Origin of the sequence: Sphingomonas antarctica, assembly GCF_965137005.1 — a bacterium.
Classification (GTDB): Bacteria; Pseudomonadota; Alphaproteobacteria; order Sphingomonadales; family Sphingomonadaceae; genus Sphingomonas_O; species Sphingomonas_O antarctica.
Genome location: NZ_CBCRXM010000015.1, coordinates 1 through 87,801, shown reverse-complemented (window position 1 = coordinate 87,801; position 87,801 = coordinate 1). Strand labels below are relative to the sequence as shown.

85 protein-coding genes and 6 pseudogenes are annotated in these 87,801 nt (G+C 62.1%); 49 read left to right on the top strand and 42 right to left on the bottom strand.

Annotation, left to right across the window (positions count from 1 at the left end):
• Window positions 1-123: 123 nt before the first annotated feature.
• Complete coding sequence (locus ACM9ME_RS13495) at window positions 124-357, top strand: response regulator (RefSeq protein ID WP_415643978.1); 234 nt, start codon at window positions 124-126, stop codon at window positions 355-357.
• Between the two features lie 245 nt (window positions 358-602).
• On the opposite strand, the gene ACM9ME_RS13490 is transcribed toward ACM9ME_RS13495, so the two are convergent.
• Window positions 603-926 carry a helix-turn-helix domain-containing protein gene (locus ACM9ME_RS13490; RefSeq protein WP_415643977.1) on the bottom strand — a complete coding sequence of 108 codons (324 nt, stop codon included), beginning with the start codon at window positions 924-926 and terminating at the stop codon, window positions 603-605.
• Window positions 904-1,287: a type II toxin-antitoxin system RelE/ParE family toxin gene (locus tag ACM9ME_RS13485; protein WP_415643976.1), complete on the bottom strand. Its 384-nt coding sequence runs from the start codon at window positions 1,285-1,287 to the stop codon at window positions 904-906. Before ACM9ME_RS13485 ends, ACM9ME_RS13490 begins: the two co-directional genes overlap by 23 nt.
• Window positions 1,288-1,676: 389 nt before the next feature.
• On the opposite strand from ACM9ME_RS13485, the pseudogene ACM9ME_RS13480 reads away from it, so the two are divergent.
• Window positions 1,677-2,160 (top strand): annotated as a pseudogene (locus ACM9ME_RS13480) (transcription elongation protein SprT); the annotation flags it as partial.
• A gap of 52 nt (window positions 2,161-2,212) precedes the next feature.
• Here the strand turns inward: ACM9ME_RS13480 and ACM9ME_RS13475 are convergent.
• Together ACM9ME_RS13475 and ACM9ME_RS13470 are read right to left on the bottom strand one after the other, a co-directional pair.
• Window positions 2,213-3,145: an IS5 family transposase gene (locus tag ACM9ME_RS13475; RefSeq protein WP_415643975.1), complete on the bottom strand. Its 933-nt coding sequence runs from the start codon at window positions 3,143-3,145 to the stop codon at window positions 2,213-2,215.
• A gap of 192 nt (window positions 3,146-3,337) precedes the next feature.
• On the bottom strand, window positions 3,338-3,799 hold the full coding sequence (locus ACM9ME_RS13470) for a nuclear transport factor 2 family protein (RefSeq protein WP_415643974.1): 462 nt from the start codon (window positions 3,797-3,799) through the stop codon (window positions 3,338-3,340).
• 145 nt (window positions 3,800-3,944) lie between these two features.
• Between ACM9ME_RS13470 and ACM9ME_RS13465 the strand changes: the two genes are divergently transcribed.
• The 3 genes from ACM9ME_RS13465 (at window position 3,945) to ACM9ME_RS13455 (ending at window position 7,882) form a co-directional block, all read left to right on the top strand.
• Entirely contained in the window at window positions 3,945-5,069 is a 1,125-nt protein-coding gene (locus ACM9ME_RS13465) for a sensor histidine kinase (protein WP_415643973.1), read from the top strand.
• Window positions 5,070-5,072: 3 nt separating this feature from the next.
• Window positions 5,073-5,795, top strand: a complete 723-nt coding sequence (locus ACM9ME_RS13460; protein ID WP_415643972.1) for a LytR/AlgR family response regulator transcription factor — start codon at window positions 5,073-5,075, stop codon at window positions 5,793-5,795.
• A 131-nt stretch (window positions 5,796-5,926) separates the two neighbouring features.
• Window positions 5,927-7,882 (top strand): TonB-dependent receptor, encoded by a 1,956-nt coding sequence (locus ACM9ME_RS13455; protein ID WP_415643971.1) that lies wholly within the window; start codon window positions 5,927-5,929, stop codon window positions 7,880-7,882.
• 63 nt (window positions 7,883-7,945) lie between these two features.
• Here the strand turns inward: ACM9ME_RS13455 and ACM9ME_RS13450 are convergent, their stop codons facing one another.
• On the bottom strand, window positions 7,946-8,719 hold the full coding sequence (locus ACM9ME_RS13450) for a DUF3108 domain-containing protein (RefSeq protein WP_415643970.1): 774 nt from the start codon (window positions 8,717-8,719) through the stop codon (window positions 7,946-7,948).
• 88 nt (window positions 8,720-8,807) lie between these two features.
• Window positions 8,808-10,511, bottom strand: a complete 1,704-nt coding sequence (locus tag ACM9ME_RS13445) for an aspartyl protease family protein (RefSeq protein WP_415643969.1) — start codon at window positions 10,509-10,511, stop codon at window positions 8,808-8,810.
• A 258-nt stretch (window positions 10,512-10,769) separates the two neighbouring features.
• Between ACM9ME_RS13445 and ACM9ME_RS13440 the strand changes: the two genes are divergently transcribed.
• Together ACM9ME_RS13440 and ACM9ME_RS13435 are read left to right on the top strand one after the other, a co-directional pair.
• Window positions 10,770-11,195 carry a hypothetical protein gene (locus ACM9ME_RS13440; protein WP_415643968.1) on the top strand — a complete coding sequence of 142 codons (426 nt, stop codon included), beginning with the start codon at window positions 10,770-10,772 and terminating at the stop codon, window positions 11,193-11,195.
• Between the two features lie 8 nt (window positions 11,196-11,203).
• A complete protein-coding gene (locus tag ACM9ME_RS13435) occupies window positions 11,204-11,419 on the top strand; it encodes a helix-turn-helix domain-containing protein (protein ID WP_415643967.1) in 216 nt (71 codons plus the stop codon).
• A 240-nt stretch (window positions 11,420-11,659) separates the two neighbouring features.
• Here the strand turns inward: ACM9ME_RS13435 and ACM9ME_RS13430 are convergent, their stop codons facing one another.
• Window positions 11,660-12,142, bottom strand: coding sequence for an SDR family oxidoreductase (locus tag ACM9ME_RS13430; protein ID WP_462933487.1), 483 nt, complete (start codon window positions 12,140-12,142; stop codon window positions 11,660-11,662).
• 42 nt (window positions 12,143-12,184) lie between these two features.
• On the opposite strand from ACM9ME_RS13430, the gene tnpA (ACM9ME_RS13425) reads away from it, so the two are divergent.
• The 3 genes from tnpA (ACM9ME_RS13425) to tnpC all read left to right on the top strand — a co-directional run bounded on the left by tnpA (ACM9ME_RS13425) (window position 12,185) and on the right by tnpC (window position 14,620).
• A complete protein-coding gene (tnpA, locus tag ACM9ME_RS13425) occupies window positions 12,185-12,565 on the top strand; it encodes an IS66-like element accessory protein TnpA (protein ID WP_415643965.1) in 381 nt (126 codons plus the stop codon).
• Window positions 12,562-12,909 (top strand): IS66 family insertion sequence element accessory protein TnpB, encoded by a 348-nt coding sequence (gene tnpB, locus ACM9ME_RS13420; RefSeq protein WP_415643964.1) that lies wholly within the window; start codon window positions 12,562-12,564, stop codon window positions 12,907-12,909. The genes tnpA (ACM9ME_RS13425) and tnpB (ACM9ME_RS13420) overlap by 4 nt, the downstream gene beginning before the upstream one ends.
• Before the next feature lie 70 nt (window positions 12,910-12,979).
• Entirely contained in the window at window positions 12,980-14,620 is a 1,641-nt protein-coding gene (gene tnpC, locus ACM9ME_RS13415) for an IS66 family transposase (protein WP_415643963.1), read from the top strand.
• Window positions 14,621-14,882: 262 nt separating this feature from the next.
• Here tnpC and ACM9ME_RS13410 read toward each other — a convergent pair whose 3' ends face one another.
• Entirely contained in the window at window positions 14,883-15,752 is an 870-nt protein-coding gene (locus ACM9ME_RS13410; RefSeq protein ID WP_415643962.1) for an NAD-dependent epimerase/dehydratase family protein, read from the bottom strand.
• A gap of 72 nt (window positions 15,753-15,824) precedes the next feature.
• Here ACM9ME_RS13410 and ACM9ME_RS13405 point away from each other — a divergent pair.
• Window positions 15,825-16,987 (top strand): IS3 family transposase gene (locus ACM9ME_RS13405; RefSeq protein WP_415643961.1). Its coding sequence is split into 2 segments (ribosomal slippage): window positions 15,825-16,101 and window positions 16,101-16,987, totalling 1,164 coding nucleotides; the frame shifts between segments, so codons are not numbered across the junction.
• 91 nt (window positions 16,988-17,078) lie between these two features.
• Here the strand turns inward: ACM9ME_RS13405 and ACM9ME_RS13400 are convergent.
• The 3 genes and pseudogenes from ACM9ME_RS13400 to tnpA (ACM9ME_RS13390) all read right to left on the bottom strand — a co-directional run.
• Window positions 17,079-17,204, bottom strand: a pseudogene (locus ACM9ME_RS13400) (IS66 family transposase); the annotation flags it as partial.
• A 216-nt stretch (window positions 17,205-17,420) separates the two neighbouring features.
• Window positions 17,421-17,768 carry an IS66 family insertion sequence element accessory protein TnpB gene (gene tnpB / locus ACM9ME_RS13395; protein WP_415643960.1) on the bottom strand — a complete coding sequence of 116 codons (348 nt, stop codon included), beginning with the start codon at window positions 17,766-17,768 and terminating at the stop codon, window positions 17,421-17,423.
• Entirely contained in the window at window positions 17,765-18,202 is a 438-nt protein-coding gene (gene tnpA / locus ACM9ME_RS13390; RefSeq protein WP_415643959.1) for an IS66-like element accessory protein TnpA, read from the bottom strand. Before tnpA (ACM9ME_RS13390) ends, tnpB (ACM9ME_RS13395) begins: the two co-directional genes overlap by 4 nt.
• A 23-nt stretch (window positions 18,203-18,225) precedes the next feature.
• Between tnpA (ACM9ME_RS13390) and ACM9ME_RS13385 the strand changes: the two genes are divergently transcribed.
• Entirely contained in the window at window positions 18,226-18,690 is a 465-nt protein-coding gene (locus tag ACM9ME_RS13385) for a GNAT family N-acetyltransferase (RefSeq protein WP_415643958.1), read from the top strand.
• Between the two features lie 593 nt (window positions 18,691-19,283).
• Window positions 19,284-19,616 carry a hypothetical protein gene (locus ACM9ME_RS13380; protein WP_415643957.1) on the top strand — a complete coding sequence of 111 codons (333 nt, stop codon included), beginning with the start codon at window positions 19,284-19,286 and terminating at the stop codon, window positions 19,614-19,616.
• Between the two features lie 30 nt (window positions 19,617-19,646).
• On the opposite strand, the gene ACM9ME_RS13375 is transcribed toward ACM9ME_RS13380, so the two are convergent.
• Both ACM9ME_RS13375 and ACM9ME_RS13370 read right to left on the bottom strand, forming a co-directional pair.
• The gene (locus tag ACM9ME_RS13375) at window positions 19,647-20,030 is read right to left on the bottom strand and encodes a hypothetical protein (RefSeq protein WP_415643956.1); all 384 of its coding nucleotides are present in this window, start codon (window positions 20,028-20,030) and stop codon (window positions 19,647-19,649) included.
• Between the two features lie 483 nt (window positions 20,031-20,513).
• Complete coding sequence (locus tag ACM9ME_RS13370; RefSeq protein WP_415643955.1) at window positions 20,514-21,023, bottom strand: lipocalin-like domain-containing protein; 510 nt, start codon at window positions 21,021-21,023, stop codon at window positions 20,514-20,516.
• Between the two features lie 72 nt (window positions 21,024-21,095).
• On the opposite strand from ACM9ME_RS13370, the gene ACM9ME_RS13365 reads away from it, so the two are divergent.
• The 8 genes from ACM9ME_RS13365 to ACM9ME_RS13330 all read left to right on the top strand — a co-directional run bounded on the left by ACM9ME_RS13365 (window position 21,096) and on the right by ACM9ME_RS13330 (window position 27,497).
• Window positions 21,096-21,692, top strand: a complete 597-nt coding sequence (locus ACM9ME_RS13365) for a CGNR zinc finger domain-containing protein (RefSeq protein ID WP_415643981.1) — start codon at window positions 21,096-21,098, stop codon at window positions 21,690-21,692.
• Window positions 21,693-22,005: 313 nt separating this feature from the next.
• A complete protein-coding gene (locus tag ACM9ME_RS13360) occupies window positions 22,006-22,377 on the top strand; it encodes a hypothetical protein (protein ID WP_415643954.1) in 372 nt (123 codons plus the stop codon).
• Window positions 22,378-22,528: 151 nt separating this feature from the next.
• On the top strand, window positions 22,529-23,344 hold the full coding sequence (locus tag ACM9ME_RS13355) for a DoxX family protein (RefSeq protein WP_415643953.1): 816 nt from the start codon (window positions 22,529-22,531) through the stop codon (window positions 23,342-23,344).
• A 71-nt stretch (window positions 23,345-23,415) separates the two neighbouring features.
• The gene (locus ACM9ME_RS13350) at window positions 23,416-23,775 is read left to right on the top strand and encodes a YciI family protein (RefSeq protein ID WP_415643952.1); all 360 of its coding nucleotides are present in this window, start codon (window positions 23,416-23,418) and stop codon (window positions 23,773-23,775) included.
• Window positions 23,775-24,746, top strand: coding sequence for an alpha/beta fold hydrolase (locus ACM9ME_RS13345; RefSeq protein WP_415643951.1), 972 nt, complete (start codon window positions 23,775-23,777; stop codon window positions 24,744-24,746). The genes ACM9ME_RS13350 and ACM9ME_RS13345 overlap by 1 nt, the downstream gene beginning before the upstream one ends.
• A 120-nt stretch (window positions 24,747-24,866) precedes the next feature.
• On the top strand, window positions 24,867-25,799 hold the full coding sequence (locus ACM9ME_RS13340) for an SMP-30/gluconolactonase/LRE family protein (protein ID WP_415643950.1): 933 nt from the start codon (window positions 24,867-24,869) through the stop codon (window positions 25,797-25,799).
• A gap of 73 nt (window positions 25,800-25,872) precedes the next feature.
• On the top strand, window positions 25,873-26,952 hold the full coding sequence (locus ACM9ME_RS13335; protein WP_415643949.1) for an IS630 family transposase: 1,080 nt from the start codon (window positions 25,873-25,875) through the stop codon (window positions 26,950-26,952).
• Window positions 26,953-26,963: 11 nt separating this feature from the next.
• Window positions 26,964-27,497, top strand: coding sequence for a hypothetical protein (locus tag ACM9ME_RS13330; RefSeq protein WP_415643948.1), 534 nt, complete (start codon window positions 26,964-26,966; stop codon window positions 27,495-27,497).
• On the opposite strand, the gene ACM9ME_RS13325 is transcribed toward ACM9ME_RS13330, so the two are convergent.
• Window positions 27,494-28,264 carry an autoinducer binding domain-containing protein gene (locus ACM9ME_RS13325; protein WP_415643947.1) on the bottom strand — a complete coding sequence of 257 codons (771 nt, stop codon included), beginning with the start codon at window positions 28,262-28,264 and terminating at the stop codon, window positions 27,494-27,496. The genes ACM9ME_RS13330 and ACM9ME_RS13325 overlap by 4 nt on opposite strands.
• A 231-nt stretch (window positions 28,265-28,495) precedes the next feature.
• On the opposite strand from ACM9ME_RS13325, the gene ACM9ME_RS13320 reads away from it, so the two are divergent.
• Window positions 28,496-28,933 carry an MAPEG family protein gene (locus tag ACM9ME_RS13320; RefSeq protein ID WP_415643946.1) on the top strand — a complete coding sequence of 146 codons (438 nt, stop codon included), beginning with the start codon at window positions 28,496-28,498 and terminating at the stop codon, window positions 28,931-28,933.
• A 349-nt stretch (window positions 28,934-29,282) separates the two neighbouring features.
• Window positions 29,283-30,401 (top strand): tyrosine-type recombinase/integrase, encoded by a 1,119-nt coding sequence (locus ACM9ME_RS13315; RefSeq protein WP_415643945.1) that lies wholly within the window; start codon window positions 29,283-29,285, stop codon window positions 30,399-30,401.
• A 173-nt stretch (window positions 30,402-30,574) separates the two neighbouring features.
• Here the strand turns inward: ACM9ME_RS13315 and ACM9ME_RS13310 are convergent, their stop codons facing one another.
• The 3 genes from ACM9ME_RS13310 to ACM9ME_RS13300 all read right to left on the bottom strand — a co-directional run bounded on the left by ACM9ME_RS13310 (window position 30,575) and on the right by ACM9ME_RS13300 (window position 36,242).
• Window positions 30,575-31,639 carry a hypothetical protein gene (locus tag ACM9ME_RS13310; RefSeq protein WP_415643944.1) on the bottom strand — a complete coding sequence of 355 codons (1,065 nt, stop codon included), beginning with the start codon at window positions 31,637-31,639 and terminating at the stop codon, window positions 30,575-30,577.
• A 103-nt stretch (window positions 31,640-31,742) separates the two neighbouring features.
• Entirely contained in the window at window positions 31,743-33,158 is a 1,416-nt protein-coding gene (locus ACM9ME_RS13305; RefSeq protein WP_415643943.1) for a hypothetical protein, read from the bottom strand.
• A gap of 138 nt (window positions 33,159-33,296) precedes the next feature.
• Window positions 33,297-36,242: a TonB-dependent receptor domain-containing protein gene (locus tag ACM9ME_RS13300; protein ID WP_415643980.1), complete on the bottom strand. Its 2,946-nt coding sequence runs from the start codon at window positions 36,240-36,242 to the stop codon at window positions 33,297-33,299.
• Window positions 36,243-36,380: 138 nt separating this feature from the next.
• Here ACM9ME_RS13300 and ACM9ME_RS13295 point away from each other — a divergent pair, with 138 nt between their 5' ends.
• The 3 genes from ACM9ME_RS13295 to ACM9ME_RS13285 all read left to right on the top strand — a co-directional run bounded on the left by ACM9ME_RS13295 (window position 36,381) and on the right by ACM9ME_RS13285 (window position 38,531).
• Complete coding sequence (locus tag ACM9ME_RS13295) at window positions 36,381-37,334, top strand: LysR family transcriptional regulator (protein WP_415643942.1); 954 nt, start codon at window positions 36,381-36,383, stop codon at window positions 37,332-37,334.
• A gap of 23 nt (window positions 37,335-37,357) precedes the next feature.
• On the top strand, window positions 37,358-37,918 hold the full coding sequence (locus ACM9ME_RS13290) for a cysteine hydrolase family protein (protein WP_415643940.1): 561 nt from the start codon (window positions 37,358-37,360) through the stop codon (window positions 37,916-37,918).
• Window positions 37,919-38,009: 91 nt separating this feature from the next.
• Window positions 38,010-38,531, top strand: coding sequence for a hypothetical protein (locus tag ACM9ME_RS13285; RefSeq protein WP_415643939.1), 522 nt, complete (start codon window positions 38,010-38,012; stop codon window positions 38,529-38,531).
• Window positions 38,532-39,372: 841 nt separating this feature from the next.
• On the opposite strand, the gene ACM9ME_RS13280 is transcribed toward ACM9ME_RS13285, so the two are convergent.
• Together ACM9ME_RS13280 and ACM9ME_RS13275 are read right to left on the bottom strand one after the other, a co-directional pair.
• Window positions 39,373-42,720 carry a TonB-dependent receptor domain-containing protein gene (locus tag ACM9ME_RS13280; RefSeq protein ID WP_415643938.1) on the bottom strand — a complete coding sequence of 1,116 codons (3,348 nt, stop codon included), beginning with the start codon at window positions 42,718-42,720 and terminating at the stop codon, window positions 39,373-39,375.
• A gap of 172 nt (window positions 42,721-42,892) precedes the next feature.
• Window positions 42,893-43,516, bottom strand: a complete 624-nt coding sequence (locus ACM9ME_RS13275; RefSeq protein ID WP_415643937.1) for a TetR/AcrR family transcriptional regulator — start codon at window positions 43,514-43,516, stop codon at window positions 42,893-42,895.
• A gap of 167 nt (window positions 43,517-43,683) precedes the next feature.
• On the opposite strand from ACM9ME_RS13275, the gene ACM9ME_RS13270 reads away from it, so the two are divergent.
• The 7 genes from ACM9ME_RS13270 (at window position 43,684) to ACM9ME_RS13240 (ending at window position 49,636) form a co-directional block, all read left to right on the top strand.
• The gene (locus ACM9ME_RS13270) at window positions 43,684-44,709 is read left to right on the top strand and encodes a helix-turn-helix transcriptional regulator (RefSeq protein WP_415643936.1); all 1,026 of its coding nucleotides are present in this window, start codon (window positions 43,684-43,686) and stop codon (window positions 44,707-44,709) included.
• The gene (locus ACM9ME_RS13265; protein ID WP_415643935.1) at window positions 44,706-45,485 is read left to right on the top strand and encodes a DoxX family membrane protein; all 780 of its coding nucleotides are present in this window, start codon (window positions 44,706-44,708) and stop codon (window positions 45,483-45,485) included. Before ACM9ME_RS13270 ends, ACM9ME_RS13265 begins: the two co-directional genes overlap by 4 nt.
• A 192-nt stretch (window positions 45,486-45,677) precedes the next feature.
• The gene (locus ACM9ME_RS13260) at window positions 45,678-45,923 is read left to right on the top strand and encodes a hypothetical protein (protein WP_415643934.1); all 246 of its coding nucleotides are present in this window, start codon (window positions 45,678-45,680) and stop codon (window positions 45,921-45,923) included.
• A gap of 78 nt (window positions 45,924-46,001) precedes the next feature.
• Window positions 46,002-46,370: a YciI family protein gene (locus ACM9ME_RS13255; RefSeq protein WP_415643933.1), complete on the top strand. Its 369-nt coding sequence runs from the start codon at window positions 46,002-46,004 to the stop codon at window positions 46,368-46,370.
• Between the two features lie 200 nt (window positions 46,371-46,570).
• Window positions 46,571-46,987 carry a nuclear transport factor 2 family protein gene (locus ACM9ME_RS13250; RefSeq protein ID WP_415643932.1) on the top strand — a complete coding sequence of 139 codons (417 nt, stop codon included), beginning with the start codon at window positions 46,571-46,573 and terminating at the stop codon, window positions 46,985-46,987.
• Complete coding sequence (locus ACM9ME_RS13245) at window positions 46,977-47,579, top strand: nuclear transport factor 2 family protein (protein ID WP_415643931.1); 603 nt, start codon at window positions 46,977-46,979, stop codon at window positions 47,577-47,579. Before ACM9ME_RS13250 ends, ACM9ME_RS13245 begins: the two co-directional genes overlap by 11 nt.
• On the top strand, window positions 47,576-49,636 hold the full coding sequence (locus tag ACM9ME_RS13240) for an alkaline phosphatase D family protein (RefSeq protein WP_415643930.1): 2,061 nt from the start codon (window positions 47,576-47,578) through the stop codon (window positions 49,634-49,636). The genes ACM9ME_RS13245 and ACM9ME_RS13240 overlap by 4 nt, the downstream gene beginning before the upstream one ends.
• A 174-nt stretch (window positions 49,637-49,810) precedes the next feature.
• On the opposite strand, the gene ACM9ME_RS13235 is transcribed toward ACM9ME_RS13240, so the two are convergent.
• The 7 genes and pseudogenes from ACM9ME_RS13235 to ACM9ME_RS13205 all read right to left on the bottom strand — a co-directional run.
• Window positions 49,811-51,478 (bottom strand): glycoside hydrolase family 36 protein, encoded by a 1,668-nt coding sequence (locus tag ACM9ME_RS13235; protein WP_415643929.1) that lies wholly within the window; start codon window positions 51,476-51,478, stop codon window positions 49,811-49,813.
• Window positions 51,468-52,427, bottom strand: a complete 960-nt coding sequence (locus ACM9ME_RS13230) for a Gfo/Idh/MocA family protein (RefSeq protein ID WP_415643928.1) — start codon at window positions 52,425-52,427, stop codon at window positions 51,468-51,470. The genes ACM9ME_RS13235 and ACM9ME_RS13230 overlap by 11 nt, the downstream gene beginning before the upstream one ends.
• Complete coding sequence (locus ACM9ME_RS13225; protein ID WP_415643927.1) at window positions 52,428-53,453, bottom strand: zinc-dependent alcohol dehydrogenase; 1,026 nt, start codon at window positions 53,451-53,453, stop codon at window positions 52,428-52,430.
• A complete protein-coding gene (locus tag ACM9ME_RS13220) occupies window positions 53,450-54,685 on the bottom strand; it encodes an MFS transporter (protein WP_415643926.1) in 1,236 nt (411 codons plus the stop codon). The genes ACM9ME_RS13225 and ACM9ME_RS13220 overlap by 4 nt, the downstream gene beginning before the upstream one ends.
• Window positions 54,682-55,755 carry an ADP-ribosylglycohydrolase family protein gene (locus ACM9ME_RS13215; RefSeq protein ID WP_415643925.1) on the bottom strand — a complete coding sequence of 358 codons (1,074 nt, stop codon included), beginning with the start codon at window positions 55,753-55,755 and terminating at the stop codon, window positions 54,682-54,684. The genes ACM9ME_RS13220 and ACM9ME_RS13215 overlap by 4 nt, the downstream gene beginning before the upstream one ends.
• A complete protein-coding gene (locus tag ACM9ME_RS13210) occupies window positions 55,752-57,146 on the bottom strand; it encodes a glycerate kinase type-2 family protein (protein ID WP_415643924.1) in 1,395 nt (464 codons plus the stop codon). Before ACM9ME_RS13210 ends, ACM9ME_RS13215 begins: the two co-directional genes overlap by 4 nt.
• A gap of 109 nt (window positions 57,147-57,255) precedes the next feature.
• Window positions 57,256-57,507: pseudogene (locus tag ACM9ME_RS13205) on the bottom strand (LysR substrate-binding domain-containing protein); the annotation flags it as partial.
• A 224-nt stretch (window positions 57,508-57,731) separates the two neighbouring features.
• Between ACM9ME_RS13205 and ACM9ME_RS13200 the strand changes: the two are divergent.
• Genes ACM9ME_RS13200 through ACM9ME_RS13190 form a run of 3 tightly spaced genes read left to right on the top strand, consistent with a single transcriptional unit; the run spans window position 57,732 to window position 59,808 of the window.
• Window positions 57,732-58,625 carry a P-loop NTPase family protein gene (locus ACM9ME_RS13200; RefSeq protein WP_415643923.1) on the top strand — a complete coding sequence of 298 codons (894 nt, stop codon included), beginning with the start codon at window positions 57,732-57,734 and terminating at the stop codon, window positions 58,623-58,625.
• A gap of 11 nt (window positions 58,626-58,636) precedes the next feature.
• Entirely contained in the window at window positions 58,637-59,041 is a 405-nt protein-coding gene (locus ACM9ME_RS13195) for a hypothetical protein (RefSeq protein WP_415643922.1), read from the top strand.
• An 11-nt stretch (window positions 59,042-59,052) separates the two neighbouring features.
• On the top strand, window positions 59,053-59,808 hold the full coding sequence (locus ACM9ME_RS13190) for a ThiF family adenylyltransferase (RefSeq protein WP_415643921.1): 756 nt from the start codon (window positions 59,053-59,055) through the stop codon (window positions 59,806-59,808).
• 12 nt (window positions 59,809-59,820) lie between these two features.
• Here ACM9ME_RS13190 and ACM9ME_RS13185 read toward each other — a convergent pair whose 3' ends face one another.
• Window positions 59,821-60,162: a hypothetical protein gene (locus tag ACM9ME_RS13185; protein ID WP_415643920.1), complete on the bottom strand. Its 342-nt coding sequence runs from the start codon at window positions 60,160-60,162 to the stop codon at window positions 59,821-59,823.
• A 467-nt stretch (window positions 60,163-60,629) separates the two neighbouring features.
• Between ACM9ME_RS13185 and ACM9ME_RS13180 the strand changes: the two genes are divergently transcribed.
• The 4 genes from ACM9ME_RS13180 (at window position 60,630) to ACM9ME_RS13165 (ending at window position 63,223) form a co-directional block, all read left to right on the top strand.
• Window positions 60,630-60,974, top strand: coding sequence for a hypothetical protein (locus ACM9ME_RS13180; protein ID WP_415643919.1), 345 nt, complete (start codon window positions 60,630-60,632; stop codon window positions 60,972-60,974).
• Between the two features lie 175 nt (window positions 60,975-61,149).
• A complete protein-coding gene (locus ACM9ME_RS13175; protein ID WP_415643918.1) occupies window positions 61,150-61,365 on the top strand; it encodes a hypothetical protein in 216 nt (71 codons plus the stop codon).
• Window positions 61,366-61,367: 2 nt separating this feature from the next.
• Window positions 61,368-61,823 (top strand): recombinase family protein, encoded by a 456-nt coding sequence (locus ACM9ME_RS13170; RefSeq protein ID WP_415643917.1) that lies wholly within the window; start codon window positions 61,368-61,370, stop codon window positions 61,821-61,823.
• Window positions 61,824-61,825: 2 nt separating this feature from the next.
• Complete coding sequence (locus tag ACM9ME_RS13165) at window positions 61,826-63,223, top strand: recombinase family protein (RefSeq protein ID WP_415643916.1); 1,398 nt, start codon at window positions 61,826-61,828, stop codon at window positions 63,221-63,223.
• A gap of 88 nt (window positions 63,224-63,311) precedes the next feature.
• Here ACM9ME_RS13165 and ACM9ME_RS13160 read toward each other — a convergent pair whose 3' ends face one another.
• Entirely contained in the window at window positions 63,312-63,839 is a 528-nt protein-coding gene (locus tag ACM9ME_RS13160) for a PEPxxWA-CTERM sorting domain-containing protein (protein ID WP_415643915.1), read from the bottom strand.
• A 443-nt stretch (window positions 63,840-64,282) separates the two neighbouring features.
• Between ACM9ME_RS13160 and terL the strand changes: the two genes are divergently transcribed.
• On the top strand, window positions 64,283-65,047 hold the full coding sequence (gene terL / locus ACM9ME_RS13155; RefSeq protein WP_415643914.1) for a phage terminase large subunit: 765 nt from the start codon (window positions 64,283-64,285) through the stop codon (window positions 65,045-65,047).
• Here terL and ACM9ME_RS13150 read toward each other — a convergent pair.
• Window positions 65,028-65,432 (bottom strand): hypothetical protein, encoded by a 405-nt coding sequence (locus tag ACM9ME_RS13150; protein WP_415643913.1) that lies wholly within the window; start codon window positions 65,430-65,432, stop codon window positions 65,028-65,030. The two genes, terL and ACM9ME_RS13150, sit on opposite strands and share 20 nt — an antisense overlap.
• Before the next feature lie 372 nt (window positions 65,433-65,804).
• Here ACM9ME_RS13150 and ACM9ME_RS13145 point away from each other — a divergent pair.
• From ACM9ME_RS13145 to edd, 3 genes and pseudogenes are all read left to right on the top strand, one after another.
• Window positions 65,805-66,182, top strand: a pseudogene (locus tag ACM9ME_RS13145) (dienelactone hydrolase family protein); the annotation flags it as partial.
• Window positions 66,183-66,474: 292 nt separating this feature from the next.
• Entirely contained in the window at window positions 66,475-67,083 is a 609-nt protein-coding gene (gene eda / locus ACM9ME_RS13140) for a bifunctional 4-hydroxy-2-oxoglutarate aldolase/2-dehydro-3-deoxy-phosphogluconate aldolase (RefSeq protein ID WP_415643912.1), read from the top strand.
• The gene (gene edd, locus ACM9ME_RS13135; protein WP_415643911.1) at window positions 67,080-68,900 is read left to right on the top strand and encodes a phosphogluconate dehydratase; all 1,821 of its coding nucleotides are present in this window, start codon (window positions 67,080-67,082) and stop codon (window positions 68,898-68,900) included. Before eda ends, edd begins: the two co-directional genes overlap by 4 nt.
• A gap of 277 nt (window positions 68,901-69,177) precedes the next feature.
• Here edd and ACM9ME_RS13130 read toward each other — a convergent pair whose 3' ends face one another.
• Complete coding sequence (locus tag ACM9ME_RS13130; protein ID WP_415643979.1) at window positions 69,178-70,218, bottom strand: IS110 family RNA-guided transposase; 1,041 nt, start codon at window positions 70,216-70,218, stop codon at window positions 69,178-69,180.
• Window positions 70,219-70,347: 129 nt separating this feature from the next.
• On the opposite strand from ACM9ME_RS13130, the pseudogene ACM9ME_RS15480 reads away from it, so the two are divergent.
• From ACM9ME_RS15480 to ACM9ME_RS13110, 3 genes and pseudogenes are all read left to right on the top strand, one after another.
• A pseudogene (locus tag ACM9ME_RS15480) lies at window positions 70,348-70,742 on the top strand (IS6 family transposase); the annotation flags it as partial.
• A gap of 118 nt (window positions 70,743-70,860) precedes the next feature.
• Window positions 70,861-71,007, top strand: a complete 147-nt coding sequence (locus ACM9ME_RS13115) for a hypothetical protein (protein WP_415643983.1) — start codon at window positions 70,861-70,863, stop codon at window positions 71,005-71,007.
• Window positions 71,008-71,019: 12 nt separating this feature from the next.
• A complete protein-coding gene (locus ACM9ME_RS13110; RefSeq protein ID WP_415643982.1) occupies window positions 71,020-72,702 on the top strand; it encodes a hypothetical protein in 1,683 nt (560 codons plus the stop codon).
• A 4-nt stretch (window positions 72,703-72,706) separates the two neighbouring features.
• On the opposite strand, the gene ACM9ME_RS13105 is transcribed toward ACM9ME_RS13110, so the two are convergent.
• From ACM9ME_RS13105 to rfbF, 12 genes are read right to left on the bottom strand one after another with little or no spacing between them, the layout of a single operon-like run.
• Window positions 72,707-74,068, bottom strand: coding sequence for a hypothetical protein (locus ACM9ME_RS13105; RefSeq protein ID WP_415643909.1), 1,362 nt, complete (start codon window positions 74,066-74,068; stop codon window positions 72,707-72,709).
• Window positions 74,065-74,457, bottom strand: a complete 393-nt coding sequence (locus tag ACM9ME_RS13100; RefSeq protein ID WP_415643908.1) for a GtrA family protein — start codon at window positions 74,455-74,457, stop codon at window positions 74,065-74,067. The genes ACM9ME_RS13105 and ACM9ME_RS13100 overlap by 4 nt, the downstream gene beginning before the upstream one ends.
• Window positions 74,458-74,464: 7 nt before the next feature.
• Window positions 74,465-75,400 (bottom strand): glycosyltransferase family 2 protein, encoded by a 936-nt coding sequence (locus tag ACM9ME_RS13095; protein WP_415643907.1) that lies wholly within the window; start codon window positions 75,398-75,400, stop codon window positions 74,465-74,467.
• Entirely contained in the window at window positions 75,397-76,503 is a 1,107-nt protein-coding gene (locus tag ACM9ME_RS13090; RefSeq protein WP_415643906.1) for a GumC domain-containing protein, read from the bottom strand. Before ACM9ME_RS13090 ends, ACM9ME_RS13095 begins: the two co-directional genes overlap by 4 nt.
• Window positions 76,500-78,482 carry an SLBB domain-containing protein gene (locus ACM9ME_RS13085; RefSeq protein ID WP_415643905.1) on the bottom strand — a complete coding sequence of 661 codons (1,983 nt, stop codon included), beginning with the start codon at window positions 78,480-78,482 and terminating at the stop codon, window positions 76,500-76,502. Before ACM9ME_RS13085 ends, ACM9ME_RS13090 begins: the two co-directional genes overlap by 4 nt.
• Before the next feature lie 17 nt (window positions 78,483-78,499).
• On the bottom strand, window positions 78,500-79,537 hold the full coding sequence (locus tag ACM9ME_RS13080) for an NAD-dependent epimerase/dehydratase family protein (RefSeq protein WP_415643904.1): 1,038 nt from the start codon (window positions 79,535-79,537) through the stop codon (window positions 78,500-78,502).
• Window positions 79,534-81,270: a thiamine pyrophosphate-binding protein gene (locus ACM9ME_RS13075; RefSeq protein WP_415643903.1), complete on the bottom strand. Its 1,737-nt coding sequence runs from the start codon at window positions 81,268-81,270 to the stop codon at window positions 79,534-79,536. Before ACM9ME_RS13075 ends, ACM9ME_RS13080 begins: the two co-directional genes overlap by 4 nt.
• Complete coding sequence (locus ACM9ME_RS13070) at window positions 81,267-81,968, bottom strand: hypothetical protein (protein ID WP_415643902.1); 702 nt, start codon at window positions 81,966-81,968, stop codon at window positions 81,267-81,269. Before ACM9ME_RS13070 ends, ACM9ME_RS13075 begins: the two co-directional genes overlap by 4 nt.
• A 2-nt stretch (window positions 81,969-81,970) precedes the next feature.
• Window positions 81,971-82,708: an aldolase/citrate lyase family protein gene (locus ACM9ME_RS13065; RefSeq protein ID WP_415643901.1), complete on the bottom strand. Its 738-nt coding sequence runs from the start codon at window positions 82,706-82,708 to the stop codon at window positions 81,971-81,973.
• Window position 82,709: 1 nt separating this feature from the next.
• Window positions 82,710-84,068 carry a lipopolysaccharide biosynthesis protein RfbH gene (gene rfbH, locus ACM9ME_RS13060; protein ID WP_415643900.1) on the bottom strand — a complete coding sequence of 453 codons (1,359 nt, stop codon included), beginning with the start codon at window positions 84,066-84,068 and terminating at the stop codon, window positions 82,710-82,712.
• Window positions 84,065-85,144, bottom strand: a complete 1,080-nt coding sequence (gene rfbG / locus ACM9ME_RS13055; RefSeq protein ID WP_415643899.1) for a CDP-glucose 4,6-dehydratase — start codon at window positions 85,142-85,144, stop codon at window positions 84,065-84,067. Before rfbG ends, rfbH begins: the two co-directional genes overlap by 4 nt.
• Window positions 85,138-85,905, bottom strand: coding sequence for a glucose-1-phosphate cytidylyltransferase (gene rfbF / locus ACM9ME_RS13050; protein WP_415643898.1), 768 nt, complete (start codon window positions 85,903-85,905; stop codon window positions 85,138-85,140). Before rfbF ends, rfbG begins: the two co-directional genes overlap by 7 nt.
• A 246-nt stretch (window positions 85,906-86,151) precedes the next feature.
• Between rfbF and ACM9ME_RS13045 the strand changes: the two genes are divergently transcribed.
• Both ACM9ME_RS13045 and ACM9ME_RS13040 read left to right on the top strand, forming a co-directional pair.
• Window positions 86,152-86,796 carry an outer membrane protein gene (locus tag ACM9ME_RS13045; protein ID WP_415643897.1) on the top strand — a complete coding sequence of 215 codons (645 nt, stop codon included), beginning with the start codon at window positions 86,152-86,154 and terminating at the stop codon, window positions 86,794-86,796.
• A gap of 755 nt (window positions 86,797-87,551) precedes the next feature.
• Window positions 87,552-87,680: pseudogene (locus ACM9ME_RS13040) on the top strand (IS6 family transposase); the annotation flags it as partial.
• Window positions 87,681-87,801 lie beyond the last annotated feature (121 nt).

Here is an 87,801-nt window from a genome sequence, read left to right as displayed (position 1 = left end):
ACCTTCAAAGAGCGCCGCTCAGCGGCGCTTGCCGAGTGGCGTCAGATCGCAAGCTAATCCGCCATCTTCAAAGATTGATCTCCATCGTGGGGAGACGAGTTCGCATCCGACTGACAGCTCCGGTTGATCAGCGATGGCGCGCAGTTTGATCTCCTGGTGACGGACCATCTTATGCCGGGGATGACGGGCACAGACCTGGCGTATGCAGTGCGCAAACTAAGGCCGGAACGGCCTGTGCTCATCGTGTCAGGCTACGCGGATATTGCGGGTATCGACGCAACCCTTCCCCGGCTGGCAAAGCCATTCCGGCGGGACGAGTTGGCGGCAAGATTGAGCCAACTTGCGATTCAATCCTAAATTCGGATTGCCCCGCAAGACTGGGCCGAACTTCGATTATCGATCCAGGCTGAGGCAGCACCGGTCGGTTTTGACACCGTCACACTACCCCAGCTTTTCCAAGGGTTTGCAGGTGTCACAAACCCGTGCCAGAATGAAGACAGCCGAGGATGGAACGAAAGCGGAAAACGGCTGTGATTCAGATTTATCATCATTGCTAAGCTACTAAGCTACTAAGCGATTGACCCACGCAGCTCGTCGGAGTGTCAGGCGAGCACTTGCAACCCGTGCTTCTGGACGACGGTGAGCAGTTTGAGAGCCAGGCCGCTAGGCTTTTTCGTGCCTGCTTCCCACTTTTCGACCGTGCTTTCGCTAGTGTTGAGATAGCGCGCGAATACGGGCTGACTGACATGATGGCTTTCGCGCAAATGTTTGATGTCGGCCGGCGCGAACGCGGTCGGCACGGTCAGGCATGTCTCGTCGAAATGACGCATCGTCGCCTTGCTGATCGTGCCGGCCCGAAACATGCCGGACACGTTGCTATGAATCGCCTCGAAGGCGTCGCTCTTAAACTTGGGCTTCGCGGGCATGGCAAATCTCCGTCAGTTCTTTGGCATTTAGATCGAGGTCGATTTCCGCGTCGGTCTTCCGGTCATAGAGATCGGCCAGATCGCGAAAACTGGTCAGCTCGGCATCGGTGATATTATCGCGGTCCTTCTTGGCGAACAGGTAGGTGTAGACCCAATAACGCCGCCCCTTGGCGACGATGATGCTGCGGTGCCGGTTCTTGTCGAGCCGCTTCTTGAACACGCCCCCGCCGAGATCGTCAGCTTGTCCTTTCCGCACCTGTTCCATCGCGTCACATAGTTCCGTGTCGGCAATCAGCGCCTTGCGTGCGGCTTTCGAGAACCAGGCCGTCTTGAATGTGCGCGGTGGCTCTCCGTCCGTCATTACAAATATGTAGCACCTAGTCCGGCCTCTTGCAACTAATGCATGACGGTTGGCGCGCCCATGCGGGCCGCGCTCTATCTCCGCTGCGCCCCGATCAAGCCGCCGTGCCGGCGTCTCGCCCCATGCGGGTGACGATCGCTCGCGCGGGCGAGCAGGCCCGCCCAAATGGACGCCGGCGTCGCCGGCGGAGATCTTCGTTAGATGGGGAAAGGGGCGCGCCGCCCCCTCTCCCCAGCAACGGCAATCAGCCGGGCCGTGGCTCGGCTACCGCCTGCGCCCGCACCACCCCGACAGATTCCCGCTGCCCCCCTCTCCCCCGCTGTTCGCCACGAGGCAGGGTCGATGGCGAAGGGCCATCGCCCCGAGGGCGATTCGAGAAGGGAAAGACGATGGAGCAAGACAATCGCGAGAGCTGGTTGAACCGGATGGCGGCGGGCATGGCCCCGCTGTTCGCGGCGCTGGGACCCCCCCCTGCCCGGCCGCGTGCGCGTGGCGATCGGCTTCACCAGCGCGGGCCGCAAAGGCAAGGCGATCGGCGAGTGCTGGGATAACCGGTTGAGCGCAGACGGCCACTTTGAAATCTTCATCCGCCCGGATCTCGCGCACGCCCCCGACGCGATGCCCGCGCAGATCGCGGCGATCCTCGCGCACGAGTTGGTCCACGCCGCTGTCGGTATCGCGGCCGGACATGGGAAGACGTTTAAACGCATCGCGCTGGGCTTGGGGTTGATCGGGCCGATGCGGGCGACGACGCCCGGCGATGCGTTCCTTGTCGTGATCGCGCCGATCCTCGATGCGGCCGGCCCCCTGCCCCACGCCCGGCTCGACACCGGTGGTGAGACGACCGCGCCCAAGAAGCAGGCAGCGCGGATGGGCTTTGTTGCATAATGTCGCGAGAGCATGATCGCGCTTTTACTTGAAGATGTTATGCGATGCGGACGGTCACCGGTGTTCCTATTTCGGAGAACCGATTGAGGATTGCAGCACGGACTTTGAGCTCGGTAATCTGACGATCGAAGGTGCGGGCGACAGCGCGTTGACCCAAGAGTTTGAAGCAGTGCATTTTGGTCTCGGCCAGACTGCGACGATGATAGCCGCTCCACTTTTTCCAGATGGCGCGGCCAAGCCGCTTTGTAGCGCGTAGCGCTTCATTGCGTGCATCGACGCCGGGACCGCCTTTCGCCCATGATTGCCCGTTGCGGCGGACCGGGATGACCGCATCGGCACCGCGCCCGGCAATAGCGGCATGGCAGTCCCTGGTATCATAAGTGCCATCTCCGCCGACGCTGAGTATTCGCTCATCTCCGGGAATTTGCGCCAGGAGAACGGGTAGCGTCGGTGCATCGCCAATGGCATTCGTCGTGACCTCAATGGCCCGAATATCCAGTGTTCCAGCATCAATCCCGAGATGCACCTTGCGCCACTGGCGACGGTAGGATGCGCCATGTTTGCGCGTCTTCCACTCGCCTTCACCCGTCATCTTGATACCGGTGCTGTCGACCAGCAGGTGCAGTCCGCCCAAGCTGGCCCGCCCGCCAAGGTTGACCTTCAACGTCTTCTGGCGTCGGCACAGCGTCGTATAATCCGGCACCGGCCAGTCCAGTCCCGCCATCTTGATCAGGCTCGCAACCAATCCCGTCACTTGCCGCAGCGGCAGATTGAACAGCGCCTTCAGCGTCAGGCACAGCTCGATGGCACTGTCCGAAAACCGCATCGGACGACCAGGGCGACCGCACGGCTTCGATAGCCAGTGCATCTCTGGATCAAACCAAACCTCCAGCGACCCGCGTCGCTTCAGCGCCGCGTTATACTCGGGCCAGTTCGTCGTGCGATACACAGGTGCGGCAGGTTTGGGCATCACGCCCATCTATCCCGCTCGATTCCCTGCGTGAATCCCCACCGTCAGTTTTGCAACAAAGCCCCCATCTTACGAGTTTTGCGAAGATACTGGCGCTTCTTCCAGCTGGCTATTGGTGTGATGCGGACAGGTCTGGTCTGCGCGATTAAGGCACCTCGTGGTTCAAGAAACGCTTGAGCGGATGTGCGCAACTCAAGAGACGCTGGTGTGCTGCGAATAGACAGCGAGCCAGCGACCCTGTCGATACACGAATACATCGCTCGACGAGATCGGCTCGCGCAGGTCTGGCTTGGTCAATACCCACGTCAACACCGCGGTGTCGCCGAACAGACTCACTTCGGCGCGGGACGGATGCTCAGCCTTCCAGGCTGCGACCTCGGCAGCGAACGCCGCAGATCGCCCGCGCTTGCGGGCGCCGGCGACGATGGCCGCCTTTGTTGTGACCTTGCCCGTCGGACCGACTGAAACATAGCCCGGCAAAAGGAGGCCGTCGACAAAGGCCGCGTCGCCGTTCGCTTCGGCAGCTCCCCACGCATCGTCCGCCGCCTGCACGGCGGCCGCCGTCTTCGGCTCGACGGCCGGTTTCGCGGGCGCTGCGGTAGTGACTGCCAGGATGAGACTGGTCAGGGCAAAGCGGCAAGATCGGATCGACATTAGATCTCCTAGGCAAACAGCGGTAGTCCGCACCTCAAACGCGAAGTTCGCATGTGAGCGCGCGCCAAGCGGCCAACGACGTCACGGCGCGACGAACGACGCAATTTCCGTAAATCGTCAATCGCTCGCGTGGTATCGGCGGAGAATGGACGACGCCACAAGCCAAGAGGAGATCGCCCCGCTGACCGGCGTGGCGGTAGCGAAGGCACTGGGCTGCTTCTGGGGCGCATTCGTGGCGCTCAATACGATCCGCGCCGCCGTGCTCGGCTACAGCAACCCGATCGCCGCGTTCGAACGGCGGTTGGTGGTGGCCTCGGTCGGCATCATCCTGTCCTGGCTCATATATCGCTTACTTGTCCGCCTGCGACCAGCGTCGCTCCGGATCGGGATCGCGCTGACATCGGCGATGAGCCTGCCGGCCGCGCTCGTCTTTGCAACGGTCAACTTTCTCATCTTCGATATGCTGACCCCGATGCCGGGCGAGTCTTGCCATGCCGGAACGCCGTGCACGATGCATGATTTGGTCGTCAGCGTATCCGACATGCTGATCAACTGGGCGTTCGTGTTCGTCGCCTGGGGTGCGCTGTATTTGGCGTTGGCGTCGGCCGCGCAGACCCGCGCCGCCGATCTGCGTTCGAGCGCGGATCGCGAAGCGGCGCGGCTCGCGCAAATCCGGGCGCTGCGTTACCAGATAAACCCACACTTCCTGTTCAATGTCCTGAACTCATTGACTGCGCTCGTGAGCCGACGCGAGACGGCGGAGGCGGAGGCGCTGATCGGCGAGATCGGCAGCTTCTTGCGCTATGGCTTGGCGACCGATCCGGTCGCTGACGCGACGCTGGGCGACGAAGTTGAGATGCAGCAGCGCTATCTGGAACTTGAGCGCCGCCGCTTCCCGGCCCGGCTGACGATCGTGACCGACATCGCACGCGCGGCGGCAGTCGTGCCGGTCCCGCAGCTGCTGCTCCAGCCTCTGATCGAGAACGCCATCAAGCACGGTGTTGGGCGGACCAGCGCGCCGGTGACGATCACGATCAGCGCGGCGATCACGGCCGACCGGCTGTTGGAAATCGTAGTCGCCGACGACGCACCGACGCCACTGGAGGGCTCGCCGACCACGGCATCGACCCCGAACAGCTTTGGCATCGGCCTGAACAATGTCCGCGACCGGCTGGCCGCCCGGTTTGGTCATGCTGCTCGTTTTGCGGCTGGCCCATCGGCGGCCGGCGGATTTCGCGCAAAAATTCTGATTCCGCTGGGCGACGACTGAGCGATGAGCTTCGAGACGATCATCATCGACGACGAACCGCTGGCGATCGAGGCATTGCGCCGGTTTTGCGAACGGAGCGGCCGGGTCACGGTGGTTGGCGAGGCGACCGGGGGAGCAGCGGGCTTGGCGCTGGCGCGCGCACTCCTGCCCGCAGTGGTGTTTCTCGACATCGGCATGCCCGGCCTCAGCGGGCTTGACGTCGCGGCACGGCTCGCAGCTTTCGTGCGCCGACCGCAGATCGTGTTCGTGACCGCGTTCGATCATTTCGCGACGCAGGCGTTCGACCTGTCGGTCACCGATTATATTCTGAAGCCGCTCGAACCACTCCGCTTCGACCGGGCGCTCGAACGGATTGAACGGCTGTTGCCGTCGTTGACGGCCGCGTGGATACCGGCCGATGAATTTTGGGTGCCGAGCCGTGGCGGCATGATGCGGGTGGCGGCCAGAGATATCCGAAAGGTCGAGGCTGAGCGCGATTACGTCCGATTTCATGTTGGCGATCGCTCATACCTGCTGCGAGAGCCAATTTCGACGATCGAGGCGCGTCTCGACGCCGGTGCGTTCGTGCGCATCCACCGCTCGACGATCCTGCGCCGCGATATGATCGTGGGGTTGCAACACCTTGGCGCCGGTGCCTGGGGCGCGATCGACGGGGCAGGTAAGATCGACCGGATCGGCAGGAGTTATTTGACAACCGTCCGCGACCGGCTGGGTTGCCCGGCCTGACGCGCGTGAACGCGACGTCGTTAGTAGCAACGAGTTGACGGTTGATCGCGTGGCGGTCGCCGACATCGCGCGGGTCTGCGCAAGCCGCGTTCAACGCGCCATCCGGCGAGCGTTGGGCGAGGATCAACGACGTGCCATCATCAACGTTCGGGCAAGCGATCCGCCGCGGTATCGGGCGATCCGTGCTGATCGTGGGGTTTGCAAGCGTGTGGTTGCCGGAAGGTGCCCATGCCCAGCGTGTCGATGAAAATGCGACAGCGCAGGCCGAGGATGCGTTCGGGATCAACATCAGTGGCCAGAACCTGGGTCTCTACGATCCGAACGGTGTCCGCGGCTTTTCGCCAACTGCTGCCGGCAACGTTCGTCTCGATGGGCTCTACATCGATACGCAGGCCAACTTCACCAGTCGGCTGATCGGCGGTTATCGCATTCTGGTCGGCCCCTCGGTGCTGGGCCATCCATTCCCCGCGCCCAGTGGCATCGCCGACTATAATTTGCGCCGACCGGGCAAGCGCGACCTCGTATCGATATCGACGCAGGCCGACAGCTTCGGCGGCGCATTGGTCGAAGTCGACGGCCAAGTTCATGACGTGCTGCCGCATCTCGGCTTCACCGGCGGGGTTGGGTTCTACCATTACGGTTACGGGCGCGGCGGCAGGAACGATACCGTCTCGTCGGCGATCACGGGGGTATGGCGACCGCGCCCCGCGATCGAAATTATTCCGTTCTTCAGCCGGATCGCCAACACCAACGGCCTCGCCGAACCAACGGTGTTGCTTGCCGGCAGCGACCTGCCGCCAGCGCCGACTTCCAGTCGCTTCGTCGGCCAGCGCTGGGCGGCGTCGCGCGACACCGGCCTGAATTACGGCGCGTTGGGTCGGGTCGATCTCGGCGCGTGGCGGCTCCGGACCGCCGTGTTCCGCTCGCAGGACAGAGCGCCGATCGGCTTCACGCAATTGTTTGTGAACACCCGGCCGTCCGGTGACGCCGACCGGCTAGTCATCGCCGAACGCGACGGCTCCGCAGGCGCCACTAGTGGCGAGGTGCAGATATCGCGGACGCTGAGCGAGGGACCGCGACTGCACCGCATCTATCTGGCTGCCTGGGGGCGAGACCAGCGCCGGCGCTATGGCGCCACCGATACGGTCGCCTATCCGGGCGGGCGGATCGACACGCCCGAGTTCCACATCCTGCGCGCCTTCAGCTTCGGGCCGCAGACCGACGATCGGGTTCGTCAGGCGACGTTCGGCGCGGCCTATGAAGGATCGTGGAAAGGGGTCGGCGTGCTTAATTTGGGCATTCAGAAGACCGACTATCACAAAGACGTAACGACACCCGCCGGTGCATTGCCAACTTCGCGCGCTCGCCCCTGGCTTTTCAACATTGCGGGCGCCATCGAATTGAGCAAGCGCGTGACCGCCTATGCCGGGATCAGCCGCGGTCTGGAGGAAAGTGACATCGCGCCCGACATCGCGGTCAACCGCAACCAGGCACCGCCAGCCATTCGGACGCGACAGATCGATGCAGGGCTCCGCTGGTCGGTCGCGCAACACCTGTCGCTGGTCGCCGACATATTTCAGATCGAAAAGCCTTATTATGGGCTGGATGCCGTCCGGATCTTCCGAAACCTCGGCGAAATCCGCCATGATGGCATCGAACTGTCGTTGGCAGGCGCGCCGCTGCCGGGTCTGAGCGTCGTCGCCGGGGCGGTCGGCCTCGACGCCACCGTGTCAGGCGACGAAGTCGCGGCAGGCGTGGTCGGCAGCCGTCCGGTCGGCTCATCACCGCTGCGGGTCATCGCCAGCTTCGACTACAAGCTGCCGGGGTTGCCCGCATTGTCGTTCGACGCGAATGTCGACGGCGTGGGCCAGCGAGTCGCTACGGTCGAAAACACGCTTCGATTGCCGGCCCGAGCGTTGATCGGGCTGGGCCTTCGCTATCGGCTGAAGTTGAGCGGAAAGCCTGCCGTGTTTCGGCTCCAGGCGACTAACGTGACCGACACGTTTAGTTGGGGAATCGTCGGAAGCGGCGCTCTCCAGCCGGGGACCCCGCGGCAGTTGTCCGCGCGGCTGACGGTCGACATTTGAGATTCGGCCGAGCCATAGCTCAATGCCGCAGGAAATGGTGCCGATCATGATTTCATAGCTGGCTCACGCTTGTGTCTGGTCCGCGGCTTCTGACCCGATGAGCGTCTTCACATACAATGTTCCATCCAGCTCGGTCTCCTCGTGGACGACCACCTGCGTCCTCTTGGCCAGCCAGAACCGCGTCTTCGCACCGCCCAATTCGGCCGAGACGAGCAGGCAGTCGATCTTGTCGCCATTTGGTCCGATGATCGCCGCCTCGCCTGAATACCGATACCTGTAGTGTGCTGGCGGATCCTGCCCGGGATCGTAAAACACGAGGTCGGCCACGTAGCCGGGCTTCCAAGGGAGCACCTGGAGCAGTTCCATGTCGAGCTCGAAATTGAACGGGGGCTCCGGCGTATCTAGCCGGAAGTTCTTCCGCGTGTTGTCGGGCAGTTCCGCCATTCCGGTTATCCGGTCGGGGGCGAACCGGTAGCCGCCGACAAGCGTCTTGCCGTCGTGCTGCTGTGTACGGACATGGATTAGCGGGCGGAACGTGGCCGCGTCGAACCATGAATCCTGGTCGATGGTGTAGCTGGGGGTGCCGTCGCTGGCCCACCGCTGGACGATGTGCAACTGCCGCGTGCCGTCATGGTTCTCGAAGCTGACGGTCCGGGTCCATAGGTCGGTCGGCGAGCGTCGTCCCGCCTTCAGCGTGTATCGGACATATCGCCTGACACCGCTTGTCAGGAGGCCCATCCGGGCCGGGCGCACTCCGACCGGTGTGTGGATCACCGGTTCAGCCGGAGAGGACAGTGCGGCGGCTGCGACAAGCATCAAAGAGGTTAGAGGGGTCATGGTTGCTCCTTGAAACTAAACTGTCGATGGGGACTAATCATAGCCGTCACTTCCGATCCGGATTCCAAGCGGATCGAGTATCGGTTCGTCAGAAATAGTCGGCGAGGACGAGTGTCACCTTGCGACCATCGGCCAAACCGAGCCGATACGCCGTGCCGGGCGGGGCGGACCGCCAATCCCCGATGCCCGGCGAACCCGCGCTGGCGTCGTCGATCGTCACGATACTGTCGCCGACCTTCAGGCCGAGTTTCTGCGCTGGAGAACCTGTTCCAACGTGCAGCACCTGGGCGCCGCCTCCCCCAGGCAGCAACGCCAGGCCGCTGCGATCCTTCCTGAATGGTGTGGTCGTGTCGCCAGCTCCGACCAACCACACGCGTTGGTGCGGAAGGTCGACGATCAAATGGAAACGGCTCAGCAGGGGCAGACCTAAGTTGCCGTCCGATCGCCCGCTGTCGGCGCCATCCTGCGGAGCGTGAAGCTCGACCGGCAGCGGCCCTAGGATCGAGGTCCCGACCTGCACGCGCGCGACCGTCGCGATGCCAGCTTCCTTCAGCCCGCCTACACCGCCGAGCAGCGTCGTCGAGGCCCGCGCGCCGACTTTCGGCGACTGGCGCCAGAAGCGCGGATATAGGAACAGCGGCGAGCCGCTCCCGAGATCCAGATCGAGTGTGGCCGGTCGGCCATCGATCATCGCCGGGATGGTGTAGAGTCCCCCCGACCTGGTGACCGGTATGGACCGGCCGTCCTGGGGTGGCGCGAACCTGGCAGGATCGAGGAAGGCGATGCGGCGATGCGCGAAGTCGATGTCGACCACTGATTCACGGAAGATTTCCACTCCGAGGACGACCGGCAGCGGATGCCCCAGCTGCTTCTCGACATTGGCCAGGTCGATCGCAGCCACGGTCAGGTCCTTGAGCGTCATGTCGCCGATGCGGATGGAAACGCCGGAGACTAGGCCGGCGCGTGAAGCCCCGCCCGTTCCCTGCGCCGTGGTCGTTCCGGAGATGTTGAGGCCGTGTGCGGCGGCGAACCTGCCGTCGAGGACGGTTGCCTCGGCGCCGCTGTCGAGCAGCACCGACGTCTCAAGGCAAGCGACTTTGGCGGGAATGAAAATGCGCGTGCCGCCGAAGAACTCATAGGCAATCCACCCGCTTGACCCGCCCGGTCCGAACGCCAGCCTGTTGACGCTTGGGGGGCGTTCGAAAGCCGCCGCATCCATTGGTCCGTTCAGGACAACGTCGGAGTATCGCACGATCGTACGGTCCCCGGGGCCAAGGCCGGTCTCGATTGTGGAGAACGCTACGCGGACGCGACCGACGCGGCGCCAGTCGGCGTAGCGGGTCGTTCGCGTTTCACCGTTGGACGTCGAGCGGGTTGCTACGAGGCGGCCGTCCTTCGCGAGGAGATAGTCGATCCGACCGCCGCCGCGGATCCGGCGAAGGATGTCGCAACTCACTCCGCCGATTGCTTCTTTCCCTGCGATCGTGACCCGGTTGACCTCGTCCGACGGTCCGCCGAGCGCGGCCGTCCCATCGCTTAGGGCGTTCATGCGATCGGCATCTGAAAGCGCCTCGACCTGACCGCTGAGCGTCGACTGCCACGCCCATTTTCCATGGATGCGGATCGTCCGCTTGACCGGGCCGAGGTCAATGTCCTGGCGAAAGCTGCCCCCCGTTGTTGCCTGCACCGATACCGTCCCGGACAAGCCGTCGGTCTCGATTCGACCCTCGGCGCGATAGCTGGACAGTGCATGGAACCTGCCTCCCCCGCGCCACTCGATGTAGCGCGACACAATGGCGGCCGCGGAACGCGGCCTCCGGTGCTCAACGCGCGCGGCCGCAGCCGTACCTGGCGAACCGACGAGCGCGAGCGAGATTACGCCTGCGATTATTGAACACTGCCGCAGTTCCATGCTACTTTTCGCCAAGCGGTTATTGTTTTCTGTTTAACAGAAAGTTTCATATTGGTGGTTGATAGTCAAGGGGCTCTTCATATGTTGGCGCGGAGGCTGCAGGTCAGCGCGCTGGTAGCGATCTGCATCTGTCTAGTCGTGACGCTCGTCGTCGCCCTTCAGTGCGGGCTGGACGGGCAGGTCGTCGCCGTAACTGCGGACTCTGGCGGCATGGGACCGCGCGCGGTGATGGTCGAGACGCTGGTGATCGGAGGTCTCGCGATCGCATTCCTGATGCAGGTCTACTTGCTGCTGCGGGAGATCCGAGCTGGGGAGACGTTCGGAATCGCAAGCCGACGGCGCCTGACGCGCGCGGCCGTGCTCATGCTGTCTGCGTGTGCGGTTGACGTGCTTCTGCCGCCACTGACACTCCTCCTTACGGACGGTAGGGCGACGCACGCCATGACGTTTGCGGTCAGCGGATCGGATGCGCTGCTGCTGCTGCTATCGACCACCTTCTTCTTCATGGCTCGTCTGTTCGAACATGCCGCCGCGTTCGAGACCGACAGCCATGAGATCGTGTAGGTGCTGACGTGGCGATCGTAGTTCGGCTCGACCGCGTGCTCGTGGAGCGGAGGATCCGGTCGAGGGAGCTTGCGGCTCACGTCCGGATCACGGAGTCCAACTTGTCGCTGCTCAAGTCGGGGCATGTCCGCGGAGTGCGTTTCGAGACCTTGAGCCGCATTTGCGAGCTGTTGGAGTGCCAGCCGGCCGACTTGCTGGAATATGTCCCCGATGCCAATGAATGAGCTACGATTCGAATGATTCCAGTGTGGGTGGCAGCGCGCCACGCTGATTGCGCTCTGCCATGCGATGGTCGGGGATACTTCTCGGCGGCAGTCGGCGATCTGGGCGCACCGCTCCGGCAACGCCGACTGCCGCCGAGAGGTAAGCTAGTGACGAAGTGTGGTGGCAAGCGCTCGGGCACCGTTTAATTTGCAATAATCAAAAAGAGGACGCGGTACAGTCGCCACCAGCTGCCTTCGCCATCACAATAGACCCCCGCCATCGACATCGATCACCGATCCCGTAACAAAGCCGTTGGTCATGGCGAAAAGATAGGCGTGAGCCAGCTCTTCTGGCTCGCCAACGCGTTGGACGGGGAGTGCCGTTCCCACACGGGTCAGAAATGCCGAGCGAGCGTCGGACCCGCTCTCTCCCCACGTGGAAGTGTCGACGACGCCCGGACTGATGACGTTGACGCGGCGTGGAGCGAGTTCCTTCGCCATATGGCGGCCAGCCGCATCGACGGCTGCATTGACCGTACCCTTGGTTAGGCTGCCGTTGCTGTATTTGCGAGACACCTGACCTGACGTGAGGGTGATCGATGCCTGAGCAGAGAGATGAGGTAGTGCTAACCGGACGGCTTGGATCGCACTGAACAGCTTGATGTCGAATGCGGAAGAGAGGACGTCTCGTTCGAGCAACGGTACGCCTGCGGTGGAGGCCGCCTTGCTGTAATCGTGAGGGATTGGTCTTGAGCGTGCTCTTTGGAGCGCGCTGAGGAGCGATTGATGGGCGGGATTACGGTGTTTTCGGGGCCTGAGCGTCGGCGGCGGTGGAGCGATGAGGGTCGGGCGCGGATTCTGGAGGAAGCGTTTGCGCCGGGGGTCTGCGTCGCCGAGGTGGCGCGTCGGCACGACGTTTCGACAGGGCTGCTTTATACGTGGCGACAGAAGCTGAGACGCGATTTGGCGGTGTCCGATTTTGCGCAAGCGCCGGGTTTTGTCGAAGCGGTTGTTAGCGACGCGCCCACCGCAGCGGCGATGTCGGATGTGCCGGCGATGGCCGGCGCGGCGGCGGTGGTGATCGAGATGGCGGGCGGCGGGCGGGTGCATATTTTGGCGACGACGCCGCCGGGCCTGGTATCGGCGGTGCTGAAGGCGCTGCGGTGATCCCTATTGCCAGCAGTGTGCGGGTGTGGATCGCGACGGGGCATACTGATATGCGCAAAGGCATGCACGGCCTGGCGCTCCAGGTGCAGCAGAGCCTAAAGCGCGACCCGAACGCTGGCGATCTGTATGTTTTCCGGGGCCGCACCGGCAGCCTGGTAAAGATCGTCTGGCATGACGGCCTTGGCACGTCGCTTTATGCCAAACGGCTCGACCGTGGCCGCTTCACATGGCCCTTGGCAACCGACGGTGTGGTGGCGATTTCGGCGTCGCAGATGGCTTGCATGCTGGAGGGGATCGATTGGCGCAACCCGCAAGCGACGTGGCGGCCGAACGCTGTGGGATAGGTGCTTTTATTGATCGCAAGGGTATCAAAAGGCTTCGTGATTCCGGGCCATTTTGCTATGATCAGTGCCGATGGAAGCGCTATATTCCGCCGATATTATCGCGCTCCAACAAGAGCTTGCAGTCGCGATGGTGCGTGCCGATGAGGCCGAAGCGGACGCTGCCAACGCACGCGCGATCAACGCCGATCTCGAGGCCCGCATCGCACTTCAGGCGTTGCAGATCGAGTTGCTCAAGCGTGACCGCTTCGGCCAGCGCTCGGAACGGAGCCAGCGGCTGATCGACCAGCTCGAGCTGGCGCTCGAAGCCGCCGAGGTGATCGCCAGCGAGGACGAAGCCGCTGCCGCCATCGCCGCTGCCAAGACCACGACCGTCACCGCGTTCGTCCGCAACAGGCCCTCGCGCCAGCCATTGCCGGCACACCTGCCGCGGACACGCGTCGTGATCCCGAGCCCGGCCTGCTGCGCTGGATGCGGCTCCGACCGCTTGTCGAAGCTGGGCGAGGATATCACCGAGACGCTGGAAGTGATCCCGCGCCAGTGGAAGGTCATCCAGACCGTACGCGAGCGCTTTGCCTGCCGCGCCTGTGAGGCCATCAGCCAACCGCCGGCGCCGTTCCACGTCACACCGCGCGGCATGTTCGGGCCATCGCTGCTGGCGATGATGCTATTCGAGAAGTTCGGGCAGCATCAGCCTCTCAACCGTCAGCGCGACCGCTATGCCCATGAAGGCGTCGATCTCAGCCTGTCGACCCTTGCCGACCAGGTCGGTGCCTGCACCGCCGCGCTGATGCCACTGCATCGGTTGATCGAGGCACATGTTCTCGCAGCCGTTCGGCTGCACGGCGACGATACCACCGTGCCGGTGCTCGCCAAGGTGAAGACCGACATCGGCCGCATCTGGACCTATGTCCGCGACGACCGGCCGTTCGGTGGCCCGGCGCCGCCGGCGGCGCTGTTCCATTACTCCCGCGATCGGCGCGGCGAGCATCCACGAGATCATCTCGCCGGCTTTTGCGGCATCCTGCAGGCCGACGCCTATGCCGGGTATAACGAGTTGTTCAAGCCGGGGCGCACTCCGGGCCCCGTCACCCGCGCGCTCTGCTGGGCGCATGCGCGGCGCAAGTTCTTCATCCTTGCCGACGTCGCCGCCCAGGTGAAGCGCAAGCCCGATCTTGCGCCCGTAATCTCGCCGCTAGCGCTTGAGGCGGTAACGCGGATCGACCGGATCTTCGACATCGAGCGCGCGATCTGCGGCAGGACCACCGCCGCGCGGCTCGCCGCGCGTCAGGAACTCGCCGCACCGCTTGTCGCTGAATTTGAGCAGTGGCTACGCGAGCAGCGTGCGACCCTGTCGCGCCACACCCCCGTCGCCAAGGCGATCAACTACATGCTCAATGACTGGCCAGCGTTCGCGCGCTTCCTCGATGACGGCCGCATCTGCCTGACGAACAATGCCGCCGAGCGGGCCCTGCGCGGGATCGCATTAGGCAGTAAATCATGGCCGTTCGCCGGCTCCGACCGCGGCGGCCAGCGCGCCGCGTTCATGTATTCGCTGATCGTCACGGCAAAGCTCAACAACATCGACCCGCAGGCCTGGCTCGCCGACGTCCTCGCCCGCATCGCAGAAATCCCGCAGCAACGCCTCGCCGAACTGCTGCCCTGGAACTGGAAAGCCGCAACCTCAATCACGCTGACCGCTCAAGCCGCCTGAGCGGTCACGAGGAGACTGCGGCCTTCACCGGATGCGTACAACAAGCCGAGCTGTCTCCGTTAGTTACCGGTGTCGGACGATAACTTCCGCTCAACCTAACGCGTACGCAAAAGCGAACCTGATCCAATTTCTGCTTTTGGGAAGCGGCAAGGGCAGCTCGAATTTCGTCTTGTGGGTCGTCTGGGCGGCTACATCCCCCGACGACCGTCGGCATTTACACGCATGGACGAAGGCGGGCGGCTATTGGGTGCGTGGTGCCGTCTTAGACCGACGAAGTAGTGAGGACTTCAGCGTCGCCGCTGCTAGCCTTAGGAGAAACATAGGCGGGATCGTCTACGAACGGCAGCGAGCGGCCTGAACGGAGGGCGCACAGCACGGCAGCAAAATCAGTTTCAAACTGATAGCCGAGTACTTTTTGCGCCCGCTCGCTGTCGTACACGCGGCCAATACTCGCCGGAAGGTGCCAGCCGCGTGCGGCGTAGATTTGAGGCGCGTCGGGGAAGTAGCGCGTGACCACAGTAGCCGCGTCCTGCTTCAATTCGGCTGCGTCAGACGGGGTGAAAGGTGTCGGCGCAGAGAGAACGAACAGGTCAAAGCCCAGCGCAGGTGCCCGGTCGAGCGCTGCCAAGTGCGCGCGAGCCGCGTCCTCGACGGTGAGGCGGCGATGGAGAAATTCGTTGGCCTTGAAGTTGGGACCGCTGAGATCTCGGTGTGTGTCGTCTTCCTCAGGGAAGAAACGAGCGGTTCGCAAAACGACGCAGTTTAGCCCGCGCTCCAAATGGTGGACACGACACAGCCCCTCGGCCGCGAGCTTGGTCACACCGTAAATGTTACGCGGTGCGAGCGGTCCCGACGCCTCGTCTAGCCAAATGGCGGACAGCCCCGCCTCTTCGCGAATTGCCTGGCTGACCATCAGCGAAGTCGTCGAGGTAAGAATGAAGCGGTTCGCGCCGGCTGCTGTCGCTAACTCGAGCAGGTTAAGCGTGCCAGTCACGTTGACGTCGACAAAAGCCTGCGGAGGGTATCGGGCGATATCAGGCTTGTGGAGGGCTGCCGCATGAACGACGGCATCGAAGCGATTCTCAGAGAAGACCCAACGTACGAACGATCTGTCGGCCACGGTGCCGATCACGTCAGTGTCCGCTGATGGTCCCTCGATTCAGTGGACACCTTTGCTAAGCCTGTGAGGGCATGGAGGTGATCAATGTCGAAGACGAGGAGGGAGTTTTCTCCCGAGTTTAAACAAGAGGCGGTAGCTCTGCTGGAAAGCAGCGGTCGGCCGTTGATGCAGGTAGCGACCGAGGTCGGGATTTCGCCGTCGATGCTGCGGAACTGGCGAACGGCGGTTCGCGGGGGAGCGACGCGATCCGGGGCAGCGACGTCGCCGATACCGTCGCCAGCCGACCAGGCGTCGCAGATCACGCGGTTGAAGCGTGAGCTGGATCGCACGCGCATGGAGCGCGACGTGCTAAAAAAAGCGATCGGCATCTTCGCGGAGGTGCCGAGATGAGCTTTAGATTTATCCGCGATCATGCCGACCGTTGGCCAATCGGGCTGATGTGTCGCGTCCTCGAGGTCTCGGCCAGCGGCTATTATGCATGGCGCAACCGACCCGATAGTGCCCGGGCAGTTGCGAACCGCGCGCTGCTCGTCGATGTGCGTCGCCTCCATGCCGAGCATCATGGCCGTTACGGCAGTCCCAGGATGCATGCCGCGCTTCGCGCGGAAGGCAGGACAGCAAGCCTTGGCCGCGTTGCCCGACTGATGCGGTGCCACGGTATCCGCGCGCTCGCCGGCCGCAGGTTCAGGCCGTGCACGACCGACAGCCGCCATTATCTGCCGATCGCGCCGAACCTGCTGAAGCAGGAGTTCGTCGCCGCGGCACCGAATCGCGTCTGGCTTGCCGACATCACCTACATCGCGACCGGCGAGGGATGGCTTTATCTCGCTGCCGTGCTCGATCTGGCGACCCGCAAGATCGTCGGCTGGTCGATGCGTGAACACATGCGCACCGAGCTACCGCTGGCTGCCTTGATGATGGCCGCGCAGCGGCAACGACCGGCCGAAGGCCTCATCTGCCATTCCGACCGCGGCAGCCAATACGCATCCGAGGCGTACGGCAAGCAGATCGCTGCCATGAAAGCAAAACCGTCGATGAGCCGAACGGCATGCTGTTACGACAATGCCCCCATGGAAAGCTTCTTCCATACCCTCAAGGTCGAACTTGCCCACCAACGGCGATGGTCGACCCGCGAGGATGCCAAACGCGATCTCTTCGCGTATATCGAGGGCTACTATAACCGGCGGCGGATCCACTCCGCTCTCGGATATCGGACCCCGGAACAGGCCGAACGACAAATGGCCTAAACCCGTGTCCACGAAATCGGGGGACCATCAGGACCTCTTCGCGCGGCAGATGCGGCGGCAACGGCCGGCGCACCGGCTGGCGACGCTCGCGCTCGTTCAAAGCCGATACCGGGACCGGTGCGACCCGCTCGGCCTCGCCCTCCTCGAGGTCTTCGAGCAGCAGCTCGAGCTGGGTGATCTGCGAGGTCAGCTTCTCGGACGACCGGCCGAAGCTCATCCGGCGCAGGACGGCCAGCTGGGCCTTGAGCTGTTCGATGATCAGCCTGGCGCCGGTCAGCTCGGCGCGCGCGACCGCCAGCTCGGCCTTCAACCGGGCGACCTCGTCGGGGTCGGATACGGCGTTCGTCACGGGTCGATATTACACCGCGACCGCCACCGCTGCGATGACGATCAACCTCGGCAATGACATCCGAGTCACTATGCCGCGCCGGTATCAGGCGGCGACTTCGGGTCGCCAGCTTCGCTCGACATTGCGCCAGTCGATGCCCTCGAGCAGCATCGACAGCTCCGCTGCCGACAGCCGCACCGAGCCATCCTTCGCCACCGGCCAGACGAAGCGACCGCGCTCGAGACGCTTGGCGAACAGGCACATACCCTGGCCGTCCCACCAGATCGCCTTGACCAGATCGCCGCGCTTGCCCCGGAAGACGAACAGCGCGCCGTCGTGCGGATCACGAGCAAGCACAATCTGCACCTGCGCTGCGAGCCCATCGAAGCCGCGCCGCATATCGGTCCGCCCGCACGCCAGATAAACCCGCGTGCCCGCCGGCAGCGCGATCACCGGCGAAGCACGTCGATGACCCGCGCCAGCGCACCCGCGTCGACGTCGCCACCAAGGCGCAGCCTCGTACCGCCGGGCAACTCGACCTCGATGGTACCGGACATCACAGCTGCAGGGACCGGCAACGCCGGCGGCGGCGACAGGGCGACCGGTGCCGGCAACGCCGCCGCAGGCTCGGTGATGACCTCGCACCGGATGAACCCATCGGTCGCTGCCGTCAGCAGCTGCTTGCGCCACGTATACAGCAGGCCCGTCGAGATGCCGTAGCGGCGTGCGACCTGTGTCGGTGAAGCGCCAGACGTGCAGCTCTCCTGGACGATCGCCATCTTTTGCTGCGGGTGCCAGCTGCGCCGCCGCTCCGAACGCGGCGAACCCGGCACTCCCTCGATCAGAGACGTCATAAGAGTCTCGTACAACGTCTCATCGTCAGCCACGCCCGCCTCCGCTAACCACAGCAGTGACGACTCCCGCGACAGCGCGATCAGGACAAGGCGGGGGTCAGCTGACGCTTACGTTTGAGGTCGCGTCCGATCCGTTGCTCTGGTTGCTCCATCCCGCACACGACCGGTGGCAGCGATCAGTATTCGACCATTTCTTTGACAGTGGGCTTAAGTCAGGCGGATCACTTACGATCGTCGATCGAGAGTCTGCGCGCGTTATAGGTGCAAGCCGCTACGACAATTACAAGATTGAACGCGACGAGATCGAGATCGGTTGGACTTATATCGGTCGAGCGTACTGGGGTGGTATCTACAACGGACAGATCAAGCAGCTGATGCTCGACCATATCTTTCGTCAGGTCGGAACGGTCGCGTTTACAGTGGGGACTACCAATCTTCGCTCGCGCCGGGCGCTTGAAAAACTAGGCGCGACGCTTCGTGACGAAACCACCAGCCGTTTGATGGCCGGAAAGTCTGTCTAGCATGTTATCTATGAAATCAGACGCACGGTAAGTACCGCCGGGTAGCTGCCGTAGCATCCTCAAAGAGGCCGGAATCTTCGCCTGCCCGGACGTGACCCCCGTTTCTCATCCAGTCAAAGCAAGAAGTTTTTGTGACCTGAGCGGGGATTTGCGGAGTTGGCGAGAAGCCGGTCTGCGCAGCCACCATCAAACGGTGCAGCAGCCGGGCCGATCATTCTGATTAGCGTCCGAGCGTAGGCCTTCGGCGTCAAGCATCCGAGCCTCAGCTGCGTCGCGCAGGCGAGGGCCATGCGGCTTCAACGCCGTGACCTCGAATGGGAATCCTGCCTGCTCGAACAGCGTCCCACGCCAGGTAAGGGACATAGTATGCTTCGGCGTAGCTGAGGATGTCACAGGCCAATGGCACGGCCCGGCAAGCGTTAACATCTCGCGCACATGCGCACATGCGCACATGTCCGGCTGGCGCTTTGTCCGGCGGACAATCGCGGCCTTGCCGCCCTGCTCGGGCCGCTTCATGAGCCCACGGTCCCGCGACGTGATCGGCGAAGGAAGCTGCCTCGGAGCGAAGGCCGTCATGCAAAGGAGCCCGGACAATGCTGATGCGAACCTGGACCACGACGATCGATTCAGTCAGGGAAGTGGACTACGAACGCTTTGCACACGACATTTCGGTGCCCATGTTTCGCGAACAGGCTGGTTTCCTCGGTCTGATCATGGCCCGCGCGGGTGCGCTGCGTTCCGTCGTCACATTCTGGGAGAACGAGGCCGCGATCGCCGCACTCGAGGCATCGGAACGCTACATCGCCACGTTGGAGTTTATCGGACGGCAGGGCTTTCTCGGTGCGGGCCAGCCGGTGACCATAATGCCCGTCCATCAGCGAATCATGGACGGCTTGGTTACCGGATCCGATGCGGCTGACGGCTGACCAGACACGCTAAGCTGGAAGGCTGGAGGCCTACCTCAGTGACGAGACCACGAGTAGGGCGACCGCCACGGACATGAGCAGCCAGCCGGGATGGCGCGCCCGCGTCGCCCAACAATTGCCGATCGCGCCATAGAGCAACTGGCTTCCGACGAAGAGGGTTGCGGCGCCTTTTACCGCGTCCGTCGCCAGAAGGGCTGCCAGGACCAGGGCCAAGCCGCCAGTGATCCAGGCGAAAGTGCTAAAATGGAGCAGCGCACTCGTCAGGCGCACCGTGGTCCCAGAGGCCTCCGGCGTCGACCTCAGCCGGCCCACGATGGGGTCAATCATCTTGGGGCCGAGGAGACTGCCGTGGATGATGCCCACGGTCGTCCCAGTAATGCCGGCGCCGACCATCGCCCAATCCTGCCAGACCATCTACGCCCCTTTTCGTGACTCGGAACGACCGTCACGGGCCGCCTCGCTTTACAAGATCAGGGATAGCAGACGAGCAACGGTAAGGCCGTCGCCGAGCTCCGCGCGGCTGCCGTATATACAAGATGATCGATAGGACCGATGATTGTTAAGGCGTTGGCAAGCGCAATGAGGTCACAGACGTCGAGCGAAATAGGCTCCACGCTCTGAGGGGCAACGCCGGATCGGCTGATCGCAACGACGCGAGCACCCTCCACGCTTGCAAGCTCGGCGACGGCTGCGCCGATCCCGCTGCCGCCCCCGATTACGACAACGGTCTGGTTCAGAAGTGACTTGCTCATAACTCGGATGTCCTCGAAAATTGAAGGCGTGGCGCAAATTGGTTGAGGCGGGGCGAAATGCCCGTGAATAGGGGCGTGAGGTCCGTCGAGATCCGGACATGGTGCTCAGCCCATGTCGCGTTCGCGAAGTCTTCGATCACAATGTTCAGGGCGTGATGCGCCGCCAGATTGAGTAAGCGACGATGCCGCTGCTCGATGCAGAAGCCGGAACGGCGTAGCTCAGGAGACCGTCCTTGAACGTGTAATCCCTAACTTGCCGCTTGCCTTCCCAATTGGGAAAGGAGGCGGCTTTCACGTCGAACACCAGTTCATGTTTGGCACGATCGATCGTGACCACTCCGAAGTGGGTGCTCGACCCGACGACCGCTTGCCGGTACTCGTCCGGCGTCCCGCGCGCCTTGTCGCCACTGGCAAAGGCCGACCGGCCAACCTTGAAAATCTGCATGTTGTATCGGTGCGCCGCATCGACGGTCAGGAGGCCAAGCGGATGCTCGCCGTAATTAGTCGTACGGGTGCCATCGGCCTTGATCTCATAAGCGGAGACCATCTCCCACGTGCCTTGAAGCGATGCGAGATTCTCTGGGGACGGCGCTGGTGACGCGCCAGTGAGCAGCAAAGCAGCCGCAATGGACACGAAGGAAGCAGGATAGTTCACAGGTTTCTCCTTGTAACCTCTTTGAGTGGTTACAGCGTTGCGCCTTTCATCGAAACCAGTCAATACGGTTACATGACAAAAGATCGTGCTGTAAGTTCTCGACCCCAAGACAGGGACGGCTTTCGCTTTCGAGGAGGGAGCGCCTCCCTCGACCTGGCATCAACGCTACAGGCCAGACTCAAGCCTACGCCGCGAGAGTTGCTGGTCGCGCCTGGAGACCTCGACCGCTGGCTAGTGTCGGCAGGACTCGTACCAACATCCCCCGGCGTGACCGACGCGGACTTAGCTACAGCTCACGCCTTGCGGGAAGCGATATTCGCGATTGCCGGGGGCGTGGCGGGCTCGGGGTTCGACGCCGATGCCCGCAACGCGCTCAACCAAATCGCTGCTGCTCCCGCTGCGGTGCCGGTGCTGAGCGAGGACGGCAGTGTGGCGCTGGAGGGCTCGGTCACAGAAGTGTTGTCATATTTGGCGAGACAGGCAATTCAGCTCTTCGGTAGCTCAGAGGCCGCGCACGTACATCAGTGCCAGTCAGCGAGTTGCACGATCTTCTTTGTTGATACCTCTCGATCGGGGGATCGCCGCTGGTGCTCGATGTCTGCCTGCGGCAACAACGCCAAGGTGGCGGAGTTTCGGCGGCGCAAACGAGCACCGACATCTGATGTGTAACCTCAATATCTTCAGTCGCCGGCGCGGCAACTACCAGCTCCTGGACCTCTTCGTTGCCGTTGGACAGCCGTGTTTACTCCGGATGGGTCCCAGGGTGACCCGCTCGATCCGACGCTCATATCCGAAACCGCCAAGACCGCGGACACCTTGCTTCGCTAGCACAATGTATAGAATATTAGCCAAGTCCGCACAGATGAGCCGGTTTACAGAAAAGGGTTGTTCCAAATACCGCGATAATGTGAAATTATTTCGATGCGTAAGTGGTTGGCGCGTCCTGCGCCTGAAAGCAGATCAATATGATGGGGCCGAATGAATGACGATCTGGCTCGCCGCAGCGGTCGCTGCTATCGGCTTGTTCACGGCAGTCGGACATTCGTATCTCAGCGAAAAGAACGTCCTGCGCCCATTATTCGCCCAAGAACCTGTCGGCCCGATGAGGTCACGCGCGACGAGGGACGTCACTCGTGTGCTATTTCATTTACCCTCGCTTGTCTGGGCGGTCTTGGGCGTCGCCATCCTGGCAGCGCGGTTTCATGGAGGCAACCTGCAGCTAAGCGTCGCCAGCGCTTTGATTTATGCGGCATCGGGGATCGGCAATCTCATCTCGCTTCGACGTCCGCACCCGGGCGGCTTCCTTTTGCTTGCCGCCGCCGCCTTGACCGGTGCTGACAGCATCTACGGGTGATCCATGTGCCGTCGTGCCACCTTGCGCACCGCGGCGATAGATCGAGGACGCAACTGTGCTCAATCGGCTCGCGCGCGTTCGCTGATGCTGGGTAAGACGAATTACCTCCGAGGTAATCGACCGACTCTGTCCAGCATGCCATTCTTGCGACATGGTTCTTTCCTCTACCCGAGCCAACCGGCTGTTCGTCCCCCTTTCGATCGGTAGCATCGGTCTCGGGCTTGTCGGCCTGGTCTTCCGGGACTTCGCGCTGCAGTGGCAGCCGGTTCCAACAAACCTTCCGTTCTACAAACCCATCGCGATTATCAGTGCGGTTTTCCTGATCGGCGCCGGCGTGTTTCTGTGGCCGACGCGGATCAGGCCAAGGGCTGCGGTCGTGTTGGCGATTTATTTCGCGCTGTGGACACTCATCCTTCAACTTCCCCGCGCGGTCGCTGCGCCTACCAACGTTGCGATGTGGCTAGGCGTTGCTGAGATCGGCGCTCTGGCGGCGGGCGCGTTCGCGGTCGTGGGCGAAGCGTGGCATTCCCGAACGACATTGCTCGCCGCGCGGGTTGCGCTGGGAGTCTGCGCTATCGTCTTCGGTCTGAGCCACTTCGTCTATATCGACTTCACTGCGGGCATGATCCCTAAATGGATCCCGGGGCCGGTGGGATGGGCGTATGCAACGGGGGCTGGTCACCTGCTTGCCGGCTTGTCGCTGGCGAGCGGGATCCAGTCGCGGGTAGCCGCTCTCGCTCTGTCGGCAATGTGTGGGTCGTTCGTGCTCTTGCTGCATATACCAGGAGCGCTGTCCGCTCCGGATAGCCACGCCCAATGGACAGGGGTTTTCATCGCGCTGTCGATCGCAGGGGCAGCGCTCGCGACCGCAGCTGCCCCACAAGCACGGGACAAGGAGCAGCCGGGCGCCGACGCGCAAGCCTCACGAGCCAGATTGAGACGGTCGAACTCGATGAAATTGTCCTAGCTGCGGTTGCATCCGGCGTGACTTGAAGCGTGTCGCGGTTGCCGTGCCTCCGCCTAATCGGGAGTTGAGATATGCAGGTGATGGTTTTCGTAAAGGCCACCAAGGAGAGTGAAGCTGGATTCGTTTCGACGCCTGAGTCGAGGGCCGCGCTGGCCGAAATGGAGAGGTTCAACGACGAACTGCGCAAGGCCGGGGTGCTGCGTATGGCGGGAGGCCTCAAGCCGTCTTCACACGGCAAGCGAGTTGCCTTCGACGGCGCGGATCGCGCCGTGCGTGACGGTCCCTTTTCCAACCCTAGCGAGCTAGTCGCGGGCTTCTGGCTTTGGGACGTCGCCGACATGGCGGAGGCGGTCGATTGGGTCAGGCGCTGCCCCAACCCGATGCAAGGGCCAAGCGAGATCGAAATCCGGCCGATCGAGGACGAACTCTGATGATGGCAGCACTAAAGGGCGGACTAGTCCGCGGCGGGATCGCGGCAAGCTTTGCGGCCGCGGCGCTCACCGGTTGTGGTCAGCCCGCCGCCCAGCGGCACGAAGCTGCCGACGCTAGCGCCGACGAGGTCCGACCGGCCAAAACTGGCTATGTAAACGTAGCCGGTGCGCGCTTCTACTACCAAGTGTTCGGGAGGCTCGACGCTGGTAAGACGCCGCTGCTCGTCCTGCACGGCTCGTTCATGTCGTCAGAGGCGATGGCACCGATCATCAAGGCATTCGCCCCAAGCCGTCCCATCATAGCGTTCGACGCCCGCGGGCATGGGCGCACAGGTAACCTGCCCGGCCCCTTTACTTACGACCAGATGGCGGCCGATGCCGCGGGCGTCCTCGACGCGCTGAAGGTTCCAACCGCCGACGTTCTGGGCTATTCGATGGGCGGTGTCACCGCGATCGTCATGGCCGTGCGCTATCCCGCCAAGGTGGGCAAACAAGTGGTTCTGTCGGGCGTTTCCGAGAGGGCTGGCTGGTATCCAGAGGTGCTGGGCGGCATGGCTCAGATGACGCCCGAGGCGTTCGCGGGCGGGCCGCTGGAGGCGGCTTACCGGCGGCTGTCGCCGACCCCGGACGCGTTTCCCAAGCTCGTGGCCGAGATCCGCGGTCAAGAGGCCGGCGGCTATGACCAGCCCGACGCGGCGGTGCGTTCCATTAGCGCCAAGACGATGATCTTCATCGGCGATGCGGACGGTGTACGGCTCGACCACGCGTTGAAGTTGTTCCTGTTGCGCGGCGGTGGCGACAGGAAGGCAGCCGCGCAGGGGTTCCTGCCTAACGCCCCGCGCGCGCGCCTCGCTGTTCTACCGGCCACGTCGCACCTCGGAATGATGGCGCAAGGCCATCTGATCTCCGAGCTGGCAACGCCGTTTCTGGACGACGCGAAACCGGTCACGGCGCCGGGATTCATGAATTAGTGGTCGCAAGACAAGTTTGCGGCTCGGCCGCGCGCACGGGCATTGTCGAGCACGCGCCTGACAAGTTTAGAATGGCTGCAGGCGGTTTGTCTCGTAGATTACCGTAGGAGCGATCGTATCATGAAGGAATTGTCCGCGCCGGAGCTGTTTCCCGGGCATGACGGCGGCGCTTGGAATCCCATTGCGCACACCGTCGTTGCGCAATGGCCGGTCGGCGCCTTTGCGGAAAATCTCGCGATCGACGCGAGCGGTGCAATCTATATAAGTCTGCACTCACACAGCCGGATCGATCGCTACGACCCAGTCACGGGGGAATGTGCCCCGTTCGTCGAAACGCCGGCCCCGGTGTCGGGCCTCGCGTTCGGCACCGACGGAATTCTGTGGGCGACCGGTGGCACGGTAGGCACGGCACCAGGGTTCGTCTGGCGGATCGATCAGCGAGGCACTCTAAGCGACTGGGTGAGCGTCCCCGACGCCTTCTTCATGAATGGCTGTGCGCTGCTCGAAGACGGCCGCACGTTGCTGGTATGCGAAAGCGTCACCGGCCGCGTGCTCGCAATCGACGTGATGGTGCCGTCGTACCGGTCGTGGTTGGCCGACGATCGGTTCAAGCCTGGTGATCCGCAGACACCAGGTGCTAATGGCATCAAGATCAGCGGTGGCTTCGCATATATATCCGTAACCGATGCCAACCTGCTGTATCGCGCGGCGATCGGCGCCGGTGGCGGGGCCGGCGAACTCGAGATCGTCGCGAACAATTTGCGTGCCGACGATTTTGCGTTTGCCGCCTCGGGTGCGCTCTATGTGGCGACGCATCCCGCGCAGACGCTTGTTCGCCTCGATGCGGACAGAATGCGCTCGACGGTGGCAGGCCCCGACCAAGGGATGGTCGGGAGCACCGCCTGTGCGTTCGGCCGCACGCCCGCCGACGCTATGGCGCTATACGTGACGACCAATGGCGGATTATATCGTCCACATGAAGGCGTACTGCAGGACGCGAAACTAGTGCGGTTGGAAGTAGGTGAGCCGGGCGCCCCGCTTGCCGGTGCCTGACCTAGTGGATTGAACGAGACGGACGAGTCCATGCGGGGATTCCCTTGGGGGCTGCGGCGTGCGACCGTTTGGGATGCGCACAGGGATCAAGATCGAAGTCACGACATCGGACAGGGAGCGGCTTGAGGCGATCGTCGCGGCGCGAGGTTCGCCGCAGAAGCACGTTTGGCGCGCGAAGATCATTCTGCTGACGGGCGATGGTGTTGGTACCGTCGCCATCATGGCGGCGACGGGCAAGTCGAAGACCTGTGTGTGGCGATGGCAGGAGCGGTTCATGGCGGAGGGCGTGGACGGCCTGTTGCGCGACAAGACCCGACCGCCGGGCACGGCACCGCTTGATCCCGTGCTCGTCGACAAAGTTGTCGCGCTGACGCTGGAATCACCCGATCACGAGGCGACGCACTGGACCGTTCGCGCGATGGCGAAGGCGATCGGCATCGCTGCTTCCTCGGTCGTGAAGATCTGGCACGACCACGGGCTTGCCCCGCATCGTTGGCGCAGCTTCAAGCTGTCGAACGATAAAGCGTTTGCCGAGAAGCTCCATGACGTAGTCGGGCTCTATGTCTCGCCGCCCGACCACGCCATCGTCCTGTCAGTGGATGAGAAGAGCCAGATCCAGGCGCTGGATCGTACCCAGCCGGGACTGCCGCTGAAGCGCGGCCGAGGGGCCACGCTGACGCACGACTACAAGCGCAACGGCACGACGACGCTGTTCGCCGCGCTCAACGTGCTCGATGGCTCGGTGATCGGCCGCAATATGCAGCGGCACCGGCATCAGGAGTTCATCCGCTTCCTCAATGCCATCGAGGCAGAAATGCCCGCCGACAAGGCCGTCCACGTCATCCTCGACAACTACGCTACGCATAAGCAGCCCAAGGTCCGTGCCTGGCTGGCCAGGCATCCGCGCTGGACCTTCCACTTCGTGCCAACATCCTGCTCTTGGCTCAATGCGGTCGAGGGCTTCTTCGCCAAGCTGACCCGCCGACGCCTGAAGAATGGCGTCTTCCACTCCGTCGTCGACCTGCAGGCCGCCATCAACCGCTTCATAACCGAGCACAATCAGGAGCCGCGCCCGTTCGTCTGGAAGGCCGATCCCGACGAGATCATCGCCGCCGTCAGACGTGGGCACCAAACGTTGGAATCAATCCACTAGCAAGCTCCGCGGTGACCATCGTCCAGACACGACTGGTGCGTCTAAAAGACATCGCAGAATTTGAAAGTGCCTTGGGTCAATTGGTCGCGGCCGCTGCATCGTTTTCCGGACGAATATCGACCCAGATTTTGCGCGGTCCGGCACTGGCGGAGGGCAGGCAGTATCATATCGTCTATACCTTTGCAGACGAGCAGAGCCTGCGAGACTGGGAGGTCTCGCCCGAACGCCGCGAAGGCGCTTCGATCGTGGAGGCGCTCGCTACATCGGCGGAGCGTCGCGAGCTGACCGGCTTGGAAGCTTGGTTCGATCTGCCGTCTGCAGCTCCGCCACCGTCTCGCCACCGCATGGCTTTGCTCACCTGGGTCGCTATTTGGCCGCTTATCAGCGTGATATCTCGGCTGAGCGCAACAGCCCTGTCCGGTCTACCCAATCTCGCGCGCACCGGGATCACGAGCGCGGTCATGGTTGCGGCGATGACCTACCTGGCCATGCCCAATCTTACGCGACTTGTCGGAAACTGGATCAGTCCGTCCGTTAAACACTAGCCGCTCGGCAGCAGCGCTTCCAGCCGATCGAGACCGGCGAGCATGCGAGACCCCATGATCTCTAGCCCTACTCGAGTGACCTGATCGCGGGCGTCCAATCGCGAGCCCATCATCGACACGATCCGGATCAATCCCTCGCGCCGCTGGGATAGTACGAACCCGGAGAAAATACCGCGAGCCGCGACGCTGTCGAACATGTCGCGGGCCGACCGGGTCAGCGCGCGTCGGTCGATCACATCTTCCCAGAAGAAGCTGTCACGTCGGATCCGCGTAGCGGCCAGCAGCGGATCGGTCATAGCGTAGCGTTCGCGATCGTAGCTCTGCAGCCATGCCGCCGGGAACGCACCGAAATTTGCCCAGTCGAATTGCGGCTTTGCGCTATCTATTAGTGTGCCGAAGAAAAAATGAGCGACACCTAGTTCGGGTAAAACATCGTGTCCTGCATCCACGATCGCCACCGGGGTCGCGGCATTCTCCATCATTAGCGCGCTCTCGAAAATCCGGTCGCCGATCTCGCGTCCACCCCGGGCATCTCGAGCGTAAAAGCCGGCCGCGATACGGAGGTGATCGCTACCGTTCGGTGTAAGCCCCAGCGCTGACGCAAGCCTCGCAACCATCGCTTCACTCGGCCTCGCCCGACCGGTCTCCAGAAAACTGAGATGGCGCGTAGAAACGGTGGCTGCAGCCGCCAATTCGAACTGGCTCAGCCCGCGCTCGCAGCGGTGGTGCCGAAGCAGGCCGCCGAAACTGGATGACGTAGCTGTCATGGTCCTCGTTCATTCGTGACGGGCCTGACCCCGTCCAGATTGTTACGGACGCCCAGAACGCGATGGTTCCAGATCGCCGTTTATTACCTCGTAGGTAATCGACCAATTCGCTGCCTCATGCCAGTAAATTTCGATGCAGATGGGTGATTTGGGAAGCTCACGGCAGTATTGCATCGCCGTCGTCCCGGGCGACCAGAGATGCCCAGAGGTGCGTGCAAAGGACAAACAGCAATGCCGTTGAACTCCGCTGCGCATTCCATGATTGGTGCCATTTTCGGCATGGGCGTTTTGACGCTTGCAATGATGCTGTGGATGTCCGTGGCGCGCCTGCCAGCTATGAAGGCCGAAGGTTTAACGCTTCAGGACGCGGCGCATACAGACGTCCTGCGGTCGCGATTGCCTTCGACCGTCACGCGGATCGCGGATAATTTCCGCCACCTGTTTGAAACCCCGACAATTTTTTATGCGATCTCGCTCGCCATCGTCGTCGTTGGACTGGCAGATCCCCTGCATGCCTTGTGCGCGTGGCTGTTTTTGGCATGCCGCGTCCTGCACTCGATCGTACAAGCTACGATGAACATCGTTAGCGTCAGGGCGACGCTTTACATGCTTTCATGGCTCGCGCTCGCAACCATGATTGTACGAGCCGCGATCGCGGCTGTTGCTTAGTTTGCTGGAGGAAAACTGACGGGCGGCGCGCTCGCGCTCGGCCAATTGAGCGCTATTAGTCCGTTGGTTAGCTTGGCGTCCTCACTGGGAATTGCAACGAGGGTCCGCCCTGACGCCGGATCGGCGGGATGGGCGGTATCAAAGCGGTCATGAACTAAAGACAGAGAGAATCGGCGAGGCGCCAATACGTCACGATCGTCGCTTCACCCCCCTCACTATTTAGCGATAACGCTGATTCCCGCTAATTACATGCTGGTGCAGATTCCGGTGATCGGTTAGCCCCTTTCATGGATTCCGGGCGGTCTCACTCACCGGCCGGTTGGATGAACGTGCGGCGTAGGAGGTCGGCTTGCCCGATGATGACATCGATGATGCGGCTCGTGTCGACCGCGCGAGTCTGGACGCGATCGTGGCTGACGCGCTGGTCGTCGTTGATCAGGTCCAGTCGCTCGAACCCTATCTCCCGCAGCTTGCGCCCCACGATCGCGAGCGCGTCGACGACTATGTCCGCCGGGCGTCCGCCGACGCGACCCTGCGCGCCTACAAGTCGGACTGGCGGTTGTTCTGCGCTTGGTGCCAAGAGAGCGGTTATCGTCCGCTTCCCGCGACGCCGGCCACGGTCGCCGCGTTCCTTACGCTGCTCGCCGAGAGCGGGTTCAGTCCCCAGGAACTCCGCCGTACGAAGCGCGGCACGGTGCTGCCACGCAAAGAACCGGTGCCGCTCGGCCGCGCAACGATTGGGCGGCGACTCGCCGCAATCGTGTTCGCACACCGGGCCGCTGACGTAGAACCACCGACTTCGCAGCCTGACGCGGCTCGTCTCGAGCGCGCGATGCGCGGGATACGTAAAGATAAGCGCGGCGAGTTGCCCGGCAAGAAGCGCCCCGCCGACGGGGACGTGCTGCGCGACATGGTGCGGGCGATCGTCGGCGAGGATCTGCGCAGCTACCGCGACCGCGCACTTCTCGCGATCGGTATGGCTGGCGCGTTCCGGCGTTCCGAGCTTGTGGCGATCACGGTAGGGCGCGTCAGCGAGGACAGCCGCGGGCTGCTAATCCGCATCGTGACCTCGAAAACCGACCAGGAGGGCAAGGGCCACACCGTCGCGATACCCGATGGCCGCAGGCTTGAGCCGGTGAGGCATTACCGCGCCTGGCTGGAGCAGGCAGGCATCACAAGCGGGCCGGTGTTCCGCAAACTGACTCCACAGGGCCGGCTAACCGACAAGCCTTTGAGCGCCCAAGGCGTGGCGTTGGTGGTAAAGGCGGCTGCGGTCGCCGCGGGCTACTCGCCCGAGCTGTTCTCGGGCCACTCGCTCCGCGCGGGCTTCCTGACCGAGGCCGGCCGCCAGAATGCCAATTTGTTCAAGATGAAGGAGCACAGCCGACATTCTTCTCTGGAAATGGTGGCGGAATATGTGCGGGATCATGAGCGGTTTCGCGAGCATGCCGGCGAGGGTTTTTTATAACCTTGGCCAAAGGATAAGGGCCTTAAATGGCTTCCTTCGCGTTTATAATAATGAACAAATAGACTAAGCCGATAATATATCTTATGTTAAATCAATGGCTTAGCGGTACGAATCTTGCATTGGGCAGCACCGGGATTTTAAACCGTTCACCCAGGTCAGTCGGACTGCCGGTTTCAAAAAGCATCGGCATCAAGCTCGGTGACCGTGTAAACTTGCACCTCCCGGTGAATTTCATCGGAGTGAACGGTTCCAACTATTCCGAATTCACCCGTGTGATCGACTAAGTCGCCCCACACATCGGAGATCAACGATCGTAGGAGCGTGGCCACGTTCGAGTCCGCCCAATTTTCCGGCCGATTGCTCGTCTTAGGCCACGAACCCGAGCTGCCTTTGAGCACCGCGCCGTCAAACTTCAGCGTATAGGCAACGCCATCGGACTGGCGGAAGTACTGCCGAAATTCTTTCGGGTGAATATCATCGGCATCCTCGTCATAGCTAAATTCGCCGTCAAAATTTATCAGAAGACGGCGGGACATCTGGAGGCGGCTGACGAATTCGTCTCTCGACAACCAATCGGCGCCCCATTTGATAATTTTCAAGTCGCCCGGGTCACCACCAAATTCCAGCACGATCTCAGCGGTCTTAGCCTGCCTTTCATCATCGAGAACGTGGCTTGCAACTATGTTGGCCTGTTCTGTCGCCCAGGCGGCTAGCGCGGCGGCATCGGCCAATGGGGTGGCAACATCGCGAGATGCAGTATCGGCTTCGCCGAGAAGAACGCCTTGAACGTTTCGAAGCTGGTTCGCTCGAAGGCCAGAAACTGTGACCCAGCCGCCGTCCGCCTGCCAAGTGTAGCGATCGGGCGCGATAAATGCTCGACCAACGACCTGACCCGCTGAATCGGTAAGAGGCCGGATAAAGCTCCGCTCACCTTCCTTGTCTTCAGACAGCTTTCGTTGCGGATTGAGCCGACCGACGATGGCGTCCTCCGACATTAGCATCCAGTCGCCAGGTTTAGCGATCGGTGTCGGGACGTCTGTCGCGCGCACGACGATCTCGACATTCAGGGTCGGCGCCACGGCGGCGACCAACCGCTCCAGGGAGATTTGGCCGCCGTAGATGCCTGGAAAGAGCAGACCACCGCGCTTGCTGGGGTCTTTCTTCAGTTTGACCTCTACGCGTGTGCCGCCATCTTTCGGGAGCTGCTTCGGGTTGGCTGGTGCTAGGATTGGGCGCATACTGGTGCTGACGTGACCCCCGGCTTTCATCCAGCGGCAACCAGAGACCGGTTGGTGTTGTCGCGCATGAGCGCACGCTATCCGCCGGATGCGATTCTTGTCCTCAGCCTATCGACACCCGATTGCCCGGGACATGTCTGAATGCCCTGTCTCGGCACGTTAGCAGGATGACCTGCATTCGCTCTGCGGTCTCGCTCAATATCTCGACCATTAGATCGAGCCTGGCATCGTCAGCGTATACGAGCGGATCATCCAGTATCAGCGAAACCGGCCGTCCCTGCTCGAGAAGCATATCCGCGAATGCGATCCGGGTCAGAACTGCCAGCTGTTCCTGGGTGCCACGCGACAGATCCCCGCATCCTTCGCTGATCCCGCCCCGCACGACCGCATCGAGCATAAGATCCTCGGAGAAGGATAAGTCGCACCCAGGCAAAAGCCGCTCGATGTGCCGTTTCGCGCGCTTCGCCACCGGGCCGACGAACTTAGCCGACGTCTCGTCGCGTGCCTCATCGAGAGTTTCGCGCAACAGCTTCAGCATTTCCGCCTCTTCGGCTACGCGTTGCAATGCCGTGCGCGCGGCCTCAGCTTCCTCGCGGGCGCCTGCGTCGCGGTCGGCGTGACCCTTGCCACCCTCACTCTCGATTGTCCCCTCAAACCGGGCAATCTCCATCTCCAGCTTCGTCCGGGCCTCTCCTGCCGCCCTACCCCGCGCATCGACTGTCTCGATCTTCCGCATGATCGCAGAAGGATCGTGGGCGGTTGCGTCCCGCGTTGCCTCCTCCAGCTTTACAGCCGCTTCCGCCCTCTGTTCGCGAGTACGCGTGAGATCCTCCGCCAGGCTTGGAAATTCCGGCCGGCTTTCGATCGCTGTGATTTGACCCGTAGCATTGGAGTGATCGCTCCCGGCCCCCGCCTCGGCGATGGCAAGCGGCGCCTCGTCCTCCTCGGCACGCCGGAGAGCGGCGAGCGCGCTATCTTGAGCGCCTTCGGTCCGCGCAAGCGCGGTGTCGGCCGCCTCCAATGCCGTGGTAAGAGCTGCGATATCGGGAAGGTTGGTGTGCGCTGCCTGCAACTTGACGCGCTCACCACCCAGAACGGCCCAATCTTCGCTCCAGTCGAACTGGAACGCCTCGCCGGCCCCGAACACCAGCGGCACAAACGTGCCGCGCCCACTCGTCTGCTGGTCACTCTGCCGCTCGGCTTTCCAGGTCCGCACGAAGGCCGCGACCCGGCTATAAGATCCATCGAAGCCGAGAGCGACGAGGTCGGCGTGCATCTGCTTGGCCGTGCGCTTCTGCTTGCGCGACTTGCCAGCCTCGATCCGCAACCAACCTGACAGCTTCTCGGCGAACGCGTCCAGCTTGCTCGGCCGGTCGGGAACCTTGAACTGCGGTTCAACTGTATCGGCGCGCAGATACTTGCGGATCGTGTTGCGCGACAATCCGCTCCGCCGCTCGATCTCCCGGATCGGCATCTTCTGCCGAAAACGCCAGCGACGAATTACACTCAGTAAATCCATGTTGATCACTCCTCATACCCCCGACCGGTCAGCCAGGGGCGGGTTCAAACATGGGTCAAATCTCGATGGAAACTTATGCCCCTCCCGGGTCACTTCTCAGCGGAAATCTACACAACCGAGACCAGTTGTCGATCGGTATCAACCTTGACGCGCGCCATACGGAAACAGGCAGTGGTTCGCCAAGGTGAAACCGCGGGCGATGAAATCGCTTTCGGTCCCCTCGTAGCGGAGCCTGTCGATGTGACGCCATTGGAGCGACACGTCGACATCACCAAACGTTAGCGTCGTGCGCTGGGTCCATTGGAATTTCGGCTGCACATTGCCGCAGTTGGTGGAATAGAGCCCGACGCAGTCACGGTCGTATGAAGACGCGCTATTCGAGATCGCCTTAAACTTGGTCGAAAAGGTATAATTTCCAACAAAGCTTAGGCTCAGCTTGGTGTCCTGACTGAGGAAATCCATGAACGGCAGCGGCGTACGATAATTTAGCGCAACGTCGATGCCGTCGGTCAGCAGCTTGCCCTGATTAGTCAAAGCTCCAAACAATCCCCTGGTGATCGCCGGGTCGCCATCGAGCGTACCGGTGAGCGGATTCCGCCGAATTTGCGTACACGGCGTGGAGGTTGCCGCCGCCGCCGTTGGGTTGACCGGCGCACCGAAGCAGGCAGCGAGCAAATCGGCGTTAGTCGGGGTTGTGATCGCGTCCTTCACCTTGATGTGGAAATAATCCACCGTTGCGCTGAAGCCCGACAGGAAGGTCGGCTGGAACACGACACCGAAGCTGTAGCTGTCCGACTTTTCCGGTTTCAGCAGCGGGTTGCCGCCCGTCGTGATGTTCGCCTGACCCGCCGTCGGATTGGTGATTGAACCGATCGTTCCTGCAGGCGCGCCTTGGGCAATACACACTGCCCGCAGATTCGCGTTGGTCGTCGGTGCCAGCCCGGCACAAGGGTCCGAGCCGAGCGAGGTGAGAACCGTAGTGACCGGCGTGAACAATTCGCCGATGTTCGGCGCACGCACCGCATGCGAAAAATTGCCGCGGAACTTGATGTCGCGCACCGGCTGCCAGCTGCCGCCGAACTTATAGGTCGTTGTGTTGAATTTCGGCTTGGTCGGCGCGCCCACCGTATAATGCGAGTAACGGACCCCGGCTTCGACCGACAAATTGTCAAAGAACGGCTTGTCCTGCACCAACGGGATCGCCAGTTCGCCGATCGCTTCGTAAACGTCATACGAGCCATCAATATCTGGAGTCGCACCGCCAGCACCGCCCAGATCGCCCGATTTCGATAAGGCATCCGAGCGCGCCTGGGCGGTATATTTGCGATATTCGCCGCCGAACGCGAAGTTGATCGCGTCTTCGGCAAACGGGCTGGTCACCCCAAAATCGCCATTGATTACGGCGCGCGCCTGAGCAAGGGTGGTGACCAGCGAGGTCGATGACTCGGAAGTGAGGAACGCCTGCATGGCTGGCGTGATCGACCCCTGCGGGCCGAACACGTTAACAGGCACGCAGAAGTTCGCCGTATTTTGGCAAGTTGTCGTATTGTTCGCGAGCAACGCCTGCTGGAAGCGCGAGTTCAGCGAAAATCCTTGGATGCGCTGGCGGTTTTCGGATTCGCCATAGGCGCCCGAAACATCCCAGTTGATCGTGCTAGTGATCGCGCCCTTAAGACCGAGGCGATAGTCAAACAGGGTCGTCCCGAAATCGCTGATCCGCGGCCCACCCTCAACGAGGCGACGGTTCAGGGTAACCGTAACGGTGCGGTAACTGGGATCGGTTGGGCCCGTCGCTGTCGCGGCAGCGGCGCACTCCGCAGCCGTAAAGCGGGGCGTGTAAGCGGTCTGCCCAGAAACCGCGTTGCCTTCGGCATCGACACCGCTGACGTTCGGCGCGGTGTTGAATGCACAGAACTGGTTGCGCAGTGTTGCCGGCAGATATGGGTTGTTGAGGTTGATGATGTCCGCGGTGCCGAACGCACCCGACGGAGCGATGATCGTCTTCACATTGTTCTTTGAGAATAAGCCGCGAGTATAAATTTCGATCGCGTCAGACACCTGGTAGTTCGCGGCACCGTACATGTTGTAGCGTTTGAACGGCGTCTGGAAGACATTATACGGGTTGAAGTTGAAGAACGCAGTTGCGGTGCTGGTACCGCCCGTCACCGGGTCGATCTGACGCACGCCGCCATTGGCTGCACCGCCGGGGGTTAGCGTCAGGACCGGTGTGTCGTTTGCGGTCACACCGGTCTGGGTATATTGCGGCGTCGTATTCGGTGCCGCCGTCGCGCCTATGCGCGGCCGGGTGCCTGAGAAACGCGACGGAACTGACGTGCCCGAGCCACCCAACGTACCCGAGAAAGAGTCGATCGAGTCGCGCGAGAAGTTGCGGTCGCCCTGATAGACGGGGTCAGACTCCTGATAGCCGATCGAGAATACCGCGTTGCCGCGACCGTCGTCGAAATTGGCACCGATCGTCACGTCGGCGCGCAGATAGTTGCCGTCGCCGCGCTCGGTGATCTGCTCACCGATCGACGCTTCGAGACCCGAGAAGTTCGTCTTGGTCACGAAGTTGACGACGCCCGCGATGGCGTCCGCACCGTAGGTGGTCGAAGCACCACCGGTCAGCGCGTCGACACGCTCGACCAGCGCCAGCGGAATGTTGTTCAAGTCGAACACGCCGGCCAAGCTGCCTGGAACAACCCGGTTACCATCGATCAGAACGAGATTGCGATTGGAACCGAGGCCACGCAAATCGACGTTCGACGCGCCGCCGTTGCCGTTGTTAACCGCCGAACCGACATTGGGAACGATACCCGGAATGTCGCGCAGGACTTCTTCTGCCACGTTGTTCTGGCGAAGGTTGATCGTCTCAGCCGTCGTCACGTTCACCGGCTGCGTCTGCGCCAGATTGGGGTTCGACAGCAGCGAGCCGGTCACGACGATGGTCTGGCCTTCCTCGGCAGCTGCAGCGTCAGGCGCTGTCGCGACGGGGGCGCCTGCGCTCGCCTGAGCGCTCGCCCCAGTAGACAGGCCGGTGGAGAGCGCCAGAACCGCGGTGGTTGCACAAAGCGAGGTGCGCATTTTTACGCTCGAAAGCTTGATCATCTTATACCCCTTCTGGTGTTCTCTGAACCGTTCGGAACACTTGATCTCGGGCCTTGCCCCGCCGTCCAAGCTGCTCCAAAACGACGATGAACTTATCGGCAAAGGCGATGGGTCATGAGTAAAGATATTGAGGTGAGGCAATGTCGCGTTTTGGCGGCCGTCGAGCGCGCAGGCGGCGTCGCGGCAGCAGCTCGCGACCTCGGCATTGCGCAATCGACCGTTTCAGAAACGCTGGCGTCGCTCGAAAGAGTGGTCGGAGCGGCGCTCACTTTGCGAAGGTCTGGCCGTGAAGCTGCGCTCACGCCGGCAGCGATCGCTCTTATGCCGCACGCCCATGCGTTGATTGCAGCGTCGGAAGCCGCCGGCGCGGCGCTATCCGGTCAAAGTGCCGGCGTAATTCGCTTGGGTACTGTTGAGTCGATCAGCTCGTTCTTGTTACCCGAGCCTTTAGGCGCGTTTCGCCAACGGTGGCCCCGGGTCGATGTGCAGGTATCGATCGGTTTGTGCGAGAATATGCGCCAGCGCATACAAAGGTTCGAACTGGACGCAGCCATAACCCTCGAGACCATCGAACCGGGCCAGGGTCGCAATCGCGAAATGACCCAGTTACTGTCTCCCGCCGAACTTGATCTGGTGGTTGCTCCCGGCCATCCGTTGGCCAACGGCGTGGCGTCTCGTGAGGTACTGCGCGAACACGGCATTTTGCTGGGCGACTCGGCGGGCAATTTCAGCGATCTTCTGCGAAAGTGGCTTGGCGACGGTTCGGGGACGGGACCCGAAATCAGGTCAGCGGGAAGCATTGAAGGCGTGAAGCGAGGCGTATTGGGCGGCGACGCCGTGGGAGTTGTGGCAAGCTATGCGGTGCGCGAAGAGCTTCGTGCCGGCACACTGCGTCAGATCACGCCAAAGGACCCCATGCCGCCGATCGCCTTGTTCCTGACAACCAGTCATCCGCCGCCTTGGCTGCTGCCGTTGCAGAATCTGTTCGATGAAATAACCACTGCCGCCACATCGGCCAATTCGCCCCGTCGCGGACAAAGCATCAGGCACGCAAAGGGGGCGAATTAGTGCATCAGCAACGACATGGCGGTATGCCCGCCCTGCTAGTAATCGATGTTCAGCGCGGTTTCGACGATCCTGCCTGGGGCCCGCGCAACAATCCTCAGGCCGAAGTGCATATTGCTCGTTTGATCGCCATCTGGCGCGAAATGAGCGCGCCCGTCATTCACATCCACCACGATTCGCCGCATCCCGCCGGGCGGCTACGCAGCGGGCAGGCAGGTCACATAGCCAAGCCAGAAGCCAAACCGGTGGACGGGGAGCTGATCTACAAGAAGGACGTCAACAGCGCCTTCATCGGTACGACGCTCGAAGCGGACCTCCGCGCCCGCGGTGTCTCGGCGTTGGTGATTGTGGGCTTGACGACCAATCACTGCGTTTCGACGACTGCGCGCATGGCGGGCAATCTCGGTTTTGAGACCCTTGTGGTCTCTGATGCTACGGCCACGTTCGACCGAGCGGCACTGGACGGCAAGAACCGCCCTGCCGAACAGGTCCATCAGGCTGCGCTTAGCGATCTGCACGAAGAGTTCGCGCAAATCGTAACCACCGATTGGGTGATTACTAACTGCAAAGTCGCCGCAGTCAGCTGATTATGTCATCGGAATATCCGATAACCTTATCGGCCTTTTGGAGTTGCCAGCAAACCTGGCCAATGCCTCGCGGGGTGGTGCGGAGGAATTAATGCGGTTAAAATGGGCGTTCGCTTTTGGTCTTTGTTCGCTGCCGATCGTTACGCATGCCGAAGCGACCAATGGCTATCCGCGCTGCGGCGCCGCTGAATTCCACCAATTCGATTTCTGGATCGGCGACTGGGATAGTTTTGATGCCGAGGCGACAGGCCGCCCGGCCGAAGCACGCGCTCGGATCACCCCCGTTGCGCAAGGCTGCGCCATTCACGAACTATATGAACAGAATGACGGTCTGATTGGCGACAGCATTTTGAGTTTCGATCCTGTGCGGCAACAGTGGCAACAGACTTGGGTGACCAATCGCGGCTCGATCATGGTGATTTATGGCGAGTTCGCGAAGGGCGCCGTCGAGCTCGCTGGAGATGTCCATCTGGTCGATGGTCACACCGTGCAGCAGCGCATCACCTGGCGGCGCCAAGGCGACGGCGTCCGTGAATCGGCCGTCTTGTCGAAAGATAAGGGCAAGACGTGGCAGCCGGCATTCGATGTGCTGTTTCGGAAGCGTGTACCCTGATCGCATCAATCTCAGATGCGCTAACAAAAGGCCGAGGGGACGCTTCCGGACTGATCAAAAAACCCGGTTTGTCAGCGCAAAAGTTGACCTCAGGCGCGTCCATCTACGCGGATTAAATCGCGCAGGGGGATGAGAAATTTGCTCGGTTTTTAGCGCAGTGTGATCGGTATGAACCGGATGGAACTTAGCGTTGCAGTCCATCCGAGAACACAAACGGCGCACTTGACCTAACGGAGCCTCATGGCACATCTAATTCGGCCGCACGGTCTAAACCGCGATCATCGTACTCAATACGAGTATGATTGCCGTCGCCATAAGTACCCAACCAGGATGACGGAAACGGGTTGCCCATGCGTTGCACACTGCGGCGTAGAGAAGCTGCGCGCTTACTAGTGCGCCCACCGCAACACGCTCACGGCTGTCAAGGAGCAGGCCGGTTGCGATAAGCGCCAGCCCGCCGACGAACCAGTCTATCGTGCTTACGTGCATGATAGGGCGTACAAGGGCCCAAGCAGACCCTCGCATGCCCTGCGGTCTTGATCGTTGAATCGGCCGGATGATCAGGGGATCGAGAAGCGATCCGTGGATGCAGGCGGTGATGATTGTTATTGTGCCAGCCGCGACGAACGCAATTTCGCGCCAGCTCAAACCGTCAACCGCCATATCCGCTTTGATCCGTAAAGTTAAAAGCAGTATTTGATACTGGAACTGGGTTCGATGATTTTACTTATGTTGACGTTCACGTTAGCCGGCACGATCGGTCGGCGGAAACCCAAGTATCGATGCGGGGAGCGGGGGCGGGCCCAAAACCCGCCCCGCTTTTTTTAGTTGATTTGCGCAATCAGAACTTGAGGCGCGCACCCACCGAATACTTGCGGCCCAGCGAGTCATAGGTCGACGGGAAGGTGTTGCCGCTGTTGAACGCGGTCGAACCAGCAAAATTCGCTCCGATCAACGGGGGTTGGCGGTCAAACAGATTCTGGGCAACCATGGTCACGTCCAGGTTCTTGGTCAGGCCGAAACGCAGCGACAGATCAAAGTAATCATACGCCTTGATGTAATTGAAGTTGTACTGCTTGCCAGTTGTAAAGCCCTGATATCCAACCGGCGTGTTCAGCAAAGCCGTATTGGTCGGGCAGGTCGTGCTCGTCGGACCGTTGAGGTACGGGAACAGGCAGTGGTTTTTCAAGGTAAAGCCACGAGCGATGAAATCGCTCTCGGTGCCTTCATACTTAACCTTCGAGATGTGGCGCCACTGGAGCGACACGTCGACGTCACCGAACGTCAGCGTGGTACGCTGGGTCCACTGGAACTTCGGCTGAATGCCGCCGCAGTTCGTTGAGTAGAGCCCGGTGCAATCACGATCATACGACGTCGCGCTGTTCTGGTTCGCCTTGAAGTTCGACGAGAAGGTGTAGTTCCCGGTGAAGCTCAGGTTCAGCTTCGTGCCTTCCGACAGGAAGTCCATGAAGGCGAGCGGCGTGCGATAGTTCAACGCCACATCGATACCGTCGGTCTTCAACTGACCCTGGTTGGTGAGCGCACCAAACAGGCCGGGGCTGATCGACGGATCGCCATCGAGCCCGCCGGTCAGCGTGTTACGACGGATTTGGGTACATGCCGTGTTGGTAGCCGCCCCGGCCGGAAGGCCGGCACCACCGTTGGCCGCCGTCGCACCACCGAAGCAGGACTGAATCAGGTCAGCCGTGGTCGGCGTCGTGATCGCGTCCTTCACCTTGATGTGATAGTAATCGACGGTTGCGCTGAAGCCCGACAGGAAGCTCGGCTGAAGCACCACACCAAAGGTGTAGCTGTCCGACTTTTCAGGCTTCAGGAGCGGGTTACCGCCGCTCGTAATGTTGGCCTGTCCAGCGGTTGGCGCCTGAATGGAGCCAATGTTACCAGCCGTCGCACCCTGGGCGATACAGACCGCCTGGAGGGCGCCGGTCGGCGCTGCCGAGGTGCGCACCCCAGCGGCAGTAAGCGAGGCGCAAGGATCGGTGCCGAGCGAGACCAATCCCGTCGATTGCGGCAATGATAACTCACCGATGTTCGGCGCACGAACCGCATGCGAATAGTTGCCGCGGAACTTGATGTCGCGAACCGGCTCCCACGCACCGCCGACCTTCCACGTCGTGGTGTTGAACTTCGGCTGGGTCGGCGTGCCGACGGTGTAGTGCGAGTAGCGTACGCCGCCTTCAACCGACAGGCTGTTGAAGAACGGCTTGTCCTGCACCAGCGGGATCGCCACTTCGCCGATCGCTTCGTACACGTCGTACGAGCCATCGACGTCCGGGGTCGCGCCGCCGGCACCGCCCAAATCACCGCTCTTCGACGTTGCGTCTGAGCGGCGCTGGCCCGTGTATTTGCGATATTCACCACCAACCGCGAAGCTGATCGCGTCCGAAGCAAACGGGCTCGCCACACCAAAGTCGCCGCTGATAACAGCACGAGCCTGAGCCAGCGTGGTCTTCAGGAACGTCGAGGATTCAGCGTTCAAAAATGTATTCTGCGCCGTCGTGATTGAACCTTGCGGTCCGAACACATTGACGGGGACGCACGCGTTGGTCGTGTCCTGACACGTTGTGGTGTTGTTCGCGAGCAGCGCCTGGCGAAAACGCGAATTTAGCGTGTAGCCCGTGATGCGCTGACGGTTCTCGGATTCACCGTAACCGCCCGAGACGTCCCAGTTGATCGTGCTGGTGATCGCGCCCTTGAAGCCGAGACGATAGTCGAACAGCGTGGTGGCAAAGTCACTCTTGCGCGGCCCGAGTTCTACGTCACGACGGCTGAGCGAAAATTGCGGGTTGGGGTTGTAGCCTTCACCAGCCGAAATAGTACCGTCGTTGTTCACGTCGAACGGAACGAAGCCGCCTGCACCGACGACACGGTAGGTTGGGTCGCCTGGACCGGTAGCCGTCGCCGCAGCGGCGCATTCAGCCGGCGTGAAACGCGCAGTGTAGATGTCCGGACGCGGGTTGACGTCGAACGCGCAGAATTGCGAGCGCAAACCAGCCGGCAGATACGGGTTATTGAGATTGATGTTCGCCGCGATGCCGAAAGCACCCGACGGCGCGATGATCGTCGACACCTGGTTCTTCGAGAAGAGCCCGCGAGTGTAAACTTCGATCGCGTCCGAGACCTGATAGTTGGCCGCGCCGTACATGTTGTAACGTTTAAACGGCGTTTGGAACACATTGTACGGATTGAAGTTGAACAGCGAACCCGCGCCAGTCGTGCCTGCAGTCGGGTTGATGAAGACGGTGCCGTTATTGGCTCGTCCGGGACCGCCATTTGTTGGCGTGTTGTCGATATAGATCGGATTCCCCTGCGCGTCGAAACCGCCAAAGGTTGCTTCTGGAATTGTGCTCGGAACACCATTCACGAGCGGACGCGTGCCGGTGATGCGCGACGGAACTGCCGTGCCCGAGCCACCCAGCGTACCCGAGAACGAGTCGATCGAGTCGCGCGAGAAGTTGCGGTCGCCCTGATAAACTGGGTCCGACTCCTGATAGCCGATCGAGAACACCGCGTTGCCGCGACCGTCGTCGAAGTTCGCACCGACGGTGACGTCGGCGCGCAAATAGTTGCCGTCGCCGCGCTCGGTGATCTGCTCACCGATCGACGCTTCGAGACCCGAGAAGTTCTTCTTGGTCACGAAGTTGACGACGCCCGCGATGGCGTCCGCACCGTAGGTGGTCGAAGCACCACCGGTCAGCGCGTCGACGCGCTCGACCAGCGCCAGCGGAATGTTGTTCAAGTCGAACACGCCAACAATGTCGGAGGGAACGATGCGGTTGCCATCGATCAGAACCAGGTTGCGGTTCGAGCCGAGGCCGCGAAGGTTGACGTTCGAGGCGCCGCCGTTGCCGTTGTTCACGGCCGAGCCGACGTCGGGAACGATGCCCGGAATGTCGCGCAGGACTTCTTCTGCCACGTTGTTCTGACGAAGGTTGATCGTCTCAGCCGTCGTCACGTTCACCGGCTGCGTCTGCGCCAGATTGGGGTTCGACAGCAGCGAGCCGGTCACGACGATGGTCTGGCCTTCGTCGGCGGTCGCGGCGGCATCGGCCGTCGGGCTGGCCGCCGTGGCGTTACCTTCGGCATTCGTCTGCGCATAGGCGGCGCTCGGGACCAATCCTGCGAAAATAGTTGAAGCAAGTAGCGCATTGCGCAGGGTGAGTTTCATAAAGCCGGCCCCTTAAATTGCAGAGCGATGTCGCTCGGAAGGGGCTGATTATGAATTCTCAAAAATACGTGCTGTCAGGATACCAAGCTTAGCTCGCCTCCGCCGCTTTTCTAGATCACGGTGTGACGTTTTAGTCACAACACGATGGCGCTTTTGGGAGTTTAGGAAGCCGCTAGGTTGTTTCAAACACAACAAGAGTGGCGTTTAGATCGCTGCATGCTCGCTTTAGAAGCGCCGACGGGTCGCGAAGGTTAGTTGGTGCCCCAGGTGTCATCGAGCGAACAGCAAACTGTAATTCGAGTTCGCGAATGAAGTGACGTATGGCGTCGCGAGGGGCGCCAACATTTGCGCCCAATCGCCGCGAAGCTGCCCCAATCCTCAGTTCAACTTGAGCCACCAATCGCTCGACGCGCAACGTATAGGCCTCGACCAACCAAGGAACTGATTCGCCATCTCGCACCAAGACCAGCATCAGGTCACGATACGTTTCGCGCTCGAAATGCTTGACGAGAGCCGATGCCTGATCGGCAAGATAGCGTATCACGCCATTATCAATACGAACGTCGCAGGCGAGCGCCTCATCAAGGGCAGACAGCCAAATCCGCGAGGCACGTCGGTACAGGTCTTCACGCGAACCCCACCGATGGACCCACGTTCGTTCGATCCCTGCGGCCAAACCGAGCATGTTCAAAGTCACCCGTTCGATAGGGTGCTTTGCGAATAGGGCGCGTGCCGCTTCGATTAAATGCGGCTCTCGCGCATGAGATCTCAAGGCTTGGTGCGCGACAGTGCTCATCCCGGCGACTTACAACCGGACCGCTGCTTCTGACTTTCAGCAAACCAAGGATAATTTTTTCAGAATGGAATATTTACTGCAGAAATCGAAGGAATTTTGTAAAGCCTTGGCTTTTTGACAGCCAGCACATCCTCAAAGATCTATGTCGGAAGCGTGGTAGGTCACCTATGAACAAACAGTCGCATTTACCGGCCGATCGCGGCGCATCGGGGGCAGATAAAGATCTCTTGTCCGGCGCAAATATTTCGCTCGCGCTACCGTCGGTCGACAGCGATTTGATCACACTCAACAAAGGCTCAGTTGCGGAATTGGCGCTGGCACGCTGCGCCCGCGCCGATCGGGAGCTCAGCCCGACCGGCTATATCGAGCCGGCTCATTTTGTCGTCCCGTTGACCGGCTCATACATATGGCATCGGCCAACCGAACAGATATTTGCCGATGCCAATCGCGTGTTGTTTTTCGCGGGCCGCGAAAGCTATGCAACCTCGCACCCTGTGTCAGGGGATGTTTCGATAGCGATCACTCCAAGTGCCGAAACTGTGGAAGCGCTGGTCAAAGCGGACCGAATCCATCGTGGACGGCAGATCCTTGGAAAGAGCGCAGCATGGCCGGCCAGTCCAAGCGTTCAGTTGATGAGCCGCGCCGCTGTCTTCGATGCACTCGCAGGCGCAACTCCATTAGAAATCGATGACGCAGTCCTGCAGATCCTGCAGGCGGCCGTTGCAGCGGTCGGTCCTGTGCGCAGTGACACTTCTGCTAATCGGCGTGTGATTTCGCGGACCAAGGAATTCCTACATTGGAACAGCGGCAGGAAGATTACACTGCAAGAAGTTGCAGACGCCGTTGGCCTGAACGCCATTTACCTTAGTCAAGTATTCACGAAGTGCGAGGGCGAGCCGCTGTATAAGTATATGAGGCGGTTGCGCCTTGCAGCATCGCTAAACCATATTCGTGACTGCGATGATCTGACGGCCCTCGCACTAAATGTTGGTTTCTCGAGTCATAGCCATTACTCTTCAGTGTTTTTAGCAACATTTAAGAAAACGCCTTCGTACATACGTGATGTATTCCGAGGCTCCCTTCATGCGAAGCCGGCATCTTGGAAGGCACGTCCGTTAAGCGCGGCTAGAGGCGGCCCGCGGCTAACGCCGTGCCGTCCCGTTGCTGATCGATCAATGAGGATTTCGATTTGAGCGGAGTAGCTTCAGAAGCTTTGCCGGGTGAGGCCGAGCGACCTAATAATTCGCCCGAGGTTTGGATTTATGCCCTTGGTGCGATTGGCTTGGGACTGACCGGCATTATGTTCAGGGACTTCGCCCTGCAATGGCAGCCTGTGCCAGCAATTTTTCCAATGCGGGCAGCCGTAGCGGTGATAATCGGTGTGGGGATGTGTACCACGGGTCTCGTCCTTCTCGTCCCTCGTCTTACGCTCGTTGCAGCGGCTGTTGCGGCGACATTTGACGTCGGTTGGTGGGTTGTCTTGATGCTCCCGCGGGTTGTGCGCGAGCCCTCCAGCCTTGTTGCTTGGCTCGGGCTCGCGGAAATCGGCGTGATCGCCGCAGGCGCTATAATGATCGTCGCTACGTTCACAAGCCGAGATCGGCTGGCAAGTTACACGAGAATGTTTGTTGGCGGTTGTGCGCTGATCTTCGGTTTGAGCCACTTCGTCTATCCGTCGTTTACTGCCGCGATGGTGCCTGGTTGGCTGCCGGCACCGCTGGCATGGGCCTACGCCACCGGCGCGGGCCATGTGCTGGCCGGGCTAGCTCTAGTTTCTGGGATTAAGGCAAGACTTGCGGCGACCTTGCTTGCCGCCATGTGCGGATCATTTGTTGTTTTGCTTCACCTCCCTCGTGTGGTTGCAGCACCGACGGTTCATGCAGAATGGGTCATGCTATTCATTGCGCTGTCGATCAGTGGCGCGTCTGCGATGATGCGCTATGCGGGCGATAGTATTGCGCGTCACTGATATGCGGCTGCTGTGAGCATGAAGGGTTTTGGGCTCGCCACCCTAGTGCCGGGGACTTTGGCTGCAGTCATAACCCGATTGTTGCGTCATTTTCTGGCGCGATTTTGGAATGTTGGTGGCGCCGATCACGATTTAAGAAATGCACAATCTTCAGATTCTCGCCATTCGGCCGCAATCTATTTGGAGTGACGCATGATTTCATTTGTTTTAGCTTTAACTAGCATCGCACCCGCGGCGGGCGATCCTGGGGCGGCTGTCCGCTGCGTCCAGGAGGACGTTATCGGCAGCTTGGTGCAGAAACGGCGCGTTTGCCATACCGTGCGCGAATGGCGCGTGATCGAGGCGCGCGCATTTGATGAGACGTCTCGGATCGTGATGCCCGGGACGCTCAACGCGCTAAATAACGATCCAGACCCGAACGCTGTGGTTCCAAGGTAACCGTTCAGATGGAAAGAGTCCGTTCGAGCAACTTGGTCGGACTCCACGGACAACAAGGCCAACATCCGGAGAGTAGCAATGCGTGTAATAGTATTCGTAAAGGCAACGCTTGAAAGTGAGAGTGGTATTTTTCCGGAGCCGGAAACGAGCAAGATGATGGCGGCGATGGACAGGTTCAACGATGAGCTGCGTGATGCTGGCATTTTGGTAATGGCCGAAGGGCTGAAGAGCTCAGCATCGGGCAAACGGGTCTTGTTCGATGGCTCTGATCGCACCGTCAGCGATGGCCCTTTCGCCAACCCTAGCGAACTGGTCGCGGGGTTTTGGCTTTGGGATGTCAAGGACATGGACGACGCCATAGCCTGGGTTAAGCGCTGCCCAAATCCGATGCAGGGGCCCAGCATCATTGAAATTCGCGCAATCGCAGACTCCGACGGTAACAGCTGAGCGGTGGCGAGCGGCTACCTTCACGGTGCCGTTCAAAAGGCTCTTCGAGCTGCGATGCAACTGGATACATACAATGTTAGATTAGGAAGCCATCTCAAACTGTTTGGCAGAAGCGAATTCGCCTTTTTGGGTCGACAACGCTCCTGATCGCACCGACGAACGCTCGCGACTGCGTAATGACGTTTGGAAAGGAATGTCCGATGCCGACGCGTGAGAGGCTGAATTCATTTGTAGATACAGTCGTCACGGGCCAATTCGTGGACGCCCTACGCGATTACTACCACGAGGACGCAATTACGCGCGAGAACAACGGTCCCGACAGGCGGGGCTTATCGACGCTGATCGCGATCGAGAAGCGAATGCTAAGCGCATTTGACATCCGATCGCATCCGCCCACTCGTGTTTTGCACGATGGTGACGATGTCGCGATCCATTGGACTTTCGATATTATCGACCCGGCGGGTACCACCCGGAGGATGGAGGAGGTCGCGCTTCAGCGGTGGCGGGGCGACCGGATCGCCGAGGAGCGGTTTTTCTTCGATCCAGCCCTGCCGACCGTAGCGGCAGCATCACCAGCTATCGACGGAGACTTCGTCACGCTCGGAGATGCAAGTTGACGCCGATTTCGGCGTTTATCGCGCCGCTGAAGGACGACTTCGTTTACGAGGGCGGAGCCTGGCGTGCGATCTACTCCCAGCGTTCAAGCTCGTCATCGTGACCGCAGATCACGAACAGGTCGGCCTGCGCGCCTTTATTGTCGGGGTCGCCGCCGTCATCACTCTGGTTGGGCTACAAGCTCCCGCGCATGCGTCCCAGGAAGTCTGTCGGAAGAGTCAGGATGTGGCGGTGGACATAGATGCGGCATCACAAGCCTTCGACGATGCGCAGTTCCATGGCAATGTGTCTCTACTGGAGCGCTTCCTGGCTCGGGACCTCGTTTACATCCGCGGTTCCGGCCGGCCGGCAGACCGTCGCGCGTTCATTGCAAACTTTACCGACAGCTCTCAGCGTCTCAATCCCTTCGTCATAAGCGACCGGCGCGTCATCTCGCTCGGGCGCGACGCCGCGCTTATCTCCGCGGACGGCGTTATTAGCGGGACGGCCGCTGGAAAGCCCTTCCGCGAGCATTTCCGCTTCGCCGACACCTTCGTCCGTCGCTGCGGGCGCTGGGTGGTCGTCTACGTCCAAGTCACGCCGGTGGCTTCGTGAGCGGGCCGGTTGACCGCCGCGCCTTTATCGCAGGAGCGGCTGCAATAGGGGCGACGCTGGCCTGGAGCGGCCCCGCCCGGGCCTCTCGACAGCGGTGGGCCGAGCGACGCGACCTCTACCCGGAGGGCGTCGCTTCGGGCGATCCCGAACCGACCAGCGTCGTGCTCTGGACCAGACGGCCTCTTCCCGGCGGCGGCGACGCCGCCCTAATGGTGGAGGTCGCGCGTGACCCGGAATTCCGGCAGGTTGTCGCGACAGTCCGCGCGCCGGCGCTCGCGGCGTCCGACTGGACCTGTCGCGTGCTCGCCGCCGGACTCAAGCCAAGCACGGCCTACTGGTACCGCTTCACCGACGCGGACGGGAACGGCAGTCGCGTCGGTCGCACGATCACGGCGCCGCGCGAGGGTAACAATGGCACGGTGCGGTTCGCGTTCGTGTCTTGCCAGAGCGTCAACGAGGGTTACCAGAACGCCTTCCGCCGAATGATCTGGGAGGACGAGCGCGCTGCCGACGCGCAACAGCTCGGGTTCGTGCTCCATCTGGGTGATTTCATTTACGAGGTCGTCGAATATCCCGATGAGGTGCCGCAACGCTACGGCCGCACCGTGAACAACCTCGGGCGGGTGCCGAACGCGCGCAAGGTTGGCAACTTCCACGTACCCACCGACGTCGAGGGCTATCGCCACATTTATCGCGCTTACGTCGCTGATCCCGACATCCAGGACGCCCGCGCGCGCTTTCCGTTTGTGTGCATCGGGGACAATCACGAGTTCTCGTGGCAGGGCTGGCAGAGCTTCATAAAGTACGGCGGCACGGTAGAGCCCGCGCAACAGCTGCGCGTTGCAGCAAACCAGGCTTGGTGGGAGTACATTCCCTCGCGCGTCGCAAAGATGTCCGGGCCAGGCCTCGACCGGTTCGACCCACCGGCGGTAACGAACGTGCCGATCGAACGATTCGACTCCGCGGGCCTAGGCGACGAACCAAACAACCTCGCGGCGCTGGCCAGCATGACGGCCTACCGCGGGTTCCGCTACGGGGCCAACGTGGAGCTGATTATCACTGATCACCACAGCTATACATGCGACGATCCGAGCGGCCGTCCCGAGGCTGCCCCCTTCAACCTGGCCGACTTCCCCAACCTCTTTCCGCAGGAGGTGATGGAGGTGCTCGACGGCGGGAGCGCCTACGCCGGTGGCAACGCACCGTCGACGATCGCCTTCGACGGCAAAGTGGTTCCGAACTTTCGTCGCGAAGAGGCGCCGGTCACCCTTCTCGGCGAGACGCAGAAGGCTTGGTGGAAAGAGCGGATGGCTGCCTCGACCGCGACGTGGAAGATCTGGGCCGCATCCAACGGCACCCTTGACTGGCGTGCCGATCCGCAAAACCTGCCGGCAGGGGTGACGCGGGCGTGGCCTGGCGGCGGCTACGCTTGCTTTGGCGGCGGCGACCTAGGCGCGATGTACCGCGAGCGCGCTGAGCTTGACGGGTTTCTACGTGAGCGTCGCATCGAAGGCTTTGTGACGGTGTCAGGCGACCGGCACAGCTTCTGGGCTGGTTACGCCGCGCCGACGCTGCCGCCAGCGCCCTTCGATCCGGTCGGAGTCGCCTTTATCACCGGCTCACTATCTGCGCCCGGGCTGGCGGAGGCGCTTGAGTATGGGCTGAAGGGACACCGGCTACGTGGTTTGTTCACGGCCGAGCGGCCGGACGGCACACACGAGCCGACCGTGAACCTGCTTCTGCGTCACGGCGTCCGCACCGCGCTCGAATACGCAAAGACGGGCAACCGTGCGGCGGCGCTCGCGCTGCGCAACCCCGACAATGCTCCGCACCTCGAATTCTGCGACATGGGCGGGCATGGCTACGCCGTCGTGACGGCGGGAAGTGAGGTGATCGAGACCGAGTTTGTTTGCGTCCCCCGCCCGGTGACGCGTGCGGCGACGGCGGACGGCGGGCCAATTCGCTATCGCGTGGCACATCGCGTCGAGCGGTGGCGTGCCGGCGAGAAAATGAAATTAGACCAGCAGGTAAGCGCGGGGGAGCCGTTTCCGGCGTGACCGTTTGGCTCCTGGCGGGCGGGGTTGCAAGAACTTCGGCCGCTATCGCGAACCTGCTGAGCCTTGTCGGGGGCGAGAGCTGTTACCGCGCCTTGAGCGCAGGTGAGCGGAGGCGCACGCTGTCGCACGCGGAGAGCGGTTGCCGCATCTCATCACTTTCCATCGCTTCGTCGGTCATGCCGAACGGTAGCCGTAGGGTGGGACGGTGCCGTTCCTGCCGGTCGGGTTAAACGCGAAGGATTGTGCGCTGCCGTCGGCCCTGCGGACGCACTGTTCGATCAGCGCCTTGGCATTGCCGAGGCGGGGATATTCGCAGCCGGTGACGTCGTCGCGCAGCGCCTCGGCAAAGAGCTTTTGCCGCGCCGCGCTCAACTGGCCGAGATGGTCGCTGGTCATCAGTACGCCACCCGCGTTGGCTGCAAATTGGGCGAGCGAATTGACCTGCTCGTCGCTCAACTCGTGATAGCGGTCACGGAGTAGGATGCAGTCGGGATCGGCTTGCCACAGCACATCTGCAGCGTGGTTGCGGGTGACTTGGTCGCGAAGCAGGCTTTCGGCCGAATATTCTCCGTGCCAGCTAATGCCGATATCGCGACCTATGCGCATCGCATCGACATAACCGACCGAGGCCCAGAGTGGACAGCCGCAGCCGAGCCATAGCGAATCCGCGCCGATCTCTTCACGGATCAACGCAGCCATGCGCCGCCAGATGGCGACGCGGCTCAACTCCGGCGTGTGCCAACATGCTGTGTCGGGGCCATGCTCGCTGCCGAAGAGCATGAAATCGGTCTTGAAATAGCGCACCCCCCAATCCCGCACCCAGGTACGGAAAACGTGGCGAATATACGCCTCGGCGTCCGGATGCGTAATGTCGAGGATGTGATATTCCTCGCTGCGCTTGTGCCAGCGGAATTCGCCGTAGAAGCGCATCTGCACGAGGGGGTCGCCCGTGGTGGCATCTTTGACCAGCCAGTCGGGATGCGCCTGTGCTAGCTTGGAGCGGTTCCCGACCATAAACGGCGCAATCCACAGTCCGGGGCGGAAACCCGCGGCGGCAACAGTGGCGAGGAGCGGCTTCATTCCGCGCGGGAATTGCGGTTTGACGTCGAGCCAATCGCCCATTTCGGGGGTGAAGCCGTCGTCGATCAGGAACACGTCGAGCGGGACTTGATTCGTGTCGCGGAAATCGCGCGCGGCGACGAGGTGATCGAGGATCGCGGCCTCGTCGATTGCGGCGTAGAGATTGTACCATGAGCACCAGCCGGTGATGCGTTTCTCCGGCACGTGCGGCGCTAGCGGGGAGGCGGCGGCGACGGCCCTCGACCAGCGGCGCAGTGCCGGCTCGACTTCGTCCCCATCGAACACCAGGAGCGTTTCCCCCTCGGTCGCGCCGGTGCGGTCGAGCAGGGTTTCGATATCGATCGTGTCGTCGGCGTAGCGGAAGCGCGTCTGGAAGCGGTCGTGGCGCTCGAAGCCGAGGATAAGAGCCCCTTCGCGTTGCTCGGGCAACAGCGCGGTCATCGCAAAACCGAGTGTCGGCGCCTTGCCGGGCGGACCGTCGCCGGCGGCTGTCCCGGGTGCGACGAAAAAGCTGCCGTCCCAGCTGTGATAGCCGTTGCGGAGATAGAGCCTTGCACCCGCGTAATTGAGACGCAGACCCAAACTGTCGAGCGAGTGGTCGGCGCCTTCGATGCGAACGGTGTAGCGGCCGGGCTGGACGTCGAGCAGGACGCGCCCCCCACCCTCCAATTCCCAACCGCCATCGACCGTGCGATGCCGCGGCACTTCGCCGTTGATCAGTGGGGCGAGGATATCGACCTTCAAGCCGCGCTCAGCGTACATTGATCTCACCGCGTTCGTCTGCCGATCGCCGCGCGGCGAGTGCAAGTTTGAGCGTGGTCGCACCCTCGCACAGCGGGATCAGCGGTTGTCGTTTGTCGCGGATCGCGGCGGCGATGTCTTCCATCTGCGTGACGAAGGGGTCGGCGGGACTCACGATCGGCTCGGGTGCCGCGCCCGTGATAGTGGGGGTGAACACCGCTTCGTTCCAGTCGGTAAAGCGACCAGTGAGCTTCTCGGCGAAGACGTTCCACTCCTTGTGCCAGATGCCGGGCGTGGCGAAGTTTGAGGCGTTAAGCGTGGCGATGCGACCGTCCTCCCAGCCAAACACGATCGCCGAAACGTCCTCCACCGAATAACCGGGCGCGGCGCGATGAAACAGGTTGGCGCGACGGGCATAGACCGTGGCGGGTTCGCCCATCAGATGACGGATCAGGTCGATTTGGTGGATCACCTGTTCGAGGATCTGGCCGCCCGATTGCGCCTCATCGCGCCACCAGTCGGCGTGAAGCGCGTTGCAGTGATACGCGCCAGCGTAAAGCCCGACCGGGCCGGTGTCGCGCGCCTTCCAGTCTCGCACTGCCGCGCCGTGGCGGTACATGAAGCCGATCGCGGCGGTGACGCCCGCGGCGTCGACTGCATCGGCCATTCGCGTGGCGGCATCGTAATCAAGCGCGATGGGTTTTTCGACGAGCAGGTTCACTCCGCGCGTAGCGGCATGTTCGGCCTCCCCATGACGGGCGAAGGGCGGGGTGGTGATGACGAGCAGGTCGAGCCCTGCGTCGATCATGCGCTCGATATCGTCGAATGGCTGGCCGCCGCTGACGGCGGTGAAAGCTTGCGCTTTGGCCATATCGCGGCTGCAGGCGGCAACGACCTCTAGGCCGGCTGCCTTGGCTGCGTTGACGTGCCTGACGGCGATCCCGCCGCAACCCAGAATGCCAACGCGCATCTAGAACTCTAGGACTGACTGCATCACGCCCAGCGCGCCTCTGTCGAGGCGTGCGAAGAGAGTGGGCGCTTCGGCGAAGGGGACGGGGTCAGTGATCAGCGGGATGAGATCGAGGACCCCCGCCGCCTGCAGCTCGATCGCGGTGCGCCACAGGCGCGGCTTGGACCAGCGGTGCTGCGCTTCGGGGGCGGTACCGGAGATTTGCGAACACACGAGTTCGACACGGTTGTGATGGAATTCATCGCCTAGACGGATGCCGGACAGCTCGCCCTGAAAGAAGCCCATCGCCACCACGCGGGAGGAATAGGCGACGGCGCGGATAGCTTCGGACAGAGCAGGGGCGGCCCCGGAAACCTCGATACAGGCGTCGGCACCGCGGTTTTGGGTCAATTCCTTGATAGTTTCGGCGGCGTTTTCGGGTGGAATAGCGTGCTTTGCCCCAAATTTGAGCGCCAATCCGCGTCTTTGGGCATCGGGATCGACCGTGATCACCGTTGCGCCGGAGGCACGTGCGGCTTGGGCGACGATCTGCCCGGGCACGCCGAGACCAAACACCGCGACGACATCGCCGATGCGGATACGCGCGTCGTGGACACCGTTGAGCGCGACCGCGCCGATATGGCTGAAGATGCCGGCGCGGGGGTCCAGCCCCTCGGGCATCAGGCGGTCGCGCGCCCAATCCTGGTCAGCGATATGGTGCGAGCGATGGTGCCACGCGCCGTATATGCGCTGGCCGACGCGCAGGCCGGTAACGGCGCTGCCGAGTTCGACGATCTCGCCCGCTTCCTCATAGCCCAGGTTGCGGATGGGGTAGGACCAACTTGCCCCGCCGGGAACGAACAAGCGGCGGGCCTCGTCCCACTGGCGGTTCATAAACGGGCTGGTGCCGCGATATTGGGTCAGTTCAGTGCCGGCGCTGATGCCCGAATAGAGCGTGCGAACGCGCACTTCGGCCGGCGCGAGCGGCGCGTCGGGCGTGTCCTCGAAGGCGAGATTGCACGGCCCATTGAGGATGAGTGCCTTCATACCGGGACCGCATTGGCAAGCACCGCCTTGCGGCTGGAGGGGCGACCGAGGAACAGAACGGCCACGGCGATGAAGTAAAGCGCCGCCATCGCGGCGATGCCGGCGCCCATGCCCGCGGCATCGGCGATCGCTGAAACCATCAGCGGCGTAATGCCCGCGCCGAAAAAGCCAATCATAGTCATCATGCCGACCGCGGTAGCCCGCGCGTGCGGTGGGACGACATCCTGCATCGCGGCGTAAATGCATCCGTCGAACAGCCCCTTGGCGACACTGGTCGCGACGAGGACCACGCCGATTTCGGTGGCGGTCTTGGCGCCGAGCAGCGGCAACAGGAGGATGCCGGCCAGGCCGAGGCCGATGGCGAGGGTAGTGAAGCGGCCGATCGGGCTGCGCTTGGCGAGGGTATCGGCCAGCAGGCCCCCGAGCGGCACCGACAGGAACCCCGCGATGTTGATCGTCGCGGAGCCGACCCAAGCCGAATTGGCCAAGTTCAAGCCCAGCTGTTCCTTAACGAAATAGGGGGCCCAGAAGGTGACACCGGTGGACGCGCCGGTGGCCAGCGCGAAGACGACGCAGAGCATCAACGCCGGCGGGATGCCGAGGACGATACCGATGGGTTCGGCAGGCTTGCCGGCTTCGGCGGCGGTGTGCTTGATCGGCGCGTCCTTGAGCATCGACCACAACACGATGGCGTGGATCAAGCCGATACCGCCGAAGATTACGAACGGCGCGTGCCAGCTAAGCGCGTCGGCGACGTAGCCGGTGGCGACCGCGCCCAGACCGGCGCCCGCGAACACTGCGGTCTGGTGCAGCGACAGCGCGCGGCTACGCATCGTCGGCTTGTGCCAGTCTCCGATCAGCGCGGTGGCGGTGGGGTAATAGGCGCTCTCCCCCACCGCGACGATGCCACGCATGGCGAGGAGGAGGGCGAAACCATTGGCGAGGCTCGAGGCCCCGGTGGCAATGCTCCAAAAAATGAGGCCGAGGATGATCACGCGGCTGCGGCGCACACTGTCACCCAGCCGCCCCGCGAGAAACGCGCCGACAGCATAGATCCAGAAAAACACCGAGCCGAGCAAGGCGAGTTGGTTGTTGGTCAGACCGAACTCGGCCTTGAGGTCGGGAAGGACAGCGAGAAGAATGTTGCGGTCCGCAGCGTTGAGGAAAGCAACAACCCAGAGCAGGCCGATGAGCAACCAGGGGTAGCGGCCACTGATCGCGCGGTCAGTCATGCCGCCACCAACGTATCGAGGCGGGTCAGTCGCGCTCGGACCTGGATTCGCTCCGCTTCGAGCGCGCCGACCAGCTTCATCGCAGTCGAGCGGAAGGTTTCGCCTGGCTCCACTTCGTCGAAGAAACCTACGTTCGCCTCCTCGCTGGCCTCGATCCAATCCGGCCGGATGGCGCCCGCGCCGTGCAGCGCGCCGCCCAGGCCGCCGAGCACGGTACAGATTGTGTCGGCATCGCGCCCGACGCTTGCGCCCGCCGTAATGCAATCGTTGGGTTCGCCGCCACACAATTCGAACAGGCCGGCGACGATTGGCAAAACCTCCCGGCTGGTCGGGCTGACCGAGCGTTCGGCGTCCCACTTGTGATCGGCGGGCCGGGGGAAGGAGCGGTCGAGATAGCGCAGATAAAATTGCTCGATGAACCGGTCGACGCTGCCGGTCGTCGCCGCGAGTTCGCGGCCGATTTGGATCAGACGACGGGTGTCGAAATTGCCGTGTTCGGCGGCGCGATCCAGCATCGAAGTAGCGGTGGCGCCGGGTTCGAAGGCGGCGGCGAATGCGGCTGCGATGCAGGCGGCAGCGTCGCGTTCGATCCCGTCCTGATGCACGCTGGAGATGAGAAAGCCGTCCTGTTGGGCTTGCGCCGGATTCCCCGCGTTGATCAGGCCGATGGGGGCAACCGCCATGATCGCGGCGTCGGCGAGCGGCTGCCCGCGGCCGCTGTCCCACGGGCTCATGCCCAATTGCAGCTTGTGCAGGACGATGCGTTCGGTAACGAACAAGCGATCAGGATTAAGGTCGCTAAGCCAGACCTGCGCATAGTCGTCGGGCGTAATGCGGCCGCCCTTCCTAATGATCGCGAGGCACATATAGTGGCGCAGCGTGGTGTCGTCGGTGATCTGGCCCGGCTTGCCGTCCCGCTTGCGCGCAGGCTGGGGATGAAACGAGTCGATCGGGCCGAATTTGTCACGAATGTCGGTGTAATGCCAATCCTCGGTCGGGGCGCCCATCGCATCGCCGATTGCGCCACCAATCAGGCAACCATAAAATCTGTCGAATAGCGCATCGTTCATTCATCGGATCCGATCAGGATGGCGCGGAAATCGTTGACGTTGGTCAGCGTCGGGCCGGTAACGACGAGATCGTCAAGCTCTTCGAAAAAGAGATAGGCGTCGTTGCGGTCGAGATGGCGTTGCGGATCGAGACCGGCGGCTTTGGCGCGGGCAATCGTGTCGGGCGTAACGATAGCGCCTGCCGCGTCCTCAGTGCCGTCGATGCCATCAGTGTCGCATGCGAGGGCGGAGATGCCCGGCGCCCCGTCAAGAGCAATGGCCAGGCCAAGCAGATATTCGAGATTGCGCCCGCCGCGGCCCGATTTGTTGGTGACCGTGACGGTGGTTTCGCCGCCCGAAAGGATGGCGCGGGGCCTACCGTCCTTAGCAAGGCGGCGAGCGAGCGCGGCATGGCTGGCGCCGAGGTGACGCGCTTCGGCCTGGAGTTGGTCGCCCAGATCCATGACCTGATAGCCAAGTTCCGCGGCTTTGGCCCCGGCGGCGACAAGCCCGTCGCGCGCGCGGGCGATGACGCGCGTTTCGACACCGGCGAGGCCGAGCGTGTCGGCCTCGGGCGTTTCGTTGGCTGGATTGGCGAGGGCGGCGGCAACTTGAGGGGAGACCTGGACGCCGTACTCAGCGATGATTTCACGCGCTTCGGCGAGGCTGGTGGTGTCCGCCACCGTCGGCCCGGAGGAGACGTAGGACGGATCGTCGCCGGGCACGTCGCTGATGATCCAGGTAGTGACTTGCGCCGGGCCGGCGGCGACCGCGAGGCGACCGCCCTTGATTGCCGAGAGGTGCTTTCGCACGCAGTTGATTTCGGCGATCGTCGCGCCCGATTGCAGCAAGGCGCGGGTAACGCCCTGTTTGTCGTCGAGCGTCAGGCCGGGTGCGGGCGCGGCGAGAAGCGCAGAGCCGCCGCCCGACAGCAGCAGCAACAGCCGATCGCCCGCGTCGAGGCCGCGCGCCATGTCAAGCACCTGCGCAGCGGCGGTAACGCTGCGTTCGTCGGGGTAGGGGTGTCCGGCCTCGATCACCTCGACGCCCGGCCCAGCGGTGCCCTGCGGCGGCAAATGGCCGTAGCGCGTGACGATGAGGCCTTCGAGCGGTCTAGCGGCGCGTGCCTGCGCGACGCGCATCATCGCCGCTGCGGCCTTGCCCACAGCAATGACAACGGTGCGGCCGTGCGCCGAAATCGGCAATGTCCGCGGCATCGCGACCTCGGCCGAGACCGCGTGCACGGCGGTGTCGAACAGCGTGCGCAGATCGTCGCGTACAGGGCGGCTGGCAGCACGGCTGGTCGATGCAGCAATGTCGGCGATCAGATCCTCCCCGCCGGCCTTTGCCGGGTCGGACGCAAGGCTGACGCGGCCGGCGCGCGCCGCCAAGCCGCGAATTGCGGGACGCATTGTTCCGCTGGGCGCAACGTCCGTGAATCTCCCAACTGAGATTGGAACGCAAATTCTCGACGAGGAAATCGACCAGCGAGCGGACGCGCACGGGCATTTCGCGCGGCTCCGCGAATAGCGCAAAAAAATTGAGCTCGGGAGTCTGCCAGCCGGGCAGGACCTCGAGCAAACGCCCAGCGGCGAGATCGTGCTTGCACAGGAACGCGGGCAGGCTGGCGATGCCGAGCTCGCTGACCGCCGCATCGCGCAGCAGCAACAGGTCGTTGCAGATCAGCTTGGGACTGAATTCGACGGTTATCGCCTGATCGTCGGCATGGAGCGTCCAGCGCTGGCGGCGGTCGACCGTGCCGGCGGCGAGCAGATCGAAGCGCGGCAGTTCGATGGCCGCAGCGAGCGCGACCGGATGTGCGACTGGCTACGTTGGCAGAAGCCACTTTTCCGCGAATATTTGGCCTATGCCGCGGCGAACGGCGACCATGCCCTGGAGAAGCGGCTGGTCGACGAGATGTTCGAGACCGAGGCGCGGCTGAAGAAGGAGGGTCGCGTTGCAGGCGGCCTAAGGCCGCTGCGCATGTGGAGGGGCGAGTGAACACGCTCCCCGCTCCATTCCAGCCCGCGACCCCGGCGATGATCGTCGGCCACTCGATGGCCGCGTCCACACCCCCGCTCGGGCTTGGGGAGCCGTTCGCGCTGATGGGCGGTGATCGCCTTGGCCCTGGCGGCATCGCGTTCGACCTCGGGCATGGCTGGCAACGCGATTTCGTCGATGCGGTCGCCGACGCCTGTGACGACCTTCTCGCGGCGGAGCGACCGTGGTTCAAGATGCCCGCGACGGCATTGGTTGGACGTGCCGGCTGCGGGCGGACGCACGCTGCACGGATGCTCGCATCTGCCGCGGCCGTGACGCATGTGATCCTAAACCTGTCCGATCCCGTCATCGCGATGAATGTATCGGCATCGGGCGGGATCAACGAAGCCCTGTGGGTGTCGCCGGTCGTCACCGCGATGGCCGCGACGCGGTGCGCCAATCCGGTCGTCACGGTGGCCGGTGCCGAGCACAATGCCGACGCGGCAATGGCACTGGTCGCGATGGTCGACCCGATGCTCGGGCGAGCGTGGCGCGAAGACAGGATCGCGACCAGCGTCGACTTGGGCGAGGTAAGCTGGTTCATCCAGTGCTCGGACCCGTCCAACCTCCCCTTGCCGCTGGCCGACCGCCTGCGGGTTGTCCCCATGCGGCAGAAGAATGTCGTGCCTGACACCACGATCGCGCTTTCGCTCCTGATCGAGGTGCTCGCCGATCTGGGTCTTGCCCGCAACGACCCCGCGGTCGTCTGGCACGACATCGTCGATCGCATCGACTGGCGCGGGCTCACTACCCCCGCGAAGGCCTATGCGGATCTGCGCAGCGCCGTGATCCAGGCGCAATACGACTTCGCCACCGAGCGGCACGCCACCGCCGACCTCGATCCCTACTGAGAAGGAGACTGATGATGACGACGCTCACAACCAAGACCCTCGGCGACGGCGCTGCGGTGCCGGCCGCACTGCTCCAGCACGACGTCGATCCGCCCGCGGCGACGCCCGCCGCCCATCGCGCGCCCTATTATCTGGTCGGCGAGCACGAACGCAGCAGCGCGCGCCCCGCCAACCTCGATGCCGGCCGTACGCTCGTCTGCGTCAACGGGCGCTGGCTCGGCTTACGCGGTGGCCTCGCGACGTTCGAGCAGATCCTGGCGCTCGCCTATCCCGATCTCGACCGGCCCTGGTCGACGGCGACGGTCACCTACCGCCGCGGGGCGACGGTGCGGCCCGCCGGTTCGCTCTCTCCCGGCGACGTGGTTCCCGTGGCCGATGGCATGCTGATAAACGCCAACGTCACCGTTTTGAGCTGAGAGGCGCAACCATGTCGGCATCCCCGTTCGTTTACACCGATACCGCGACCCCGCGCGCCGGGATCGACGCGGTGTCGGCGCGTCTCGCCGGCGGCACGATCGCCATCATCGGCTGTGGCGGCAACGGCTCGTACATCCTCGACCTCGTCGCCAAGACGCCTGTCGAGCGCATCCTCCTCATCGATGGCGATGTGATGGAGCAGCACAATGCGTTTCGCGCGCCCGGCGCCGCATCGCAGGCCGAAGTCAACGCCGGCATGTTCAAGGTCGATTACTTCGCGCGCATCTATGGACGGATGCACGCGTGCATCGAGGCGCACGCGGCGCACCTCGGCGCGGACAATTTCAAGTTGCTCGATGAGGTCGACTTCGCGTTCCTCTGCGTCGACAGCGTCGAGGCCCGCGCCGAGATCGTCCCGGCGCTGCAGTCGCGCGACATCCCGTTCATCGACACCGGCATCGGGCTCACCCTCGTCGACGACCAGTTGATGGGGATGGTGCGCGTCACCACGAGCACGCCTTCGGTGCGCGGCCACACGACCGCCCGTGGACGCATCCCGATCGAGACGAGCGGCGCGGAGATTTATCGCAGCAACATCCAGATTTCGGACATGAACGCGCTCGCCGCAGCACTCGCGGTGATGCGCTGGAAGCGCTTGCGCGGGTTCTACCTCGACCTCGAAGGCGAGTACCACGCGACGTTCGCGGTCGATGGCAACCATATGCTCAACGAGGACCACCGTCCGGCCGAGAAGGTCGATGGGTGACGATGTCCGGCCTCACGCTTGTTCGGCCGCGCGCGCGGCCCACGCCACCACGAGTCTCTCGGCACGAGCATCGGCCAGCGGCAGAAGGCTCGCCATCTCGGTTCGTCGCAGCGACCAGGCGAGCGAGCGCGCCATCAATCGTCGCTGACGGCGGGTGGGCCGGGCGTCGAACGAGGTGAACGCCGGGGTGGCGCCGCGCTGCGCGATTAGCTCACTCCCCAGCACGCGACAGCGCCAAACGATGACCATGCCGATCACGGTCGCGGCGATATCGACGAGCAGCAGCGGCGCCTTGAGGATCGCCAGCGAGCCGACGAGCAGAACGAAGATCATGATCATCTTGAGCGCCTTCAATTTTTCCCCAGCCCAAGCTGGATCACTTCTCCAGAGCCCTTTCCGTCTCTTCTTCACAGCTCTCGTTGCGGTCGTCGAAGCCCCCGCCTGCAGTCGCGTCGGACTTACATCGCTAGAATGGCACCCATCCCGTCAGAAGCTGACGGATGAAAGTTTCAACGGATCAAGGTCGCGCAGCAGACCCATCCACCGCCAAGAACGGCGTGGGGTTCGTTGGGGTGAGTCTGCCCGGTCCTGCAAGCGATCCCGACCCTGCAATCGTCGAATTCGTGAAGGCATTTGCTCGCGCGAACGTCGCACGCGACCGCGCCCGTCTGCGCTCGGTGTACGGCGCGGACTGATGTCGCCGAGCTTGGCCAAGCAGGTACGCCGTTCGGGGAAGCGGCTCGACCTATGCGAGCGCAAGGCGCCGGCGCACGTTCAGGCGGCATGCCGTCATTGGCAGCTGCTGCCCATCGGCAATCGAAGTGATGCTCAGAACAGTCAAACCTTCTGCCAGCCTATCGGCCTTCCCCGAACAGACGTCCGTTTCCGACGGACCGACCGAGGAGGATCGCCGCCGCGTGCGAAAGGCACGCCGCCAAGCCCGTGCGGGCGCCGCCCAGATCGAGAAAGAGCGCGAGGCGGCCCTGATGACGGTGTTCCGCACGGAGATCAGCGAGGTCGTCCGGTCAACGTCGCCACTGTTGACCTCGCTCCTCGCCATCGAGGCACTTACGCTGGACGACGCAATGGCTTTGATGAAGCCTGGGCAGTTTTGGCCGCACTGCCCCCATTTTGTTGAATCGCCCGCGCAAGCCGGCAGTCCATAGTAATATGCCACGATACTATCCGGCCGGTCTGCGGCCGATGCAAATTTGCAAGCACCCGCTCCACCATCACCGGTTTCATCGCCCGGGTGGCGACTACCTGGATATCAACATCGTCGACCACTCGCTGGAGCTTTGTGCCAGGATCAAACCGCTCTTTCTCCAGACGCGGTTCGGAGTGCTACGCGTCGAGTTGGACGATGTGCTTCCCGACACCGTCCTCATGGGCAGCATCGGCCATATGATCGACGAGATCGTCGATTATGTAGCGTGGCGCGGGCGCGGCTGGCGGATCATCGCGACGGAGGACGGGCATCCGCTGCTTCAAGGTCAGGCGCTGATCGTGGCGATGGGGTCGGAACCTTACCGAGTGACATGGCCGGAACAGGAGTAACTATGAACGCTTTCATCTACGCCCGCGCATCGAGCGGTTTGCCGAGTGCGCGCACGATCGTTGACCAGATCGCTTCATGCCGCGGACATTGCGAACGCAACGGCTGGGCCGTCGTCGGTGGCTTCGACGACAAGCGCAGCGGAAATAAAAAGCTCGAGCAGAAAGAAAGTCTTGGGTTGCGCGCCCTGCTTGGACGCATCGAGGAGGGCGGTATCGACTATGTCGTGATCGAGTCGATGGATCGCATTGCCCGTGATCCAGGCGATGCGTCCGCCATCCAAAAGCACATCGAGCGCGCCGGCGCTCGGTTGATCGGTGTTTCGGAGAGCGAGGGGACCGACATCGCCGCCGCCATCCTAGCATTATTCGACACTGCGTTTCGAGATGACCAGATCGCGAGGATCAAGCGCGGTACGTGTGCCGCCGTCGCGGCGCGGCGCGGCGATGCGTCGAGATAGATATGCAGACTGTCATCTACGCGCGGTTCTCAAGCGCCCTCCAGAATGCTCGATCCATCGAGGATCAGATAGCGATCTGCCGTGAACGGTGCGAGCGCGAGGGATGGACGGTCGTCGAGGTCTTCACCGACTACGCGATAAGCGGTGCCGCCGGCATCGACGAGAACGGCCGGCCGGGATTGAGTGCGATGCTGGCACGGATCGAAGCCGGGGGGATCGATCAGGTCGTGGCGGAAGCGACAGATCGCATCGCCCGGCACCAGGGCGACGCGTTCACGATCCGGGAACGCATCACTTTCGCGGGCGCCCGGCTCTTCACGCTCTCAGACGGCGAGGTCACCGACATCACCGCCACCTTCCGCGGGTTGATGGACGCACAGTTCCGCCGTGATCTGGCGGCCAAGATCAAAAGGGGTCAGCGCGGTACCATTTCCCAGAAGCGCTCGGCAGCGGGATTGGCTTATGGCTATCGCAAAGCCAATCGGTTCGATGATCGTGGCGAACTAATCCGGGGTCTGCGCGAGGTTGATGAAGAGCAGGGCAAGGTCGTCCGGCGCATCTTTGAGGAGTTCGCTGCTGGACAGTCGCCCCGCGCGATCGCTGAACGACTAAACCAGGACGGCGTAGAATCACCGGGCGGTCGGCTCAGTGGACCGCGATTCTGGCGGGCTTCCACCATCTATGGCGATCGCAAGCGTAAAAACGGCATCCTCCAGAACCGGCTTTACCGCGGCCAGTTGGTGTTCAACCGCACCAGGAAGGTACTCGACCCACGCACCCGCACGCACCTCATCCGCGCCAACCCCGAGAACGAATGGCTGGTCGAAGAGGTGCCGGAGCTGCGGATCGTCGACGACGCACTCTGGGATAAGGTGCAGCTCATGCTCGGCAAGGTTCAGAGTCGCGCGCCAGAAAAGAACCGACGCCCCAAGCATATCCTGTCCGGCCTCGTCACCTGCGGATCCTGCGGCGGTAGCTGGACCATCCACAGCGGAAATCGTTGGGGGTGCTCGCGTCACAAGGAGGGTGGGAAGCACGCCTGTTCCAACAACCGCATCATCTCCACCGATCGCCTTGAGACCCGGGTGCTGCATGGGCTGCAGCACTACATGCTCAACGAGAAGCTCATTGAAGTCTATGTCCAAGAATATCGCGCAGAGTTTGCGAAGCGGTCCAAAGAACTCGGTCGCGAGGGTGATCGTCTCAAAAAGCGGCACGCCGAAGCTGTCGCCAAGATTGAACGTCTGGTGGAAGCCGTCGCCAACGGCGCTGAAGACTTTGTCGAGATCCGCGACGTCCTTGCCAAGGCCCGCACCGAACGCGATCAGCTTGCGGAGCAGCTATCGCAGGTCCAGCAACTGCCGACCGTCGTGCTGCATCCTGCCGTCGTCGCCGACTAGCTAAAGACCCGATGGCGGACTTTGATGCGCCAGACAGATAGGGGCCGCGGTGTTCCCGCGACCCCACCTGTTTCCATTAATCGATCGCTTATGCCGTGACGTATTTTGTCGAGCGACGGCGGCGCGATTCGAAGCCGGCCAAGCCAAAACCGGAGATCATCAAAGCCCATGCGGCGGGCTCGGGGACGCCGGCGGACACCAGCGATGAGTTGGCAGTGACATATTCGGACGAACCAAACGCGCCAAAGGTATTCACTCGATAACGTGCATTGTTGCTCTGTTGAAAGAAGCGGACGTCAATACCGGACTGGGTGAAAAATCGCGTGCCGCTCCCATCGAGAAATCCAGCCGCATCGGTAAAGTAATTGCCGTAGCTACCAGTCGGTGCAACGATTGCCGAACCGTTGACCGAGCCACTGACGCCGGTGATCTGGTAGGCGGTGCGCCCACCGACCGTTGTGGCAGTATCTGAAGTTGTAAAAATGCCGCTTCCAGAAACCGGCTGACCAAACAACGCTTGCTGGGGAGCAAAATCAAAGTTGAATTGCAATGCGGAAGCAGGACTTGATAGCGCAGTCGCCGCAACAATGGCGGCGGCCAATAAGGACTTTGACAATGAAAATCTCCTGACCCGGCCGCGCTCATGGTTGAACGTCGGACAGGGAAGGTACGTTCAGCTCAGGATTATGGTTGCCGAAGAAAATTAACGTGTGATTCCCTTATCGGGACTCAGGACGTGCGCCGACTGATTGGGCACGAAATTCGTGACGCATGGCCCAAGCCGACGGTTCCAGCCTGTCATCGATACAAAGGCTCGGAGCATTGTCGCTCGGCGCTGTTAGGCACCTACAAGGGGCGAGTATGGGGGTGTTGTCAGACGTAATGCACCGCTGAATTCCTATCTGGTTCGCAGGCATCAGCGGGCACCGAGATCGTCCAAATCGACCTTATTCGTGCGCAATCTGTTCCGATCAGTTTTGCGAAATCGAGGCCGATCTGAGCGCCGACGAACCGGATCCCGGTTAGTTTGACAGTACCATCGGGACCCATGACGAGTCAGTGCAGCTGGGGCCGGACAAATGGCATCATCGGCGTTTCGCTGAGGTTCTTGACCCAGCGCGTGAACCCAGGGAAATTCTCGATGACCTGAAACTTACGATGGGATCCCGTGATTTCAGCGCCCAGTATCAGCAAAACCCGTTACCCATCGATGGCGGGATATGGGACTGGCGGTGGTTCCAGACGTTCGATCAGCCGCCCGAACGAGACAGCGTTACGATCGTCCAAAGCTGGGATTGCGCGTCAAAGGCCACGGAGTTCGCCGACTATAGCGTGTGTACGACCTGGGCGATCCGCAATGGCCATTATTATCTGCTCGACCTCTTTAGAAAGAGGCTGAACTTCCCCGACCTGTTTCGCGCGGTTATCGAGCAGGCCGAACGTTGGTGGCCAAAGGACCTCCTTATTGAGGACACCGCTGCAGGAATCCAATTGCATGATTTGTTGAGGTTCGAGCGTCCAAACAGGATGCCGATACCGATTAGGATTAAGCCGCATAAGGACAAGGTGACGCGGGTACACGCTGTGTCGGCAGCGGTAGAGAGCGGCCGGGTTTCCATTCCGCTGTCAGCGCCTTGGCTCGCCGAGTTGCGCGACGAGATCCTCCAATTCCCCACAGGTCGCCACGATGATCAAGTCGACAGTATTTCGCAGTTTCTTGGCTATGCGGAGCGGAAGCGTCTGCGCGGTCCGGGAGTTGTCGTCGTGCCCATGTTCGGACCGCGTGCCTACACACACAACAGCTCTAGGCCGCGTCGATACTGACCTCGCCAAAGCGATATGGCGCTAAATCCAGGGTCATCGCGCGCGATGGCTTGGGGCAGCTGTAGGCGCCCCCGTCGAGCCACGATTGGGTTGCGGTGAAGCCGTAACGGGCGCCCATGCCGATCAGTTCGTCGTGGGGTGCCAGATACCAGTCTCCATCCACGTGAAACGCGATCCAAATGTCGCGACCTTCGTATTTTCGATCGATGTACCAGCGACCCTTGAGCTGTACTTTACGAACGACACCGTCGCTTTCGCGGTAAAGGATAAAATCGACGCCGCCGTCGTATACCGGCAAGAATGCGTTGAACCCGTGTTCCAGCGCCAAGGTAACCAGCGCATTGCGGTTTATGACCTCACGCACCTGCGATTTATAACGGCTCATTGCGTGTCCTGTAGACGATCAGTGACACTGCCGTCGCTTCCGCGGCTGCCGCAGTCAACTCAAATGTCACTCATCGTCTGTAGATCGATCGGCGACAGCTTGTCTTTCTGCGGCGTGGATATTCGCAAGCGTCTTGGTGAAAATGTGCGACGGCTTCGTGGCGAGAAGGGCTGGAGCGGCACTGTCAGACCAACGGGGCAGCCACTTTCCTATCTGGTTAGGTGTGCAGCCGCTCGACTAATGTTCTGCCTTCGCGCTTACTTTGCCCTCGTTGTGTACCGCGAAGACAGACAGCACAATCTCGGGATTTTATGAATCTTGTGGGCTAATGAACCAGATACTGGTTAGTTTGACAGTACCCTCGCGGCAGTTGGATATTGTTTTGGGGGTCTTTGCGTCCTCGACCTTGCCAGGTCCGGCCAAGATGTCCTGGGAGTAGTCAGTTTCCACGGCGTCTATGATCGACCCAGCTATGTCAACGTCCATCCAATGAGCGCCAAAATACTGGTTGCTCACGGTTGGAACGATCCACTCGGGCCGCCAGATGCCGTGGTTGGACTGGCCCGAGAGCTCACCGACGGGCACGCTGACTGGCAGCTTCACGCTTATGGCCAAGCGGGACATGGGTTCACTGACCCGAGTGCAGACTCTCTACGTCCCGGGTTCGGATACGACGAGAGGGCTGATCGACGCAGCTGGGAAGCAACAAGGAATTTCCTCGCTCATTTATTTAGCGAGGCGCCTGCCTAGATCGCTTGCGGACCAAAGGACGTACCTGTGACGAGGGTGCTGTCAAACTAACCAGGATCTGGTTCGTTTGACAGCACCCTGGCGAGGAAGCCATAGCCATAGCCGTTCGAATGAACGCCGCCCGCGTGCCAAACGCTGATGGCGAACATTCCAGTAAACTCGTCGTTCACCCGCAGCCCGGTTTAATTCGGGCCGCAGCGGCGTTCGCCCAGGCGCATCGGCATTGAACCCAACAAATTTAGTGGAATACAGCTGAATTTCCTGCCGCTACACTTCTATTCGGAGGATCGACATGGCTTTAGTTGACAATTTAATGCGATTGTCTCCCGTAATCCCGGTGCTGGTAATAGACGATCTGGCGCATGCTCAACCGATCGCGCGGGCGCTGGTCGCGGGTGGCCTTCGCGTGATCGAGGTGACGCTGCGGACGCCGTGCGCGCTTGAAGCAATTCGCGAAATGAAAGGTATTGAAGGCGCGATCGTTGGCGCTGGAACGGTGACCAGTCCCGATCAGCTGGCACAGGCGGTCGATGCGGGGTCCGAGTTCATCGTGGCGCCGGGTTTGACCGAGCGGCTGGGCCGCGCGGCGACCGACAGCAAAGTGCCGTTTCTCCCTGGCGTCGCCACTGCCGCGGATATCATGCTTGGGCTCGACCTCGGGCTGACGCATTTTAAGTTCTTCCCGGCAATGGCCGCAGGTGGGCTGCCGGCGCTCAAGGCACTGGCTGCGCCATTCTTCCAATGTCGCTTCTGCCCGACGGGCGGGATCACGGAAGCGACCGCGCCCGAATGGCTGGCGTTCGATCCGGTGCTGTGTGTCGGTGGCAGCTGGGTGGTGGGCAAAGGTGCGCCCGACGAGACGGCGATCGAAAGTGCGGCGCGCAAGGCCGCCGCGTTGTGAGCCTCAATTCGGTCGTCGAGGCGGTCACAGGACGTATCGTCAAGCGCAGTGCGGAAAGACGTGCCGCATATCTCGACCTGATCGAGCGGGCGCGGGACGAGGGTGTCAATCGCCCGCAGCTCGCCTGCGGCAACTTGGCGCATGGCTTTGCAGCGTCCGGCGAAGACAAAGCAGCCATTCGTGGCGGGACGCGACCCAACATCGGGATCATTACCGCGTTCAACGACATGCTGTCGGCGCATCAGCCGTACGAACGCTATCCTAATCAGATTAAGATTTGGGCGCGCGAGGTTGGCGCCACAGCCCAAGTCGCGGGCGGCGTTCCCGCGATGTGCGACGGGGTGACGCAGGGTCAGATGTCGATGGAGCTGTCATTGTTCAGCCGTGACGTCATCGCGCTGTCGACGGCAGTCGCGCTGTCGCACGGCATGTTCGAGAGTGTGATGATGCTCGGCATCTGCGACAAGATCGTACCGGGCCTGCTAATCGGCGGGTTACGCTATGGTCATTTGCCGATGATCCTCGTGCCCGGCGGGCCGATGCCATCAGGCCTCGCCAACAAGGAAAAAGCACGCGTCCGCCAGCTATTCGCGGAAGGTAAAGTCGGTCGCGCTGAATTGCTGGAGGCCGAAAGTGCGAGCTACCACGGAGCAGGTACCTGCACATTTTACGGGACTGCCAATTCCAACCAAATGATGATGGAGATGATGGGGCTACACATGCCCGGCTCCAGCTTCGTGTTGCCGGGCTCCAAATTGCGTCAGGAATTGACCCGCGCCGCGACGCATCAGGTCGCGAAGATCGGCTGGGACGGCGACGACTATCGCCCGCTCGGGCAGTGCGTCGACGCCAAGTCGATCGTCAACGCCTTGGTCGGGCTGCTAGCGACGGGCGGATCGACCAATCACTGCATCCATCTGCCCGCGATTGCGCGCGCTGCGGGGATCGTCATCGACTGGACCGACATGGACGAACTCGGCCGCGTTGTGCCGCTGATCGCCAGCGTCTATCCCAATGGCGGCGGCGACGTGAACGACCTTGCCGCGGCGGGGGGCATGCCCTTTGTCATTCGGGAATTACTCGATGCGGGGCTCGCGCATGACGACATCATGACGGTTTATGGCGCCGGGCTACGCGCGGGTGCGAAGGAGCCGGTGATGGACGGCGACGCGCTCGCTTTCACCGAGCCGCCGGCTTCGTGCGCCAATCCCGCAATCCTCCGTCCGGTCAGCGATCCGTTTCAGCCCGAAGGCGGGCTTCGCCTGCTCGAAGGCAATTTAGGGCGCGCGTGCATCAAGGTCAGCGCGGTCGACCCGTCGCGCTGGTCGATCGAGGCGCCGTGCCGCGTGTTCCATGAACAGGCAGATGTGATCCACGCCTTCAAGGCGGGCGAACTCGACCGCGACGTGATCGTCGTCGTGCGCTTTCAGGGGCCGGCGGCGAACGGCATGCCCGAACTGCACAAGCTCACGCCCTCGCTGGGGGTGCTGCAGGACAAGGGGTTCCGCGCTGCGCTCGTCACCGATGGCCGAATGAGCGGCGCGAGCGGCAAGGTGCCCGCGGCGATCCACGTGTCACCCGAAGCCTATCTTGGCGGCCATCTCGGCAAGCTCCGCGATGGCGATGTGGTTCGTGTCTGCGCCGAAAGCGGCGAGCTAACGGCCTTGGTCAGCGCCGACGAATGGGATGCGCGCGAACAATGCCGGCGCCCGGATTTCAAACCGGGCGTTGGCCGCGAACTCTTTTCGCTAATGCGTCATCACTGCGACCCGGCTGAACTCGGCGGATCGGCAATGCTGCACGAAGCAGGCATCTAGGCTTAATAGGGTGCTGTCATGTCTGGACGGCGCCCTGCGATCAAGGGTGAAGTTGGGTTAGTCGACGGTCGCGGGTGCGGTCATGTCTCCGGCCTTTGATTGTGGGGTAATCCACTGGCCCTGATGTTTGTCCGCTGATCTGCTTGCCCCTATTCAGTCTAGCGCGCTTGCGTTGCGCAGACAGCACCTCGGGCTTGGCAGATTGTGTCCGGTTGTGTCGCATCACCTCATGGTCACCCGTGATTATTGAGCGCTATGGCAGGCGTGAAGTTTACCTTCAGACCTTGGCAGCGCGATAGAATGTGCCAGTCGTCATGACCGCATAGACGATACGGGCAAGCTTGTTGGCGATGGCGACCGCGACCAGCTTGAACGGCTTGGTCTCCATCAGCTTTTGCGCCCAAGAGCGGAGTGGATCAGCATGCCGCGCGCGGTGGAAGAGCACAGCGTGCGCGCCCACGACCAGCAGCTTTCTCAGGTAGCCGTTGCCCATTTTGGAGATCCGTCCGAGCCGAGGCTTGCCGCCCGACGAGTTCTGTCGCGGTACTAGCCCCAGGAACGCGGCGAACTGCCGCGGCCCTGCGAAGCCGGATGGATCGCCAACGCTGGCAACCAGCGCCGAGGCTGTGACCGGACCGATGCCCGGGATCGACATCAGCGCAGTAGCAACCGGATCGGTTTTGGCCAGCCTGGCGATGGCGGCATCGGCCTCCTTGATCTCGGTATCGAGGTGCTCGAGCTGAGTGACCAGTGGTAACAAAGCCCTCGTCACGGCCTGCGGGATGGACACATCGCCATTACCTACGAGGTCGGCAAGCGCGCGGGCATGAACCGGGCTTTGTGCCGCGATAATACCGATCTCGGCGAGATGCCCACGGAGGCCGTTGAGGATCTGGGTCCGCTGACGTACCAGCATCTCGCGCACCTTGTGGTGCATCAGCACCGCCTGGTTGTCGATGGACCGGACTTTGACGAAGCGCATCGAGGGGCGTGTCACGGCTTCGCAGATCGCTGCCGCATCGGCCGCATCGTTCTTCTGGCGCCTGACATATGGCTTCACATAAGCCGGTGGCATCAGGCGAACATCGTGCCCCAATGCCATGAGTTCGCGTCCCCAATGATGCGCAGAACTGCAAGCTTCCACACCAACGAGACACGCCGGCAGCGAGGCGAAAAAGGAAAGAAGATCGCGCCGCCGAACTTCCTTTGCAAGGATTACCCGGCCCTGCACATCGACGGCGTGGATGAAGAACACATGCTTGGCCAGGTCGAGGCCAACCGTCGTGACAGACGACAAATCGATGGGTAATTTACTCATGGACGGCGCCCCTGTGCGAGATCGCTTTGACAACGATCACAGACTGGCAGCGGGTTCTTCCGAATCAACTGCCAATCAGAGCGCCGTCCACACCATCAGTCTAAATGGGGCAGCTGCTAGCCGCCTTGCATGACACGCCGATCGAGAGCCAAGCCGCCCAGTCCGTTTCGGCGGTTCAATTCGTCGCCCGAGGTGATCCGTCTGGTGGTGATGATGTACGTCCGGTTCTGCTGTCGCTACGGAATGTCGAGGATTTGCTGTTCGAGCGCGGCGTTGATGTTTGACATGAGACGAACCGGTTCTGGTGGAACCGGTTCGGGCCGATGTTTGCCGCCGACATTCGTCGTCAGCGAGTGAGCGCTATGCGCGGCTTTCGTCTGTGGCGCTGGCACCTCGATGAGGTGTTCGTGAACATTAACGGAGAAACCCACTACCTCTGGCGCGCCGTCGATCACGAGGGTGAGATCCTTGAGAGTTACGTCACGCGGACGCGCGACAAGGAAGCCGCACTCCGCTTCATGAAGGCCCAGGCCGCGTCTCGCCTTGGTCTTGAAACCGGTCTAGACCAAGCAGGGCATGCTGGCTGCTCGACGTCTCCGCCGAGACTGACCGCAGTCCCGCCCCCGTTGCTGGAGTATCACGATGAAGAAGCTTTGGCCCGCGCCGACCAAGACCGGTCCGCGAACGGCACTCGACCGATGGGGGATGCTGGGCATCAGCTTGACGACGGCGGCGATCATCGCAGCAGTGCTCTATTTCGCCGGCGCGTTCATGCGGTCGACCGGCTGAATGGGGCGCGGCTTGGATCGGCGAGGCCTGATCGCAGGGACGGCATCACTCGCCGCCGGCGCGTCCGCATCCGGCCAAGACTTTCAAGCGATGGCGGTGGCCAGCGGGGTCGGGGCGGGTACGCGGCAAATCTTGGGGGCCGGCGCGCCGGCGATCGGGTCCATCGCCTATTTGTCGGAGCAAGGCCGCGAGGGGTTTTTCCGGTGCGTGAGTGGCACGAAGCCGGCGGGCGATCCGCTTGACGGCATCAGCTTCGCCTGTGCGGCGAATGACCGCCATTTTTCGCGGATCTGGGATCACAGCAATGGACACCCGGAATGGTTTGGGGCGAGACCTGGCGACGGCAATTTCGACTGCGCCGACGCGATCGAAGCCTGTTTCGCGCTCTCCCCGGTCACGCAGCTTGGCCAGGTCGATTATTTCGTCCGCCGCACCCTCGTGCTCAACCGCAGCTGGCGGACGATGAACGGCAGCGGGACGCAAGCCGCCGATAACGGCCAAGGCACGCGCATCATCCTGCAGGGACAGGCGCCGGGCATTCACGATCACGACATCATGCTGGTCGGGTCCGTGCGCCAGCCAGGGTCGGGCAGCGAGTCCTTCGTCCACGAGATCCATCTCGCCAATTTCACCCTGGTGCGCGACGGCGCGGTCACGCCGCATCCAAGCGGCGACGAACGGCGCTACCCCACCGGCCTGAGAGCGTCGTTCGTCGTGCGTGCGACGTTCAGGGACATCGCCTCTCTGGAAAACAGCATCGGCTTCTATTTCGGCGGCACCGTCTACACCAAGGTCGACGACTGCCTGGCGCAACGGACGCGTGCCGGGTCGGGCGGCGGACGCGACTTGGCGGTCGGCTTTTATCTGGACGGCTCGCCGGACTACGGCATGGCGGGCGGCAATGCCTCGCTTTACCTCAGCCGCTGCCTCGTCGTCGGTCAGCACGCCGCGCATGTTCAGCCGACAGGGCTCAGGGCCGACGGCGCCTTTGTCGATAGTTTCATCGACCATTTCGAGTCCGCGCAGATCGACAACGGCATTCAGATCCGCGCGCGCGGCGTGACCCGCCCGACCCAAGTGGTCGATCTGCACCTGCGCAATTGCGTGCTCGACGGGTGTGCCGGGAATGCAATCGAGATCGACCTTGGCGGCGTGCAAGGTGCCTCGATCGAGATCGCCGATCCCTATATCTACGCTGCGGCCGCTGGTGGCAGCCACGGCATTATTCTGCATGACGGAGGCGGCCTCGTCACCGTGTCCGGCGGTCAGGTGCATGGCGATTTTCGTGAGGGCTCACTGCTGCTGCAGCGCATTCGCGGCGTTCGTGTGCAAGGCCTGAAGCTTCACGAAGGATCGCGCCCTGTTGCGGTTCAAGCCAGCGGCGCGCTGCAGCTGGAACCGCAGATCAGCAATATGACGCGGCAGACAGCGAACTTCGCGATTACCGCGGCTGGTATGTATCGGTCCGCAGTCAGGCCGATCGTGCTAGGGTCTCTTGGCAAACTGGCGGGCGGGGTCTTTCTTGATGCCGAATGCAACTATTGTTCGATGGACGGCACGGCGGTTGATCCCGGCTGCTTCGGTGAGGTGACGAGCGCGCGCAAGCTGTGGATCGGCGGGATGGACGCGACGCGCGGAGCCGGTGCGGCAGCGTTCGCGCGGAGGAACAACAGCATCATCGGGGTGATCCGGTAGGTGATTAGCCGATGACAGGCTCTGTCCGACCACCGGCAATCATGATGGGCGCATCGCGCGAAAACCGCGTGCGTCCGCGCCAGCCCTGTGTGCGGATGTCGCGCCACACCGTGGCGATCGTCGCGCAGGACAGTGCGATCGCCACTACCAGCACTATGCCCGGCCGAACGAAGGGACCAACCGTGATCCAGTAGGCGTAAAATAGTGGTCCCGTATTGAGGAAGCCGTTATTGGTCTGAGGGAGGACCGGGTCGATGAAGATGTCACCCGGAATCGACAGAATGTAGCAGCTAAACGTTGCAATGCCGATAGCCAATCCAGACTTTCGTGGTTCGAAAAACGTCAACAGGACGATTAGCGCCTGGGTATAACCGCCAGTCTCAGTGGTGATGAGCGCTATGCATGTCGCGAGATTCACCAGCCGGTAGGTCGGTACGGTTTCCGGGCGCAGCCATGCCACCATAGCTGCTATCACTATCATCAGCTGCGTTGCGTGGATCGCCGCAGGCAGTAGAAGCGAAAACGTCTCAGTGCGCCAAGAACCGATTATATCACTAATCGGCAATCCCGAGCCGTTGAGCAAGCCAATGAGCGGTTGGAACGACGTCGCGTACCACAGGTCAAGCAAGCTTGACGCCATGTTGAGATGGTTATTCCAGTCGCTGAGGTTGGTAATAATCTCCTGCGGCGTTCCTGCCCCGAGCAGGCCCCAGCTGATGATGTAGGTACCTAATGTTGCGAGCAGGCAGCCTTCGAACCATCTCCAACGCCGCTTCAGCGGATAAACGAAGATCGTGCCGAGCAAATAAATTTTGAAGTTGATCGCCAGTCCGGCCATCAACCACCGGAGACGCGCGCTCCGCAGCAGCGGACCGTAGCCCAACAAGAAGCACGTAAATGCGACGAGGATCAAATTGCCCCGCTCTAGCCCATCGAGCATTGGCATACCGGCGGCGAGTGTAAACGATCGCGGCAGGGCCGTGCTGCGATCAATTTTCAGGAATGTCCGACCGATAAGATATACGTTGAGAACGTACCAGCCATGCATTGTCAACATGCCGTACCAATCGCAGTCGCGCGAATACCAGCCCTCGTTCGCGATGTAGCAGTGCGGTGCGGTTAAGAAGCGCAGGAACAGGAAGGATATAGGCGGATAGAGCGTCTGCCAGCTGTCATACGCACCGGGATTATGTGCCCAATAAGCGGTATTGAACCAATCCATCCACACGTCGAACGGCTGATAAAAGAACGGCTGAGGCAGATAGCCCTGAACCATCAAATAGCCGATGCTGTAGACTCCACCGACAAGCACAGCGAGCGTGAGCATATATTCCCAATTGCGGAAGTCGGAAAGAATTCGCTTCACGACGTCCCCGCCCGCTGAAACACCAGCGATTTGAGCAACAGGTAATTCAGGATCGATGCAACGATGGTCGCCAGCAGGCCGGCGAGATAGTCGGACCGCACGAGCCGGTCGAACACGGCCAGCATCGTCAGATTGACGAGATAGTTAGAGGCGTAGGCCAAAATGAACGCGCGCTTCGACGCGTCACGGTCTCGAAAGACATGCCGGCTGTAGGTGAAATAATTGAACGTGACGCCGAGGATCTGGGCGATGATTTGGGAAACGTACAGGTTCAGGCCCAGATGGATCATCAGGGCGTAGATGCCGAAGCCGAACGCGGTGTTGATCGCCGCAGCCTGATAAAAGCGGATCAGTTGTTTCAGCCGTGCCAGCCCGAGGCGCTCGATCAAACGCACGTCAATAATCGGCAGGAAAGTTCACGCGTTCGCGCTCGACGACCAGCGGAGTCTGCCGCGTCCGTTCGGAAATCAGGCGGATCTGATCGCCGATCAATCCCAGGAAAATGAATAGAAGGCCGAATTGCAGCTGAAGCGCGATCGCCAGCCACCAGCCCCAGCCCGCAGCGCCCCACAGGCTGGCCAGAATGGTGATCGGGAACAGCAGGAATGCGGCGATAACTCCGATCGTGCCGGCAAAGAACGGGACGCGGACCAACCGCTTGGACGACCCCGCAATGCCCGACAGCGCGAAGTCCAGCAGCGCGAAGAAGTTGTTGTTCGACCGCCCCGCCGCCCGCGGTGGCCGGGGATAGGAAATCGTAACGATATCGAATCCGGTCTCCACCAGCATGCCGCGGAAGAACGGCTCGGGCTCGTTCAGGCGGGCGATTTCCTGCACCACGCGCTGGGTGTACAAGCCGAAGCCGGTGGCGTTCGGAATGATCGGATAATCGCCGAACCGCCGGGCAAACCAGTAAGCGGTGCGCCGGGCAACGGAGAGGCCGAACGATGAGCGCTCGGATTCCCGCACGCCGAGGACGATTTCGGAACCGGCCTGCCAGCGCCGCACAATCTCCGGCAACAACGTTGGCGGGTCCTGGAAATCCGCGCACATGTTGATGACGGCACGGCCACGCGCTTCGAATATCGCGTGGGTCGGTGAGCGCATCTGGCCGAAATTGCGGGCGTTGATGATCAGCCGGACGCGCGGATCGCGCGCGCAGAGCTCGCGAAGCAACGCCACCGTGCGGTCCTGTGAGGAATTGTCGATGAAGATGAGGTCGAAGGAGACCCCGGTACGCTCCATTTCCCGGATCACCGCCTCAGCGATAGGGATCGCATTTTCCTCTTCGTTGCGAACCGGGATGACGACCGAAACGTCCAATTGGGTCATTCGACGGTTCGGAGATAGCGGGTGTCGGCGCCGAGCGGAGGCCGCAGCTGGTAGAATTCGATCGCCGCCAGCAGCGCCAAGACGGCAATGAGTAGCACCAGCGGCAGGGTGCGGAACTGGGGCGCCGGATCGATATAGGGCGGCTCTAGTACGCGGACGTTGGCGCCCGAGGTCAGATCCTCGACCGAGGTGCCCTCTAGGAAGCGCTGATAACTGACGTACAGGCTGCGTGCGATCGTCAGTTCTCGGTTCAATTTCTCCACTTCGGTCGATTGCCGGACGACCCGGTTGACTGAGTAGGCATCCGCGCCGTCCAAGCTTTCCGCCTGGCGCAATTGCGATCTGAGCGCGATGATTTCCGCCTGAATCTGCTGAACCGCAAAGCTTTGCCCGGTGCCGAATTGCTGTGCCGCGCGCAGTTCGACTTCGCGCGCCTTGATGGCCGCTTGGATGGCGGGCACCCGCTCACCGATCGCTTCGATCGATCGGCCGGGATCCGAGTAGCGCGTTTGCAGCCGGAACCGGTCGTAGGCCGCCTGCGCGCGCGCGTAACGATCGCCGGCATCGCCGACTAGGCGCTCAAGGATGCGGCGCTTGTACGCCGTCTGCGCCTGGCTGATTCCGGCCAGCCGTTCGCGCGTGGCGGTGGCGATTGCGCCGACCAGCTGCTGCGCAAGCACTGGATCGTCCATCTGCGCGGTCATCTGCAGGATCCCGCCGCGCAGCGACCGGATTTCGACTTCGCGATTGATCCAGCGCTGCGCCTCCACCTCGTTGCGGAACTTGCCGCTGCGCAACAAGCCCAGCCGCTCGATCGTCAGCCGGCGCACCTCGACACTGCGCGCAACTTTGAGGCTGATTTCCACCGCGGCCTGGCTGCCGAACACGTTGGTCAGGGCGCCAAGCTGGCCGAGCGCGCCGCTCAGCCCCAGCGTGGACGGGTCGCTCGGCGTCAAGGACACCGCCGCGCGATATTCACGCGGGAAAATCGTCAACAGCGCTAGGATGATCGCGAGAACTCCAAGCACCAGGCGACGATATAGCGGCCGCCCGAAAATTCGGTTGGCCGACAGCGTGTCGAACAGGCTGCCCGGTGGCGTCACTTGGTGACTGCAACCAAAGTGGCCGCGGCGATGGCCGGCTGGAACAGCACGGCGCTGATCTGCGCGAGGCGCGCGAGTAGAGATACGTTCTGCGTCTTGGTCGGGACGAAGATGATGTCGCCAGGCAGAGCGGGAGCCGACAAGGCCCCCGCGCGGCGCGATACGACCGCGCCATTGGCATGGATGACGAATATGTCTCCGGTGTCGGCGAGGCGGAGCGTCCCGCCCGCCTGCCGCAGATAATCCTTCAGTTCGACCTTGCGGCCGTCCTCGATGAGGAAGGAGGCGGGCCGGTACACTGCACCGAACACGCCCACCGTCGTAGGGCGAGGAGGAATATAGATCGTGTCGTTGCTCTCCAGAGTCAGCGCGCCAGGCAGACCGGCGCCGGACGGCAGGATCGGCAGGACCACGCGCCCATCGGGCTGGGCCTGGCGCAAGCGCTCAAGGAGTGCGCGTCCCGCGGCCAGTTGCTGCGACCGCTGCTCGTCCGACACCACGCTGTCGCTGGTCAGCGGCGCTCCGACCAGGGCGGTCTCGAGCTGCCGCACGGCTTCCTCGTAACTGTCTCGCTGCTGTTGGCGGACGGACAAACGCTGGAAATTAGTGCCATAGACGAACGCGCGGTTTGTGAGGCCGCCGGCCAAGGCCACAACCTGGTCGAAATTCGTTCCGGGAGGGACGACGAAATTGCCGGGCTTGTTAACCTCACCTTCGACGCGAACGATAACCGTCTGACGGTCGAGCGGATTGGCCAGTGTGCCCGTCGCCAGAACCTGGACGATGTCGCCCCCCGTAACCGGACGCCGCGCGAAATCCTGGCGCGCCACTTCTACCGCGCCCACGGAGCGGGCATTGTCCAAGCTGTACAGGATCAGGCGGTCCGCATCGGCAAGCGCCGTGGTGCCGCCGGCAAAGCGCAGCAGATCGTCAAGCGATTCTCCGGGACGCGCCTCGTAAATCGCTTCCTGATTGACACTGCCGGTGAGAGCGATCTGCGGACCGAGCGGCGCGATGTACAAGACGTCGCCATTCTGCAGCACTGCGTCGTGCGATCGGTCCCCGTCGCGCAGGAAGGCGTAGAGATCGAGGCTGCTGACCAGTTCACCGTTGCGGATCAGGCGCACCGACCGGAAGCTGCCGCCCGACGACGGCCCGCCCGCGGCGAAGACCGCGTTGATCAAGGTGGACAGGCTGTCGACCGTATAGCTGCCCGGATTGTTCGCAAAGCCGGTGACGAATACGCGAATGCCGCGGAGACGGGTGACCGCGACCGAGACGTCGAACCCGCGATAACGGATCGCGACCGCGCGCTCGATGACGTCCTTCAAATCCCGGTAGCTGACGCCCGCCAGGTTGATCGAGCCCACGCGCGGCAGGAAAATTCGCCCATTCGAGTCGATCTGGCGGCTGACGCTGCCCTCGATCGAACCCGACAGCCCGATGAAAATCTCGTCGCCCGGGCTGAGCTTGTAGGCGGGGGGCACCGCTGTCGTCGTCGGCACTGAGTAATTTCGCGTTGCCGGCAAAATCAGCGCCGAGCCGAAGCGCTGCAGCCGCCGGCCCAGCCGCTTTTCAACGAACCGCTCGAATTCGTTGAGCTCGGGCGGGCGCACTTGTTGTGGCGGCACATTAGTCACGCGCGAACGGTTGGTGATGTTGCTGTTGGTATTCGTCGTCTGATCGTCGGTAAGCGACTGGTCGTCTCGATACTGGTTGGAATTCTGATTATCTTCAAGCTGGGTCGGCCCGACCCGCTCTGCCGGCGTCGGATAAGCCGATGGTGGGTTCTGCGACAGCTGCGAGCCCTGTTGTTGCGTCTGATCCGAAGACAGCGGCGACCCGTAAGGGACATTCCGGCCGGATTCACTCTGTTGCGCAACGGCGTGCGACGAGCCTGCCGCCAGCAGCATCAACGCCAGCAGAGTTCGCTGCGACCTTCCGCCCGCCCAAACCAGCCGCGGGACGCGATCAAACACACGCAACAAGCTTCGCATCAACGTTGAATCGCCCATTTCGAGAGGTCGCTGCTCCTACCAGATATATCCTTGGCGACAAGCTGACAGTCGCCCAATTGCCGGGCGGTTGCCGCCAATGCGGCGTCGATGTCGTACCGGATCGCTAGGCCCAGCTGATGCCGGGCGCGATCGACCGATGGCACGTAGCGATCGGCTAGAAGGTTCTTTCGCGGGGCGAGCCGCACGGTGGTGTCGTATAGGTGCGCGATCCGCGCGGCGACATCGTCGACCGCGATCGCATGATCGGAGCCGACGTTATAGATCGGGCAGGCCGGCGACGCGGCCGCGGCGATCGTCGTCAGCCATTCGACCAGATCATCAGCGTAGAGGTAGCTGCGGATCACTTCGCGATCGGCATTCACCACGACCTCCCGGCCCGCCATCCCGTTGGCCAGGAAATTGCCCACCGCGAAATGCTGGTCGAGCGGCAGATAGCGCCCGACAAAGGCGAAGCAGCGCGCAACCGAGACGTTCAGACCTTGGTCACCCAGCCGGGCGATCTCCCGCTCGGCAAGCGCCTTGGCCTCGGCATAATCACGTTTGTACGGCGCGAGCTCACACAGATCGACGGGCCTGTAGTCTTCGTCAATGCGCTCGATCGCGGCCGGTTGTTGGCCATAGACCGCGCCGCTGCTTGTGTAGACGATCCGGACGTGCCGGTTGGCGCGCGCCGCCAGCCTTGCGAAATTGGCAGCTGCATCGATGATCGTCGCGCGCTCGGCCAGCGGATCCTGCGCGTAGCGCCGCGCGTCGCTGGTATTGGCTGCGTGAATGATGAAGTCGGCGCTCGGCAGTTCGGTCGCTTTCGTTATATCGAGCGTGGCGAACTCGACCGCTTCACTGACCAGTTCGGGATGCGCCGAACGGAAATGATCGGGATTGCGGGCCGCGACGATGACCCGGGATATGCCCCATGGTGCGAGCAAGCCGCGGCGAAACGCATCGAGAATCGACTTGCCGAAGAACCCGGTCCCGCCGATCACCAGCAGGCTGCGAGGACCACCGGCGGGGGTCACAGACCGGCCAGATAGTCGATTTCGGGGGTCATCCGGTCGATCGGGTTGGACTCCATCGAGCCCGAGGCGGTGATGCGGCTGGTGATCTTCGGCAGATACGTCTGCTCGGGGTCAATCGGCACAATGAAGGCGGCAGGGCCCGGAGCCGCCAGCCGGTCAAGCACGGCCCGATCGATGTCGAAGTTCAGCGGCAGCGTCGTTACGGGAACGTCCCATGCTGCGAAGACGCGTTCCCAATCGGGCAGGCCGAGCCCCGAAGGACGATCGCAGCCCAGATACTTGCCGTCGAAATAGCTCCGCTGGGTCATGCGGATCGAAGCATGGCCTTGGTCGTGGAAGATGAAGATCTTGAGGTCGAGCTGGTTGACCGCAACGGTGCCGAGTTCCTGCAGGTTCTGCGCGAAGCCGCCATCGCCTTCGATCAGGATCGTGCGCCGCGTGCCACCGGCGGCAATCGCCGCGCCGATCGCGCCCGACAGGCCATAGCCCATCGATGCCAGCGATTTGTCCGTGATCACGCGTTGGCCGAAGCGTTGCTTGTAAAGCTGCATCGACAAGGTGAAGGCACTGCCGCTGCTGCAGGGGATGATCAGGTCGTCGTCGCGCGTCAACGCCTCGAGCCGCACGATGAAGTCGTAGGGGGAGATGTACCCGGAGCCGGTCTGGTTGACCGCTTCGATCCGCGGCACAGCTTCGCGGATGCGACGCGCCTCGGCCAGCCAATCGTCATGTCGCGACAGCGGACGTGCGGCAAAACGCCGCGCGAAATCCTCGGCATCGACCGCCAAGGGGTGGTCGACCCGAGGATGCCCCTTGTTCAATTCGCCCTTGTCAATTTCCACCTGCACGATCGTGGCAGCGCGGCCGAATTCCTGCCAGTTGAAGCCGGTCTGCTGGAGGCCGAGGCGGGTGCCGATCGCGATGATAAGATCAGCGCGCTGAATGATGATGTTGGCGCTGCGTTGACCCCAGGTATTCGGCCGTCCGAGATAGACAGGGTCGTCGCCGTCGAACCGGTCGGCGCCATTGTAGGTGGTCATCACCGGGATGCCGCGCGCGACGAATTGGCGGCGCAGGTCAGCGGCGGCGGCATAGGGCACGCCGCCGCCGACCAGCACGATCGGACGTTCGGCCTGGTCATAAAGCCGCACGATGCCGTCGAGCGTTTCCTCGTCGACGGTGGCGAGGGCCGGCGGGACCGGCGTCGGCAACGGGGCTTCATCGACTGTCGCCGCTTGCACATCGAGCGGAATTTCGAGGAACACCGGGCCCTTGCGCGGCGTCCAGCTGACCGCGAGTTTCTCCAGAAATTCTACGGGCCCGATCGGCTCCAGGAAGCGATAGGCCAGCTTGGTGGCCGAGCGCACGAGTTCGACCCCGTCGATTTCCTGGATGCCGCGTGAGCGCACCTGCTGGTTGGCAAGGTCCGCCGTCTTGACCTGGCCGCCGAGGACAAGCAATTCGCGGCTTTCGAGGAACGCGCCGGCAATCGCGGTGACGATGTTGGTCAGTCCGGGGCCTGCCGTCACCAACGCCAGCGCGCGCCGCGGATGGGCGATCTCATTGAAATATTCTGCGGCGATCCCGGCGGCGACCTCATGCACCACGGGGATGCCGGTCAGATAGCGATCGAGGCTTTCGGTCAGGTGCATAATGTTGCCCCCGCCGACGTAGAAATAATGCGTGTACCCGGCAGCCTGGAGCCAGGCGGCGAGCTGATCCGAATACTTCATGCCGTCTTTTGCGAAAGCTTCAACATCGACGACAAGATGGTCAGCACCTGATGCTGGGTCATGCTGTTGGCGTCCGAAAGATCATATCCCCAATCGGCATGCAACGGCAGATGAACCCGCCCGTCGAACGGCTCCAAGTGTGAATTCATGTCATCGACATAGACAACAAGGTAGTCAACCTGGTTGAGCCACCCCTGCGCTTCGGCAACCGCGATCTTCGACCCCCGCGACCGGATGTCCTCCTGACCATACACCGGGACCACATCTGCATCGTAAAATGCGAGCGTTTTGCGGATCGACGCGACGTTGCGCGTCGACAGGATGGCAAAACGGTCGCGGTGTTGCAGGAGCAGCGGACGCAGCAAAAAAAAGAAATCGTAAGGGGCCATGAGCTTGGGCCAATCCGGATCGCCCATCATGCCTTCGCGGGCCTCGAAGAACCGCCGCGCGAATGCCCAGTCGGCCTCGTCGGGCGTGACTTCGACCAAATGTTCGCGCGCGATCAGCCGATCCCGCGCGTACAGCCGGTTGTACTGCCAAGCATCGGTCACGACACCGCGAAAATCGAGAAACTCCTCGAAGCTGACATCCTGCCGGTTGTCGGCATCGCCAGCCACGGCGGCGTTACAAACCGAAAAGGCTTCGAAGGCGCTGTTGAACAACACGCCATCGAAATCGAGAACCAGCTTCAGCTCCACGACTAGAGCCGTTCTCTAATCTGGCTCGAACGCGCACGCGCCTTGTCTAGGCCACACGCCGCTGGCCCGGTGTGCAGATCAAGCAGCGCGAGCTCGATCTGGATCGCGCGCTCAAGCGTTCCAGACTCAAGAAAGGCGGCCACGGGAATGACGACCTTGCGCGTTTCAACCGAGGTGAGAAGAGCCGCCAGTTCGGCATCACGGGCGAGCAGGTCACGCGTCCGCACGTTGACCCCGCCGCCCATAGTCACTTCCAGCCCGCGGGCCTTGGCCGCGCGGCCGACGGTGCGGACCATGTCCATTGTTTCGTCTTCATCGACGCCCGCGCCGCCGATCGAGGCCGTCAGGTCCGAACGGCCGAGCGTGACATTGGTCAGCTTTGTGCCGGCGTCTAAGATCGCCTCGATCCGCTCCACGGCGTCCTTAGTCTCGATGGTCACGCCTACTTCGTGAAAATAGTTGCCGGGCAGCGCCCCCATGTATTTCGACATGGCGAACGCGCTTTCGATCATCGGCGCCACCACGCTGGTCACGCCCAGCCGTTCGAGAAACAGCAGGTCGGACTTGGCTTCGCAGCCGCCGATCTTGACCAAATAATCAAGCCCGCGCCGCGCCCCCCAAGCGACTTCCACCGCGAGTTCTTCCCGGCTGAGGCCCTCGGCTTCGAATTCGCCCTTTAGCGACGCGAAGGCAGCAACCTGCGCCAGATCGATTGCAGCGCCTGCGGGGGACGTGCTCATCTCAGCGTCCCAAGAACGCGGCGACGGTGCTCGCCACATAGTCGATGTGATCGCCGCCGATGCCCGGGAACAGCCCGATCCAGAAAGTCTGTTCGGTGACCATGTCGGCGTTGGTCAGATCGCCGACCACGCGGTAATTACGGCCGCGCATATAGGGTTGGCGGATCAGATTGCCCGCGAACAGCAGCCGGGTGCCGATGCGGTTGGCATCGAGGTGCTGGACCAGCGCATCGCGTTCGATCCCCGATTCACGACGGATGGTCAGCGGAAAGCCGAACCATGACGGCTGGCTGTTCGGCGTCGCCTTGGGCAGGATGAAGATGTCCTCCCACTGCGCGAACACCTCGGTCAAGCGATCGAAATTGGCTTGGCGCGCGGCGATGAAGCCTTCAAGCCGGTCCATCTGCGCAAGCCCGACAGCCGCCTGCATGTCGGTGATCTTCAGATTATAGCCGCAGTGGCTGTAGGTGTATTTGTGGTCGTAGCCCATCGGCAACTGGCCGAGCTTTCTGGCGAAACGCTTGCCGCACGTATTGTCCTGCCCCGGCGCGCACCAGCAGTCGCGGCCCCAGTCGCGCATCGATTCGATCACGCGTTTCAGGCGCGGCTTGTCGGTGAACACGGCGCCGCCTTCGCCCATGGTGATATGGTGCGCCGGATAAAAGCTCAGCGTGCCGATGTCGCCGAACGTGCCGACGCCCTGGCCGTTATAGGTCGCGCCCAAGGCGTCGCAGCAGTCCTCGACCACCCACAGATCGTGCTTCTCGGCGACGCGCATTACTTCGCCCAGGTCGAATGGATTGCCCAGCGTGTGCGCAACCATGATGGCGCGGGTGCGGTCGGTCACCGCCGCCTCGATCATCTCGGGCTTGACGTTATAGGTCGGGATGTCGACATCGACGAAGACCGGGACCAGGCCATATTGCAGCGACGGATTGACCGTCGTCGGAAACCCGGTCGCCACGGTGATGACTTCATCGCCCGGCTTCAGCGCTTCACCACGCAGATAATGTGAGGTCAGCGAGGACAGCGCGAGGAGGTTCGCCGACGACCCCGAATTGGTCGTCAGCGCATGCCGCACGCCCAACCGCTCGGCGAGCCGCGCCTCGAACGCGTCGTTGAAGCGCCCGGTGGTCAGCCAGAAGTCGAGCGAGGAATCGACAAGCGCACGCATCTCCTGTTCGCCGTAAACCTTGCCGGAAACCGGAACCGGGCTTGCACCCGGGGTGAAGGCCTTCGGTGCGTGAAATTTGCGGGCATATTCACCGACCATTTCGAGGATCGACTGACGCATCGCCGCCTCTTCGGACTGCGGCGCAAAATCGGGCGTCAATGCAGCCGGCGAAATCGTCAAGGTCACAAATATTCTCCTGCAAGCGCTCGTCCAAGTGCTTGATATTCTTTGATCTGGTTGAGCGTCAGGGCACGCGCATCGCCCCCGTCAGCCGCTCCACGGTGCCATGCTACAACACGCTCCAGGGCTTTAGCGACGGGCCAGGCCGGGCGCCACCCCAGTTCTTGCCGCGCTTTGGAGCAATCAAGCATCAACATGGTTGCTTCGTGCGCCTGCGGTGCTTCGTCCTGATCCCAGCCGCCGGCGCCGAACAATTCGACCATGCGCGTCGCGATCCACGAAACCGACCGCGCATCTTCCTGATCGGGGCCGAAATTCCAGGCAGTCGCCACGGCGCGATCACCCTTAAGCAGCCTGGCGGCAATCGTAAGGTAGCCATCGAGCGCCTCGAGCACATGCTGCCAGGGCCGCACTGCCCGTGGCGACCGGATACGCACGCGTTCACCGCGCTCGAACGCCCGCACGAAATCAGGGATGAGCCGATCGGTCGACCAATCGCCGCCGCCGATCACATTGCCGGCACGTACCGTCGCCAACAAAGGGGCGCCGTCCACGCCGAAATAGGACCTGCGATAGGCCGAAGCGACCAGTTCGGCCGCCCCTTTGGAACTGCTATACGGGTCGTGCCCGCCCAAGGGATCGCTTTCCCGGTATGGCCAGACCCATTCACGGTTCTCATAGCATTTGTCCGTGGTGACGACGATGATTGCCTTGACCGACGATTGGCGGCGACAGGCGTCGAGCACGTGTGCCGTGCCCATCACATTGGTCGCATAGGTCTCGATGGGCGCCTGGTACGAATATCGGACCAGGGGTTGTGCCGCCAAGTGGAATACCACTTCAGGAGCGGTCTGCTGGACCACCCGTTCGACGGCGTCGAGGTCGCGGATATCCCCGTCCGTATGCTCGACGAGGTCGCCGATCCGCGCGCTTTCGAAAAGGCTCGGATCAGTCGCTGCAGGTAGGGCGAAACCCGCGACCAATGCGCCCAGATCGGCCAGCCACAGCGACAGCCAGCTGCCTTTGAACCCGGTATCTCCCGTAATCAAAACGCGGCGTCCATCCCAGACAGGCCTCACCATGACTTCCACGGGGCGCCAACGGCCCATAGTTCTTCGAGGTGGATCCGGTCGCGAAGCGTGTCCATCGGCTGCCAGAACCCATCATGGCGAAAAGCCACCAGTTGCCTCATCGCCGCCAGCGTCTCGAGCGGTTCCTGCTCCCATATCGTGTCCGGGCCGGGGATTAAGTCGAGCACCGACGGATCGGCGATGAAGAAACCACCATTGATCAGCCCGCCGTCCCCGGCAGGCTTTTCGCGAAAGTCGGTTACCAGATCGCCATCGAATTCAAGCGCGCCAAAACGGCCCGGCGGGGCCACGGCGGTGATCGTCGCCAGCTTGCCATGCGCCTTGTGGAACGCGACCAGCGCCGAAATGTCCACATCCGACACGCCGTCGCCATAGGTCAGGCAAAAAGGTTCGTTGTCGGGAAGATACGCCTTCACGGCCTTCAGACGGCCCCCGGTCATCGTCGTGTCGCCGGTCTCCACCAAGGTAATTTTCCACGGTTCGGACCAGTTCTCATGCACTTCAACGCTGTTAGTTTTTAAATCGATCGTAACGTCAGCGGTGTGCAAGAAGTAATTCGCGAAATATTCTTTGATCAAATAGCCCTTATAGCCTAGACAAACGATGAAATCGTTGATGCCGTGCGCCGAATACATCTTCATGATGTGCCACAGAATTGGCTTCCCGCCGATCTCGACCATGGGCTTTGGGCGTAACGATGTTTCCTCGCCCAAGCGGGTGCCGAGCCCGCCCGCCAACAAAACGGCCTGCATATTCTTAACCCTTCCCACGCAAGCCAATCCGAATTTTTACAGCCTGTAACAAGCCTGTTGTTTCGCTGAGAACCGGAGCGCTCAGCAGTCACGATAACGTTAGACCGTTGGGCAAACAACACAAACCAGTGTTGCTGCGACGCAACACTCGATATTGGATTTTTGGCAAAAATTGAAATAGCGCAACAAAGTGCTCAACGATGGGTTACTGCAAAACTTGTGTCGAGTTTCCTAAAGGGGTTAATGATGCGTCTTGCCATTATGATGTTTGCGGCGGGTGCCAGCCTGTCCAGCGCGGCAGTTGCTCAGTCGGGTGACGATTACAGCTTTACCGGTCCACGGGCCGAATTCCTCGCCGGGTATAGCCGCCAGCTACCGTCAGTGCGGACCAGTGGCCCCGTGACTACGATCAGCCAGGCTCAGCGCCACTCGGGCGGCAGCGCCGGCGTGCAGGGTGGTTATGACCTTGAACTGGGTCCGGTCGTCGTGGGCGTGTTTGGTGGCTATGCGCTGCTGACCTCGCAGGGCTGCGGAACGCTGGGCGGTGCGAACCAGGGCTGCCTGCGTCCCCAGGCCGAGGCCGAAGGCGGCGCGCGCGTCGGCTTTCAGGTCGCGGGCCGGTTCCTGGCCTATGGCAAGGGTTCGTATGTGAATACGCGCATCCAGACGTCCAACCGGAATGGCGCGGTCATCGCGAACAGCCACATCAACAAGGATGGCTTCCGCGTCGGTGGCGGTGTTGAATATGCCGTGCTGCCGCGCGTCTACGTGAAGGCGGAATACAGCTACACCCGCACGGAACGCTTCAATGCCGCGCCTTACGGGTTCCAGAACACGTCGGTCAGCTATCACGATCATGCCGGTCTGGTCGGCTTCGGCATCCGCTTCTGATCCAGCCGCAGGCGTTTCGCTGCGGTGCAAGATGAATTGTTGATGTGATTGCATGCTATTAAGGTCGATCCGGAGCGGTGTCATTCCTCTGGATCGACCTCATTGCGATGCGTGATCTGGCGCTGTCCGCGCCCGAGCCCTGCCGCGGGTGCTGTCAGACCAACGGGGCAGGTGCTAGCCGCTTGGCATGACACGCCGATCGAGAGCCAAGCGGCCAAGCCCATTCCGTCGGTTCAATTCGTCGCCCGAAGTGATCCGTCTGGTCGTGATGATGTATGTCCGCTTCCGCTCAGCTTTAGTTTGCTGAGGATCATTCCGAGATTTTGATCGTCTCCCGACCAACGAACCGCGCGATTGAAACTTCGTGAAACTTCAGATATTTATAGCGCAGTGCGATATCGTTTGGGCCGGCTACTCCCCGACCGTAGCGCGCCGGCCCTCGCTCGACTAGAGCGGGGGTCAATTGCCGCTCAGGACTCATTAAGATTAAAAGCGCCGTCCGTTAAGCGGAGCGAGCTAGCAAGACGGATGCCCGCCCGCGCCAGCCAGCATCGCCGTTCCGCTACTCCAATTCAGTGGCTGGGTGCTGTCAGACCAACCAGGCAGGTGCTAGCCCGGGTATGACCCGCCGATCCAGAGCCAAGGGCTCTGTCAAAGCAAATACACCGGGCCTTAAGTTGAGCAATTTAGGCTCGGGACATGTCTCGCCCACGTAAGCCAACTCGCCGTTTCGCTATTTCAACTCGTCGCCGGAAATCATCCGCTTGGTCGTGATGATGTATGTGCGGTTCCCGCTGAGCCTGCGGAACGTGGAGGACCTGCTGGCTGAGCGCGGCATCGACATCTGCCACGAAACAGTGCGCCACTGGTGGAACCGGTTTGGCCGGTTCTGTCAGATGGATGTGGCAGGCGGGGCAGTGTGCTGGTAGTTGGCTGAGATGAGCCGCAGATCGAGGGCGAAGCCCGCCAGTCCGTTTCGGTATTTCCATTCGGCACCCGAGCTGA

What these genes read in the sequence shown, in the direction of transcription:
- ACM9ME_RS13490 (WP_415643977.1), bottom strand. Translation starts at nt 926, where the DNA reads ATGCCCGCGAAGCCCAAGTTTAAGAGCGACGCCTTCGAGGCGATTCAT.
- ACM9ME_RS13485 (WP_415643976.1), bottom strand. Translation starts at nt 1,287, where the DNA reads ATGACGGACGGAGAGCCACCGCGCACATTCAAGACGGCCTGGTTCTCG.
- ACM9ME_RS13475 (WP_415643975.1), bottom strand. Translation starts at nt 3,145, where the DNA reads ATGCCCAAACCTGCCGCACCTGTGTATCGCACGACGAACTGGCCCGAG.
- ACM9ME_RS13470 (WP_415643974.1), bottom strand. Translation starts at nt 3,799, where the DNA reads ATGTCGATCCGATCTTGCCGCTTTGCCCTGACCAGTCTCATCCTGGCA.
- ACM9ME_RS13465 (WP_415643973.1), top strand. Translation starts at nt 3,945, where the DNA reads ATGGACGACGCCACAAGCCAAGAGGAGATCGCCCCGCTGACCGGCGTG.
- ACM9ME_RS13460 (WP_415643972.1), top strand. Translation starts at nt 5,073, where the DNA reads ATGAGCTTCGAGACGATCATCATCGACGACGAACCGCTGGCGATCGAG.
- ACM9ME_RS13450 (WP_415643970.1), bottom strand. Translation starts at nt 8,719, where the DNA reads ATGACCCCTCTAACCTCTTTGATGCTTGTCGCAGCCGCCGCACTGTCC.
- tnpA (WP_415643965.1), top strand. Translation starts at nt 12,185, where the DNA reads ATGGGCGGGATTACGGTGTTTTCGGGGCCTGAGCGTCGGCGGCGGTGG.
- tnpC (WP_415643963.1), top strand. Translation starts at nt 12,980, where the DNA reads ATGGAAGCGCTATATTCCGCCGATATTATCGCGCTCCAACAAGAGCTT.
- ACM9ME_RS13380 (WP_415643957.1), top strand. Translation starts at nt 19,284, where the DNA reads ATGCTGATGCGAACCTGGACCACGACGATCGATTCAGTCAGGGAAGTG.
- ACM9ME_RS13375 (WP_415643956.1), bottom strand. Translation starts at nt 20,030, where the DNA reads ATGGTCTGGCAGGATTGGGCGATGGTCGGCGCCGGCATTACTGGGACG.
- ACM9ME_RS13365 (WP_415643981.1), top strand. Translation starts at nt 21,096, where the DNA reads ATGACAAAAGATCGTGCTGTAAGTTCTCGACCCCAAGACAGGGACGGC.
- ACM9ME_RS13360 (WP_415643954.1), top strand. Translation starts at nt 22,006, where the DNA reads ATGACGATCTGGCTCGCCGCAGCGGTCGCTGCTATCGGCTTGTTCACG.
- ACM9ME_RS13355 (WP_415643953.1), top strand. Translation starts at nt 22,529, where the DNA reads ATGGTTCTTTCCTCTACCCGAGCCAACCGGCTGTTCGTCCCCCTTTCG.
- ACM9ME_RS13350 (WP_415643952.1), top strand. Translation starts at nt 23,416, where the DNA reads ATGCAGGTGATGGTTTTCGTAAAGGCCACCAAGGAGAGTGAAGCTGGA.
- ACM9ME_RS13345 (WP_415643951.1), top strand. Translation starts at nt 23,775, where the DNA reads ATGATGGCAGCACTAAAGGGCGGACTAGTCCGCGGCGGGATCGCGGCA.
- ACM9ME_RS13340 (WP_415643950.1), top strand. Translation starts at nt 24,867, where the DNA reads ATGAAGGAATTGTCCGCGCCGGAGCTGTTTCCCGGGCATGACGGCGGC.
- ACM9ME_RS13335 (WP_415643949.1), top strand. Translation starts at nt 25,873, where the DNA reads ATGCGCACAGGGATCAAGATCGAAGTCACGACATCGGACAGGGAGCGG.
- ACM9ME_RS13325 (WP_415643947.1), bottom strand. Translation starts at nt 28,264, where the DNA reads ATGACAGCTACGTCATCCAGTTTCGGCGGCCTGCTTCGGCACCACCGC.
- ACM9ME_RS13320 (WP_415643946.1), top strand. Translation starts at nt 28,496, where the DNA reads ATGCCGTTGAACTCCGCTGCGCATTCCATGATTGGTGCCATTTTCGGC.
- ACM9ME_RS13310 (WP_415643944.1), bottom strand. Translation starts at nt 31,639, where the DNA reads ATGCGCCCAATCCTAGCACCAGCCAACCCGAAGCAGCTCCCGAAAGAT.
- ACM9ME_RS13305 (WP_415643943.1), bottom strand. Translation starts at nt 33,158, where the DNA reads ATGGATTTACTGAGTGTAATTCGTCGCTGGCGTTTTCGGCAGAAGATG.
- ACM9ME_RS13300 (WP_415643980.1), bottom strand. Translation starts at nt 36,242, where the DNA reads ATGCGCACCTCGCTTTGTGCAACCACCGCGGTTCTGGCGCTCTCCACC.
- ACM9ME_RS13295 (WP_415643942.1), top strand. Translation starts at nt 36,381, where the DNA reads ATGAGTAAAGATATTGAGGTGAGGCAATGTCGCGTTTTGGCGGCCGTC.
- ACM9ME_RS13290 (WP_415643940.1), top strand. Translation starts at nt 37,358, where the DNA reads ATGCCCGCCCTGCTAGTAATCGATGTTCAGCGCGGTTTCGACGATCCT.
- ACM9ME_RS13285 (WP_415643939.1), top strand. Translation starts at nt 38,010, where the DNA reads ATGCGGTTAAAATGGGCGTTCGCTTTTGGTCTTTGTTCGCTGCCGATC.
- ACM9ME_RS13280 (WP_415643938.1), bottom strand. Translation starts at nt 42,720, where the DNA reads ATGAAACTCACCCTGCGCAATGCGCTACTTGCTTCAACTATTTTCGCA.
- ACM9ME_RS13275 (WP_415643937.1), bottom strand. Translation starts at nt 43,516, where the DNA reads ATGAGCACTGTCGCGCACCAAGCCTTGAGATCTCATGCGCGAGAGCCG.
- ACM9ME_RS13270 (WP_415643936.1), top strand. Translation starts at nt 43,684, where the DNA reads ATGAACAAACAGTCGCATTTACCGGCCGATCGCGGCGCATCGGGGGCA.
- ACM9ME_RS13260 (WP_415643934.1), top strand. Translation starts at nt 45,678, where the DNA reads ATGATTTCATTTGTTTTAGCTTTAACTAGCATCGCACCCGCGGCGGGC.
- ACM9ME_RS13255 (WP_415643933.1), top strand. Translation starts at nt 46,002, where the DNA reads ATGCGTGTAATAGTATTCGTAAAGGCAACGCTTGAAAGTGAGAGTGGT.
- ACM9ME_RS13250 (WP_415643932.1), top strand. Translation starts at nt 46,571, where the DNA reads ATGCCGACGCGTGAGAGGCTGAATTCATTTGTAGATACAGTCGTCACG.
- ACM9ME_RS13245 (WP_415643931.1), top strand. Translation starts at nt 46,977, where the DNA reads ATGCAAGTTGACGCCGATTTCGGCGTTTATCGCGCCGCTGAAGGACGA.
- ACM9ME_RS13235 (WP_415643929.1), bottom strand. Translation starts at nt 51,478, where the DNA reads ATGTACGCTGAGCGCGGCTTGAAGGTCGATATCCTCGCCCCACTGATC.
- ACM9ME_RS13230 (WP_415643928.1), bottom strand. Translation starts at nt 52,427, where the DNA reads ATGCGCGTTGGCATTCTGGGTTGCGGCGGGATCGCCGTCAGGCACGTC.
- ACM9ME_RS13225 (WP_415643927.1), bottom strand. Translation starts at nt 53,453, where the DNA reads ATGAAGGCACTCATCCTCAATGGGCCGTGCAATCTCGCCTTCGAGGAC.
- ACM9ME_RS13220 (WP_415643926.1), bottom strand. Translation starts at nt 54,685, where the DNA reads ATGACTGACCGCGCGATCAGTGGCCGCTACCCCTGGTTGCTCATCGGC.
- ACM9ME_RS13215 (WP_415643925.1), bottom strand. Translation starts at nt 55,755, where the DNA reads ATGAACGATGCGCTATTCGACAGATTTTATGGTTGCCTGATTGGTGGC.
- ACM9ME_RS13210 (WP_415643924.1), bottom strand. Translation starts at nt 57,146, where the DNA reads ATGCGTCCCGCAATTCGCGGCTTGGCGGCGCGCGCCGGCCGCGTCAGC.
- ACM9ME_RS13195 (WP_415643922.1), top strand. Translation starts at nt 58,637, where the DNA reads ATGATGACGACGCTCACAACCAAGACCCTCGGCGACGGCGCTGCGGTG.
- ACM9ME_RS13190 (WP_415643921.1), top strand. Translation starts at nt 59,053, where the DNA reads ATGTCGGCATCCCCGTTCGTTTACACCGATACCGCGACCCCGCGCGCC.
- ACM9ME_RS13170 (WP_415643917.1), top strand. Translation starts at nt 61,368, where the DNA reads ATGAACGCTTTCATCTACGCCCGCGCATCGAGCGGTTTGCCGAGTGCG.
- ACM9ME_RS13165 (WP_415643916.1), top strand. Translation starts at nt 61,826, where the DNA reads ATGCAGACTGTCATCTACGCGCGGTTCTCAAGCGCCCTCCAGAATGCT.
- ACM9ME_RS13150 (WP_415643913.1), bottom strand. Translation starts at nt 65,432, where the DNA reads ATGAGCCGTTATAAATCGCAGGTGCGTGAGGTCATAAACCGCAATGCG.
- eda (WP_415643912.1), top strand. Translation starts at nt 66,475, where the DNA reads ATGGCTTTAGTTGACAATTTAATGCGATTGTCTCCCGTAATCCCGGTG.
- ACM9ME_RS13130 (WP_415643979.1), bottom strand. Translation starts at nt 70,218, where the DNA reads ATGAGTAAATTACCCATCGATTTGTCGTCTGTCACGACGGTTGGCCTC.
- ACM9ME_RS13115 (WP_415643983.1), top strand. Translation starts at nt 70,861, where the DNA reads ATGAAGAAGCTTTGGCCCGCGCCGACCAAGACCGGTCCGCGAACGGCA.
- ACM9ME_RS13095 (WP_415643907.1), bottom strand. Translation starts at nt 75,400, where the DNA reads ATGACCCAATTGGACGTTTCGGTCGTCATCCCGGTTCGCAACGAAGAG.
- ACM9ME_RS13075 (WP_415643903.1), bottom strand. Translation starts at nt 81,270, where the DNA reads ATGAAGTATTCGGATCAGCTCGCCGCCTGGCTCCAGGCTGCCGGGTAC.
- ACM9ME_RS13065 (WP_415643901.1), bottom strand. Translation starts at nt 82,708, where the DNA reads ATGAGCACGTCCCCCGCAGGCGCTGCAATCGATCTGGCGCAGGTTGCT.
- rfbG (WP_415643899.1), bottom strand. Translation starts at nt 85,144, where the DNA reads ATGGTGAGGCCTGTCTGGGATGGACGCCGCGTTTTGATTACGGGAGAT.
- rfbF (WP_415643898.1), bottom strand. Translation starts at nt 85,905, where the DNA reads ATGCAGGCCGTTTTGTTGGCGGGCGGGCTCGGCACCCGCTTGGGCGAG.
- ACM9ME_RS13045 (WP_415643897.1), top strand. Translation starts at nt 86,152, where the DNA reads ATGCGTCTTGCCATTATGATGTTTGCGGCGGGTGCCAGCCTGTCCAGC.